A 111431-nucleotide genomic window follows, 5' to 3' on the forward strand; every position below is an offset into this window, starting at 1 on the left:
GACCCAGGAGTGGACGCGCGGCTGGCAGCGGGCCAAGCGGCGGCTCGGATTCCGGCTGTTCGGCGTCGCCGTCGGCGCCCCGCGCGCCGCCGCGGCCGGATCGGTGCTGGACGCGCTGTGCGACAACCTCCGGTCCGTGACGGACCTGACGGACCCGCGCGCCGCCGCCGACCTGTTCCGGGTGATCTGACCGGTGCTCACGGCACCGGCTCGTCGAAGGAGGCGAGGAGTTCGGCCAGCAGCCGCGCCTGCGGGGTGCGCAGCCGGATCTCGCGCGTGCCCGGCCGGTCCGGGCGGAACAGCCCGGCGTCGTAGCAGAACACCACCCGGTCCGGGCGGTCGGCTGTCACGGTCACCAGGCGGCGCAGGCTGTGGCCGTGCGCCACGTCCAGGTGGCGGGCCACCCGGCCGGTCCACACCACCAGCCGCTCGCCCGTCACCGCGACGCCGCCCGCGAACGCGCGGGTGCTGACCGCGCCCGGCAGGCGGCACCGGTAGACGCCGAACAGCTCCTCTTCCAGGAGGATCAGCCCTTCGCGGGCGAGCAGGGCGCGCAGGTCGTCGGGGAAGCGGCCCCCGCCGTGCAGCCGCAGCGCCACCCGGCGTAAGCGCGACATGCGGCACAGCGTACGGCCCCCGGGCCGGGGCGCGCACGGGGTGCGCCAGTCAGCGGTTCCCCTTGGGCTTCCCGGACTGGTGCGGGGTGCCGTGCGGCGGCGGCGAGTGCGGCGGCGCGGCCGTCGCCGGGGACACCGGGGAGCCGTGCCGCCCGCCGGCCGGTGCCGTCTCCGCGGCGCCGCCAAAGGACTGCTCGGCGCCGGCGGCGAGGGCGTCCTCGCGTGCCGTGAGCATCATCAGCACCTGCGGGCGGGCCGCGTGCGCGCGCTCGTACTCGCGCACGCGCCGCAGGTCCTCGCGGCCCAGCGACCGGATGCGGTGGCCGAGGTCGCCGGTCCTGAGCTGGTCGTAGTCCGCGATCGGAAGGTCCTCACCATGGTGCGTCATGACCGCCGGGTACCCGCCCGCGCCGGGGTGTCCCCCGCCGGGTCATCCGGGCGCGACGGTGAAGCGCAGCGCGAAGTGGTCCAGCGTCACGGGCACGGGCGCCTGCGGCGTCAGCGGCACCGGGGGGCGCAGCAGGAACGTGTGGCCCGCCAGCAGCGCCGCCAGCCACGCGGCCGCCGCCAGCAGCACCGTGTGCGCTCCCGGGCAGTGGCCGGTGCCGCCGCCGAACGGCACGAACGCCGGGCTGGCCGCGGCCCGCCCGTCCAGCCACATCTCCGGCACGAAGGCATCGGCGGCCGGGCCCGCGGGCCCGTCACGGTGGAAGTAGGGGATGGAGGCGGCGAACACCGTCCCGGCCGGGATCAGCGCGCCCCGCCAGGCCGTGGCGCGGGTGCTCACCCGCAGCAGCAGCGGCGCCGGCGGCCACAGCCGCACCGACTCGCGCACGCAGGCCCGCAGGAACGGCGGCTCGCCGGTGCCCTCCAGGCCGCCGGCCAGCGCCAGCTCCCCCCGCACCCGCGCCGCGTGCTGCGGGCTGGCCGCCAGCAGCGCCAGCGCCCGCAGCGTGACGGGCCCGCCGGTGCCGAACGCGGACAGCCACTGCGGCACGAGATCCACCGGGTCGGTCCCGGCCTGCCGCGCGGCCCCGGCCAGCGAGTCCGGCGGCGCCTGCGCGGCCCGCTGCCGCACCCGGTCCAGGAACTCCGTGCGCGCGCGCCGCGGCGCCGGGCGCGGCACGGTCCAGCCGCCGGCGTTCCGCAGCAGGGCCAGCCGGTCCGTCAGCGCCCGGTCCCCGGCCGCCGCGTCGCCGAGCACGACGCGCCGCGCCGCGCGCCACCAGCCCTCGGCGAAGCCGTCCCACGTCAGGGCGCCGGCCGCGGCCGCCTGCCGCAGCGTCGCGCCGGCCTCCTCATGCACCCGCCGCGCCACGGCCAGCGCCACCTGGCGGGGCGGCGGCTCCGGATCGGGCGCCGCCGCGGTGACGCGGCGGCCTGGCGCGGGTGCCGGGGCGAGCGCCCGGAACCGGGCCCGCGCCCGCCGCTGCTCCGCGACGGCGGGCGCGAACGGCTCCGGCGTCTCGCGCCGCACCCGCGCCAGGTCGCCGGGGTCGAGCAGCAGCGCCATGGGCCTGCCGCCCGCGCGCAGCCGCAGCGGCCCGGGGCCGTACCGGTCGCGCAGGCCGCGCACCGTGTCGATGGCCGGCCGGTCCGCCTGCCGCCGCTCCGCCCGCGCCATCGCGCCGCGCCGCCGCTGGGCCAGGCCCCCGGCCAGCGCCGGGAGCAGCACGTGCGTGGCGACGAGCGCCTCGTCGGCGGCCGAGGCGCGCGGCAGGCCGGCCCGGGGACCGGCCCCGGCGGGCTGGGTGGGCATGCGGGCTCCTTCGGGTCGTCGTCGCGACGGGGCGGTGCCAGGGGCCCGCGGGCCGCGTCAGCCGGACGCGCGCTCGCCGGCGTCGCCGGCCGTGCCGTCCACCGCCTCCCGCACCCGCGCGCAGGCGCGGGCCAGCAGCCGGGAGACGTGCATCTGCGAGATGCCCAGGTGCGCGGCGATGCGGCTCTGGGTCATGCCGCGGAAGAAACGCAGGTAGAGGATCTGCCGCTCCCGCTCGGGCAGGTCGCGCAGCGGGTCGCGGACGGACTCGCGGTCCACGACCTGGTCGTAGGCCGGCTCGTTGCCGCCGAGCGCGTCCTTCAGGCAGTAGTCGCCGTCGGTGCCGGGCAGGCCGGCCTCCAGCGACAGCGGGCTGAAGCACTCCATGGCGGCGAGGCCGGTGCGGACCTCGTCCTCGCTCAGGCCGCTGTGGCGGGCGAGCTGGCCGATGTCGGGCGGCCGTTCGTCGACGCGGCAGTCGAGCTGGCGGACGCTGGCGCGCACCCGGTTGCGCAGCTCCTGGGTGTGGCGGGGCACGTGGACGCCCCAGACGTGGTCGCGGAAGTGCCGCTTGACCTCGCCGGTGATCGTCGGCACCGCGTAGCTCTCGAAGGCCCGGCCGCGGTGCGGGTCGAACCGGTGGACCGCCTTGACCAGTCCCAGCGCGGCCACCTGCTCCAGGTCCTCCAGCGACTCGCCGCGGTCACGGAAGGTGCGGGCGAGCCGCCCGGCCATCGGCATCCACGCGCGGACCACGTCCTCGTAGAGCCGGTCCCGCTCGCGGCAGGGCGGCAGCTGCGCGATGCGCGCGAACTGGCGGCTGGTGTCGGGTGCGTCGTGATGGGGGTGACGCCTGGGGCGCCGATGTGTGGGTGTGTTCATCGTGCTCTCCCTGGGTCGGTTCCCAGTCTGCGCGCCGCTGCGGGTCCCTACATCTCGAACATACACGCGCAAATCGGGCAGGGGAAACGGGTGGGCGAACCGGTTCACCTCAGGCGTTTCCGCTCCGGAACGGCCGGATACCCGCTCCTGGCACGCGGCGAGCAACGAGCGCACTGAGTGAGCACCAAGTGAGCACTAAGGAGGGACGACGACGTGTCCTACGGAGAATTCCTCGCGACCGTGCGCGAGCGCGGTGAGTATCCCGGTGACGAGGCGGAACGGATCGTGGGAGCGGTGCTGGAGACGCTCGGCGAGCGGCTGCCCCCGAGGTCGGCGCAGCACCTGGCGGACCAGCTGCCGACGCCGCTGGACGAGGTGGTCGAGAACGCCGAGGACGGCTCCGGCCGCAGCTGGGGCGTGGAAGAGTTCCTGCGCCACGTCGCCGAGCGGGCGGAGGAGGACGAGGAGACGGCGGAGACCGACACCCGCGTCGTGTTCTCCGTGCTCTCCGACCAGGTGACGGGCGGCGAGATGAACAAGGTGCTCAGCCAGCTGCCCACCGGGTACGCGGAGCTGTTCGGCTACTCGGAACTGACCTGATGCCCCCGCCCCGCCCGGCCGCTCCGCGGAGCGGCCGGGCCGGCGTGTGCCCCGGGCCGGGCCGCCGGCGCGCCCGCCGGGGTTTCCGCCGCCCGCTCGCGGCAACCCGGTCGGGCGTGAGCGGTCACCCCACGCCACCGCGCGTCGTCGTGGTCGGCGCCACCGGCACCATCGGCACCGCCCTGCTGCGGCGGCTGTCCGGCGGCCCGTACGCCGGGGCGGTCACCGGCCTGTCCCGCCGCCCGCCCGGTGCCACCCCGCCCGGCACCCGCTGGCGGCACGCGGACATCACCGCGGCCACGGCGGACGAGCTGGCCGCGCTGTTCGACGGCGCGGAGGCCGTCGTGCACCTCGCATGCCTGTTCCAGCCCTCCCACCGGCCCCGCGTCACCTGGCGCACCAACTGCGTCGGCGCCGCGCGCGTCTTCGACGCGGTGGCCGCCGCCGGGGTGCCGGTGCTGGTGCACGCCTCGTCTCTCGTGGCCTACTCGCCGGCGCCGAAGGACCAGGCGATCGACGAGTCGTGGCCCACGCACGCCTGGCCCACCGCCGCCTACCCGCGCGAGAAGGCGTACGCGGAGCGCCTGCTCGACGCCTTCGAAGCGCGCAACCCCGGCGTGCGTACCGTGCGGATGCGCCCCAGTGTCGTCGTCAGCGACGAGTCGCCCGCCCACCAGCGGCGGATGTTCGCCGGACCGCTGCTGCCGCGGGTGCGCCCGCCCCGCCCGCTGCGGCTGGTGCCGAAGCTGCCGGGGCTGCGCTTCCAGGTCACCCACGCCGAGGACATCGCCGAGGCGTTCGCCCTCGCCCTGACCAGGCCGGTCTCCGGGCCGTTCAACCTGGCGGCGGGCCCGGTCGCCGACCCGGAGATGCTGGCGCGCGCCACCGGCGGCAGGGCCGTGCCGCTGCCGTACCGGCCGGTGCGGGCCGCCGTCTCCGCCGCCTGGCGGCTGCGGCTGGTGCCCACCTCGCCGTACATGCTCGACGCGGTGACGACGTTCCCCGTCATGGACACCGGCCGGGCCGAGCGCGAACTCGGCTGGCGGCCGCGGCGCCCGGCCGACGAGACGGTCGCCGCGTTCGCCCGGGGCCTGGCGCGCGGCGCAGGCGGCGACACCCCGCCGCTGCGGGGCCGCCGCCCCGGCGGGCGGGCCGGCGAGATCGCTGCGGGACCGGGGGAGCGGGAATGACGGCGGCGGGACCGGCGGCACCGGTGGCGGGCACGGGCGGCGGCGGGACGCGCGACGCCGACGCCATCGTCATCGGCGCGGGCCCCAACGGCCTGGTCGCGGCGAACGTCCTCGCCGACGCGGGCTGGCGCGTGCTCGTGCTGGAGGCCGAGGCCGAGCCGGGCGGCGCCGTGCGCAGCGACGAGGGCGTCGAGCCCGGCTTCGTCAGTGACCTGTTCAGCTCCTTCTACCCGCTCGCCGCCGCCTCCCCGGCGCTGCGCGCGCTCCAGCTGGAGCGGCACGGCCTGCGGTGGTCCCACGCGCCGTCCGTGCTGGCGCACCCGAGGGACGGCGGGCGGGCCGCCGTGCTGCACCGGGAGCCGGAGCGCACCGCCGAGGCCCTGGAGCGGTCCGCGCCCGGCGACGGCGAGGCCTACCTGCGGCTGCTGGGGCTGTGGGACCAGGTCTCCGGGCCGCTGCTCGACGCGCTGCTCGGGCCGTTCCCGCCGGTGCGGGCCGGGGCGCGGCTGGCGCGGGCGGTGCACGGCGCGGGCGGGACGCGGCTGCTGCGGCTGCTCACGCTGCCCGCGCGGCGGCTGGGCCAGGAGTGGTTCCGCGGCCCGGGGGCGCCGCTGCTGCTGACCGGCTGCGGCCTGCACGCCGACTTTCTGCCGGAGTCGCCGGGCAGCGGCGCGTTCGGCTGGCTGCTGGTGATGCTCGGGCAGCGCCTGGGCTGGCCGGTGCCGGAAGGCGGCGCGAGCGCGCTGACCGGGGCGCTGGTGCGGCGCCTGGCGGCGCGCGGCGGCGTCGTGCGCTGCGGTGAACCCGTGGCCGGCGTCGTGGTGGCGCGCGGCCGGTGCGTGGGGGTGCGGACGGCGGGCGGCGAGACGCTGCGCGCCGGGCGCGCGGTGCTGGCGGACGTGCCCGCGCCCGCGCTGTACGGCGGGCTGGTGCCCGAGGAGGAGCTGCCCGCGAGGCTCCGGGCCGACATCCGGCGGTTCCAGTGGGACTTCGCGACGTTCAAGACGGACTGGGCGCTGGACGGCCCCATCCCGTGGGCGGCGCCGGAGGCGGCCGGGGCCGGGACCGTGCACGTCGCCGGCGGGCTCAGCCACCTCAGCCACGCCACGCTCGACGTCATCACCGGGGTGCTGCCCGAGCGGCCCTGCCTGGTGCTGGGCCAGATGACGACCGCCGACCCCAGCCGTTCGCCCGAGGGCACCGAGTCGGCGTGGGCGTACACCCACGTCCCGCAGCACCCGCGCGACGGCGCGGACTGGGGCCCGCGCCGCCGCGAGGAGCTGGCGGCGCGCGTCGAGGCAGCCGTCGAGCACTACGCGCCCGGCTTCCGCGCCGCGGTGCGTGCCCGGCGCGTGCTGGCCCCGCCCGACCTCCAGGCGCGCAACCGCAGCCTCGTCGGCGGCTCGCTCAACGGCGGCACGGCCGCCCCGCACCAGCAGCTGATCTTCCGCCCCGTCCCCGGCACCGGCCGGCCCGCCACCCCCATCCCCGGCCTGTTCCTGGCCTCCTCCTCCGCCCACCCGGGCGGCGGCGTGCACGGCGCCTGCGGGGCGAACGCCGCGCGGGCGGCGCTGCGGTCCGCCTGGCGGCCCGTCCGGCGCCGCCGTTCCCCCACCCGCACACCACAGGAGCACAGCTGATGGCGGTCAGACCCATCCTCATCCGGCGCCCGCCCCAGGACGTATGGCGCGTGCTGTGCGACGGGCGCACCTACGCCCGGTGGGTCGTCGGCACCACCGGCTCCCGCCCGCTGGACGACCGCTGGCCCGCCGAGGGCTCCGCGATCCGCTACACCGCCGGCGCCGGGCCGCTGCGCTTCAGCGGCCGCACCGTGGTGCGCCGCTGCGAGCCGGGCAAGCTGCTCGAACTGGAGGCGCAGTCGCGCCCGCTGGGCTCGGCCCGCATCGCCATCGACGTGCGGCCGTGGGGCGAGAACACGCTCGTCATCATCGACGAGCACCCGCTGACCGGCCCGGGCGGACGCATGCACAACCGCCTCTCCGAGGCGGTGCTCCAGCTGCGGCACCGCCGCATGCTGAAGAACTTCGCCCGGCTCGTCGAGGAAACGCCCACTGCGGAGTGAATTGCCCGCCTTCCGCCGTACCGCCGCTACAACGGGGCGGCGAAGACACCCCCCCAGCGACGGGATGACACGGCGATGGCGACAACCAACACCGACAGCGCGGAGCGGACCGAGCCGCCCGCCAGGATGATCCGGCCGCGGCGGCCCCGGGGCGAGGCCATCGTGGACTGGCTGACGACGACCGACCACAAGCGGATCGGCATCCTCTACATCACCAGCTCCTTCGGCTTCTTCCTCATCGGCGGCCTGCTGGCCATGGCGATGCGCATCGAGCTGGCCCGGCCCGGGCTCCAGCTGCTGACAGCCGAGCAGTACAACCAGGCGTTCACGCTGCACGGCACGATCATGATGCTGATGTTCGCGACCCCGCTGTTCGCCGGGTTCGCCAACGCCGTCATGCCGCTCCAGATCGGCGCGCCCGACGTGGCGTTCCCCCGTCTGAACGCGCTGTCGTACTGGCTGTTCGCCTTCGGCGGGCTGCTGGTCGTCGCCTCGCTGCTGACCCCGACCGGCGGCGCGAGCTTCGGCTGGTTCGCCTACGCGCCGCTCAACCGCGAGACGTTCTCGCCCGGCATCGGCCACGACATGTGGATCATGGGCCTGGCGCTGTCGGGCTTCGGCACCATCTTCGGCGCCGTCAACTTCGCCACGACCATCATCTGCATGCGCGCGCCCGGCATGACGATGTTCCGCATGCCGATCTTCACCTGGAACGTCCTGCTCACCAGCGTGCTGGTGCTGATGGCGTTCCCGGTGCTGGCGGCGGCGCTGTTCGGCCTCGCCGCGGACCGCACGTTCGGGTCCCACATCTTCGACGCGTCCAACGGCGGCTCGCTGCTGTGGCAGCACCTGTTCTGGTTCTTCGGCCACCCCGAGGTGTACATCATCGCGCTGCCGTTCTTCGGCGTCATCACCGAGATCATCCCGGTCTTCAGCCGCAAGCCGATCTTCGGCTACATCGGCCTGGTCGGCGCCACCATCGCCATCACCGGGCTGTCGGTGACGGTGTGGGCGCACCACATGTACGCCACCGGCGCGGTGCTGCTGCCGTTCTTCTCCATGCTGTCCTTCCTCATCGCGGTACCCACCGGCGTGAAGTTCTTCAACTGGATCGGCACGATGATGAAGGGCTCGCTGTCGTTCGAGACGCCGATGCTGTGGGCCGTCGGCTTCCTCGTCACCTTCCTCTTCGGCGGCCTGACCGGTGTGCTGCTGGCCTCCCCGCCGCTGGACTTCCACGTCACCGACAGCTACTTCGTCGTGGCCCACTTCCACTACGTCGTCTTCGGCACCGTGGTCTTCGCGATGTTCGCCGGATTCCACTTCTGGTGGCCGAAGTTCACCGGCACGATGCTCAGCGAACGGCTCGGCAAGATCCACTTCTGGACGCTCTTCGTCGGCTTCCACGGCACGTTCCTGGTCCACCACTGGCTGGGCGCCGAGGGCATGCCGCGCCGCTACGCCGACTACCTGGCCGCCGACGGCTTCACCGCCCTCAACACCGTCTCCTCCATCGGCGCCTTCCTGCTGGGCCTGTCCACCCTGCCGTTCCTGTACAACGTGTGGTGGACCGCCCGGCACGCCCCGAAGGTCACTGTGGACGACCCGTGGGGCTGGGGCCGCTCCCTGGAGTGGGCCACCTCCTGCCCGCCGCCCCGCCACAACTTCACCTCGCTGCCCCGCATCCGCTCCGAGTCGCCGGCCTTCGACCTGCACCACCCCGACGTCGTCCCCGGCGACCAGGCCCGCGAGACCGGCCGCCGCGACATCGGCGAGGGCGCGGCCGAGGCCCTGGGCGGGTGAGGGCCGGCATGGACCACGACGCCGCCCGCACCAGGCGGGTGCTGTGCGCCTGCCTGTGCGGGCTCACCGCCCTGACCAGCCTGACCGTCGCCTGGCTGTCCTATCTGGTGTGACTTCTGCCCAATCTGCCCGTGATCGGTCCGGGGTGACCGGGAAGGTAGGTTGCGGGTCATGAGCACTTCCGCCTTCCCCGACATCACCCTCAACAACGGCGTGCGGATGCCGCAGCTCGGCTTCGGCACCTACAAGGTCGGCGGCGAGGCCACCGCCGCCGCCCTGGCCGCCGGCTACCGCAGCATCGACACCGCCGAGATGTACGGCAACGAGGAGGAGATCGGCCGCGCTCTCGCCGAGTCCGGCATCCCGCGCGAGGAACTGTTCGTCACCTCCAAGGTGTGGAACGACCACCACGGCTACCAGGCCACGCTCGACGCCTTCGAGGGCAGCCGCCGCCGGCTCGGCCTGGACTACCTCGACCTGTACCTCATCCACTGGCCGCAGCCGCAGCTCGGCCTGCACGCCGAGACCTGGCGCGCCCTGGAGAAGCTGCTGGCCGACGGCGCCGTCCGCGCCATCGGCGTCTCCAACTTCACGCCCCAGGACCTCGACGAGCTGCTGCGCACCGCCGGGACCGTGCCAGCCGTCAACCAGATCGAGCTCAACCCCTACCGGCCGCGCGCCGCCGAGCGGGAGTACCACGCCCGGCACGGCATCGCCACCCAGGCGTGGGCGCCGCTGGCCCGCGCCGGTGACCTGCTCGCCGAGCCCGCCGTGCGGGAGGCCGCCGAGGCGCACGGCCGCACGCCCGCCCAGGTCGTGATCCGCTGGCACCTCCAGACCGGCACCATCGCCATCCCCCGCTCCTCCGACCCCGGCCGCATCGCCGCCAACGCCGACGTCATGGGTTTCCGCCTCAGCGACGAGGAGATGGCGCGGCTGACCGCCCTCGGCAACTAGCGGCAGGCGGGGGAGGCGTTCAGGCCGGCGGCGCCGCGTCCGGCAGCCTGACGTCGCCGGGCGCGACGTCGGGCCGCAGCCCCCGCCACACCGGGTGGCGCAGCCGCCGGTCGCGCGTCCAGGTCCGGAACGCCACCTCCCCGGTCAGCCGCGGCGCCACCCACCGCGCTCGCCGGGCCTGCGGCGCGGGCACGGCGTTGGCGAACGGGCTGCCGGGCCGGGCCAGCGGCGCCAGCTGCTCCGAGAGGCCAGCGAGCGCGCGGTCGCTGAAGCCGGTGCCGACGTGCCCGATGTACCGCAGCGCCCCGGCCGCGTCGTGCGCGCCCAGCAGCAGCGAGCCGATCGACGCGGCGCGGTGGCCCGAGCCCGGCTGCCAGCCGCCGATGACGACCTCCTGCGTGGCGAACAGCGCCTTCTTCACCCACAGCCGGGAGCGGCGCCCCGGCAGGTACGGGGAGTCCAGGCGCTTGGCCACCACGCCCTCCAGGCCGTGGCGCCGCGCCACGCCGAGCAGGTCGCCAGGGCCGATCTCCGCGCGCGGGTAGTGCGGCGGCACGGCCAGCGCCGGGAAGTCCGCGGGGGTGCGCGCCGCCAGCTCCGCCAGCCGCTCACGCCGCCGCCGGTATGTCTCGTCCAGCAGCGGCTGGCCGCCGAGCCGCAGCACGTCGAACGCGAAGTACGTCACCGGCACCCCGGCCAGCACGCCGGGGCCCGGGGAGCGCTGGTGGCGGCGCTGGAGCAGGCCGAAGTCCGGGCGGCCGTCGGCGTCGAGGGCGACGATCTCGCCGTCGAGCACCAGGTCGCCGCCGGCGGTCACCGCGCGGGGCAGCCGGGCCAGCTCGGGGTAGGTGGCGGTGAGGTCCTTGCCGCCCCGGCTGGTCAGCCGGGCCGTGCCGCTGGGCGCGGCGCACAGGCAGCAGCGGTAGCCGTCCCACTTGTACTCGTACGCCCAGCCCTCGGCGTCGGGCAGCGGGGCATCGGTGGCCAGCATCGGCGCCACCGCCTGGGGGACGTCCTCGCCGCCGTCGCCGGCCCGCCGTGCCATGCCGCCCGCCGTTCCTTTCCGCTCGCGGTCCGCTGGTTCACTCCGGCCAGTACACGCGCCGCCGGGCCGCCGGGCGGCGCGCCCGCCCGGCCCGGCGGCCCGGTGTGACCGGGATGGACCAGCGGGCGGGCGGCCGCCGCCGGCGGGTGTCACGCTGCCAGATGAGAGGGGCGCCCGGCGGGCGGGTGTCCCGCGGACCGGAAGGACCCAGCGTGATCACCACCGACTACGTCCCGGGCTCGCCGTCCTGGCTCGACCTGGGGACGCCGGACGTCGCGGCGGCCGCCGCGTTCTACGGAGGTGTCTTCGGCTGGGAGCTGCGCCCGATGGGGAAGAACCCCAGCGGCTACGGCGCGTTCCTGCTGGAGGGCAGAACCGCCGCGGCGGTGGGGCTGCTGACCGAGGAGGGCGCCGTCCCGGCCTGGACGGTCTACTTCACCACCACGGACGCCCAGGCCACGGCCCGCGCGGTGGTCAGCGCGGGCGGCTCGGTGCGGGTGCCGCCGACGAAGCTGGGCGAGGAGGCGACGTTCGCGCAGTTCAGCGACCCGGCGGGCGGCCAGTTCGCCGTGTTCCGGCCGGGACGGGGGCAGGGCGGCATCGAGGCGGTGGACGAGCCGGGTGCCCTGGTGTGGGTCGAGTACTGCACCCCGGACCCGGCCGCGGCGAGGGAGTTCTACGGCAGCGTCTTCGGCTGGCAGACCGACGAGATGACCGTGCCCGGCGGCGGGGGCTCATACACCATGCTGACCCCGGCCGGGGAGAGCCAGCAGCGCATGCACGGCGGCATCGCCGAGGCGCAGCCGGAGCACCTGACGCAGACCGGCGGGCGCCGGCCCTACTGGCACCCGGTGTTCGCCACGGCGGACTGCGACGCGACCGCGGCCAGCGTGAACGCCTTCGGCGGCACGGTGCGGATGGCCCCCAGCGACGCCGAGGGCGTGGGGCGCCTCGCCGTGTGCGCGGATGTGGCCGGGGCCGAGTTCGTGCTGCTGACGCCGGCACCGATGTGAGCACGCCGCCGGCAGCCGGGGACCCTCCCGTCCCCGGGGGAGCGCCACCCGGGAACGGGAGGGCAGCGTGGCGGCAGGGCGGCGGCCAGCAGCGCCCCAGGAGTCGCCGTCCGGCCGTCGCCGGCTGCGCCCGCAGAGCGACTATAGAAAGCTTAATTAGATTAGTGAAGTAACCTCACGGGCCCTTCTGCGGCGGCCTGTGCCGGCCCGTGCCGGGGAGAGCCGGCACGGCGCCGGGGGCCGGGCCTGCCGCCGCGTCAGGTGCGGACCTTGACCCGGTCCACCGCGGCGACGCCGACGATGGCCAGCACCAGCTGGAGGAGCAGCTCGATCCAGTCCACGCCGTCGGTGTCGGCCACGCCGAAGGCCGCCGCCAGGGCGGTGCCGATCAGTGCCGCCACGATGCCGACGACGACCGTCCAGATGATCCCGATGTGCTGGCGTCCCGGCAGGATCAGCCGGGCCAGCAGGCCGATGATCAGGCCGATCACGATCGCGCTGATGATCCCTGAAATCTCCACGTTCCTCACCTTTCGCGCGGTGTGGTTGCCCTGACGAGTGCCCCGCCGTGCCCGGCTCACTCACCGGCGGCCGGGCCACCCGCGCGAAGCGGCCGCATCATGGGAGGCATGCCCGAGGGAGACACCGTCCGGCAGGCCGCCGGCCGGCTGCACGCCGCACTGGCCGGACGCGTGCTCACCCGCTGCGACCTGCGGGTGCCGCGTCTGGCAACGGCCGACCTGCGCGGCCGCGCCGTCCTGGACGTCACCCCGCGCGGCAAGCACCTGCTGACCCGGATCGACGGCGGGCTCACCCTCCACTCCCACCTGCGCATGGAGGGCGCCTGGCGCGTCTACGCCCCCGGGGAGCGGTGGCGCGGCGGCCCCGGCCACCAGATCCGCGCCATCCTCGGCACCGCGGAGAACACCGCCGTCGGCTACCGGCTGCCCGTGCTGAACCTGGTGCGCACCGCCGAGGAACCGAGGCTGGTCGGCCACCTCGGACCCGACCTGCTCGGCCCCGACTGGGACCCCGCCGAGGCGCTGCGCCGCCTCACCGCCGACCCCGGCCGCGCCCTCGGCGCCGCCCTGCTCGACCAGCGGACGATGGCCGGGATCGGCAACGTGTACATGGCCGAGCTGTGCTTCCTCGCCCGGGTCACGCCCTGGACACCCGTCGGCGGCCTTGCCGGGCCCGGGGAGCTGGTCGCCACCGCCAAGCGGCTGCTGGAGGCCAACCGCGACCGTCCCGCGCGGACCACCACCGCCCCCGCCGAGCAGGCCCGCACCCGCCAGCGGCTGTACGTGTACGGGCGGGCGCGGCGCCCGTGCCTGGTGTGCGGCACACCGGTGCGGCTGGCCGAGGACAGCTTCGGCGCGCCCGGCCGGCCGCGCCCGGTCTACTGGTGCCCCCGCTGCCAGGACGGCCCGGTGCCCGCGGCGGCCCGGACCGGGAGCTGACCGCCCGCCCGACTTTGCCCGCCAGGCGTCCTAGATCTCACGGAAACTTTGCAAAGGGGGTTCCCTCGCCGGAGAAAGTGGTTACGGTCCTGCGTGGACATCCCACCCCGTCCACACCCAGGCCACCCGCCCGCGAGGGCCGGCCGGAAGGAGAGTGACCCCCGCATGCGGTCCCCCCATGACCGACGCCGTAACCAACGCCGCCACCGGATGCTCGCGGCCTGGGCCGCCTGCGGCCTGATCTGTGCCGCCGCCCTGCCCACCGCGTCCGCCGCGGACCGCCACCACCCCCACCACCCGGACACCGACTTCGACGTGCTGGTCTTCTCCAAGACCGCCGGCTTCCGCCACGACTCCATCGAGGAGGGCGTCGCCGCCCTCACCCAGCTCGGTGAGGAGAACGGCTTCACCGTCACCGCCACGGAGAACTCCGCCGCGTTCAACCGGCACAACCTCGCCCGCTACGAGGCCGTCGTCTTCCTGTCCACCACCGGGGACGTCCTCAACCCCGGCCAGCAGCGCGCGTTCGAGCACTACATCGCGCACGGCGGCGGCTACGTCGGCATCCACGCCGCCTCCGACACCGAGTACGACTGGCCCTGGTACGGCGGCCTGGTCGGCGCGTACTTCGACTCCCACCCCGAGATCCAGCAGGCCGACATCCTCGTCGAGGACCACGCCCACGACGCCACCGCGCACCTGCCGGACACCTGGACGCGCACCGACGAGTGGTACAACTACCGGGACAACCCCCGCACCGAGACCCACGTGCTGGCGTCCCTGGACGAGTCCAGCTACTCCGGCGGCACCATGGACGGCGACCACCCCATCTCCTGGTGCCACGAGTACGACGGCGGCCGGTCGTTCTACACCGGGCTCGGGCACACCGAAGAGTCCTTCCACGAACCCGAGTTCATGCGCCACGTACTGGGCGGCATCCGCTACGCCGCGGGCCAGGTGCAGGCCGACTGCCGCCCCGAGGAGGGGTACACGCCGCTGTTCGACGGCACCTCGACCGAGGGCTGGACCCAGGCCGGGCCCGGCTCGTTCGTCCTCGGCGAGGACGGCACCCTCACCAGCGAGGGCGGCATGGGCCTGCTGTGGTACGAGGCCGAGTCCTTCAGGTCCTACTCGCTGAAGCTGGACTGGCGCATGGAAGGCGACGACAACTCCGGTGTGTTCGTTGGCTTCCCGCCCTCTGACGACCCGTGGTCGGCCGTGGACAACGGCTACGAGATCCAGATCGACGCCACCGACGCCGACGACCGCACCACCGGCTCCGTCTACGGCTTCCAGTCCGCCGACCTCGAGGCCCGCGACGCCGCGCTCAACCCGCCCGGCCAGTGGAACACCTACGAGATCCGCGTCGAGGGCGAGCGCCTGCGCGTCTACCTCAACGGCACGCTCATCAACGACTTCACCAACACCGACCCGGCCCGCAGCCTGACCGACGGGCACATCGGCATCCAGAACCACAGCGACGACGACACCGTGTCGTTCCGCGACATCCGCATCAAGGAACTGCCCGCCCAGGGCTGACACCCCACCGCCGGCCCCGGCAGGGCCCCGGCCCCGCGCCCCGCGCGCGCCGGGGCCCTGCCCGCATCCGGCGGCACGCCGCTACGGCACGGGCAGCGGCACGCCCGTCAGCTCCGCGCAGGCCGCGAGCAGCTGGTCCTGCACCGTGGTGTCCGAGGCCGCCGGATGCGCCGCGACGGGCCGGCGGCGCGCGAAGAACCGCCCCGACACCCGCGCCGCCGGGTCGTCGCTGACGGCCAGCCACGCCGGGGTGTCCGCCCCCTCCGCGGCGTCCGCCGGCGCCCCCGGGCCGCCCATCCGCGTGCTGACCCAGCCCGGGTCCACGGCGTTGACCAGCGTGCCGCGCCACCGCCGGGCGACCGCGAACGCCAGCGCCACGCCGTACAGCGTGGAGTCGGCGTACGCCTGCGCGGCGCTCCACTCCCGCACCTCGTACTGGAGGTCGTCCAGCACCGGCTCGCCCGCCGCCTGGAGCCCGGACGACAGGTACACCAGCCGCGCGGGCCGGGGCATCAGCGCCGTCAGCAGATAGGGGGAGACCACGTTCACGTGGAAGAGGCGCTCGATGCCGTCCCCGGTGGCCTGCCGGTGCGGGCCGCCGCTGATCCCGGCGTTGTGCACCACCGCGTCGAAGGCGCCCGCCGACTCGCCCAGCGCCCGCGTCGACGCCAGCGACGCCAGGTCACCGACGAGCACCCCGTCCGCCCCCGGCACCGCGGCCTCCGCCTGCCGCGCCCGCTCCGCGTTCCGCGCGTGCAGCACCACCCGGTGCCCGGCCCGCACCAGGGCCGCCGCCGTGGCCCGCCCGATGCCGTCGGCCGACCCCGTGAGGAACACGCTCATCGCCATGGCGGCCTCACCTCCGGATCACCGCTGCCCGCCGCGCCCGCCACTGTAGGCGCGCGCAGCCGGGCAGGTGACCGGCGGTCAGGCCGTGTCCCGGCCGATCAGGGACGCGTAGACGCGCGGGTCGGCGTCCTCGTAGCCGCGCAGCCCGAACCGCAGCGACCAGTCGCCCGCCTCGACGCGCACGAACTCCCCGACCGTCGCCGCCGTGCAGCCGGCCACGGCGCTGAAGTCGTCCCGCGCCAGCTCGTCGTAGCCCTCCGCGAACCGGACCAGGGTGCCCGGAACGTCGCCGAACGTCTTGCGGCCCGCCCGCTGCTGGATGGTGACCCCGATGACCACGCGGCCGTACTCCGGTGCCAGGCGGTCGAGTTCGAAGACCATCACCTCGTCGTAGCCGAAGCCCTGGCCGGTGCGGCTGTCGCGGTTGAGCGTGATCGTGCCGTCGGGGGAACGGCTGTCGAAGTGCACCAGATAGGCGGGCTTGCCGGTGGGATCCGCCGCGCGGAACGTCGCGGCGATGAGATCCAGGTCGTGGTCGGGTTCACCCAGCGGGCTGGGATCCCACTTCAGCCCGACCTCGGCCTTGCTGATTCCTTTGCTGGGACCGCTCACGGTGGTTTCCCTCCGCCCCGCGCCGCTGACGATACGTCCATGGTGCCACGCAGCGCGCCGTCACCGCTGCCCCGCCGGCCCCCGCACCCCCACCGCCGGCGGCGATGTACAGGTTTTCTCAAGGGTTTCGTCCCCCTTGGCGGGCATGCCCCTCGCGGGACGGCTCCCACCTGCCTCCGACCGGGGCCGGCAGCCGTCCGCCCGCAGCGCCCGCCGGTCCCGTGGGCCGCCCTGACGGCGCTGCTGCGCCAGCCCGGCGTCCCCGGGCGGGAGCCCTCCGCCCCCGACCGCGGCGGAGGCGGCGGCCCTGTGGCGGACCGTCCTGAGCCGGTGCCGCCGGGTGAAACGGATGTGCGCCGTACACTCACGCCGTGATGTCGCCACGTATGCCCGCTGCCGAGGTCAGCGTGTCCGCCGGGGTGGTGCGGGAGCTGCTGGCCGCGCAGCACCCCGATCTGGCGTCCGCGCCGGTCGAGGTCATGACCAACGGCTGGGACAACCTGGTGTGCCGGCTCGGCGAGGAGCTGCTGGTCCGGCTGCCCCGGCGGGCCCTGGCCGCCCGGCTGGTGCGGAACGAGCAGCAATGGCTGCCCATCCTCGCGCCGCGCCTGCCGCTGCCGGTGCCGGCGCCGGTGCGGACCGGGAAGCCGGGCAGCGGCTACCCGTGGGCGTGGAGCGTGGTGCCGTACTTCCCGGGCGAGACCGCCGCGCACCGCGCCCCCGGTGACGCGCGGGCGGCGGCCGAGACGCTGGGGGCCTTCCTCGCGGCGCTGCACCGGCCCGCGCCGCCGGACGCCCCGGTCAACGAGTACCGCGGCGTCCCGCTCGCCCGGCGGGCCGACCGGGTCGCCGGGCAACTGGCCCAGCTGGACGGGCGGCCGGAGCGCGAGGCGGCCGCACGGGTGTGGCGGGAGGCCGTCGCGGCGCCCGGGTGGGACGGGCCGCCGCTGTGGCTGCACGGAGACCTGCACCCGGCCAACATCCTGGTCAGCCAGGACCGGATCAGCGCCGTCATCGACTTCGGCGACCTCACCTCCGGCGACCCCGCCTCCGACCTGTGCGTGGCGTGGATGCTGTTCCCGCCCCGGGAGCGCGCCGTCTTCCGCCAGGCGTACGGCGGGGCGGACGACGCCACGTGGGCCCGGGCGCGCGGCTGGGCGCTGGCGCTGGCGCTCGTGCTGATGACGCGCTCGGCCGACAACCCGCTCATGGCCGGCATCGGGGAACGGACCTTCGCCGCGGTGCTGGCGTGACCGGGGCGGCGCCCCCCCGGTTGCCGTCCGGCCTCACACACACGGCGGAAGGCCCCGCGCTCGATTCGCCGCCGGCGAGGTGCGCGGCCCGTCCCCCTAGGGAGAGGCCACGGCTGTCCCGGAACCGTTCCAGGTGTGCTACGTACGCCCACGGGATGACGACTGACCCCCCGGTCATCTCATAGGCTCGGCGTATGGACCACGTGATCATCGAGGCCGTCGAGGAGTTCATTTCGACTCCTTGGGTCTACCTCGCGCTCCTGGCCATCACCAAGCTCGATGGCTTCTTCCCCGTGGTCCCCAGTGAAACCCTCGTGATCACGCTCGGGGTCTTCGCGGCCTCGCACTCCGAGCCCAATCTCTTCCTCATCATCCTCATCGCCGCCATCGGCGCCTTCGCCGGCGACCACATCTCCTATCTGATCGGCTACAAGGCCGGACCCCGGGTGATGTCGAGGTTCAAGGAGGGCAGCCGTGCCCGCAAGGCGTACGACCGGGTCGGCGTCATGCTGAAGAAGCGCGGCGGCCTGGTGCTGATCACCGCCCGGTACATCCCCGGCGGCAGGACGGCGGCCACGCTGACCACCGGCGCCACCCGGTACCCGCTGCGCCGTTTCTCCGCCTACGACGCGGTCGCCGCCCTCAGCTGGGCGACGTACTCGGCGCTGATCGGCTACATCGGCGGCGCCACCTTTGAGGAGAACCCGCTGCTCGGCCTCGCCATGGGCCTGGGCCTGGCGGCGACCATCACGGGCGTGCACGAGGGCGTGCGCGTGGTGTACGAGCGCCGCAAGCGGCGCAGGGAACGCGCCGCGTCCGCCTCCGGAGGGTCACACCGGACCCCGGTAGCCTCGTGACCGGCCCGTTTTCCGGAGCGGAGGAAGACCGTATGGCGAGCGTCGTGAAGATCAATGTGCTGACCGTTCCGCCGGACCGGCGTGAGGATCTGGAGCAGCGCTTCGCGCAGCGTGCCGGGCTGGTGGAGGGCCAGGACGGCTTCGAGTGGTTCGAACTGCTGCGCCCCGTGGAGGGCACGGACCAGTACCTGGTGTACACGCGCTGGCGCAGCGAGGAGGACTACCAGGCGTGGGCGAACGGCGCGATGCGCCAGGCGCACCAGGGCCGCCAGGGCGGCGCGCCGGCCGCCTCGGCCGCCACGCTGTGGTCCTACGAGGTCGTGACGCAGGCGGGGCCCGCGCAGGACTGAGCCCGCGTGCGTTTGCGGGGCGTGCGGTCCGGGGCCAGGCTGGGGGAGAGGGAAGGAGCCCGGCCATGACCCAGGAACCGCCCGGCCCCGGTCCCGACCGGCCGGTCGTCGGGTCGTACCCCACGTACCCGGGAGCGCAGCGCGCGGTCGACTTCCTGTCCGACAGCGACTTCCCGGTTGACCGCACGGCCATCATCGGCTCGGACCTGCGCATGGTCGAGACGGTGCTCGGCCGCATGACGCGCGGGCGGGCCGCTGCCATGGGCGCCGGCACCGGCGCCTGGTTCGGGCTGCTGGTCGGCCTGCTGCTGTCCTTCTTCGCGCGTGAGGGCAACGACGTGCTGCTGCTGATCCTCAGCGGCCTGTTCTACGGCGCCGTCTTCGGTGCGGTCTTCGGCTTCGTCAGCCACGCCATGACCGGCGGGCGCCACGACTTCGCCTCGCGGAGCCAGATCGTGGCCTCGCGGTATGACGTGGTGGCGGATCCGGAGGTGGCGGAGGACGCCAGGAACATGCTGATCAAGCTGGCGTGGCGCGAGGGCTGAGAGGCGGGGCCGCCGCCCCGCCGCGGGGACGGCGGCCGGGCGCGGTCAGCAGCCGCTGAGGATGTCGCGCAGCGCGCTGGCCTCGGCGGAGTCGACGGAGAGGTTGTAGTGGTGCTTCACGTGCACCCAGGCGCGGGCGTAGACGCAGTGGTACGAGGAAAGCGGCGGCAGCCACTCGGCGGGGTCCTGGTCGCCCTTTGACTGGTTGACGTTGTCCGTCACGGCGAGCAGCTGCGGCCGGGTCAGGTCGTTGGCGAACGCCTCACGCTGCGAGGTGGTCCAGGAGCTGGCGCCGGAGTCCCACGCCTCGGCCAGCGGCACGAGGTGGTCGATGTCCACGTCCGAGGCGGAGGTCCAGGTCGCGCCGTCGTACACGGAGTACCAGCTGCCGCTGACCGCGGCGCAGCTGGAGTCGGTCTCCACGTTGCTGCCGTCACGCTGGAGCACGACCTCACGGGTGTTGCAGGAGCCGGACTGGGTGCTCCAGTGGGGGAACAGGTCGCGGTCGTAGCCGGTGCGGTCCTCGGCGCGGACGGGCAGCTCGGCCAGGTAGGCGCGGGCCGTCGAGGCGCTGACCGGGGTGGGGAGCGCCGCCTGCGCAGCGGGCGCGGTCAGCGTGCCGAGGCTGAGCAGAGTAACGAGGGATATGAGGCCGGTGAGGACGGTCACACGCAGGCGTCCACGCGCGTAGAGGCTGGTCCTGGTGCGAGCGCCGCGCTGTCGGTTCACGCGAACTCCCTTGCTGTGGGGGTGGGGTTACGGCTTCCGGTGCGGACCGGGAGCCGTGCGCCGTGCGCGGGTCATACTGTCGTGCAAACGTTTCATCACGGCATGCGTCAGGTAACGAGTCAAGGTCATGTTCACGTCATCCTGGCGCGTGCGCGGTGCCGCCGGCGGGCACGCGGGGAGAAGCGGGAAAGGCAGGGGAGACGGGAAAGGCGGGAAGGCGGGAGAGGCCGCGGCTGCACCGGAAACGAGGGCAGACGTAAGCAGCGCCCTCCGGTCCGGCGTCGTCGCCGGCCGTGGGCGCAGGGCGGTGACGCGGCGCGCGCGGAGCCGCGGGTCAGCTGATCAGCGCGACGGGGTCGTGGGGCAGTACTTGTAGCCCACGCGCCGCACCGTGACGATCGAGTCGCGGTACCGGGGGCCCAGCTTGCGCCGGAGCCGGGCGACGTGGACGTCGACCGTGCGCTGGTCGCCCACGGGGCCGTACCCCCACAGGGCCCGCACCAGCTGTTCCCGGGTGAAAACGCGGTTGGGGTTGCTGACGAAGTAGGCCAGCAGCTCGAACTCCAGGTAGGTCAGGCTCAGCGTCTTGCCGTCGACCATCGCCATCCGGCGGTCGGTGTCCACCGTGACGCCCTCCGGCGCGCGCTCCTGGACCGGCGCGGGCAGCGGAAACAGATCCTCGATCGGCATCCCGGCGGGCGCCAGTACCAGGTATCCGACCATGGGCACCGGGCTGTCAAAGCCGCTGGGGATCAGTTCCTCGGGCGCAAGGGTTACCGTGACCTCGGAGGCGTTGACCGCATGGCCGCCATTGCCCGAGGGCGTGTCGCGTGTCATGGACGTCAGCGCACCGCCTCACAGATCGTTCCCTATCTTTCCTACTGATTTAATAGGGAACACCGGCCACGGGTGTCCGTCAAGGGCGGTCACCGGCCGGAACCGGCCACCTGGCACCGACGAGCGGACGACCCATGACGTACACCGACAACGTCCGGACCGGCGAAGCGCCAGCGTCCCGGCGGACCGAGCCGATCGTGACCCCGCCGGCCGAACGCACGCCCCCCTCGCGGCCCGCCGGGCAGCCGAGACCGCGGCTGCGGGTCCTCGACGGGCTCCGCCTCGTCGCGGCGCTGATGGTGGCCGTCCACCACTATGTCGGCACGTTCCGCGTCAACAAGCCGGACTCGCCCTGGGGCCGCCCCGTCGAGGAGATATTCCCCAACGTCTTCCCCCTCGCGGCCTACGGCTGGATCGGCGTGGAATTCTTCTTCGTCATCAGCGGCTTCGTGATCTGCATGTCCGGCTGGGGAAAACGGCCGCGGGACTTCTTCATCTCCCGCGTCACCCGGCTGTATCCCGCGTACTGGCTGGGCGTCCTGGTCACCACCGCCGTGCTGATGGCGTACCCGGTGGTGCGCGAACCCCCGTCCTACAGCGAGATGCTGCTCAACCTCTCGATGCTCAACGAGGGGTTCGGCGTCCCCGGCGTCGACGGCGTGTACTGGACGCTCTGGTCGGAACTGCGCTTCTACCTGCTCTTCCTGCTGGTGATGGCCACCGGCCTCACCTACCGCAAGGTCGTCGCCTTCGTCTGCGTCTGGGGCACGCTCTCCGCCCTGGCGCCCGCCGCCGACTTCGCAGCGCTCACGCTGATCATCAACCCCGAGGCCTCCTGGTTCTTCATCGCCGGGCTGGTGCTGTACCTCATGCACCGGTTCGGGCCCGACGCGCTGCTGTGGGGCATCCTCGGCATGTCCTGGCTGCTGGGCCAGTACCAGCTCGTCGACCGCGTCGCCTACGAGAGCGTGTCGTCGTGGAAGGGCGCCGTCATCCTCTACACCGTCTTCCTCGCCGTGATGGCCGCGGTCGCCCTGGGCAAGCTCAACCGCCCCCGGGGCCGGTGGCTGACCACCGCCGGCGCCCTGACCTACCCCTACTACCTCATCCACTACGCGATCGGCCTGACCGCCATCTACTACCTGCACGACGACATCAACCCGCGGCTGCTCGTCAGCGGGCTGATCGTGACCGGCCTGCTGGCCGCCTGGCTCATCCACCGCCTGGTGGAGCGCCCGGCCGCCCGCCTGATCAAGCGGGAGCTGAACCGTTCCTTCGAGCGCCTGGACGCCCCGCGCGCAGCGGACGGGAAGCAGAGCAGCGCCAGCCCCGCGCGCTGAGCCGGGGCCCGCGCGCTGAGCCGGCCCCGCGCGGCGGGCCGCCGCCCTCCGCGCGGGGCCGCCGCATGCCAGGAGACGTCCAGCACCAGCCCCCCCTGCACCCCCCGGCCTCCAGCAGGCGGTGGGCCTCGGCCGCCTCCGCCGCGGGCAGCACCCTGGCGACGCGCTGCGTCCGGACGCCCCGCTCGGCCCGGCGGCGCGGCCGGTGCAGCCGCGCGGTGCCGGTCAGGGCGGTCACCACGAGGAGCGGATGCACCCGGATCCGGACGGTGCTCTTGCTCTCCGGGCTTCCGGGCCGGCGGGGCGCGTGCCGCTCTCCGCGTGCCTCACGCCGGCCGGACTGACGGCCGCCGCGGGCACGCGGACCAGGACCTCACCGGCCTCACCGGGGCCCGCCGGCGGTCCGGGGAGACCGAGCACGCGCAGCACGTCCGGCCCGCTGCACTCATACCCACCAAGAGCCTTCATACGGCGTGGTAACCCCACCCGCACCAGCGTCTTCCGCCCTGTTGCCAGAAAAGTTGACGGTAACGTCACGCCGGCTTTCCGGGACGTAATATACGGGCCTGGCCAGGCGGTTACCGCGACACATATGAACAGAAAACTGCCCGCTCGTCACCGGCTGCTTAAGGCCGTTGACCGCCAGCTGACCAGCACCTTGACCCGCGTTCCGGGCCCTCGGTACGTTCCCGGCATGCGGATCTCCCTGCGGTTCACCCGGCGAAGCGGCGCCTGTCGCATGCGCCCCGCCACGGCACTCTGTCGCTGAATTCACCTGCCTTCCCTCAGGTTTTCTCTTCCAGGCCACTCCGCTTTCCTCCCCCCCCCCCCCGGGGCGTTTCAGCCTCCCCGCGCTGGCGCGCGTCTGCGCGCGCTCCGGGGGGACGTCCCCCAGCCCTTACCGAAGTTCCAGGAACACACGCATGCCCCTCACCGGAACGCCGGTGCGTCCAGCGCGCCTGGCGGCCTTGGCCCTGCTCGTCCCGCTGCTGCTCACCGGCTGCGCCAACGAGACCCAGGACCCCCAGGCCGCCGCCGCCGAACTGGCCGACACCGAGATACCCACCACCGTCAACCCCGACGTCACGCTCACCATCGGCGCCCCCGACACCGAGGTGGCGCTCGAACTCTCCGGCCTCATCGACGAGCTCGACTTCAACGTCGAGTGGGCGGAGATGAGCGGCGGCCCGCAGTGCTCCGAGGCGTTCCGCGCCGACGCGCTCGACGTCTGCTCCGCCGCGGAGGTGCCGTCGATCCACGCGCACTGGACCGGGCTGGACACCAAGCTCGTCGCCGCCGAGTTCCGGCGCGACCCGGTCGAGCACCCGATCTACGAGCTGGGCATCGCGCCGGGCGCGGACATCCAGACCCTGGAGGACCTGCGCGGCAAGCGCATCGCGTTCAGCCCCGGGCAGGCGCAGGGCGCGCTGGTGCTGCGGATCCTGGACAAGGCGGGACTGACGACCGACGACGTCGAACTCGTCGAACTCCCCAGCACCGGCGACGTGTACCCCACGGCGCTCGGCAACGGCGAGGTGGACGCCGCGCCCATCGGCTCCGTGAACATCCGCCGCTACCTCGACCAGTACGGCCCCGACGGCGGCACCACCATCCACCACGGCCTGCGCGACGACCCCACCCACCTGTGGGTGCCGACGTCCGTCGTGGCCGACCCGGAAAAGGCCGCCGCCATCCGGCAGTTCGTGCAGGTCTGGGCCCGTGCCCAGGTGTGGATCAACGAGCACCCCGAGGAGTGGATCCAGGGCTACTACATCGAGGACCAGGGCCTGTCCTACGACGACGGCGCCTACCTCGTCGAGCAGGAAGGCGACCCGGACATCCCCGCCGACTGGTCCGACGCCATCGAACGCCACCAGCAGACCATCGACCTGCTCGCCGCCGAACTCGGCAACGAGCCCTTCGACGCCGAACTCCTCTACGACCGGCGGTTCGAGTCCGTCGGCGCCGAGGCCATAGGAGGCACGCCATGAGCACCGACGTCGGCGAGCGGGCCGCCCCCGCCGCCCCTCCCCACGACCAGCCGGAGGCAGCCGTGCCCGCCGTGCCGTCCCGGCGGCGCCTTGGCCCCGGCCGCCCCATCCCGCACGGCTGGGCGCTCGGCCCGGCGCTGCTGCTCGCCCTGTGGGCGGCCGGCTCCGCCGCCGGGCTGATCGACGAGCGCAGCCTGCCCGCTCCCTGGACCATCGCCAGCACCGCGGGCGACCTGATCGCCGAGGGCCGGCTCCAGGAGAACCTGTGGGCCTCCACCGAACGCGCCCTGGCCGGACTCGGGTTCGGGGTCGGCGTCGGGCTCGTCCTGGCCGTGATCGCCGGGCTCAGCCGCCTCGGCGAGGGCATCATCGACGGGCCCGTGCAGATCAAACGGTCCATCCCCTCGCTGGCCCTGATCCCCCTCCTCATCCTGTGGTTCGGCATCGGCGAGTCGATGAAGATCATCACGATCACGCTCGGCGTCCTGGTGCCCGTCTACATCCACACCCACCACGGCCTGCGCACCATCGACAGCCGCTACGTCGAACTCGCCGAGACCCTCGGCCTGAGCCGCCGGCAGTTCCTGCGCCACGTGGTCCTGCCCGGCGCCCTGCCCGGCTTCCTGCTCGGCATGCGTTTCGCCGTGACCACCGCCTGGCTCTCCCTGGTCGTCGTCGAGCAGGTCAACGCCACCAGCGGCATCGGCTACATGATGGAGCTCGCGCGGACCTATGGGCAGACGGACGTGATCATCGTCGGCCTCGTGGTCTACGGGCTGCTCGGCCTCATCTCCGACGGACTCATACGGCTCGCGCAGCGAAAGGCGCTGACATGGCAACGCACACTGGCGGACTGACCCTGACCGGCCTGGTGCGGGCGTTCGGCGACCGCCGCGTCCTCGACGGCCTCGATCTCTCCCTCGCTCCCGGCGAGTTCACCGCCCTCATCGGCCGCAGCGGCTCCGGCAAGTCCACCCTGCTGCGCGTCCTGGCAGGCATCGACCACGACGCCACGGACGTCGGCCAGCTGCACCTCCCCGACAAGGTGTCCGTCGTCTTCCAGGACGCCAGGCTGCTGCCCTGGAAACGGGTCCTGGACAACGTGATCCTCGGCCTGACCGGCCCCGACGCCCGCGAGCGCGGCCTGACGGCCCTGGCCGAGACCGGCCTGCGCGGCCGCGAACACGCCTGGCCCATCGAGCTGTCCGGCGGTGAGCAGCAGCGCGTCGCCCTGGCCCGCTCCCTGGTCCGCGAGCCCGAACTGCTGCTGCTCGACGAGCCGTTCGGCGCCCTCGACGCGCTCACCAGGATCCGGATGCACGCCCTGCTGCGGCGGCTGTGCGAGCGCCACCGGCCGGCCGTGCTGCTCGTGACGCACGACGTGGACGAGGCCATCGCCCTGGCCGACCGGGTCGCCGTGCTGGAGAACGGCCGCATCGGCGCCGACATCCCCGTCGACCTGCCCGCGCCCCGCACGCCAGGCACCCCCGACTACGCCGCCCTGCGCACCCGCCTGCTGGCGCTGCTGGGCGTCACCGGCACCGGAGAGCCGGAGCAGGACCCGAAGCTGAACGCCGCCACGGCGGAGAAGACACAGGAGAACGGACACCACCGCTCATGAGCCCACGCCAGCTGCACCTCAATCTGTTCATCTACCCCGGCGGCCACCACGAGGCCGCGTGGCGCTACCACGGCTCCGACCCGGACCGGCTGCTCGACATCCGCTACTACCAGGACCTGGCCCGCCGCGCCGAGGCCGCCGCGTTCGACGCGGTGTTCTTCGCTGACGGCCCCTCGCTCGCCGACAACGTCCGCTACGCCAGCCGGTTCCGGCTCGAACCGCTCACCTGGCTGTCGGCGCTCGCGGCGGCCACCGAGCGGATCGGCCTCATCGGCACCGCCTCCACCACCTACACCGAGCCGTACAACCTCGCCCGGGCCTTCGCCTCGCTGGACCACATCAGCCGGGGCCGCGCCGGCTGGAACATCGTCACCACCGCCGCCCCGCAGGCCGCCGCCAACTTCGGCCTGGACGCCCACCCCGTCCACGCCGAACGCTACGACCGCGCCCACGAGTACCTCGAGGTCATCACCCGGCTGTGGGACAGCTGGGAGGACGAGGCGCTCGTCGCCGACCCGGCCTCCGGGCTGTTCGCGGACACCGACCGCATCCACCCCATCGAGCACCGCGGCCGGCACTTCTCCGTGCGCGGCCCGCTCAACCTGCCGCGCTCGCCGCAGGGCTGGCCGGTGCTGGTGCAGGCCGGGTCCTCCGACGACGGCCGCGCCTTCGCCGGCCGGTACGCCGAGGCGGTCTTCACCGCCCACCAGACCCTCGCCAGCGCGCAGGAGTTCTACGCCGACATCAAGCGGCGGGCCGCCGCCCACGGCCGGAACCCCGACCACGTGCTGATCCTCCCCGGCATCAGCCCGTTCATCGGCTCCACCGAGGCCGAGGCACGCGCCCTGCACGACGAGTTCAACGAGCTGACCCAGCCCGAGTACAGCCTCGATCTGCTGCACCGGCTCCTCGGCGTGCGCCTGACCACCGCCGACCTCGACTCCCCGGTGCCGCGCCACCTCATCGACACCACCGGCGAACGCGCCAACGCCAGCCGCTTCCAGGTCGTGCTCGGCATCATCGAGCGCGAGAAGCCCACCGTGCGGCAGCTGCTGCACCGGCTCGCCGGGGCCCGCGGCCACCGCGTCGTCACCGGCACGCCCGAGAGCATCGCCGACCAGATCCAGCAGTGGTTCGAAGAGGGCGCCGCCGACGGCTTCAACGTCATGCCGCCCTGGCTCACCGGCGGCTTCGATGTCTTCGCCGACGAGGTCGTCCCCATCCTGCGGCGCCGCGGCCTGTTCCGCACCTCCTACACCGGCACCACCCTCCGCGAGCACTACGGACTTCCCCGGCCCACCAGCGTCTTCGCGTCCCGGGACGCCGAGGACGCTCCTGTCCCGACTCTCACAAGGAGCGCTTGATGACGACCCGCACCAGCCTCAGTCCCCGCCGCCTCGGCCTGCTGGCGGCCGCCACCGCGCTCGCCGCCGCGGCCACCGCCCTCGCCCCCGCCGCCGGAGCCGACCGCCCCGGCAGCCGGGAAGGCCGTGACGACGCAGCGCTGGCCTGGTACGACGTCACCGCCGAGACGATCGCCGAGGCCGGCGCTCCCACCCAGATCACCAACAACCGCACCTGGGCCATCGCCTGGACCGCCGCCGCCCGCGCCCTGCGCGACGACGCCGCCGGCGACCCCGCCTACGACGACGCCGCCCTGGCCGGCGCCGTCCACCACACCCTGACCACGCTCGTCCCCGAGCGCGCCGACGTGCTCGACGCCGAACTCGAGGCCGCCCTCGACCGGATACCCGACGGCGAGGCCGAGGACGCCGGGCTCGCCGCCGGCCGCGCCGAGGCCGCCGGACTGCTCGCCGAGCGCGAGGGCGACGGCCTCGACCCCGAGTCGGTCAACGCGCCCTTCCCCGTCCCCGACCCCGCCCCCGGCGTCTGGCAGCCCACGCCGCCCGACTACGGGCCCCCGCAGCAGGCCGGGAACCGCGACGCCCGCCCGTTCCTGCTTGACTCCGCTGACCAGTACCGCCTTGAGCCGCCGCCCGCCGTGGACTCGCCCCAGCACCAGGCCGACCTGGCTGAGGTCCGCGAGGACGGCGCGGCCGACAGCACCACCCGCACCGGGGAACAGACCGAAACCGCCGAGTTCTGGTACGGCTCCTCGCTGACGCTGTACACCGAGCCGCTGCGCGTCGCACTGGCCAGGTCCGACGGTCCCGCCAGCGAACGCGCCGCCCTCGTCGCGCTGTTCCACACAGCGCTGGTCGACACCCAGATCGCCACGTCCGACACCAAGTACGCCTACCTCGCCTGGCGGCCCGTCACCGCGCTGCGCGCCGCCGGTGACACCGACTGGACGCCGCTGCACGTCACCCCCTCCCACCCCGACTACCCCAGCGGCCACGGCACCTACGCCGGCGCCGCCGAGACCGTGCTGACCGAGCTCACCGGCCCCACCACCGAGCCGTTCGAGCTGACCAGCCCCACCGCCCCCGGCGTCACCCGCACCTACGACGCCTGGAGCCAGCTCACCCAGGACAACATCGACGCCCGCGTCTGGTCCGGCATTCACACCAGGACCGCGGATGAGGCGGGCGTCCGCCTCGGCGCCGACGTCGCACGCCACACCCTGCGGCACGCGGACGAACTCCTCGGCTGACCCCGCCGACCGCCCGCGCGTCCGCGAGAACGAAAGGACTGCCCGTGTCCCTCACCTTCCACTGGTTCCTGCCCACCAGCGGCGACAGCCGTCACGTCGTCGGCGGCGGCCACGGCGCCGCCGTCACCGCCGGGGACGCCCGGCCGCCGTCCGTCGCCTACCTGTCCCAGATCGGCTCCGCCGCCGAACGCCTCGGTTTCGAGGCCGTCCTGACGCCCACCGGCACCTGGTGCGAGGACGCGTGGCTGACCACCGCCATGATCAGCCAGCGCACCGAGCGGCTGAAGTTCCTCGTGGCCTTCCGCCCCGGCCTGCTCTCACCCACCCTCGCCGCCCAGATGGCCGCCACCTACCAGTGGCAGACCGGCGGGCGCCTCCTCCTCAACGTGGTCACCGGCGGCGAGAGCGGTGAACAGCGCTCCTTCGGCGACTTCCTCGGCAAGGACGACCGGTACGCCCGCACCGGCGAGTTCCTGCACGTGGTACGCGGCCTGTGGGAGGGCCGCACGGTGGACCTGGCCGGCGAACACCTGCGCGTCGAGGGCGCCCGGCTGGCGCGCGTGCCCGACCCGGTGCCCGACGTCTACTTCGGCGGCTCCTCGCCGGCCGCCCTCGGCGTCGCCGCCCGCTACGCCGACGTCTACCTGACCTGGGGCGAGCCGCCCGCCGCCGTCGCCGACAAGATCGGCCGCGTCCGCGACCTCGCCGCCGCCCAGGGCCGCACCCTCCGGTACGGCGTGCGGCTGCACGTCATCAACCGCGACACCTCCGAGGAGGCGTGGGCCGAGGCCCGGCGGCTCCTGGACGGCTTCAGCGACGAGGCCATCCGCGACGCCCAGGAGCGGCTGCGGCGCAGCGAGTCCGAGGGCCAGCGCCGCATGCTCGACCTCCACGGCGGCAGCCGCGACGGCCTGGAGATCTACCCCGGCCTGTGGGCCGGGATCGGCCTGGTGCGCGGCGGCGCGGGTACCGCGCTCGTCGGCAGCCACGCCGAGGTCGCCGACCTCATCGAGGAGTACCACCGGGTGGGCGTGACGGAGTACATCCTCTCCGGCTACCCGCACCTGGAGGCGGCCTACTGGTTCGGCGAGGGCGTCCTGCCGCTGCTGCGCGAGCGCGGCCTGTGGCAGGGCCAGGGCGCCGCCGCGCCGCCCGTCCCCGCGCTCGCCGGGTAGCGGCCCGCCCGCGTCCCGCCCGTGAGCGCCTCCCAGGCCCCCGCCGCACGATCAACGATCCCGAGGTATCCCATGGCCCGTGTTCTGTCCCTGTCCGGCAGTCCCTCACCCACGTCCCGAACCGCCCGCCTGCTGCGCCACCTTGACGCCAGGCTCGCCCTGCTCGGCCACGACGTCGTCCCGCTCGACGCCCGTGCCCTGCCGGCTGAGGCGCTCACCGGCGCCGACCCGGGCCACCCCGCCATCACCGAGGTGGCCCGCCAGATCGAGGCCAGCGACGGCCTGGTCATCGGCACCCCCGTGTACAAGGCGGCGTACTCCGGGCTGCTGAAGTCGCTGCTCGACCTGCTCCCGCAGTACGCCCTCACCGGCAAGACCGTGCTGCCGCTGGCCACCGGCGGCACCACCGCCCACGTGCTGGCCATCGACTACGCGCTGCGGCCGGTGCTCTCCGCCATGGGCGCGGCGCACGTCACCCGCGGCTGGTTCGTCCTCGACCGCCACCTCACCCCGGCCGGCGACGGCACGCTGGTGGTCGATCCGGTGGCGGCCGAGCCGCTGCACGGCCTGCTGGATGAGTTCTCCGCGGCGCTGGCGCGTGCCGCGGCGCCGCTGACCGCCGTGGAGCCGTAGCCGGCACCGCGGCAGGGGCCCCGGTTCCCCGGCGGCCCGCCCGGTCCGTTGTCAGTGCCGCCTGCCAGACTGCTGGGTGACGGACACGCACGACGGACAGCACGGGGGACGGTGGCGGCATGGTGGCGTACGCACTGGTGGGTTTCGCGGGCACGGCGCTCGGCCTGGTCTGGGGTCTCGCGTCGCTGACGCGCGGCTGGGTGCCGCCCCGCGAGCGGCGGAAGGTGCGCCGCCCGGCCGTCTACGGCCTGAGCGTGCTGGCGGGCGCGGGGACCGTGGGCTGCCTGTCGGTGATGGCCCTGCTGGTGCCCGACGGGCCGTGGCAGACGCCGCTGACCGCGTCGTACGGCTTCCTGCTGGCGGCGGTCGTGCTGCGGCTGATAGCGATGACGGGCCCGCGGCGCCCCGCGCCCGGGCCGGGCGCGGGGCCGGGGGGCCGCCCGTGAGCGGCGGCCGGGCGCCCGTCCCGCCGCCTAGGCGCCGTCCCCGTCCCGCGCGGCCGGAGCCGGGTACTTCAGCGCGTTGAGCTCCATCTTCTCCCGCAGCGCCTGGGCGATGTCCAGGTCCAGAACGTCGGCCAGGCGCAGCAGGTACGCCAGCACGTCCGCCATCTCGTGGCTGACGGCCTCGGCACGCTCCGGGTGGTTCATCACGTCCGCCGACTCCTCGGGCGTGAGCCACTGGAAGACCTCCAGCAGCTCGCCCACTTCCCCGGCCAGGGCCATGGCCAGGTTCTTCGGCGTGTGATACCGCTCCCAGTCCCGTTCGCGGGCGAACGCGTCGAGCCGCTGCTGCAGTTCCCTGATCTCCATGCCCGTCATGCTCCCGTGCCCGCCGCCGCGTCCCCCGGCGGCGGGGACGGGGCCGGGCGGTTACTCGTACAGGGCGTCCTGGATTTCCGGATCGTCGATGTTCGACTGGTCGTACCAGTAGAAGTCGGTGTCGATGCGTTCCGGCAGCTCCTCGCCGTCCAGGGCCCGCAGGGCGGCGTCGACGAGCTGGCGGCCCATGTCCAGGGGGTCCTGGGTGACCGCGCCGAGCATCTCGCCGCTGGTGATGGCGTCGATCTGGGCCTGGCCGGAGTCGAAGCCGACGATGGCGAGGTCGTCCCGGCCGCTTTCGCGGACGCCGTTGATCACGCCGATCGCCGAGCCCTCGTTGGTGGCGTAGATGCCGTCGAGGTCCGGGTTGGCCTGGATGATCGACTTGGTGATGTTGGCGGACTGAAGCTGGTCGCCGCCGCCGTACTGCGGGTCGAGCACGGTGATGCCGGGGGCGTTCTCCGCCATCCAGTCCATGAAGCCGTCGCGGCGGTCGCGCCCGGAGAGGCTGGTCTGGTCGTGCGCCACCAGCGCCACCGTGCCCTCGCCGCCGAGTTCCTCGGCCAGGTGCTCGGCGGCCAGGGCGGCGGCGGCCCGGTTGTCCGTGGCGACCGTCGTCACGGGGACGTCGCTCTCGACGCCGGAGTCGAACGCGATGACCGGGATGCCCTGGGACCCGGCCTGCTGAAGCAGCGGCTCGGCGGCCTGGGAGTCGAGCGCGGCGAAGCCCACGGCGTCGGGGGAGCGAGCCAGTTCGTTGGTGAGCATGTTCATCTGCTCCTCGACGTCGGACTCGGTGGCCGGGCCGACGAACGTCACGTCCGCGCCGCGCTCCCGCGCCTCCTCTTCGGCGCCGCGCTTGACGGACTGCCAGAACTGGTGCTGGAAACCCTTGGAGACGATCGCGATCCGCGGGCCGCCGCCCTGGGCGCCCCCGCCGTTCTCGCCGCAGGCGGTGAGCGTCAGCGCCAGCACGGCGGCGGCCGCGGCGGCGAACGCCCTCGTCACCCGCCCCGTGCGCGGTTTCGGCGTGCCCTTCGCGGTCGTGCCTGGTGTCGTGCCCGTGGTCATCGTGTCCTCACAAGTCCTTCCTGCGGACGCGGTCGGTGTAGACGGCGAGGAGGATCACGCAGCCGAGGACCACCCGCTGCCATTCCTGCGCGATCGACATGATCTGGAGCCCGTTGTCAAGCACGGAGATGGTCAGCGCGCCGATGAGCGTGCCCAGGATGGAGCCCTTGCCGCCGGACAGCGAGGTGCCGCCGATCACCACGGCGGCGATCGCCTGGAGTTCGTAGCCCATGCCGGTGGCGGGCTGCGCCGAGCCGAGCCGGGCCGAGATCAGCACGCCCGCCAGGCCGGTGAACAGGCCCGCGAACGTGTAGATCATGATCTTCCAGCGCCGCACGTCGATGCCGGACAGCGCGGTCGCCTCCTCGTTGCTGCCGATCGCGTACGTGTAGCGGCCGAGGACGCTCTTGGTGAGCAGCAGGCCCGCCACGACGGAGACGGCGACGAGGATGAGCACCGCGTTCGGGATGTCCAGCCCGGGGATCAGGGTGCCGGTCGACAGGGCGGTGTACCCGGCCACGTCGGTGAAGTAGATGGGCGTGCTGTCGGACACCACCAGCGCCAGCCCTTCGGCGGCCATCATCATCGCCAGCGTCGCGATGAACGGCGGGATGCGCAGCAGCGCCACGTTGACGCCGTTGACCAGCCCCATCAGGCCGCCGAACAGGATCGTCAGCGTCAGGCCGACGGTGAGCGGCAGGCCCGCGTTGACGAGGAAGACGCCGGACATGACGGCGCACAGCGCCATGCCGGTGCCGATCGACAGGTCGATGCCCGCGGAGATGATGACGAACGTCGTGCCGACCGCGAGCGTGCCGATGACCACCGTCGAGTAGAGGATGGCCATGAAGTTGTCGTAGGTGAAGAAGTACGGGCTCGCGATGGCGAAGAAGGTGTAGATCACGATCAGGCTGGCGAACGCCAGCAGCTGCTGGAGCCTGCCCCTGAGCGTGTTCACGGCCCCGCTCGCCCACTGCCCCTGGCGCGGCGCCGCCTTGGTGACCGTCATGGCCGTACCGCTTTCTCGCCGGCCCCGGCGCCGGGGCCGCTGTCCGGCGCGCCGGGGCGCACGGTGGCGTAGTGCATGATCGTCTCCTGGGTCGCTTCGGCGGCGTCGAGGACGCGGGTGACCCGGCCCCCGCTCATCACGACGACGCGATGGGACATGCGCAGGACCTCGGGTAGCTCTGATGAGATCATGACAATTGACTTTCCCTGTGCCGCCAGGTCGTTGAGCAGCTCGTAGATCTCCTCCTTGGCCCCCACGTCGATGCCGCGCGTCGGCTCATCGACGATGAGGATGTCGCAGTCCTTCGCCAGCCACTTGGCCAGCACGACCTTCTGCTGGTTGCCGCCGGAGAGGTGCTTGGCCGTCTGCCGCGCGGACGGCGTCTTGATGCGCAGCGCCCTGATGGACCGCTCCGCTTCCGCCCGCACCCGGCGGTCGCGCACGAACCCGGCGCGCGTGAAGCGCTCCCGCAGCGCGCCGAGCACGATGTTGGAGGTCACGTCCTGCTCCAGCAGCAGGCCGTACCGCTTGCGGTCCTCGGACAGGTAGCCGATGCCGAGCCGGGCGGCGTCGGCCGGGCTGGCGATCCGGACCTCCTCGCCGCGCAGCGTGACGCGCCCGGACTCCTTCCGGTCCGCGCCGACGAGGGCGCGGGCCACCTCCGTCCGGCCGGCGCCCATCAGCCCGGCGAAGCCGAGGATCTCGCCCCGCCGCAGGTCGAACGACACGTCCCGCAGCAGCTTCTTGGTGCTCAGCCCGCGCACGCTCAGCACGGTCTCGCGGTCCGGGCGCACGCCCTGCGGCCGCGCGCCGTCACCCAGCGCCCGCCCGACCATCAGGGAGATGACCGTGGCGGTGCCGGCCGAGGCGGCGTCGAGTGTGTCGATGTAGGTGCCGTCGCGGATGACGGTGATGCGGTCGGCGATCTGCTTTATCTCGTCCATCCGGTGCGAGATGTAGATGACGCCGGTGCCGGGGCGCGTGAAGCGGCGGATCAGGCCGTGGAGCGTGGCGACCTCGGCCGCGTTGAGCGCGGCGGTCGGCTCGTCCATGATCAGCACGCGCGGCTCGTACGACAGCGCCTTGGCGATCTCCACCATCTGCTGGTGGGCGACCGTGAGCCTGCCGACGACGGTGCGCGGGTCCAGCGGCATCCGCAGCCGCTCCAGCAGCGCGGTGGCGTCGTCGTTGAGGCGGCGCTCGTCCAGCAGCAGCCCGCCGCGGCGCCGGGGCTCGCGGCCGATGAAGATGTTCTGGGCGACGGTGAGGTCCGGCACCAGGTTGAACTCCTGGTGGATGACGCTGATGCCCAGCGCCAGCGCGTGCCGGGGACTGGTGGGGCGGTAGGGCTTGCCGTCGAGCCGGAAGTGCCCGGCGTCCGCGGGGTAGATGCCGGACAGCAGCTTCATCAGCGTGGACTTGCCCGCGCCGTTCTCGCCGACCACCGCCAGCACTTCGCCGGAGTGGAGCCGCAGGCGCATGCCGTCCAGCGCGCGCACGCCGGGGAAGCTCTTGCTCACGCCCTCGGCCTCCAGTAGCGGCGGCGCCTCGCCGGCGGCGCTAGTCACGGCAGCCCTCCGGTTCCGGGCGAGGGCCGGGGCCGCAGCCGGGGCGGATGAGGTCGCGGTCGACGTGGGCGTGGGTCAGCATGCCGGTGCGACGGGTCACGGCGCACTCCCTTGTGTGAGCGACGTCATCGTGACCATGACATCCGACCTATGGGTCGTCAAGACGGCCGGTTACGTTCGCTGGGTCCGGGTGCCCGTGCGGGAAATCGATTCCATACACCCGACCACTGGCGCCGGTCCGGGCCTCCTCCTCACGGGTCAGGGCCGCTCGACCAGCGTCTGGCGCAGCCACTCCTCGACCCCGGCGATGTGCACGGCCGCGGCGGCACGGGCCACGTCGCTCTGCCGGCGGGCCAGCGCCCGCAGGATGGCGCGGTGCTCGGCCAGCGTCCGCTCCACCGCGCCCTGCTGCGTCAGGCCGCGCCAGGTCCGTGCCCGCTGGGTGCGGCCGGACAGGCCCTCGACGAGCGAGGCCAGCACCGCGTTGCCCGAGCCCGCGGCGATGCGGCGGTGGAACTCCAGGTCGTTCTCGACGAGTTCCTCCACCGTGGGCCGCTCGCCCAGCGAGTCGAGCAGGGCGGCCAGCGCCTCGATGTCCGCCGACGGCATCCGGGTGGCGGCCAGCTCCGTGACGGCGGGCTCCAGCAGGCGCCGGGCCTCCAGGAAGTCCAGCACCGTGCTGTCGCGGTGGAAGTCCACGACGAAGCCGATCGCGTCCATCAGCAGCGACGGCTCCAGGCTCGTCACGTACGTGCCGTCGCCGCGCCGCACGTCCAGCACGTGGATCAGCGACAGGGCGCGCACGGCCTCGCGCAGCGAGTTGCGCGACAGGCCGAGCCGCTCGGCGAGATCGGACTCGCGGGGCAGCCGGTCACCGGGCCGCAGTTCGCCGTCCACGATCATCTGCTTGATCGCCTCTATGGCGTCATCGGTCACCGACATCGCGCAGTCCCCTCTCCCCAGCAGGGCGGCATGGGCAGCGTACATCGGATCTTTCTGCCGCTTCGCGCCGTGATCCGGCCATGGAACCGCCGCGCGGCCGGGGAGCACCCGGCGGTCAGGTCCGACCTCCGCGCGGGCGGGGGAAGCCACGTGCGTTCCGTCCGGGTTTAGCATGTGAACGCCATGAACGACGCGCCACGGTTCCGCAGTTTCGTCGCCCTGGGGGACTCCTTCACCGAGGGCATGTCGGACCTCCTGCCGGACGGGTCGTACCGGGGCTGGGCCGACCGTCTCGCCCAGCGTCTCGCCGCCGAGCAGCGGGACTTCCAGTACGCCAACCTCGCGGTGCGGGGCAAGCTGATCGCGCAGATCGCCCGCGAGCAGGTCGAGGTCGCCGCCGCGATGAACGCCGACCTGGTGACGCTGGTGGGCGGCCTGAACGACGTGCTGCGCCCCCGCTGCGACCTGGACGCCGTCTGCGAACGGCTGGCGTGGTCCGCCGCCACGCTTGCGCCGACCTGCTCCCGCCTGGTGCTCATGCGCTCGCCGGCCCGGCGCGGCCCGGTGCTGGAACGCTACCGGGGCCGCCTGGACCGCCTGTACCGCTTCATCGATGACCTCGCCGCGCGGCACGACGCCCTGGTCGTGGACCTGTACTCCTCGCGCACGCTGGGCGACACCCGGCTGTGGGCGGAGGACCGGCTCCACCTGACGGCCGAGGGCCACCGGCGGGTCGCCGAGGCGGTGTGGCAGGCGCTCGGCTACCCGCCGCGGTTCGACTGGGACGCCCCGCTGCCGGCCCCCGTGCCGCAGCCTCTGACCGCCCGGATCAGCGCCGACGCCCGGTTCACCACCAAGCACCTGCTGCCGTGGATCGGCCGCCGTCTCACCGGCCGTTCCTCCGGCGACGGCCGGCCCCCGAAGCGCCCCGCCCTGGCCCCGCTCGACTGAGCCCTCCCGGCCGGCGCGGGCTGGCCGCGGGCCGCACGGTGGTGCCTGCGCGCGGAAAAGCGGCAGAAGGCCACGGCGGTGGCGCGGGCATGCGTCTGTGTGGCGGCTGAGAATTCCGGGGTGACGCACGGGTTCGCTGCGGCTGCGGTGACGCCAGCGGCTCGGGCCGCGGACAACACCAAAAATCCCGTGCCCTACCGACCTGGCCGTGCGGCTTTACTCTCGTGCGCATGAAGGCTTTGCGCGCCTACTGGGGCTACGTTGCCGCAGCTGCCCTGATCGTTGCCTGGGGAGAGGGGGCGCTGCCCGTGGTGTTCCTGCTGTCGCTCGCGGTCCTGGGGTACGCGTCCTTTTACGTGCCGGTGTGGTGCGGGGCGGTCAACCGCGATGGCGTGACGTACTGCCGCGACAACGCCTATGGAATTCTCATGGGATGCAGAAGGCGCCAGCATCGCTGGCAGAAACTCAAGATGATCGTGCTGCGAAACAAGGCGGGGGATTTCTCACGGGCTGTCTTTCCCACGGCCAAGGAGAAGTTTCATGCCTTTATCGCCGTCGGCGGCCTGGTGTCCGCTGTGGCCTCCGTGGTCGTCGCTGCCGTTACCGCATAAGACCGCCCGCGGCTCCGCGGAGGGCCGCCCGCCCGGTGCGCCGGTCCGTGACACGCGCACGGGAAGCGCACCCGGCGGGGCGCGTGCTTCTTCCGCGGCCTGGGAGGGCGTCAGCCGGCCGGGACGAACCGCACGCGGAACAGGTGCGGCCACAGCTTGCCGGTGATGAGGAACTCGTCCTCCTCCTCGGCCTTGGCTATGCCGTTGAGCACGTCGGCCTGCTGCGCCTCGGACTCAGTCAGCAGCCCCGAGGCGTCGATCTCGTGGGTGACCGCCCCGGTCTCGGGGTCGATGCGCAGGATCGTGTCCGTCAGCCAGACGTTGGCGTAGACCTCGCCGTCGACGCACTCCAGTTCGTTGAGGTTGCGGACGGACTCGCCGCCGGCGGTCACCTCGACGCTGCCGGTCTCCTCGAACGTCTCCGGGTCGCGGAACGTCAGCGTGCCCGAGCCGTTGCTCATCACCAGCCGGTCCTGCTCGGGCTGGTAGCACAGTCCCCAGCCCTCGCCCTCGTAGGTGACCGTCCGCCGCTCCTCGAGCGTCACCGGGTCGCGCTCGAAAGCAACCCCCTCAAGCCACGTCAGCTGCCACAGGGCGTCGTCGGTGAGGGTGATGCCCTCGCCGAAGTACTCGTCGTCCAGCTCCGCCCGCGCCAGCTCCTCGCCGGTGGCGAAGTCGGTGGCCGAGACGGAGGACTCGCCGTTGAGCCCGGTGCCCTCGTAGAGCACGCCGCCGGAGAGCTCCAGACCCTGCGTGAAGGCGTCGGTGTCGTGCGGCAGCGTCTCCAGGACCTCGACGCGCAGCTGCTCCACCTCGTCGCTCGCGGGGACGGCGGGCTCGCTGCCGAATGACGGGCCGCCGACGTTGAGCAGCACCCCGGTGGCACTGATCGCGACGACAGCCACGCCGGCCACCACCGTTCGCGGGTTGAGCCCGCCAGATTCCTTTGCCCGCAGCACGTTTGCCTCCCGGCGACAGACGAGACAGGGATCGGTCAGCGTTCCGCACACGCACGCTACGCGGGCGCGGCCCGCCCGTACAGTCTTTCTCTCGGTCAGCGGGCACGCAGAGGACGTCCCCGCGCGGATGACCGGCCGCCGGCCGGCCCCGCCGCCCGGGGCCGCCAGCGGCGGGCACGGTCAGCTGGGCGCCTTCTGGCGGCCGTCCCACGTGGGGGCGTCCGTCTCGAACGCGCTCAGCGTCGGGTCGTAGTCGGGCGCGCCGATGTCGTACATCGACGTCATCCAGTGGTGGAAGTTGTCGCCCCGCTCCCGCAGTAGGTCGTACAGCCGCCGCAGCAGGCGCCGCCGCACGCCCGCGAACTCCGGGTGCTCGTACCGGTTGGCCAGCTCGTGCGGGTCGGCCGCGAGGTCGTACAGCTCGTTGACCGACTCCGGGTTAACCACCAGCTTGTAGCGGCCGTCGCGGATCATCCGCTGCGGGTACGGGAAGTGGTGCCCGTGGAACTCCGCGACCAGCTCCTCGGGCCACTCGGGACGCTCGCCGCGCACCAGCGGCACCAGGCTGCGGCTGTCCACGGCCGGCGACGGGTCGCACCCCGCCAGCTCAAGCAGGGTCGCCGTGAAGTCCGTGAGCGTGACCAGCTCCTGGCGCACCTGCGGCGGTGCGCCCGGCACCCGCACCAGACCGGGGATGCGGTAGATGTCCTCGTACATCGCCGGGCCCTTGTCGTGCAGCCGGTGCGCCCCGGTGAACTCCCCGTGGTCCGCGGTGAAGAACACGGCGGTGTCCTGGTCCAGCCCCAGCTCCTCCAGCCGGGTGAGGATGCGGCCGATCTGCTCGTCGATCAGCGTGACGTACCCCCAGTAGACGGCGACCAGTTTGCGGGTCACCTCCAGCGGCATCGTGTCGAAGGCCCAGTGCGCGCTGTAGTTGCGCTGCACCGGCGGCTTGCCCGCGAACGTCTCGGCGACCGACGGCGGCAGCTCGACCAGCTCCGGGTCGTAGCGGTCGTAGTAGGCGTCCGGCAGCAGGTACGGCAGGTGCGGGCCGAAGAAGTGCGTGGCCAGGAAGAACGGTTCGCCGGTGGCCGCGTACCGCTCCAGCTGCTCGATGGCCCGGGTCGCCAGGTAGTACTCGAACGTCGCCTCCACCGGCTGGTGCAGCCGCGCAGCCAGCAGGTTGCCCTGCCCGCCGTGGGGGAACGTGCCGCGCACCGGGTCCGAGATCCGGTACGGCGGCAGGCCGTTCTCCTCCAGGTAGGCCAAGTAGTCGGGGTGGCCGACCGGGTTGTGCCAGCCCGGCAGGTCCGGGCCGTCGAAGCCGTAGGAGGCGGCGTTGCGCGTGCCGACGTGCCACTTGCCGATCAGGCCCCGCTGGTAGCCGCGCTCGCCCAGGGCGGCCGGGAAGGTGAACGTGCCGTCCTGGAGGTTCTCCTGGTAGCCCACGTTCCGCTCCTGGTTGGCCAGCAGCCGGTGGCGGAACGGGGCCTGCCCGGTCAGCAGGCTGGCGCGGGCGGGGGTGCAGATGGCGGTCGGGGTGTAGCACCGGTCGAACCGGGTGCCGGTCGCGGCCAGGCGGTCCAGGTGCGGCGTGGACACGTGCGGATTGCCGTAGCAGCCCAGGGTGTCCACCCGGTGCTGGTCGGTCATCAGGAACAGCAGATTCACTGGGCGAACACCTCGGAGTACAGGTCACCGGCGTAGTAGCTCGACACGTCGGGCGACTCCTCCAGGCTGCCCGCCGCGACGAAGAACTCGGCCAGCTGCTCCAGCCAGCCCGCGGCCGTGCCGTCCTCGGTGACGGCCACCAGCTCCTCGGTGGTCATCGTCTCCACGTGGGCGGCGTCCGCGCGGACCTCCTCCTCGCTGCGGTCCAGCATCGCCGCGGAGAGCGCGATGGCCTCGTCCTCGTGGCCGGCCCGGTAGTCGTTGGCGCGCTGCAGGACCCGCACGACCCGCTCGGTCAGCTCCCGGTCGGCGCCGTCCGCCGAGACGAACGCCGTCGGGAAGGCGGCGTCCTCGACGTCCTCGGTGCTCGCCAGCTCGGTGAGGTCGGGGACCTGCGCCTTGATCTGGTCAATGGCCGGGTACCACAGGCCGGCCGCGTCGATCTCGCCGGAGACGAACGCCGACACGATCGTGGCGGCGTCCATCGAGACCGCCTCGATGTCGTCCTTGCTCATCCCGGCCTCCTGGAGCGCCAGGTTGAGCACCATCTCGCCGCGGAGGTGCCGTCCACCACGCCGACCCGCTTGCCGCGCAGCTCCTGTATCGAGCCGATGCCGGGCTGGGCGATCACGCGGTCGGCGTAGGTGAGGGTGTTGAGCGCGACGATGTCGGCGCGCCCGGAGGCGGGCAGCCACATCGCGCCGGGGCCGATGTAGCCGAAATCCAGGTCTCCTGAGCCGAGAGCCTGCACCTGGATCGGGCCGGTGGTGAAGGTCTCGTAGTCGGCCGACAGGCCCTCCTCCTCCCACAGGCCCTGGTCCTCGGCGATGGCCAGCAGGCTGGCGCCGTTGAAGTCGGGGATGTAGCCGAAGCTGACGGAGTCGCCATCGCCTCCGCCTCCGTCGCTGCCGCAGCCGGTGGCCAGCAGCGTGAGGGCGGCGAGGACGGCGGTGACGCCGGTGGCGTGCCGTTGTGTGCGCATGACGGGACTCCCTGGGGGACTGCGGGCAAAGGGCGGAAGAAGCGGGAAAACCGGGAAAAGGAGAGGGGCGGCGGGGACTCTCAGCCGCCGGTGGCGGGGGCGGGCTCCTGGTGGTACACCGCGCGCCAGACGGTGTTGCGGATGCGGGCGAACTCCGGGGACAGACGGACCTCCTCGGTCCGCGGGTAGGGCAGGTCCACGTCCACGACGCGGTGGATCCGGCCGGGCCGGGCCGCCATGACCACCACCCGCCGGGCCAGGTAGACCGCCTCGTCCACGTCGTGGGTGACGAACAGCACCGTGCGGCGTTCCCGGCTCCACGTCTCCAGCAGCTGGTTCTGGAGCTGCACGCGGGTGAGGGCGTCCAGCGCCCCGAACGGCTCGTCCATCAGCAGCACCCGCGGGTCGGCCGCGTAAGCGCGGGCGATGGCGCAGCGCTGCCGCATGCCGCCCGACAGCGTCTTCGGCAGCGCGTCGGCGAAGTCCGTCAGCCCCACCAGCGCGATGGCGCGGTCCGCGCGCCGCCGCCGCTCGCCGGCGGGCAGCGAGGCCAGCTTCAGGCCGAACTCGACGTTGCCGCGCACCGTCAGCCAGGGGAAGAGCGCGTACTGCTGGAAGATCATGCCCCGGTCGGGGCCGGGCCCGGTGACGGGGGCGCCGTCCACCAGCACCTCGCCGGAGGTCGGCTCGTCGAGCCCGGCGGCCAGGTTGAGCAGCGTGCTCTTGCCGCAGCCGGAGGGCCCGACCAGGGTGACGAACTCCTCGTCGGCCACGTCCAGGGTCACGCCGCCCAGCGCGGTGAAGGCTGTCCGGTCCAGCGGGAAGGTCCGCGTAACGTCGCGGAAGGAGATCTTGGGGGTCATCGGCGCTCCTGCCAGCGGGTGAGGCGTCGTTCGGCGAGCAGCAGCACGCGGTCCATCGCCAGGCCGAGCACGCCGATGGTCAGGAGCCCGACAAAGATGGTGGGGAGGTCGTAGTAGATCTGCGCCTGCTGCATGCGGTAGCCCAGGCCCTCCTGGGCGGCGATCAGTTCGGCGGCGACCAGGGTGCTCCACGAGGCGCCCAGGCCGATGCGCATGCCGACGAGGATGAACGGCGCGGAGTAGGGGACGATGACCTTCAGGAAGATCGTGCGGTCCCCGGCGCCGAGCACGCGGGCGGCGTTGATCAGCGTCCGGTCCACGCCGAGCACGCCCTGGAGGGTCGCGACGACGCACGACAGGAACGCTGCCAGGAAGATCACCGTGATCTTGGGGGTCTCGCCGATGCCCAGCAGCACGATGGTCAGCGGGATCAGCGCCAGCGGCGGGATGGTGCGGAAGAACTGCACGTAGGGCTCCAGCAGGCCGCGCGCCAGCGGGTACCAGCCCATCAGGAAGCCGGCCGCCACGGCCGCGAGCGAGCCGAGCGCGAAGCCGGTCAGCACGCGCCGGACGCTGGCCAGGATGTCCTCGGCCAGGGTGCCGTCCCCGGCCAGCTCGCCCGCCTCGGCGAGCACGGCGGCCGGGCCCGGCAGGCCCTGCACGTCCAGCCATGCCAGCACCGCCCAGACGCAGACGCCCAGCACGAGCGCGGCCAGGTTCAGCAGCAGCGCGGACCGCCGTCCGCCGCGCGACCGCTGGGGGCCGCCGCGGGGGCGCCGCTGCTTTCCGGGCGGCGGCTGCGGGGTGAGCGTGCCGGGCGCCGCCTTGGTGCCGCTCATGTGTCCTCCTTCGCGTCCGCCGGTCCGGCGCCGGTCCCGGCGTCGGGGCCGGGGTAGTGGGCCAGCAGCGGTGACTCGCGCAGCACGAGGGCGATGCCGCCGTAGGCGCCCCCGGCGTCGCCGAGCGCCGCCCGGCGCAGGCTGATCCGGTCGCGCATCAGCGGCATCAGGTGCGCGTGAAGCGCCCGCCGCACCGGGCCGAACAGCGCCTCGCCCGCCTCGGTGAGCGCCCCGCCGAGGACGATGACGCTGGGGCCGACCGCGTTGCAGACGGCGGCGAGCACCGTGCCGACGTAGCCGCCGGCGGCCGCCAGCACCTCGCGGGCGACCGGGTCGCCGGCCGCCACGGCCGCCAGGAACGCGGGCATGCCGGGCGCGGTGCCGCCGCGGGACCGGTAGGCGTCGAGGACGGCGCCGACCGACGCGACGGTCTCCAGGCAGCCGGTGCCGCCGCATTCGCAGCGGCGGCCGCCCGGATCGGCCGTGATGTGGCCCAGTTCGCCGGAGAGCCCGTCCACGCCCCGGTGCAGGCCGCCGTCGGCGACGAGGCCGCCGCCGACGCCGTCGGACAGCCGCAGGTACAGCACGTCCTGGTGGCCGGTGGCCACGCCCCACGTCGCCTCGGCGAGTGCGGCCAGGCGGGTGTTGTTGTCCAGCAGCACCGGGGCGCCGAAACGCTTCTCCAGCAACGGCGGCAGCGCGGCGTGCGGGCCGCCGCTCCCGTCACCGCTGTCCTGCTGCCCGGGCCCGGCGGGCGGCCCCACCGGCCCGACGACGCCCACGCCCACGCCGCCCACGGCGCCGAGCGCGGAGAGCCGCACCGTGCCGTCGCCCAGCGAGACGGCGAGCCGTTCGGCCAGCTCCACCCGGCGCGGCCACGGCAGGTCCGGCGGGTGTGTCTCGCTCACCGCCCCGATGACCTCGTGCGCGACGTTGACGGCGGCCACGTGCACGGCGCGGCGCGCGAAGTCGATGCCGACCGCCTGGCCCGCGGCGGGGTTGAGCGTCAGCCGCTCGACCGGGCGCCCGCGCTTGCGGGGGCCGTCGCTGCCGGGGGCGGTGACGATGGCGCCGCTGGCGACCAGCGTGCCGACGATGTCGTACAGCGTGGTGCGGGACAGCGTGGTCCGCTGCCCCAGCTCGGCGCGGCTGAGGGGGCCGTGGCGCCGCAGCAGGCCGAGGACCTTCTGCTCGTGGCTGCGCCGGAGCCGGGAGAGAGGGCCGGGGGAGGTGCGCATGCGGCCGATGATGGGGGCGGCCAGATTTTTTCGTCAACAGCCCGGAAAAAAGTTCATGGCAGGCAACCGGATGTTCGCGAAACGCTGCCAGGCTGGGCGGGGGAGCCGCACCGGGAGGGCGGTGCGGGGGCGTTGCTTCCGGGACGCCTCGTTCCCGCGCGCGGTCCGGCGGGTGGCGTTGTCCGATCGTGATGTCGCGGCGGCGGCTGGTGTGTGCGCGTGACCTGCGCAGATGGCCAGTGCCACGGGTCTGGCGGCGCCGGCGCCGCACCGAAACGGATTTTTCCAGGTGTTGACGAAAATTTGCGGCCGTTCTCATGCTGTGCGGCATGCCATCCGGCCCGACGACCTCGAAGGAGGACGTGACTGGTGACCAGACCTGAGAACGGCGGCGGGGCCGCGAGCCGATCACCCCTGCACCGCCGGACCCTGCTGGCGGCCGCCGGCTCCCTCGGCGCCGTGGCGGCGCTGCCCGGCGGCCGGTACCCGGCCAACTGGCCCGCCCCTGAGCCCTACGGCCTCGCCGACACCCGGCCCGACCTGTGGCCGCGCGAGGACAACTCCTTCGTCCTGCCGCTGGAGCTGCGCCCCCGCGACGAGGACCATGGCCGGGTCTGGATGCGCGACACCTACGTCAACTGCTTCACGGTGGGCGGCCGTCCGCTGTACGTCGCCACTGGCACCACCCGGGTGCCGGGCCTGGACGTGGCCGCCCCGTGGAACGACGGCATCTTCGTGTGGACCGCGCCGGCGCTGCACGGCCCGTGGCGCCTGGCCGACACCACCGGCATCCGGCCCGGTGCCGAAAAGGGCAAGGTGTGGTCGCCGGAGTTCGCCGGCGAGAACCGTCCCGGGCGCACGGTCGTCGCGCCGTGGCAGGAGTACTGGTACGACGAGGAGTTCGGCAAGCGCGGCCAGGTGTGGGCGCCGGAGCTGCACTACTTCCGCGGCACCTGGTACCTCGTGGCCTGCATGGGCGACCACTCCCGGAAGGTCGGCTCGTTCCTGCTGATCAGCGAGGGCGGCGTCGAGGGCCCGTACCGGCTCGCCGCGGGCAACGCGGACAAGCCGTTCGGCGAAGCCTTCACCGGCGGGCCGGACTTCATCGAGCCCGGCGCCTACCACCACATCGACGGCAGCATGTACACCGAGGGCGACGACGCCTGGCTGGTGCTCCACAACCACCTGTACGCCCGGTTCCGGGACGACATGGAGGACATCGTCCCGGCGGTGAACCTGCCGGAGTTCCAGCAGACGCGGTACGAGCCCGAGCCGTACCTGGAGGGCGCCTACGTCTTCCGGCACGGCGGCAAGTACTACCTGCTGCAGGCCGCCTGGAACCGGGCCTCGGCCAACCCGGACGGCAGCACCCGCTACGCCTACGACAACCCCGGCCCGGGCCGCACCCAGTACCAGTACGACGCGGTCGTCGCCGTCGCCGACTCCTTCGAGGGCCCCTACTCCCCGCGCTGGACGGCGGGCGTCGGCGCGGGCCACAACAACTTCTTCCGGGACCACCACGGCGGGCTGTGGGCGACGTTCTTCCGCAACCCGGTGGCCGGTTACTGGTCCGATCCGGCCCGCGTGGGCGACGCCGCCGTCCCCGGCGTCGTCCGCGTCGAGTGGACCGGCCCGCGCGGCAACCGGCTCTACGTCCAGCGCCGCCCCGGACACCGGCCCGCTGCCTGACGCACCGTCGGCGACGCGCGCCGGGCCCGCGGCGGCGGGCCCGGCGCGCGGTGCCGCCAGGTTCCGGCCAGGCGCTGGTCAGCCGGAGTGGCTGACCTCGAGCGCGGATATGTGCACCTCGCCGTAGTTGTCCTCGTCGCAGGGGCCGGAGTTGCCGCAGTTGGCCTGCGTGTAGGCCCCTGCCTTGAAGTAGTTGCTGTCGTCCTCGTGCGAGATCGTCGTCTCCAGCTGCCCGTTGTAGTACACGTCGATCTCGCCGTCCTCCGCGACAAACGCGGCGTCGAACGGCGTGCCCAGCTCGTAGTCGTCGGTGACGAGGTGGTGGTTGGAGTCGTCACCGTCGGTGATGTACAGGCTGTCGCCCTCCAGCCGGAACGTCGTCACGTCGTCGTCCCCGCCGTGCACCTGCGCGCCGACGACCTCGGGCTTGTCGTTGGGCAGCGCCATGAACGCCAGGGTCAGCTCCATGGTGTGGGTGCCGTCCGTGGTGGACCAGCTCGCCAGGTCCTCGCCGTCCGCCGTCATCTCCCGCAGCTCCGAGCGCGGGTAGCTGGAGCCGCCCGTCGTCACCCCGTTGACGGCGGCGCGGAACTCCACCGCGCCGCAGTCCTCGCTGGCCTCGAACCACGGCGCCACCGCGAAGGTGTCCAGTTCGGGCTGCTCGATCTCGGTGGGGTCCTCCTCCTCGCCGGTGGGCAGGGTGAGCTTCCACCCCGTCAGGTCCAAAACGTCCGCCGGGTAGGCGCACTGGGCGGGGCCGGCCTGCCCGGGAGCGGGAGCGCCCGCCTGTGCGGGCAGCCCCAGCGCGGCGGTCACCGCGGCCGCGGCGACGCCCGCCAGAACGAGGGTCCGCATACGTGCCATCACAAGGGCTCCTTCCTCCGGTTCCCGGGTACCGTAGGCCGCTCGCGCCGAGACCCCTCTCACCCGTCACAGTGACGGAGCGTCAAATTTTGGCCATGGATCCGGGCGGTGAGGACGTGCGGTGAGAAACTGTGTACTGTCCGCCGTACGCAGCGAGGTCCGGTCCGGACGTGGTCGAGCGGCCGCGCGTGCCGGGCCAGGGGTGAGGGGAGAACCGTGCGTCCCGGAGACAGGTTCGCCGGCCGGTACGTGCTGACGGAGGTCATCGGCGCGGGCCGGAACGGCGACGTGTGGCTCGCGCACGACGAGGTGCTCGGGCAGGACGTCGCCCTCAAGCCGGCGCGCGCCGAGGGCGACCGCGAAGCGGCGTCACGGCGGCTGCTCGGCGAGCCCCGGGCCCTGGCCAAACTCCGGGACCACCCGAACGTCGTCACCCTGTACGACGTGGTGGCCGCGCCCTCGCCCGGAGAGCACGAGCCAACGCACTGGTTCGTCATGGAACGCGTCCCCGGCGGCGGGCTGGACCAGCATCCTCCGATGCCGCCGCGCCGCGCCGCCCGCATCGGCGCCGAGCTGGCCGACGCGCTCGCCGCGCTGCACGAGGAAGGCATCGTGCACTGCGACGTGAAGCCCGCCAACGTCGGCCTGACCCGGCGCGGCACCGCCAAACTGCTCGACTTCGGTGCCGCCTACCGCGTCGGCGGCACCGAAACCGTCACCGCCAACGGCCCGTTCAGCTTCACCCCGGACTTCGCCGCCCCCGAACTGGCCCGGGGCAGCATCCCCCGGCCCGCCTCCGACGTCTTCTGCCTGGGCGCCACGCTCTACGCGCTCGTCACCGGCTCGCCCCCGCGCGGCGAGGACCTGGAGGACCTGGACGACCTCGACGACCTGGACGACGAGACCGGCGAGGCCAGCGAAGACGACGGCGCGGACGAGGAGGACGCCGAGCGCCTGGCGCACTGGAAGGCCGAGCAGGGCATCGTGGAGATGGACGCCGACGCCGCCGGGCCGCTGTACCCGGTGCTGTCCGCCATGCTGCGGCGCGACCCGCGGCAGCGCCCCAGCGCCGCCGAGGCCGCCCGGCTCCTCGCGGCCGTCGCGGAACCCGCCCCCGGCACCGCCCCCGGCACCGTCCCCGTCCCGGCCGGCACCGCCGCGGACACCCCCGCGGACGCGCCCGCAGCCGAGGCCGGCACCGGCGCCGGCGGCGACGTCACCCCGGCACCCGGTGACGCCCAGGACCCGCCGCCCCGGCGCCCGGCGCGGCGGCGCTGGCTGCTGCTGGCCGCCGCCGTCGCCGCCGCGCTGGCCGCCGGCCTGCTCACCCTCCCCGGCGCCGGCCGCGACGGGCCGTCCGGCGCCGCCCACGAGCAGGACGACGGCCCGCCCTCGCTGTTCGGCGACCCGCGCACCGCCGACGTGTGCGCGCTGTCCGACGACTCCGTCCTGGAACGCTTCGGCCACACGCGGGTGGACGTCGACTACGGCAACTTCAACCGCTGCGACGTGCTGATCCGCCCCGACGACGAGACCCGCATCGACGTGGAGGTCTCGCTGCGCAACAGCGCGCCGTCCGAGCTGTCGCCTCCGGTGTACACGGTCGGCGGCGTCAGCGTCGTCGAGCTGCCGTCCGACGACGACGAGTGCGAACTGCTCGTGCTGCCGCCCGAGGACCGCGCCGACGGCATCGTCGTCGGCATCCGCGCCAACGAGGCCGAGGGCACGGTCACCGGCGGCGGCGTCGCGCTGTGCTCGGTCGCCGACGAGGCCGCCCGTGCCGCCGCCACCACGCTCGCCAGCGGCCCGCTGCCGCGCCGTTCCCCGCCCTACCCCGACTCCTCCCTGGTCTGGCAGAACGCCTGCGACCTGGTCGACGACGACGCGCCGTCCGCCGTACCCGGCCTGGCGGGGCAGGAACCGGAGACCGGCGTGGCCGGCTGGAGCTGCGAGTGGACCGGCGGCGAGCGCGGCCTGGAGGCCGGGGTGCGGTTCCACCGCGACCAGCTGGAGCAGTTCCCCAAGGTCGCGCAGGACCACTTCCGCTCCCACGGCTACGACGCCTACGTGGAAGAGGGCGGCGACGGCGACGAGACCTGCACCGTCTACGTCGTCTACCGCGAGTACGACGGCCGCGACGGCAAACCCGCCGCCGAGGTCGTGCGCGTGCATGTCAGAGGACCCCACGACCCCATGCCGGAGCTGTGCGGCATGGCCAGCGAGCTCGCCGCCTCCGCCGCCAGCGGCCTGCCCGCGCGGTGACGGCGCGGCACGGCCGGCGCCGCGGCAACCCCGGCGACCCGGCGACCCGGCGACCCGGCGATGCCGCCCGGGAGGGCTCCCGGGCACCGCGCCCCATACTGAAAGGCTGCGGTCAGCACCAGCCCGAAGGAGAACGGAGATGAGTGCCCGCCGTCCCCCCAGCCTGGCACGCCTCTCACCCGGCGACCGGCCGTCCTCCCAGCCCGGCACGCTCCACGCCCGCTCCCTGGCGGGCGGCATCCGCGTCGCCCCCGCCCCCGGCCGCACCATCCGGTTCGGCCGCGGCGGCAAACCCGACACCCACCTCCAGGTCGGCCGCGACGACACCCACGTCAGCCGCCGCCACGGCGAACTCACCTACCGGGGCCGGAACTGGTGGCTGCGCAACACCGGGCAGCAGCTGCTGCGCCTGCCGCGCGGCCAGCTCATGCACGCCGCCACCGAACCGATCCCGCTGTCCGCCGGGTACACGCCCGTCTTCGTGCGCGGCTCCGGCTACCGCGAGCACCTGGTCGAGCTGTACGTGACCGACTACGACGACGACGGCCCGGGCGCCAAGGAAACGGCCCTCACCGTCGCCCCGAAGCGGTGGCCGCTGTCCGACGACGAGCGGCTGGCCCTCATCGTGATCGGCCAGGAGTACCTGCGGTACGACCCCGAGCCGCGGCCGCTGGTGTACCGGCGGGCGGTGGCGCAGCTGCGGGCGCTCCAGCCCGAGTACGGCTGGACCAAGCGCAAGGTCGAGGACCGCGTCGCCGCCGTGCGCCGGCGGCTGCACGAGGCCGGGACCGTGCGCGCCAAGCTCGTGCGCGACGAGGACGACGACGCCTGCGACTCGACCCTGATGCACAACCTGCTGCGGGAGCTGGTGGAGTCCACCACGCTCGTGCCGCCGGACCTCGAAGTGCTGGACCGGGGCCTGGAAGCGGACTGAGACAACCCGGCCCTCCCCCGGCAGCGGCCCGGGGGAGGGGTCCCGCGCGCCCGCCGGACAGTGGTGGCTAGCCGCCACGTGAAGGAGTCCGGAGATGAGGCGTCCCCGCAGCCTGGCCCACGGCGTCCCGTGTTCCCGGACCGGCACGCTGCACGCCAGCTCGGCCACGTGCCGGATCACGGCGGCGCCCGCGCCCGGCCTGGTGGTGCGGTTCGGCCGCGGCGAGCGCCCGGAGACCGACCTGCGCGTCGGCGGTGACGACCGCCGGGTCAGCCGCCGCCAGGGCGAACTCACCTTCTACGGCGGCCGCTGGTGGCTGCGGAACACCGGCCAGGGGCCGCTGCGGCTGCCCGGCGGCGAGCCGCTGTGCCCCCTCGCCCGGCCGCTGCCGCTCGCCGACGGGTACACGCCCGTCTTCGTGCGCGGCTCCGGCTACCGCGAATACCTGGTCGAGCTGTACGTCAGCGGCGGGGTGTCCGGTGCCCGGCACGCCCGGCCGCTGTGCCGGCTCAGCGACGACGAACGGCTCCTCCTCGTCGTCCTGGGCCAGCGCTATCTGCGCTGCGAGCCCCGGCCGCGCCCGCTGCCGCGCCGCGCGGCGCTGCACCAGCTGCGGTTCCTGCGGCCCCGGACCGACTGGGAGTCGCCCGGCATCGACGCCCGGACCGCGTCCGTCGCTGCCCGCCTGGCCGCTGAGGCGGGCACGCCCGCCTCCCTGCATGACCTGCTGACCGCCCTGGTGACCTCGGCGACCCTGGTGCCCACCGACCTCGCCCTGCTCGACCGCGAGCTGCCCGGCTGACCGTATGCGCGGGCAAACCAGCGGGACAAGCAGGCAGTTCCGCTTCCCCGGGAGCTCCCTCCGGGCGCCCGAAAGGGCAGGGGGCAAACGGCGCATGCCGGGCGTCTGAACGCGCCGCAGATACCCGGTCAGGACAAAACCGCCCGCCGCCCGGCCCGGCTCACCAGCGCGGACGCCGCCACCGCCGGCCCCCAGCGCGGCCGTGCGGCCCGCGTTCCCGCAGCTCAGCGGCCGCGCCCGGCGCCCCGGAGGCCCAGTCCCCGCGCCGTGCCCGGAAATCGCTCTCGATTCGTTGACCGGCGGTCGCGGCGGCTGACATCTTCACGCCCACAAGCACATGTACGACAGTTCGCCATCGATCCGCCGTCGCACATCCACGACCGCAGTCGCTGGCCCGCCCGCGCGACCGCCGCCGACCGTCCCACGGGGGAACGCCGCGGCGCGAGCCGCGCACCCGTCTTCTGATCGCGCGCCCCGACGCCCGCGCGTACGGCGCTGTACCCCGCCGGCCGTGGCACCGCGATCCGCGGCCCGCCCACCTGAGCAGCCGGGCTCGCACCGTTACCGAACGGAGGTCCCGTTGCCTGTCGACCGGATGATCACGCTGCCCGACGTGGACCGGATCCGCACCCGCGATCCGAACAACCACCTCCACTGCCGCAAGACCCAGCTGCTCGCCTACGCCGGCAGCCGCAGCCCCTGGACCGACCTGCTGATGTACGGGGCGCTCGGCTCCACCAGCGCCATCTACCGCCACTGCTACCTGCACGGCGAGGACCGCTGGGCCTTCGAGACGCCGTACGTGACCGACGCGGACCTGCGGCTGCTGGGCTTCGAGGTCCAGACGGCCGGGCGCGTGGACCTGGCCCGCTTCGAGGCCGAGCTGCCCGAGTACCTCGCCGCCGGGCAGCCGGTGTTCTTCTATGCGCCCCGGCACCACTTCCCGCACTGGGTCGAGTTCATGCGCCGCGCCGGCACCCTGCCGGAGGAGTACGAGCTGCTGCACTCGTACCTCGTCTGCGGCGTCAGCGACAGCGGCGTGCTGCTGGTCGACAACACCACCGACGACCACGAGTACGTCCCGCTGACCGTCAGCTGGGACGTGCTGCGCGAGGGCTACGCCAGCGAACCGGCCCGCTGGTTCACCGGCTGCGCCACCGTCAGGCAGGTCTCCGGGCCGGACCGGTCGGCGTTCGAGGAGGCCTACCGCGACTTCCTGTCCCACTACCGCGACGGCTTCGAGCTCTACGACGTCATCGCCGACAACCTCGTCACCGAACGCGCGTCGGCCGCCGCGCCGTACCGCGCCCCCAGCGTCAACAGCCTGGCCCTGCTCGCCGGTTCGCGGACGCTGTTCAGCCGCTTCCTGGCCCACACCCGCCACGGCGAGCGGGTCAGGTCCGCCTACGCCCGCGTCGCGCAGCTCGCCACCGTGCTGTCCGACCGGGTCAGCGCCTACCAGGCCGGGCTGCCCGCGCTGCCCGTGGACCGCATCCGCCGCGGCCTGGCGCAGCTGAAGCTGCGCGAGCAGCGGGCGGCACGGCTGCTGGCCGCCGAGGCGGCCGGGCTGCCGCAGCTCCTGCCGGTCGCCGACGGCGTCCGGTAGCCGCACCCCCTCAGGAGAGACGTGCGACCGATCTACCTGTTCAGCGGACTGGCGGGCATGCAGGGCCCGCCCCTGGCCGCGCTCCGCGCCCTGTACCAGCGGCCCGGGAACGCCCGGTACTTCACCACCGCGGCCGACGCCATCGCCGGCGTGCTCGACCACGTCGGCGAGGACGCCTACCGCCCCGCACTGCCCGGCGGCATCCCGCTGACCGCCTGGCTGCGCGGCGCCGCGCCCGACCCGGCCGCGCTCCAGCACTCCATCATCGACGGCCTGTTCGCCCACCTCTACCAGCTGTGCCTGCTCCAGCCCGCCGCCGGCGGCGGCGCCGCGGCCCGCGGCCGGCTGGGACCGGTGGCCGCCATCGGCCACAGCATGGGACTGATCGGCGCCGTCGCCGCCGCGATGCGGATCACCAGCCGCCGGCGCTACACCGAGCTGTGCCGCGACCTGATCGCGATGACCGCCCTCACCCTGATCCGCTGCCACCAGCTCGCGCCGCCGCCGCAGGGCGACGCCACCCCGATGGCGGCCGTGCGGGGCGTGCCGGCCGCCGAGCTGCGCGCGATGACCGCCGGCACCGGCGTCCACCTGGCCCTGACCAACTCCAGCCGCTCCCACGTGCTGGCCGGCGACCCCGCCGACCTGGCCGCGCTGCGGGAGCGCCACGCGCAGCGGCTGGCCGGGCCGGGGGTGCGCTGGGCCTACCTGCGCGCCACCGCCGCCTTCCACACGCCGCTGCTGGCACCCGCGGTGCGCACGGCGCTGGCGGAGCGGCACCTGATGACGCACCCGCTGCGCGGCGAGGCGCTGGCCGTGCCGGTGTACGTCGCCGACGGCAGCGCCGGCGGGGTCAACCTCCAGCACCGCGGCGACCTGCTGCCCGACCTGCTCGGGCACGCCGTCTCCCGCCCGCTGCACTGGCCCGCCACCGTCCGCACCGCCGTCGAGGACGCCCGCCCCGACCAGGTCGTCGACTTCGGACCGGGCCCCTCGGCCCGCCTGTTCACCCGGGAATGCCTGCGCGGCAGCCACGACGGCCTGCGCTACCGCAGCGTCCCCGAACCCACCGCCGCCAGTTCAGGGCCGTCAGTCTAAGGAGCGTTGCACATGCACTGTCTGGTCTTCCCCGGCCAGGGCGTACAGCGCGCGGGCATGGGCGCGGAACTCTTCGAGCGGTACCCGCGGCAGACGGCCGAGGCGAGCGAGCTGCTCGGCTACTCCGTGGCCCGCCTGTGCCGCGACAACCCCGGCGACCGGCTCGCCGACACCCGCTTCGCCCAGCCCGCCGTCTACCTCGTCAACGCGCTGGCCTGGCTGGAACGCGAACGCGCCGGCCACCGCTACGACTACTTCGCCGGGCACAGCCTGGGCGAGTTCAACGCGCTGGTGGCCGCCGGCGTCCTGGACCTGATGGACGGCCTGGCGCTGGTGCGCCGCCGCGCCGAGCTGATGGCCACCATCACCAACGGCGCCATGGCGGCCGTGGTCGGCATGCCGCCCGAACGGGTCGAGGCCACGCTGCACGGCGCCGGCCTCAACATGGTGCACGTCGCCAACCGCAACAGCGACCAGCAGGTCACGGTCGCCGGCGAGCGGCGGCAGCTGGGCCTGGCCGTCAAGGCGCTGCGCGCCCGCGGCGCCCGGGTGCTGCCGGTGGCCGTCAGCGGCCCGTTCCACACCCCGCTGATGGCCCCGGCCGGGCGGGCGTTCGCCGCCGAGCTGCGCACCCGCGAGTTCCGCCCCGGCCACACCCCCGTGATCTCCAGCGTCACCGGCGCCGAGTTCGACCCGGCCCAGGCGGTCCGGCTGCTCAGCTCGCAGATCGACCGGCCCGTGGAGTGGGTGCGCACGGTCCGCGCCCTGCGCGCCGCCGGCGTCGGCCACTTCGACGAGGTCAACGGCACCACCCTGACCGCCTTCATCGCCCGCATCACCGCACCCACCACGCAGGAGCGCGTATGACCACGGACATCGCCGTCACCGGACTGTCGGTCGAGGTGCCGGACGCGGCCGACCAGCACGCCTTCTGGGACATCATCCGCACCGGCCGCAGCCTTACCCGCCCCTTCCCGGCGCAGCGCCGCCGCGAGGTCGAGGAATACCTGCGCTACTACTGGGAGTCGGCGCTGGTGCCGGATGACGAGGACGGCGTGGAGTTCCACGACGGCAGCTTCCTGGAACGCGTCGACCTGTTCGACCACGCCTTCTTCGGCATGTCCCCCAAGCAGGCCGCCGTCACCGACCCCCACCAGCGGCTCCTGCTGCGCACCGCCTACCGCGCGCTGGAGGACGCCGGCTACACCGGCGGCCGCCTCGCCGGCAGCCGCACCGGCGTGTACGTCGGCTACGCGGGCAACCCCGGCTGGTCCTACCTGGAGTACTTCACCCGCATCGACCCTGCGCTGGGGCAGCTGGGCCTGACCGGCAACATCGTGACGATGCTGGCCAACCGGCTGTCGTACCTGTACGACCTGCGCGGCCCCAGCATGGTGATCGACAGCGCCTGCTCGGCCTCGCTGGCCGCGCTGCACCAGGCGCGGGCCGGGCTGCTGCTGGGCGACTGCGACATGGCTGTGGTGGCCGGCACGCGGATCGTGCTGGCGCCGATGCGGCACCCGCACACCCGGATCGGCATCGAGTCGTCCGACGGCGTGACCCGCACCTTCGACGAGAGCGCGGACGGCACCGGCTTCGGCGAGGGATCGGGCGCCGTCGTGCTCAAGCGGCTGGACCGGGCGCTCGCCGACGGCGACCAGGTGTACGCCGTCATCAAGGGCAGCGCCGTCAACCACGACGGCCACTCCGAGATGATGACCGCGCCCGACGCCGCCGCCCAGGCGGATCTGCTGGAGGCCGCCTGGCGGAACGCGGGCGCGGACCCGCGCGGCATCGGCTACCTGGAGGTGCACGGCACCGCCACCAAGGTCGGCGACCCGGTCGAGTTCGAGGGCCTGCGGCGGGCGTTCGCCGCCCGCACCCGCGACCGCCGGTTCTGCGCGGTCGGCTCGGTGAAGGCCAACATCGGCCACCTCTTCGAGGGGTCCGGCGTGATGGGCGTCATCAAGACCGCCCTGGCGCTGCGCCACCGCACCATCCCGCCACTGGCCAACTACACCCGGCCCAACAGCGCGCTCGACCTGGCGGAGGGCCCGGTGTACGTGCCGCTCCAGGCACGCGAGTGGCCCGAGCCCGACGGCGGCGGGCCGCGCCGCGCCGGCGTCAGCGCGTTCGGCCTGGGCGGCACCAACGCCCACGTGGTGCTGGAGGAGTTCGTCCCCGCCGCCGCGGGCCCCGCGCCCGCGCCGGCCGGCCCGGCCACCGGCACGCCGCCCTACCTGTTCACGCTCAGCGCGGCCAGCGAGGCGTCGCTCGCCCGGCTCGTCACCCGCTACCGCGAGGCCCTCGACGCGGGCGAGATCACCGGCAGCATCCGCGACGTGTGCTACACGTCCAACGTCTCCCGCGCCGGGCACCCGCACCGCCTCGCCTACACCGTCGGCAGCCTGCCCGCGCTGCGGGCAGCGCTGGCCGCTACCGAGGCCGGCGAGGTGCCGGAGGCCGCCACCACCCCCGCCGCCCGCGACTGGGCCAGCGGCGCCGGCACCGACCTGCTGGCGCAGTACGAGGGCCCCCGGCCCCGCACCGTGCACCTGCCGCCGTACCAGTTCGACGAGACCCGCGCCTGGGTCGACTTCCCCGGCGACTGGCGCGACCGGTTCGCGCTGGCCGGGCCGCAGCAGACCCATCCCCGCACCCACGCCGTGGAGTTCACGCCCGCTGATCCGGCCCCCGCCGCGGCGGAGGCCGCCGGCCCGGACGACGGGCAGCCCGCCCGCGTGATGGCGCTGGCCGCTCCGGCTGCCGCCGCCACCCTGGCCGCCGCGCTGCCGCTGGACGCCGAGGTGCGCGTCCCGTGCACCACCGAGGAGCAGCTGGAGGAACTCGCCGACGAACTCGTCGACGGCGGCTACACCCACCTGGTGTACGCGGCGGCCTGGGACGCCGAACCGGCCGCGGACCCCAAGGAGCTGGACCGCCGCGTCGACGCCCACCTGCTCGGCCTGTTCCACGTGGCGAAGGCACTGATGCACGCCGGCGCCCGGCTCGACCTGGTCGTGCTGACCCGGCGGGCGCTGGCCGTCACCCCCGGCGAGGCGGGCACCGTCCCCGAACACGCCGCGCTCGGCGGGCTAGCCAAGGGCATCGCCCGCGAATACCCCTACGTCACCGTCCGGCTGCTCGACACCGACGACGAGGTGCCCGCCGACCGGCTGCGCGCCGAGATCCTCGCCCCGCAGGCCGGCGTGTTCGCGCTGCGCGGCACCGCCAAGTACCGCGAGTCCTTCGCCGAACTGCCCGAGATCCCGGCCGTCCGCGAGGCGTACCTGCGGCCCGGCGGCGCCTACCTGATCACCGGCGGCCTGGGCGGCATCGGCCTGGCCACCGCCCGTCACTTCGCGGCCGCCGCCCCCGGCATCCACCTGTACCTGCTCGGCCGCACCGCCGTGCCGCCGCGCGAGGAGTGGGACGCTATCGCCGCCGACCCGCAGCACCCCGCCGCCGAACGGGTCGCCGCCCTGCGGGAGATCGCCGCGCTCGGCGCCGAGGTGCACCCGGTGGCCGCCGACGTCGCCGACGAGGCCGCGCTGGCCGGCGCGCTCGATGCCATCTGCGCCGCGCACGGCCGGCTCGACGGCATCGTGCACGCCGCCGGGGTGCCCGGCGACAACCTCATCGCCTACCGCGACGCCGCCGGCTTCACCTCCGTGCTGCGGCCCAAGCTGCGCGGCGCGTTCCTGCTGCACCACCTCACGCGCGACGACCGGCCCGACTTCGTGCTCCACATGTCGTCCGTGGCCGCCGTCTTCCCCGCGCTCGGGCAGGCCGACTACGCCGCCGCCAACTTCTGCCTGGACCACCTGGCCCGCACCCTCGACACCCCTGAGCACCGCGTCGTCAGCGTCCAGTGGGTGTCCTGGCGCGAGACCGGCATGGCCGTCGCGGCAGGCACCAACGACGACCTGGCGTTCCGCTCGCTGCGCACCGACGACGGCCTGGCCCTGATCGACGCCGCGCTGCGCGGCGACCGGGCCGGGTTCTTCGCCGGCGAGGTCAACTACACCAGCGAGCTGATGAGCGTGCTGCCGTCGTACCCCGTCGCCCTCGAACCCGTCATCGAGCAGAAGATCGAGGCGGGCATGGCGGCCCTTCAGGAGCGCATCAACCGGCGGATCGCGCGCATCCGCGACGCCGTGGCGGCCACCGAGGTGAAACTCACCGGCCGGCCCGGCGGCGACTACACCGACCGGGAATGGCTCGTCGGCCGCTGCCTGGCACACGCGCTCGGCCACACCGAGATCGACGTGCACACCGACTTCCGCGACCTGGGCGGCGACTCGCTGATGGCGCTCACCATCGGCAGCAACATCTCCGCCTGCCTGGGCCGCCAGTTCGACACCGTCGACCTGATGAGCGAACGCACCGTCACCGCCGTCGCCCGGCTCATCGAGACCAAGTACGACGCCGCCGCAGACGGCTTCTTGGACGGAGACCTGGACGCGGATCTGGAGGCCGGCGCCGACGACGACGCCTGGCTCGACGACCTGCTGGCCGGGCCCGGGAGCTGACGTGCCGGACCTGACGCGGGGCCCGGTCCTGGCGGGCATCGCCGGCACCGCGGCCCCGCTGGCCCTCGCCGGGCTCCTCCAGCAGGCCTACCTGGTCGTCGACAGCGCCGTCGTCGGCCACTACCTGGGCGTCACCGGACTGGCCGCCATGGGCGCGGCGCAGCCGCTGTACGCCCTCCTCACCTCGCTGTTCACCGGCGTCTCCGGCGCGTTCGCGGTCCGGCTCGGCCACCTCGCCGGCGCCGGGCGGCGCGACGACCCCAGCGCGCTGACGGCGCTCGCCGTCTGCACCGGCGCGTGGTCCGTGCTGTGCGCCGCGCTCGCCTACCCGGCCGCCGGGCCGCTGCTGGCCCTCACCGGTGTCACCGGCGACGTCGCCGCCGAGGCCCGCACGTTCATGGTGACCCTGTGCACCGGCATGGCCGCCCTCTACGCCCTCGGCGCGGTCTGCGCGGTCCTCACCGGCCGCGGCGACGCCCGCCGCGCCACCGCCCTGATGATCACCGCCAGCGTCCTCAACGCCGCGTTCGCCTGGCTGTTCGTCGGCCCCGCCCGGCTCGGCATCGCCGGCGCCGCGCTGGCGATGCTCGCCGCCAACGCCGCGGCCGCCGCGGCCGGCATCGCCGGCCTGGCCCGCGAACGGCGCCGCCGGCCCGCCGGGGCGGAACCCGTCACGCCCGCCGCGGCCGCCGCCGAGATCCGGCGCGGCCTGCGGATCGGCACTCCCATGGCCGCGCAGTACCTGCTCATCGGCGCCGGCATCCTGGTGCTGGTGCGGATCGTCACCCCGTTCGGGGACACCGCGCTCGCGGCGCTGACCGTCGTCGCCCGGCTGGAGCTGCTGACCAGCGTCGTCTTCCTCAACCTCTCCAGCGCGCTGATGGTCTTCACCGCCCAGAACACCGGCGCCGGCCAGGCCGCCCGCGTCCGCGAGGGCGTGCGCCGCGCGCTGTGGCTGTGCGCCGCCCTCACCGCAGCGGTGACCCTGCTGCTGCTCACCGCGCGCGGCCCGGTCGCCGCGCTGTTCACCAGCGACCCCGGCACCCGCCTGCTGACCGAGCGGTACCTGCTCATCACCGCGCCGTTCTTCCTGTGCTACACGCTGACGGTCGTGCTGCACGGCTGGTTCAACGGCACCGCCCGCACCGTCGTGCCGCTGCTGAGCACCGCCGCCTCGCTGGGCGCGGTGCGGCTGCCGCTGTCCTACGGGCTGGGCCGGGCGTGGGGCGTCGACGGCGTGATGTGGGCCGCGGTCTTCGGCTGGGCCGTGGGCCTGGCCTGCACCCTGCTGGCCGCCCGGCGGGCAGCGGCCGCGCCCGCCCTGGAAGAGGTGACGTGATGCGGACCCTGTTCGTCAGCGACATCCTGCCGCGCCGCCCCGCCGGGGGCGCGGTGCGGCGCATGGACGTCGTCACCGGGGCGCTCGCCGGACTCGGGCCGGTAGACGCGCTGTTCGTGACCGCGCCGGACGCCACGCTGGACCCCCGGGAGGCCGCCCGGTTCGCACGCGCCGGCCTCGCCCCCGTACCGCCGTACACCGGCGCACGCGCCGGCGCGGAGATCGCCATGCGCGGGCCGTGCGCCGCGTACGCCGCGCACCAGCGGCGCGCGCTCGCCCGTGCGCTGCCCGCCTGGGCGACCGCGACCCGCTACGACCTGGTGTGGTTCAACCGCGAACGCGCCTGGCTGCCGCTGCGCGGCCGGTTCACCGGGCCCGTCGTGGTGGACGTGGACGACTTCGAGGACGTCCTGATCCGCCGCTGGGCGCGGCTCGGACGCGGCGTGTGGGGCGTGCCGCTGACGCCGTTCCAGCGCGTGCAGGCCCGCCGTGCGGCCGCCTGGTGGCGCCGCGTCCACCGGCGGCTGGCCCGGGAGGCGGACGTGGCCGTCGTCGCCTGCGCCCGCGACGCCGCCCGGCTGGACCCCGCCCGCACCGTCGTGGTGCCCAACTCCTTCCCCGCGCCCCCGCTGTCGCCGCCCCAGGAGGCCGCGCCCGGCGACGGCCCCGTGCTGCTGTTCCAGGGCTCCTTCGACTGGGAACCCAACGCGGACGCCGCCGCCTGGCTGACCCGGGAGATCCTGCCCCTGGTCCGCGCGAAGGTGCCCGGGGCCCGCGCCGTGCTCGCGGGCCGCGCCACCCCCGGCACCGCCGCGCTGGCCGGCCCGCACGTCGAGGTCACCGGCGCGGTGCCGGACATGACGCCCTACCTGCGGGCCGCCGCGCTCGTCGTCGTGCCGCTGCGGGTCGGCAGCGGCACCCGCATCAAGATCCTGGAGGCGTTCGCGCACGGCGTGCCGGTCGTCAGCACCACCGTCGGCGCGGAGGGCATCGACGCCGTGCCGGGGGAGCACCTGGTGCTGGCCGATACCGCCGAGGACCTGGCCCGGCACTGCGCCGGCCTGCTCACCGACCCCGGCCGCGCCGCCGCCATGGCCGCGGCCGCGCGGCGCCTGCACGCCGAGCGGTACCTGCCCGGGCACGCCGCGGCCCGCGTGCGCGAGGCGGCCCGGCGGGCAGCGCCGGCGCGGGAGGCGCCTCAGGACCTGACCATGCTGCAGACGAGGAAGGTGTAGCGCAGGTCCTGCTCCTTCCAGTGCACGCACCGCTGCGGCGACCGCAGGTCCACCGGCCCGGTCAGCTCCAGCCCGTACCGGGCCGCCAGCGCGAACGCCGCCTCCATCTGCGGCCGGTCAAACACCCGCACCGGCACGCCGTACGCCTCGCGGCCGGCGGTGCCGGTGGGCTCGGCGAAGTAGTCGGTCGAGGTCACCAGCACCCCGCCCGGCCGCAGCACACGCGCCATCTCCCGGAAGTACGCGTCCAGATCGACGCCGTGCTCGATGACGCTCAGGCAGGTCACCGCGTCAAAGTGCCCGTCGGGGAACCGGGTCGCGGTGATGTCCCCGGGCTCCAGCCGGATGGGGCCGCAGCGGACCCGCCGCTTGAACACCAGGTTGATCCCGGTCAGGTCGCGGTAGCCGTAGAGGTAGAGCCAGCGCAGGATCTGCGAGTAGTACTCGGCGCCCGCGTCCAGCACCCGCGCCCGGGTGTCCGTGCGGCTGAGGATCTCGTGCAGCGCCCCGAGCGAGTCCCACGACTTGGGGGAGTCCCACACCGGCGGCAGTCCCAGCCGCGCCACCTCGGCGACCGCCGCCTGGATCTCCTGCTCGTCGCGCAGCGCGGTGTTGACGGGGCGGACCCGCGGCGGCTCCCGGTGGCCGAGCCGCCAGCGCAGCGCCATGTACAGCGGGAAACCGAAGCGGGTGTACTCCAGCAGCGCCGTGGTCATGCCGCTCACGCTACGGGCGGCTTCCCCGCCCGCGCGGGCCGCGCGGGCACACCTCCGTACCCTCTTGGGTGCCCCCGCAGCCCTCGCCCGGCTCCTTCGGTGTACGTCCCCCGCCGCGTCTTACGGCGCCTCCCGGGGCGCGCAGTCGTCGCCGCTGTGGATGACGGCCTCGCGGGAGGTGTCCAGGCCGGAGGAGGTCAGCACGTCGTCGCCGCCGCCCAGGTCGATGTGGGCGAGCGGCTCGATGGCGCCGCTGACGCACACGGCGCGCGTCTCGTCCTCCGGGTCGGGGTGCTCGCAGCCCTTCCCGGTGACGAGCGGCACGCTGTCCTCGATGGTGTAGACGAGGTGCCGCTCCCGCCGCTCGTCGACCGTGATGTGGACGATGTTGTCGGCGTCCCCGCCGCTGTACCGCAGGCCCCGGTGGTCCAGGTACACGATGGCGTCCGCGACGGTGTCGGCCGCCGCCGGCGCCACCAGTGCCATCCCCAGCAGCACCGCGGCCCCGGCACCCCCGGCCAGCCCTCGCCTGCTGCTGACGCCCCGCATATTCGTGCCTCCTTCAGTACCCCGACACCCCATGTGATGCACAAAAGCCCTCAGAGGTTGCCTGCCCCCGCACGCCCCTTCCCCTGCCAGACGCCGTCGCCGCTGGTCCGAGATGACCGGAAGCGCGAAGTGAAGCTGCCCGTCAGGCACACGCCCTTCGGGTACTTCCGGACTTCACCCAGCAGCCCGGCAACTTACGGTAACCAGACGATCCTTAGGCGCAAGCGGCTCTCCGTGGTGTAGAACCTGGTCATGGGGACTGAGCGGCGGGAGCGGATGAAGGCGCTGGGGGTGCGTCTTCGGGCGCTGCGTGTAGAGGCTGGTCTGACGGGCTCCGCGCTGGCGCAGCGGGCCGGCGTCGGGCAGCCGGCGGTGTCCAAGATCGAGACCGGGCGTATGGTTCCGAGCCCTGGCGTGCTGGACCGGCTCTCCCGGGCCCTCGGTCTCAACGACGCGGCTGCGCGTGAGATGCGGGATCTCCTGGCGGCCGTGGAGGCGGCCGCGGACTCCGGCCCGGTATCCGGGAACGATGAGCCCGCCAGAGTGCCGCGTCTTCCCCGGCCTGGTCGAACAAGTCGTACAAGCCCGTCACTTCGTCGCTTCCCTCGTCGCCGAGAACGGCCCGGTCGAAGACGCCGTCCTGGTCGTCAGCGAGCTGGCGACCAACGCGGTGCGGCACTCACGGAGTGGCTCGGCCGGCGGCTGGTTCCTCGTGATCGTCGGTTTTGATACCGGCCTTGTACGCATCGAGGTCGTCGACCAGGGCGGCGAACACGTACCCCGCCTGTGCGACGTGGCCAGCCAGGAAGAAGGCGGGCGCGGGCTGCTGCTGATCGCTGCCTGCTCGAAGGACTGGGGTGTGAAGGACTGGCCCGGCGGACGTTCCGTGTGGGCCGAGCTGGCGTGGGAACGAGCCTGAGCTCTTCTGCTCGCTGGAACCGACGCACCCCTCGCGGGAGGACGTGCATTCCAGGAGCGTGAGCCCGGGGCGCTGTGTGCCGCCCGCCCCGTCCAGAGCCCTAGACTCCTGGATGCTTCCGGGAGGTGCGGTCATGTCGGACGAGCTGCGACGGATGAGGACGACCGATGATCCGTACCGCCTCCTCCACGAGCTCACGACGAGGCTGGCCGCCGCACAGCGGGAGGTGACCGAACTCGCCCGGCTCCGCCGCCGTGTCGTTCAGGATCTGCACGCCCAGGGGATGTCCTATGCCCAGATCGCAGAGAAGGCCGGTCTGAGCCGGGGGCGGATTCACCAGATCCGGCACACCGGCCCGGCGCCCGAAGGAGCCTTCCTCGGAACCGGCGCTGTCACGGTCGTGACTCCGCTGCGGTGGGACGACAAGAAGAAGCGACCGGTCGTCGCCGTGACGGACATGAACTCCGGCAAGCGGCTGGAAGAACTGGCGAAGTCGTACGGGCTGGACGTCAGCTCCGGTCACGTGCTGGTGAGCGGTGAGATCGATCTCAACCGCGACGGCCTGATCGTCGTCTGCGGGCCGGGCATGTCGCAGGCCATGCGCGACCTGTACGCCCAGGACCCAGTCATCCGCTGGGAGCATCCGGAGGACGGGGGGTGGATGCTGGTGGACCAGCGCACCGGCACGGCGTACCACGCCGGAGCGGACACGGAACCGCCCCGTCCGCACGACGTCGGGTATCTCGGCAGGCTTCCCCGCCCGGACGGCAACGGCTCCGTACTCGCCATCGCCGGTATCCACACGGCGGGCTCCCTTGGCGTGGTCCATCTGCTCACCTCAGACCTCGGCAAGCTCTGGGAAGAAGCGGGGGAGCAGCACTTCTCCACGCTGGTAGGCGTGGCGTACGACCCCCGGACGGAAGAACCACGGTCCGTCGAACTTCTCTGCCCCCTCTACCTCCACGACGAGGTGACGGCGTGAGCGTTGCCCTGTGCTCCCTGCCGGCCGGACCGGAACAGCCCAATGAGGACTTCGCGGCCGCCGCTCCCAGGGCGGCCGTCCTGCTCGACGGCGCAGGCGTGGCCGGGGCGGAGACCGGATGCGTACACGGCATCGCCTGGTTCGCCTCGACGCTGGGCGGGCTGCTGCTCGGCGGCATCACCGCGCATCCAGCCCGGCCGCTCACCGACTGCCTGGCCGACGCGATCCGGAGCGTTCGCTCCCTGCACGAAGACACCTGCGATCTGACCCACCGGGCCAGTCCAACCAGCACGGTCGTCGCGGTCCGGGTCGGCGAAGGAGGGCTCGAATACCTCGTCCTCGGTGACTCGACGCTTCTCCTCGCCGGGGCGGACGGTAAGCCGAACGCCATCACCGACCAGCGCCTGGACGAGGTCGGCGCACGGCTCCGCGCGCCGGTTGACGCACTGCCCACCGGATCGCCCGAGCACGCTGCCGCCCTGGCCCAGTACCGAGACGCCCTGACCGGGCTCCGTAACCGGCCGGGCGGTTACTGGATCGCCGGGCCCGAACCGCAAGCGGCCGAGCATGCTTACACGGGAAGGGCGCCGCTGCAGACGCTGAAGTCCGTCACGCTGCTGAGCGACGGCGCGACCCGCCTCGTCGACCAATTCGGACTCGCCGACTGGCGCGAAGCGCTGACTGTCCTCGGCTCCTCCGGCCCGCACGAACTGATCCGCCGCGTGCGGGAGGCGGAACACAGCGATCCCCATGGACGGCGCTGGCCGCGCGGCAAGGCACACGACGACGCGACGGTCCTTCACTGGCTGCTGCCGGATCCTTGATCAGGCAGTCGTCGGTGCTGTGGCTGCGACCACGCAGCCCGGGTGCAGAGGGGGCACGCCCCGCAGGTACACGAGAGGCGGGGGTTGGCGGTGCAGAATTGCGGCAGGGCTATTTTGTCGCCCCTGTGGTGCTAGGAGTGCATCCTTTTCGGTTCCGTAGGCGGTCTCCTGAAACGACCATCCACTTCGCGTAACACTCACACTGGCGACGTCTGTGGGGCGCTACATCAACGACGTTTTCAACTGTTTCTAGACTGTTCGTCTCTAACAGAGCGGTCCGTTGCTGTTTTGAATGGTGGTTAATTGTAGGGTCCTAGGAATCGTGCGCCATCGAAGTGGATCAAATGCGTAGGGTTGTCGGCGCACCACACATCTGTCTCCCAGGCGATGTCCTTCAGATACTTGCGCAATGTTGCACGGGAAGGCAGAGCAGAGATGAACACCAAGCCGGCCGTTGAGTTTCGGAACAACTCGGTCAACTCTCGATATCTCTTGTGGTCTACCGGGCCGTGACTTGATGCCGCCTCAATAAGGACAAGCCAGTTCTTTTTTCGAAGGTAGACCACTACATCCGGCATCTTTCCGTGGTAATCAACCTCAATGCCGAGCGATGCCAGGGTTTCCCGTTCGTAAACCGCCCACTTATCGTCTGCATCTCCGATGTACAGGACTTCGCCGTTTGGCGTGTACCGTTCACAGAATTCGTTAATAACCTGGCCGATTAGAATGTTCTGTCCGCCAGGACTGAGGGTGATCTCTTTGCCGTTAGGAAGCCGGAGGGGAAGCCTGCGCATCTCCCGCTCGCGCGCGTACATGGCTTGCAAACCGGGACGTGCGGCAAGGTACTCCTCGAGTCGGCGTTCGAAATTCTTGCGTTTGAAGGAGATGATCAGCGCAAAGGCCTCTGGCTCTATCTGGTAACACCACTTGGGTGAGTTTACAGGGCGGTCTGGGTGGTCTGGATTCTGAACTACTAGTCCTGCTTCGGCGAACTGGTGTAGTGTGAACCGGCGAATCGTCTCCGTGGTGTTCGGCTTATAGTTCTTTCCGTACCTCTCTCGAAGCCACTGCATGATTTGGACTGTGCGCAACATAGGCCGCTGGGCTGCGTGCCAATCGTCCTCGGGCTCCAGCTCGAGCAGAGCGAGCAACACCAGGGCAGAGCGCTCGTTGGAGCGCTCGGCGTCAAAACCAAGCAACTGTAAAATGTGGCGAGCTTCAGCTACCTTCTCCGTGCGCATTGCGGCCTGATTGTCCATCCAGTTCACCTTCTTATTCGCTTGAAATTCAGTCATTTCTCATCCAACTTGTCGGCTGACTAGCTCGTCGATCTCTTCTTGGCTGAACCATGTGCCGGACTTCCAGGCGTGCCCCATTGCGGTGATCTGCTCGATGCTGGGGTATCGCAAATTTCGAAGATCGGTTGCGTTGATTTGGGTGTGGCCATTGAGGCGCCTGATGAAACGATCGAGAAGGGTAGAGTTTAGCCAAATGCACAACCCGCGCGCCATCGTCTCCGGGAGCCCTGATCCATCGATATGGAACACATTCACATGATTCTCGAATCCGATTCGATCGCAGGGAATATCAACCGGATCGAATACGGCAGCGACGACTCGTCGCTTCTCTTCTTTCGAAGATAGGCGTTTGACGACTACGTAATATCCCGAAGGGAATGTCAACTTCCTAGTTTCCTCATTCAGGATAATGGCGTTGTTTTTCTTTGCGCCAGAAACAGGCCAGATGATGACGCCATCGTGCATGTGGAGCGGATAGATAAGAGGTACTGCTCCGTCAATATGTTCCGGGCGAAGGTGCTCTTTGCTGCGGAAGTCAACTACCCGTCCAGTGGAAACTTGAAGTCTCAAGTCATGGAGAGTAGCTGGCAATCTTGCATGCACGGCGGCAAGTTGCGTGTCCCCCTCGTCTGCGCTGATGTGAATAAAGAACTCGGGGTCGTCAGGGTGTACCACCTCTGTATAGGGTACGGACCGTTGACGCACCTCGTCGGAGTAACTTTTACTAGTAGAGACCACAACCGGACCTCGCTCAGTATCGTTCGTTCGGGTTGCCGCGAAGATAACATTCTCTTGCAGTACGGCGGCGTCGGCGAAGACCTTGTTGCGCGCCTCGAACAAGTGCACTCGGTCGATATGCATCCGCTCGAGGAAGTACTGGCAGAAAAGCCGGAAATAGGGACCGTTTGCGAAGCTTCGGGGGGTGATGGCTGGAAGCTGACCACCGGGACGCAAGAGACGGACGCCAAGCGCCATGAATGCCGAGTAAAGGTTCGAGGTCTCGGTGCACACGGAGGCGACGAGCTTCCTCTCATGAGAACGCGCTGCGAGCTTCTTGTATGGCGGGTTCATGATGACCACGTCAAACGGCTCCGGCGGCTCTGCCAGAAGACTTTCTCCTTCGGCGGCCCAAGAGATGAAGTTGCCTGGTACCAGCTTCACCTCAACATGCGAGTTAAGACTATTTGCCGTGTTGACGCAGTCGTCGAGAGTGGCTTCCAGCGTGGGGTGCAGCTGCGGGTCTACCTCGCAAGCGGTGACACTAATTTTCACTCCCGGCCGTTCTGTAAGAAGCCTCGCGACGAGGGACGCGCTCAGGGAACCAACACCAGCGCCGGGGTCTAGGATGCGGACAGTGTCCGCTTCGGCCATGTCTGCTAGAGAGGCGATGAAATCAGCCGTTGGCGATGGAGTGAAGTACTGGCCGAGTCTGGCCCGCAGCTTCGGATCGAGCGCTGCTGAGCACGCCTGCCGCCGCGCCTCTGTCCTGCGGACAAGATCCGTTACTGCTGCGGGTGTTTCCGTTGCTATGCGCACAGCCTACGCATCTGGGAACACAGGCAGTTGCAGCTCTGCCCATCAAGCCGCTGAGCCTGGAGCGGCATGAACGCGGAAAGCGGTCGCTGCAAGAGGTCGACCGGAGCGTGGCGGTCAACCCTGCGAGTTGCTGACTGTGGTGACCTACGTGGGCGGCTTCGACCGGGAAGCGGGCGGAGGCTGCGGGCGTCTTCGGATGCCTGCACGGCTAGGCGTCCTGGTAAGGCACTCGAGTGTCGGCCCGACTGTACGCTTCCAACCTCGGGCTAGGGCCCTTCCGAGCTGTCGGAGACGCACCCCACGGCCGGGCAGGCGTGGACCGGGGTGGCCCGCAACCGGCGGGACTGAAGCAGCGGACTGAGTGGCAGGTGCGCGTCTCCTGCCGGATCGGCCTCCGCTGGTTTCGACTGCTCCACGCAGCCTCTAGGAGGAGCTCGGCATACGGTACGAGGGTGGGCGGCTGTGCTTCAGTGAGTGGGAAAGGTGGCGGCCCTCGTAACTCACGGGCGTGAAGCAGGCGCGAAGTCGGCGTTCACCCCGACCAGGTCGCCTCGTCTGGCGCTTGTCCGTACAACCTTCGCCGTGCGGGCGTCTCGCACCGCTCAATCCCAGGTGTCGGCGCCGGAGGTCTTGCGGGGCACTCGGTGGACGTTCTGCTAGGTCCACTCCAAGTGCATCGGCGTCCAGGAGGAGGTGAACGACCGCATCACGCAGGGCTACGGTCCGCATGGACACGCTCGCATCCTGGAAACGGGTTCTGATCTCTGTGAGCTCGCTCACAATTATGAGTTGAGCACTGGCGAAGGACTGCTTCCAGCCGCGACCGGCTGCATATAAGCGAAGACCCCGTCCTCAGCGTCTCCGCTGGCTGGCGGGGTCCGTCGGCACTCGGGAACCTACTTAATGAGTAGGTCATCCGGTGAGTGCCCCCGGCAGGATTCGAACCTGCGCACACGGCTCCGGAGGCCGGGGAACCCGCTGGGGCGGCTGGGCTCTGAGCTGCGGGGGAGCGGCGCGGAGTCGTCCCCTGGCCAAGATCATTACGCCATGATTACGTGAGAGCCTGCCGCGTGACCGCTCGACCGGGGTAGCGTCGATTGCATGATCTCAGGTGACGGCGACACGCAAGGCGACGCGGCACCCTTCACGGAGGAGAACGCCGGGGCGGTCCTGAGAGAGGCGTGCCGCGCGGCGGGGTTCGACGCCTCCGGCGCCGAGTTGCTGCGGCTGGGATCGAACGCCGTCTACAGGCTGGCTACCGTGCCGGTCGTCGTCCGGATCGCCGCCGATCCCGGTGTGCTGGATCAGATGGGGCGGGCCGTCCGGGTGGCGCGGTGGCTGGCGGCGGAGAGCTTCCCGGCCGTGCGGGTGGTGGCCGGGCTCGACCAGCCGCTGAGCGTCGGCGGGCGCGTGGTCACCTTCTGGGAGAACGCGCAGGACCGGACGGAGTACGCCCGGCTTGATGAGCTGGGCGACCTGCTGCGGGCGCTGCACTGGCTGGAAGAGCCGGAGTCCCTGGGGCTGCCGTACTACGACCCGTTCGCGCACGTGGCGAACTCCCTGAGCCGCTGCGACGGCATCAGCGCCGATGACCGGGAGTTCGTGGAGGAGCGGGCGGCGAAGCTTCAGAAGGACTACGACCGGCTGGACTTCGTGCTCCCGTTCGGCGCGATTCACGGTGACGCCAACGTGGGCAACGCCATCCGTCACCGGGACGGGCATGCGGTCCTGATAGACCTCGACGGCTTCTCACTCGCTCACCGTGAATGGGATCTCGTGCTGACCTCGCTCTATTACGAGCGGTTCGGCTGGCACACCCGGGCGGACTATGAGGAGTTCGTCTATCACTACGGGTTCGAGCTGATGAACTGGCCGGGCTACCCGGTGCTGGCGGACGTGCGTGAGCTGATGATGACGCTCTGGGTCGGCACGCAGGCAGCGACGAATCCGGAGATGGCGGCGGAGTTCTCCAAGCGGGTGCGGGCGATGCGGACGGGTGGAAGTCGCCAGGACTGGCGGCCGTTCTAGCCGGCGGCGGCCCACAGCCGGTGTTCTGCGGCCTGCTCGTAGAAGTCCCGGATCGCCGGCGTGGGGCCGATCCTCGCGAGGTGTTGACGGAACTCCGCGAGGTAGCTCACACATCGCGCCGACTTGAGCTGTTCGCCAAGGTCCAGCGCATCGAGCGCCACCCGGCACGCTTCCTCGGCTTCCCCCGCCCGGAGATGGGCGTCCGCCAGAACCATGGTGGCGAAGAAGTCGCTTCGGACGTGGCTGCCGCTCATGGCGTTCTGCGCGTACTCGACGGACTTACGCGCGCTGTTGACGTCCCGGAAGCAGTGGGCCGCCTCGGCGGCAAGCTCGGCCTCGTCAAAGTACGTGATCCACTCCGGCTCGTCGCCGCTGTTGCGGCTCTCCAGTGCCTTGGTCGCCTCGGACAGGGCCCGTTCACAGCCTCGGGTGTCGCCCATGCGGGCCAACGCACGGGCCTCCATCGCGTGGAACTGGGCGCGCAGGGTCGGCGTGGCGACGCCGGAGATTCCGAGCAGGGCGGCGCTGGCGAGTGTCTTGGCGTGTGAGTAGTGGCCAAGGAAGGTCGCCTGGTGGCTCATCGCGGACAGGATGCTCCCGGCAAGGCGCCGGTCGTCGCCGTCCTGGGCCAGGCGGAGGGCCTGGAGGAAGTAGCGCTGGGCCAAGCCGTGATGGCAGGCGTCGTAGGACATCCACCCAGCGAGAAGGGTGGATTCGGCGGCAGTGGAGAGGAGCGCGCGGCCGACTGCCTCCTTGTGCTGGCCGTCGAGGAGGGGCGACACCTCGCGTGACAGGTACTGAATGAGCGAGTGCCGGGCGTGGTCGCCGCCGAAGCGGTCGTCAAGCTGGGCGAAGAGGTCGGTCGTGGTCTTGATCGCCGCTACGTCGCCGAGCCCTACGCGTACGCCGTTGCTTCCGCCCACCCCCGTCAACGGCATGGGCTCGGGTGTGACGAGCCAGCGAACCGACGCCTCGTGCCAAGCGGGCTCCGAGGGCTGGGAGTCAAGCAGGGGCTCGTACCCGTTGAGGTCGGCGCGCCAGAGCTGGCCTACGGCGTTGGCTGCGTCCTGCGGCGTCGCCGGATAGCTGGTGTCCAGCAACGCCGCATCAGTCCCGGTGAGATGGTTCAGTCCGAGTTCCGCAGCACTCGTGTCCAGCGCCTTGCAGAGCAGGGGACCGTAGAAGTCATCGGGCACGCTGTGCCCGTTCTCCCAACTCGCGATGCGGCGCTTCACACTGGCGTCTTCCGGGAGCCGTAGACCCTGCTGTGCGGCGGCCTGCCGCATCTCGGCGATGAGCCGTTGCTGTCCCCACCCGCGTGCCTTCCGACCGGCGCGGATACGCTCGCCGATCATCTGCGCGTCGTTGGTCATGGCCACCCCCGTTCCCCGCGCCGCTGCTGTGGTGTCTGACTGTACGCAGTTGCGGGCTCACACGGAACTGATCGCCGGAAACCCCTCCCCGGGCCGGGCGGGTGACGGGTGATGACGCGGGCCGGGTGTCCTCGTCATCCCTCGTCACCCCTCGTCATCTCCCGCGCGCCGGGCAGTTGCCCGGAGGCTGGTCCCACGGCGGCCATCCGGTCGCCGGAGCGGCCCCGACTGAGGTGAGTTGACGTGGAGACGATGACGCGGCGGGCTGTCGCCTGGCTGTCCGAGGCGGCGGACGTGCCCGACCGCTGCCGCGAGGTGTGGGCGGATGACCCGCGCAGGCCCTATACCTTTCCCGCCGGTCGCCGCTTCGACGTGGTCGTTGTCGAGCTGCGGCTTGGCGTGGAGACGTTCGCTCAGCTCGAACGTCACCGGCTGCCGGTCGGCCCGGTCATGGCGGACTGGGGCACGCAGCACGTCGGCTTCTTCCTCCCGCCCGGGTCCCGGGAGCGCTTCGGCCGGATGCTGTCGGCCGAGTCGGATGACGCACCGGCCTACCGGTACCTCGATGACGAGAGCTCGCTCGTCGTCGTCCCGGGCCCGATGCCGCTCAGCGGCGACCGGTACACCTGGCTGCACGCCCCGTCGGCCGACACGCACGGCACGCCCGCCCGGACGGCCGCGCTCGCCGCGATGCTCGTGGCCGCGCACTGCGTGATCCTGCGCGCCGAGCAGTACGGCAAGGAGTACGGCCCGCACACCGACCAGCCGCGACGGGAGGCCAGCGATGCCGGGCGAGGATGAGCGGCTGCCGGACGCACCTGACGCGGCGCACTGGTCGGCGATCCACAGCCGTGAGTGGTACGCGGCCCGGGACGCGGTGGCAGCGCTGCGGGATGTGCTGATCGCGGCGGGCTTGGATCGGGAGTTCCCGTACCTGCGGGCCGACCTGAACGCCTTCGGCATGGGGGTGATCGAACTGGGCCGTATCTCACCGGAGACGGCGCAGCGACTCGCTGAGCTGCTGCGCCTGGCCCTCGGCACGGGCCGCGAACACGACCACGATGGGAGGAACGAGAGCGATGACTGATGCACGGGGAGTGTGCGCGGGAAGCGCCACCGGACTGGCACCCGGGGTCGGGTACGTGGGCGGCTGGGCGGATGCCAAGAAGGGGGCGGACGCCCTGGCCGAGCAGCTGCGTTCGCTGGACGTGGGTCACCTGTTCGCCGGGCTCAAGGCCGACGTGAACGTCAATGGTGACGGCGTCGTCCAGCTCGGCCAGATCCGACCGGCGACGGCTCAGCTGCTCGCCACGCTGATCATGCAGGGGCTGACCGTCGAAGTCCTGGGACGCCACGCGGCGGAGGCCATGCCCCACCCCACAGCCTGAACCGCCTCAAGACGCCCGGCCCGCTAGCGGTATGAGCCTGCTCCCGCACCGGCCCGGACCGGCCCCGTACGCCTCCGCTTCCTCCTCGACCTGCGGCGGGCGTACGGGGCCTTGGCGTGCATCCCTGGAACGGCGCGCTTGCGGTCGCGGTCGGCCGGAGAGTGTTGGGCCGGTGTCCTGCCCGGGTCGGGGTCGAGCATGGTCAGGGGGTCATACGCTGGCCCGGCAAATCGGGCAGCCCTGGCCTGCCCGCCAAAGTGCCCGATTGACCCCCTGGCCTTGCTCGACGCGGGCCCCGGCCCGGTCAGGTGGCTCAAAACTCGGAGGCCTTCCGCCCCAGCCACCGGCGCCAAGCGCCTATGGCCGTCCCAGAGGACGCCTCACTTATTTTCTCCGGAGTCCAGTTGCTTCGGATCATCGTCTTGAATGGGTAGAACGCGATCGGCCAAGCCCTCGGGCGCAGGGCTTATGTCGAGGGCCTGCATGGCCGTCACGGCATTTAGGCGGTCTTTCAGCTCGCGATCCTCAACCCGATCGATCAATGAGCGCGCCCTTTCGAGCTTGTGATCAAATTCGATCTTGCTATCCAGGCGCTGAGCTTGCTCAGTCAAGTGTTTACGTGCCCGGTTTGAGTGGAACGCAAGGGCCCCGCCGCCAGTTGTGATGAGCGCCCCCGTGAGGCTCGTGACCAGTGGGACGTAGCTGAGGTCAGGGTTACCCGCATGCACAAGGGCAAGTGCACCGCCAGCCAGAATGATGGCCGCGCCGCCTGACATAAAGAGCACGCTCAATCTGAAGGTGGTCTCAGCATGCTTGAGTGCTTGGCGGAAAAGTCAAAAAAGAGCCTCTGCCTCTCAGTGGCAAGAGAGTCTCTTCGACCTTCATCAGTCGGCCCTCCTGACACGTGGCCGCCGATGTTGATGCTGTGAACCGTCCCGCCGATGACCACCCCGGCAGCGACATCGCCGCTGTTGGCGTAGAACCGGGGTTTGTCTTCTTCGCCATCGGTCCCGCCCGTTGTTACCACTGTCATGGATGTCCCGTCCGGCTCGCTGACTCCTCTTGTGAGGCTACAGGCTCATCCTGTAGCCAATGGGGTGGAGCGCTGGGAGTCCGCCGCCCGGCCGGACCGGCGCGTCAGCGCCGCAGCCGGGCCGGGGCGGCAGGGCGCCGGGCGGCGCGGATGCGCCGCCCTTGATGGAGTAGAGAAAGTCTGAGCCAGGCGGGACGGCTGAGGCTGCGTCAGAGGCGGTACATGAGCTCAAGGTCGTCGCCGGGCAGGTGGAACTCCTCCATCGCGACGGGCCGTTCGTCGTTGCCGATGGCGATACGGAGGACGTGGAGCATGGGGACGCCTTCGGGGAGGCGGAGGGCCTGGGCCTGGTCGGGCAGGGGCATGCGGGTGCGGACGTACTCCGTGAAGTCAAGTACGTGGCCGAGCTCGGTCAGCGCTGCGTAGAGGTGAGGTGCCGGCGGTGGGGCCTGGTCCTCGTACTTGGTGCCGAGCAGCACGGAGAACGGGACGTGCGTGGCATGGAGCTGGCGCAGGCGGCCCCGGTCGGCGGTCTGTAGCGACTGGTAGGTGTACATCGGTTCGCCGGGCGGGATGCGCAGGAGGTCGGCCAGCGGGAGAGGGGCGTCCGTGCGGGTGGCTACCGGTTCCTCGGCGTCCGTCCACCGCAGGCCGTCGGCTTCCGTGAAGCGGCCGTCGAGCTCGTGACGCACGCCGCGCGGGCGGGTGATGCTGGGGCGGCCGTGGGGAGAGCGGACGAACATGCCCCGGCCCATGAGGACTTCAACCAGCCCGTTGGCCCTGAGCTCGGCGACGGCCTGACGGACTGTGGGGCGCGTCACGCCGAACTGCTCGGCTAGCGACTCCTCCGACGGGAGCGGCTGGCCTGCCGGGTAGGTGCCGTTGAGGATGCCTTCCCGCAGGTGATCAGCGATCTGCCGGTACTTGGGCGTCGTCTTCTTCGCAGGCATACGGGTCTCCGTGGCTGTGCTCTCTCGTCATCCCGTAGAGCCTCCCTCATTACAAGCCGCTTGACAACCCGTACTACGGGTCTCACTCTGGACATGCAGTACCCGTAGTACGGGTGGAAGCCACCCCGAAGCTTGCGCTTCGGGTCGAGTGAGAGGAGGTCCTGACAGTGGTTGCCCTGCCGATTGACACGACGAAGTACACGGGGATCATCTGCGCCGTTCCCCCGGTGCCCCGGCTGGTGAACCGGGAGACGGGACAGGTCCGGGTGGACCGGGAGACCGGCAAGACCGTGTATGCGGTCGGCCTCTGCCTGATGGCGGGCACGTCCGCCGACGTGGTCACGGTGAGCGTGCCCGGTGAGCCGACCGGCGTTCAGGTCGGCGCCCCGGTCCAGGTCCGTGACCTGGTCGCTACCCCGTGGGAGAACGACGGACGCCACGGCGTCGCCTTCCGCGCCGCCGAGATCAAGCCCCTGAGCGCCGCCCCGGCGGGGAAGGGGGCCTGATCGTGTCCGTACTGGCCTCCACGCCCACGACCGGCGAAACCGCGCTGTCCTGGGCGCTCGTGGTGGCCGCCGTGCTGGGGCTGGGCCTGCACTTCGCGGGCCCGGCCCTGCGCCGCCGCTACCCGGTGACCTGGTGGCTGTGCGTCGGCTTCCCGGCCGCCTGGCTGCGGGTGGTGCGCACCTGGCGGCCGTTGATGGCCGGGTGCGGGCTGGCCCAGAGCCGCAAGGCGGCGCTGACGGTGGTCTCCGGCCTGGTCGGCAACGGCGCGCCACCCCCGAGGCCGCGCGTTCCCCGGCGCGGCTGGGTGCGTCCGACACACGGCGGCTTCTGGTTCCTCGTCCGGCTGCTGCCCGGACAGGTCCCGGAGGACTTCGTCCAGGCGGGCCCGGCCATGGCGCACGACTGGCAGATGCACGCCGTACGGGTCACCACCTGGCGGCCCGGCATCGTGCGCATCGCGGCGACGTACGCCGATCCGCTGAAGGAACCGCGCCTGCCCCGGCAGCGTGAGGCGGCTCGCCTGCTCCGCGTGGCCGTCGGCGTGCTCGAATCCGGCGCGGCCTGGGTCATCGACCTGCGGAAGGTGCCGCACTGGCTGATCGTCGGCGCCACGCGCTCCGGTAAGTCCACGCTGATCAACGCCCTGGTGGCGGGCCTGGCCCGGCAGCCGGTCGCGCTGGTCGGTATCGATTGCAAGGGCGGCATGGAGCTGTCGCTGTTCGAACAGCGGCTGTCGGCGCTCGCGACCAACCGGCGCCAGGCGGTGAAGCTCCTCGGCGCGCTCGTGGAGCTGACGCAGGACCGGATGGCGCTCTGCCGGGCCGCCCGGGTGCGGAACGTCTGGGGCCTGCCGGATGACGAACGCCCCGTCCCCGTGGTGGTGATCGTGGACGAGATCGCAGAGCTTTTCCTCATCGCCAACCGCAACGAGAAGGACGAAGCAGCGGCGGCGGCAACCGCCCTGGTGCGCATCGCCCAACTCGGCGCGGCACTGGGTGTGTTCCTGATCGTGGCCGGGCAACGGGTCGGCTCCGACCTGGGCCCCGGCGTGACGGCCCTGCGCGCACAGCTCGGCGGCCGGATCTGCCACCGGGTCGCGGACTCCGGCACGGCGGAAATGGCGCTGGGTGACCTCAACCCAGAGGCACTGCAAGCGGCTCAGTCCATAGCCCCGGAGGACGCCGGGACGGCGGTCCTCGCCTCGGCGGACGGCTGGGAGCGTGCCCGCTCCCACCTGGTCACCGAGACCGACGCGGAGGACGTAGCGGCCGAGTGCGCCGCCCTGACCCCGCACCTGCCCGAACTGGCCGACGCCATCACCGGTGGCGGTCCCACCGAACTACCGACGCGCTGAAGGGAGGTGCCCCCTATGCCCCTGACCGTCTCCGCCGTGCTGCCGCTGGGCCTGCTGATCTTCCTCCTGGTCCGCCTCCGCAACCTCCGGCTCACGCACGCCGTGCTCTGCGCGGTCTTCGGCTTCCTGCTGGCCGAGACGGCCGCCGCGCCGGACATCGAAACGGCCCTGGAGGAGATCGCCGCCGCTCTCGGCCGGATCGAGATCTGACCCACCACGACCAGAAGGGAGATCAGCCATGTCCGATTACGCGATCAAGAACGGCGACCGTGACGCGGTCATCGCCGGACTGCGCGAGCTCGCCGACTTCCTGGCGGACAATCCGCGCGTCATGGTGCCCCGTTACCCGAGCCTGGCGCTCATCGTGACCGGCGCCGACGCGGCAACGCGCCGCAAGATCGCCGAACTCGTCACGGCCCCGCTCGGCGTCCCCCTGGAGGACCTGGGCCACGGCTACTACACCGCGCACCGGGACTTCGGCCCCGTGCGCTACCACGTCACGGCCGCACCCACCAAGGACGAACCGTGACCGCCACGAAAACGGGCTCCCGACGGGGCGCGAAGTCGCCAAACCCGACCCCGTCAGGCGCCCACTCCAACCCCTCCATGACGAGAGAAAGGAGCACATACACGATGTCCAGCGCGAACCGTTCGCGCAACTCCCGACGCCTCCCGCCCGTCCGGTGCGAGATGCGCGAGGAGGACCAGCCCACCTGCGCGGGCCGGGAAGAGGTCGTCCTGGTCAGTCCGGACGGGCAACGGCACCGGGTCTGTCCCGGGCACGGGGCGAACCTGTGGCTGACGCATCCGGCCTGGCACTTCTCCGCCGACACCCGTCCCAAGGCCATCGCGGCCGTGCTGCGCCAGGCGTTCGGGGGGTCACGATGAACGACCCCCTGTCGGCCCTGATCGAACGAGCCGCCCGGCCCGGGTTCGACGCCTGGCGGCGCGGAATCGTCAGCCTGGGCGGCTGCACCCACCCTGTTCACCTCGTCGGCGGCGGGAGCGTCGTGGACGCGGACACGGGCGAGGTACTGCACGCCTACAGCTCCGATGACGTGGGTGGGCGGCTGCTGACGGCGTGCGGCAACCGCCGTGCCTCCGTCTGCCCCGCCTGCTCCCGGGTCTACCGGGCGGATGTCTTCCACTTGATCCGGGCCGGGCTGGTCGGCGGCAAGGGCGTCGATGATGAGGTCGGCGAGCACCCTCGGGTGTTCGCCACCCTCACCGCCCCTGGCTTCGGACCGGTTCACTCCCGCCGGGAGAGGAATGGCCGGCTGCTGGCCTGCCGTCCTCGCCCGGCGGGGGAGCGGTGCCCGCACGGGATGCCGCTGGGCTGCCACGTCCGCCACGCCGAGGATGATGCGCGGCTGGGTGAGCCGCTGTGCCCGCGCTGCTACGACTACGCGGGTGCGGTGCTGTGGCAGGCATACGCCGGGGCCCTGTGGCACCGCTTCACCCTGGAACTCCGGCGGGAACTGGCTCGCCGCGTGGGCCTGTCCCGGATTGCCTTCGGCGAGGCGGCGCGGCTGTCCTACGCCAAGGTCGCCGAGTACCAGCGGCGGGGCCTGGTCCACTTCCACGCTGTCATCCGCCTCGATGGCCCCGACGGGCCGAGCTCGCCGCCGCCCGGCTGGGCCACGAGCGGGCTTCTGATGGAGGCCGTGCGGGCGTCAGCTGGCCTCGTCCGACTTGGCGCGCTCGGGGCCGGTGTCGTCGGGCCTCGGGTGCTTCGCTTCGGCGCACAGCTCGACGTGCGGCCGGTGGCCGGGTTCGGCGCGGGGGAGCGGCTGACCTCGGCGGCCGTCGCCGGGTACCTGGCGAAGTACGCCACCAAGGGCGCCGAGACAGCCGGGGCGGTGGACCGGCGGCTCCGCCACGCGGCCGAGCTCGCCGAACTGCCCGTACGGGACCACACCCTCCGCATGATCGGCGTGTGCTGGTGGCTGGGCGGCCTGCCGGAGTTCGCCCCGCTCGGGCTCCGGCGCTGGGCGCACATGCTCGGCTACCGGGGCCACTTCACCACCAAGTCACGCCGCTACTCCACCACCCTCGGTGCCCTGCGGGCGGCCCGTGCCGAGCACCGCGCGAAAGAGCAGCGGGCCCGGCTCGGCCTGGGCGACCGGACCACGGTCACCGTGGGCCAGTGGCGCTATGCCGGTCGCGGCTACGAGCCGGATGCGGCGCTGATCGCCGCCACGCTCCGGGATGGCGGTGATGGTCATGGCGCGCGATGAGCTGATGACCGTCTCCCAGATCCTCGCCGAGCTCGGCGGCATCTCCCGGCGCACCTTCTACCGGTGGCGCGAGCTCGGCACGGCCCCGGCCGCCTTCAAGCTCCCCAACGGCGAACTGCGGGTGCGTCGCAGCGAGTTCACGGCCTGGCTTCGCAGGCGAGAGGAGGCGGCGGCGTGAAGTCGTTCAAGGTCTCTGTCTGGAAGCTGAGCGTGAACCGCTCGGCGAAGAAACCCACCTACGTCGTGCGCTGGTCGGTGGACGGCAACCCCTTCCACGACGTGTACAAGACGAAGGCTCTCGCCGACCGTTTCCGGGCCAAGCTGCTGCGGGCGACGGAGAAGGGCGAGCCGTTCGACACGGTCACGGGTCTGCCGGACTCCCTCCGGGTCGGTCAGACGGCCGCGCTGTCGGTCCTGGAGCTGGCGCTGAAGTACGTCGAACACCGTTGGCCGGATGCCTCAGCCAAGCAGCGGGACAGCATGACCGATGCCCTGGCCACGGCCGTCCCGGTGCTGGTCAAGCAGGTGCGGGGGCGGCCGACCGGGGTGGCTGTCCGCAGGGCGCTGCGCTCGTATCTCCTGCCGCCGCCACGCCGGGAGAGGGAGCGGCCGGAGGAGATCGCGGCGGCCGTGCGGTGGCTGGAACGGGCGTCGCTGCCGGTGGCGGAGCTCACGGAGATCACGCACATGCACGCACTGGTGGATGGCGTGTCCCGGAAGTTGGACGGCAAGCCTGCGGCGTCGCAGACCTACCGGCGACGGCGGGCGGTGGCGTTCAACTGCTTGGGGTACGCCGTCGAGCTGGGGTTGCTGCCGTCCAATCCGCTGAGCAAGGTCAAGCGCACGGGCCGTACCGGTCGGCGCCCGGTTCAGGAGGTTGATCGCCGTGTGGTGGTCAACCCGAGGCAGGCGCGGGAGTTGCTGTCGGCGGTGACCTACGTGGGCGGCTATGAGCGGGCCAGCGGTCGGCGCCTGCGGGCGTTCTTCGCCGTGCTCTACTACGCGGCGGCGCGGCCGAGCGAAGCCCTGGGGCTGCGGCGTCAGGACTGCGTCCTCCCGGCGAAGGGCTGGGGCCGGATCGACCTGCAAGAGACCCGACCCACGGCCGGACGGGCGTGGACCGACTCCGGCGAAGTGCACGACCGGCGGGGCCTGAAGCAGCGGGAGAAGGGAGAGGTGCGTCAGGTGCCCATCCCGCCGCCGCTGGTGCGGATGCTGCGGGAGCACCTGGATGAGTTCGGCACGGCGGACGACGGGCGGCTGTTCCAGAGCGAGCGGGGGAACGTCATCGCAGCGTCGTCGTACTCCCGTGTCTGGAAGCGGGCGCGAGAGCTGGGCCTGCTGCCGGATCAGGTCGCCTCGGTGCTTGCCGCCCGGCCCTACGACCTGCGCCACGCCGGGGTCTCCCAGTGGCTGAACTCCGGGGTTCCGGCGCCGGAGGTGGCCGCGCGTGCGGGGCACTCGGTTGAGGTGCTGCTGAAGATCTACGCCAAGTGCATCGACGGTCAGGAAGCCGCGATGAACGAGCGGATCATGAAGGGCCTGGGGGAGGAGGACGACACGGAGGAGTGACGGAGCGGAGAGCGTGAGTGACGGTGTGGGCCCCGGGTTGTCCGGGGCCTTCGCCATGTTCGGGAGCGATGACGCGAGTGGCAGCGAAAACGGCCTGTGACGTGCGGAGATGGTCACCAAGATCATTACGCGGCCATTACGTGATCACTGACATGAGGCTGCCTCTGGCCGCTTCCGGCTGCGCACGCACAATGACCCCGGACCAGGCATACGCCCTGGTCACGGGGCCTTTCAGCACTTCATCTGGGGTGCCCCCGGCAGGATTCGAACCTGCGCACACGGCTCCGGAGGCCTCGTTCCTTCGTGCTCTGAGTACCGGTTTGAGCTGCGAGAACGCCAATCGGTAGCGCGCGACGCCTGAATCTCACGCACCACTCACTCACACACTGATGAGGCAGCGTCGGGCAAGCACAGGGGCATTGATCCCCGCCGTACCGTTGTCAAGACGGCTGTAACACCCCGGTGTTACAGCCTCAGGATCCGGACGGTCGGACACTGGTGTACGAGGGGTGTCCGGCCCACCTGAGGACGATTGGAGGGGTGGTCACGAGTCGGCGAGCCACACTTCCCGTAACCGGACTCAGTCCTGGAGCGCCCGGAACGCCGTTTGTCGCGCAAGCCATCTGTGCAGGTCAAACCCATGATCAACGAGAATGTGACACGCGACACACAGATCTAGAGCGGCTGGCGCCCGCCGTCGCGCATCGGGCATCATCAGCGCAGGCCACAGCCCCCTCCAGACGGGAAGGGTTCCCCGGGAGCTGAAGCCCGAAGGGCATAGAAACGAGAGAGGACTAGGAGCCAGCAGCCAGCTCCAGGATGCGTTCCCCTGGAGCTGAAGCCCGAAGGGCATAGAAACGCGGCGGAGTGTACTTCACTCTTTACCCAGCCACTCTCGTTCCTCTGGAGTTGAAGTCCGAAGGGTGGAGAAACGGCGAGATGATGATTTCGGCGGACGGGAAAACCGCGCAATGGTGACATCACCGTGGGTTCAAACCCCGCCGACTCTGCTCCCTCGCTGCGGCAGGCTGAAACGCCCTCCAGTGTTCCAGTCTCGGAACCCGGACAGTCGGACAGTTGCCTTCATGAGGTGTCCGGGGCATTCATGCAGGTCAGCGCTCTAACCGGACAGTCGGACACATGGGACACTGTTTGCCGTGCGAGGTGCTGCCGACCGCGTGGCACTCTTGGCAGCACGCAAGAGGAGACGGCGAGAGGAGCCCAATGCCGGGAGCCAGTCCCCGCGGTACTTACTTGGTCATCTCAGAGAAGCTGCGGCAGCGGATCAAGGCGGATGCGTCCGGTGAAGCGCTGCCGTCCGAGGCTGACTTGATGCGCGAGCATGGTGTCTCCCGCAATACGATCCGCAGGGCGCTGAAGGTGCTCGAAGCTGAGGGCTTGGTGCGGCCGCTCCCGGGGGCCGGCTGGCGCATCGTGCGGGGCGGTGACCGCCGCTCCCTTGCTGAGCGGATGAGTGACCTGATCACCGAGGAATCCCTGTCTGTCGGCGATCCGTACCCCTCAGAAGCGCAGCTCTGCGAGCGGTTCGGTGCATCTCGTACGGCAGTACGCCGCGTCTTGGCGCAGATGGAGGGAAACGGCGTGCTCGACACCGTTCACGGCAAAGGGCGCACCGTGCGCGCTCTCCCGACCCGAGCCGTCCGGCCGTAGCCTTGACCACCATGGAACTCACTGAGTGGGCGTATGCGCTCTCCGAATCGTTGCTGTCCGGGCCGCTCCCGCGTCGGTGGGCGCACTCCCTGGGGGCTGCCAAACGCGCCCGCTCTCTGAGCCCGATCTTGGGGGATGACGCCGAGCTGCTGGAAGCCGCTGCCGTGCTGCACGACATCGGCTACGCGCCGGCCATCGCCGTTACAGGGTTTCACCCGCTCGACGGAGCACGGTTCCTCCGGGATCACGAACACGCCGACGACCGAGTTGTCCGCCTCGTGGCTCATCATTCATGCGCTCTTCTTGAAGCCGAGGAACGCGGACTGAGGCATGAGCTGGAGGGGGAGTTCAGCCTGGAGCGCCCCGACCTCGTTGACGCACTCCTCTATTGCGACATGACGACCACGCCGGACGGGGAGCAGACCAGCCCGGCCGATCGGATTGACGAAATTGTGCGGCGATACGGTCCGGATACGATTGTCGGCCGATTCATTCAGCGTGCGGCCCCGGAGATTCACGCTGCTTCACAGCGTGTCGAGGAGCGTTTGGCCAAGGTATCGGGCAGTGATCAGCCGATGTAGGGCTCGGTCCGTGAAGTGTCAAGACCATGCCTGATGCGCATCATCATGGACGGGTGAATATTGAGGCTGTCAAGGTCCGCTGGGTAGACCCAGCGGACCTCTTTTGATTCGCTGCTGGTGCGGAGAGAACCGCCGACAGGGTGGGCGCGGAAACAGATGGAGAACTGCTGTCTGACCTCTCCGTCGTCGTACGCCATGACGTGTTCGGGGTCGGTGTAGAGGCCGACGATGTTGTCGACCTCGACTTGGATGCCCGTCTCCTCGAACACCTCGCGCACGACCGTGTCACTGATCCGTTCACCGATGTCGTGGCCCCCACCCGGCAAGGCCCACAAGTCGTTGTCGGCTTTGTGGATGAGGAGAAGCCGCCCCGAGTCGTCGCGGACGACTGCCGTCACCGAGGGGACCACGGAATTAGCCTTTGGGGCATTCGGGTCACGGAAGTAGTCGACACGGCCCATTAGTGCGCCCCTTCCCAGTCGGCAGGTGAGGAGATCGGTCGGGCGGTTTCCCAGACTCGTTCGATGCTTTCAGCGTATGTGTCGAAGAGTTCACCGCCCGGAACTCGTTGCAGGTGCAGCACTGGGGCCATGTAGGCGCCGACGCCGTAGATGTGGCCGTTCGTCAGCATCTCGTCATCCGCCCGATAGATGGAGTTGTAGAGGGTCGTGCTGTGGAGGCGGAACTCCACACCGGGAAGACCGAAGAGCGGACCGTAGTTGATGAGGGCGTTTCGGATCTTCCCTGCCATGGCAGAGCCGATTCCCTCGTCCTCTCCGCGGACAGCAACCGCCGGCGACGTCGGCTCGCCGAGCATGAACCGGATGGGCACCCCGTCCGCTGACTTCTCCTTCACGATCCTGTGGAATGTCGCGTCCTCCGTCAGCCAGAACCCCGAGTACACGAGCACGTCAAACCGTCGCCTGGCCTTGGCGTAGACGTCCGTCCAAAGCGTCTGCGGCACCACAGAGCGGTGCGGGTAGAGCCTGACCAGCTCAGCATTGCTGGAAGCTGTGACGTCGGCGGACGTGCGCTCATCCGGCCACAGATACGACACCTCGCGCTTCAGGAGTGAGGCGGTCGCGTACTGGAAGCGCCGGTATGGCTTGCGGTTGGGGTCGTTGATCCAGCGTTCGACTGTCTTCGCGGCGACACCAAGCCGCTCTGCCACTTCGTCCAGGGTCAGGCCCGAGTCCACGATGGCGGCGCGCAGTCGTTCGTTCGCCACATCAACCTCCGCCTGTGGGGGACGACTTGGTACGACTTCACGCTAGCCAAGACGGACTCAAGTCGTACAGGTGCGGGGTCGAGTGTCGCCCTGGCCAGGGCGAATCTGGTGGTGCATCAAGCGCGGGGGCTCACCGATCTCCACGAAGCCGAGGGGCTTGACGGAGCAAACCCCTCTCTGCAAGATGAGGAACAGGTATTACATGTACCTCTCGCCCGGCACTGCCGGAGCGGCTGTGCATTGACAACTCCATGGGGATCACGCCGCCTCTCCTCGGCCAAGTAGGCGGCCACGCGGGACATCTGTCCCGGGTGAGGTACAGCGCAACCAAGTCCTGTGGCGCTCGTGCGCCACGGCCCCGGTCAGCCACGAAGGCGGCGGATCGAATCCGCTCCGGGGCACTGCGGGACGACTGCCTCTCACCGCCTCAGGACCACAGTCGCCCCGTTCAGCACACTTCCCGTGCTCTATCCGATCCTTCGCGCAACCGCCCCGATGGTCGCAGGCCAGGTTCGACTCCTGGTCGGGGCGCTCACCCCGCCGTCAGCGTGGCGGGGCCACCCGCCGGACCCGGTCGCCTCTCACCACCAGGCCACGACTGTCCGGCCCCCTGTCCCTTCAACAGCAGGAGCGCGTCATGCGTGTCTATGTGGGCGGCCATCAGGCCGTCTCCGTCGACGACTTCATCGAACTCGCTTTGGGCACTCCGCCTGAGCTGTGGCTGGGCGTGGAGGGCGAGAGCGAGGAGGAGCGCGCGGCTCGGCTGGACGCCGCCCGTGACATCCTCGCCTGCCACCCCGGCCTCCCCGACGACGTCGCCCGCATCGCCGCCGAGGTCATCGAGGCCCAGGCCCCGGAACTGTTCAACGTTGTCCCGCTCACCCGGCCGCCCGCCCGCCGCCGTACCTCCCGGAAGGGAGCAGCGGCATGAGCACCGCGACCGAGGCCCTGAAGGCCGCGCATGCCGAGGTGAGGGCGGAGATCGCGCGGACCGACAACAAGACGGCCCTGCTGCTGGCGTTCGTCGGCGCGGTGCTGGCCGGTGCCTGGACAGTCGCCAAGGATGTGCCCCTCACGCTTCCCGCCCGCATCGTCGGTGGGTTCGGGATGGCGCTGCTGGTGGCCGCCGTCGCGCTGCTGCTGCGGTCGGTTCGCCCGAATCTGAGCTGCCGCGGTGAGCGCTTCGGCTTCCCGCTGTGGGCCACTCTCACCGCCGAGGAGATCCCCGCCGCCGTCTCCGGCGACCTGACTACCAACATCGTCGGGCTGTCCCGGCTCGCGGTGGCGAAATACACCAGCCTGCGCCGCGCAGTCGACCTGACGTGCACAGGCGGTGCCCTGCTCGTCCTGGCCGTCCTGCTCGCGATCGGAGGTGCGGCGTGAACAACACCGACCCCGCGCACACCGCCGAACACCCGGCGGTGCCACCACTGACGAAACCGGAAAAGGGGCTTGCCTGGTTCGGTGCAGTCGCCGCCGCAGCGGTGGGCGCCCTCGGCCTGGTCTCCTCCTTCGACTCGGTGTCAGCCGCCGCTGCCCGATGGGGTTTCAGCAACCCGCAGATCCTCCCGGTGGCCATCGACGTCGCCATCCCCGTGTTCACCTTGGCCAACCTGCTGCTGATCCGGCTGGACATGGCGCTTGCCTGGGTGCGGTTCGTGCCGTGGACGCTGACGCTGGTCACGTGCTGGCTGAACATCGCGGCCGGGGACTCGGTGTCCGCCAAGGTGGCACACGGCACGATGCCGCTGCTGTGGGTGGTGTTCTCCGAGATCGGTGCCCACGTCTACGCCGTGCGCATCGGCGCCGCGACCGGCCGCCGTATGGAGCGGATCCGCTGGTCACGGTGGCTGCTCGCCCCCGTCTCCACCTTCACGCTGTGGCGGCGCATGACGCTGTGGGAGATCACCTCCTACGCGGACGCGCTCACCCGGGAACGGAAGCGGCTGCTGACCCGTGCCGAGCTACGCGAGCGCTACGGGCGAGGCTGGCGGTGGAAGACCCCGCGGCGTGAGCGGGTGCTGCTGCGGATCGGCGAACTCGCCCCCGCCGACACCGCCCCGCTGCCCGAGCTGCGGCCCGCTCCCGAGCCGGAGCAGACACCGGAAAAGCCCGGGCACCGGGCCCCGAAGCCCTCGCGCAAGCGACAGACCAAGAGCAGGACCAGGGCGGTGCAGCGCACCCCGGCGGAACTGCTCACCGAGGCACGTGCGCTCACGGCCGACTGGCCGGACGGGCAGATCAACGCCGAGGCGCTGCGCAAGGCCCTGCGCTGTGGCGCCGGCCCCGCTCGACAAGTGCGCGATGCCCTGCTTGCCGAGCGGACCGACAGGCGCATCCTGCACCCGGTGGACGCTGCCAACGCCCCGGCGACCGGCGGCGAAGCCGAGGAGGTGGCCGCGTGAACACCCTGGCCACGGTTCTGGTACCGGCTTTACCCCTGGCAAGCGGGTGGGCGCTGCACGTGTGGTGGCTGCGCCGCTGCCTGAACACTGCCCGCCGCGACCCGCTCACCGGACTGCACACCCGCGACGGCTTCACCCGCCGCGCCACCACGCTGCTGAGGAAGAACCCGCGCGCAGTCGTGGTGCTGGCCGACGTCGACAAGTTCAAGCACATCAACGACACCTACGGGCACGCCGCCGGAGACGCGTTGCTGAGGACGACCGCCGCCCGGCTTGCCCACCACGTCGGTTCCTCCGGGATCGTCGGACGCCTCGGAGGGGATGAGTTCGCCGCCGTCCTGCTCGACGAGCGTGGCTCGGTTAGTGACGAGCTCGCCGTCCTGCATCGCGTGCTCGCCCGCCCGGTCGACGGCCAGAACCCGGACGTGCGTACCACGGTCTCCCTCGGCTGGGTGCGCGCCGCGGACTTCCCCGGCGCCGACCTCTCGGACTTGCTGCGGCGAGCGGACGAGGCCATGTACGCGGCCAAACAGGCCCGTACCGGAACCCGCCGTGCCGGACTGGGGCGGCTGTTCGCCACCGTCACCGGCCGCCGTGCCGGCCGTACCGGCGCCCGTGCCGACACCTCGGCCGTGGTGGAGGTGACGGCATGAAATCGCAGCCCATCGTCGCAGCCGCCCTGTTCAACCGGGTCATGAAGACCGCGGGATACCGGTGCCAGTGCACCGGGCAGTGCGGCAACCCGCATGCCAAGGACGGCGGACGCTGCCCGCGCGAGCACGACGGCTACACCAGCAAGCACGGACGCCGGGTGCGACTGTTGGCCGCCCCCGCCGACCCGCTGACCACCGATGCCGCCGCCGCTCGCCTCCCGGCCGACGCGCTGCGCGCCTGGTGCGCCGACTGCCACACCACTGCCGCACGCCTGGCCAGGGGTCGGCTTCCCGCGGTGCCCGCGGGACAGGACGGCCTGTTCGAGCTGTAGCTCCTTCCCCCTCTGAGAGGACTCTCCGTCATGATCGGTCCGATCACGGATTTCCCCTACCTGCTGTCGCAGGTCAGCGACCACATGAGCGCGGACAGGACACTGCCCGGCCTCAACGGCGTCTACTTCGAGGCCTGCGGTGCGTACCTGTACGCAGTCGCCACCGACCGCTACACCCTGGCTGTCGCCCGGCGCCGCCTGGACAAGCGCCCCTCCCGGCCGTGGGCCGTACTGGTGGGCGAGCAGGAGTTGAAGCCGCTGCGCGCGTTCGCCGGCTTCAACCGTCACACCCCGCTGATGCTGACTCACCACCACGGCGACGACGGGCCGGTCCTCACCGTCCGGGCCGGCGCCCAGTCGCTCGCAGTGCCCGGCGCCACCTTCCAACTGCCGGGCCTGTGGGCACGCGGCGAGTGGCGCACCCTGCTCGCCGAGCACATCCACAACGCGCCGGATCTGCGACAGGAGATCGCACTGAACCCGACGCTGCTGGCCCGCTGGGGCCGCTCCGGCGGCGCCGACCGGAACACCCCGATCACGGCCTGGACGAACGGCCCCGGCAAGCCGCTCGTCATCGCCTGCGGCACCGACTTCCTCGGCCTGCACATGCCCGTCCGCGTCAGCGCCGACGCCCCGCAGCGCGCCGACATCGTCGCCGGATGGGGCGACCTCGCCCCCACGCTCTGCGCCGCCTGACACACGCCGGCAAACCACTACGGGCCCGGCCGCCCACCTCCTACAGCGTCGGCCGGGCCCTCCCTCCCGCGATTCCGGAAGGAGCTTTCAGTGAAGCATCCCGACAACGACAGTGAACTGTTTCCTCGACTGGAAGCCGACAGGACGGCCGACTCCGGCGCCGAGGTGGTCGACCTCAGCAAGGCCCGGTCGGCGCGCGAGCAGTCGGCCGACTCCGGATCCGACTCCCGGCCGACCGAATCGGCCGACTCCGCCGCCGACCGGTCGGGCGGCTCGGTCGACGACGGCGCGGACGGCGAGTCGGTGGTGATGGTCGACGGTCCGGCCCCGACCGGTCCGGGCCTGATGGACCGGCTGCGCTCCGGGCAGCGGCGTGAGGTGATCCCGGCCTGGGCGAAGTCCAAGCCGGAGTTCGTCAACGCACTGGGCTGGCTGGGCGGCTACGTCTGGCACACCACCGCCTACCACGCCGTACGGCTGCCCTGGTACTCCGCCCGGCTCGCCGTCCAGGCCCCGGCCGGGGTGGCGAAGTTCGTGGGCGGCACCCTGCGGTGGGTGACCGATGCCGAGGGCGAGCCGCTGCGGCAGGTCGCCGCCCGCCGCGAGAACGTCGAGGAGTACCTGAAGCTGTCGCGGCAGCGCGACAACCGGGTCAAGCTGCGCAGTCTTCTCCTGCTGCTCGCCCTGATCGTCGGCCCGGTGCTGGCCATCACATTGTTCGTGCTCGCTCCGGCCTGGCTGGAAGCTTTGACGCTGGCGCTGCTGACGGCCGGGTTCGGCTTTCTGGGGGCGCCGGCCGACAAGCCGGTCGTCTCCCGAGCCGTCGTCACGACCGAGGTGGAGCTGCTGACTTCCACCATCGTGGAGCGAGCCCTGGGATCACTCGGTATCGCCGAGATCAACAAGGCGCTCGCCAAGGGCGGGGAGGGCATCAAGTTCCCCGCCCCGATCACCCGCGACGGCCCCGGCTGGCGCGCGGACGTCGACCTGCCCTACGGCGTCACGGTCCCGGACATCCTGGACCGGCGCGAAAAGCTCGCCTCCGGCCTGCGCCGCCCGCTCGGCTGCGTGTGGCCGGAGCCGGTCCCGGACGAACACGCCGGCCGGATGATGCTGTGGGTGGGCGACCGGCCGCTGAACAAGGTGCCCCCGCCCGTCTGGCCGCTGGCCAAGTCCGGCACGACGTCGCTGTTCAAACCGCTGCCGTTCGGCACCGACCAGCGTGGCCGGCGCGTCGACGTCACGCTGATGTACGACAACATGCTGATCGGCGCTATGCCCGGCATGGGCAAGACGTTCTCCCTGCGCACGCCGCTGCTGGCCGCCGCCCTGGACCCAACCGCGGAACTTCTGATCTGGGAGCTGAAGGGCACTGGCGACCTGGACTGCCTGAAGCGGGTGGCGGCCGACTACGGCTCCGGCCCGAACGACGAGACCTGCGCCGCGGCACTGGAGTCGATCCGCTACGTGCACAAGGACCTGGAGCGACGGGCCAAGGTGATCGCCTCACTGCCCAAGGACAAGTGCCCGGAGAACAAGGTCACCCCGTCCCTGGCCGCCAACCGCTCGCTCGGGCTGCACCCACTGGTGCTCGCCATCGACGAGTGCCAGGAACTGTTCAGCCACGACAAGTACGGCAAGGAAGCCGGGACGCTGTGCACGGCCATTATCAAGCGCGGTCGGGCGCTGGGAGTGATCCTGCTGCTGGCCACGCAGCGCCCCGACAAGGACTCCTTGCCACCCGCGATCAGCGCGAACGTGGGCACGCGGTTCTGCCTGCGGGTCATGGGCCAGATCGAGAACGACATGATCCTGGGCACGTCGATGTACAAAAACGGCATCCGCGCCACCTCGTTCACCAAGTCCGACAAGGGCATCGGCTACCTGGTCGGCGCCGCCGACGACCCGCAGATCGTGCGCGGCTACTACATCGACGGCCCGTCCGCGGACGCCATCTGCGAATGCGCCCGCAAGGCCCGCGCGGAGGCAGGCACGCTGCGCGGCATCGCCGCCGGCCAGACCCCGGAGCGGCCCCAGGCGGCCGATCCGCTGCTGGAGGACATCCTCGCCGTCGTCCCCGCGGACGAGGCCAAGCCGTGGAACGACGTCACCGTCGACCGGCTCGTCGAACTGCGCCCCGAGCGCTACGGCGCCTGGGGCGAGCTGGAGCCCGCCGACAAGGCCCGCCAGCTCACCGCGGCACTCAAGCCCTATGGCGTGAGCACTGGGCAGGTGGCCCGGCGGATCAACGGCAAGACCGTCAACCGCACCGGCTTCGAACGCGCCCGCATCGCCGATGCGATTGCGGAGCGTGACAGAAAGCGGGACGCGGGCTGACGCCGAAGGGGCTCTAGCGCTAGAGCCGAAACCCTCTAGCGCTAGAGACCCCGCTAGCACCTCATATCGCCGCTGATCAGCGCGTTAGCCGCTAGCGGCCCGCTCGCGGAAACCCCTGAAACGGCCCCGGGAGGCCCTTTGTGACCCCGATCCTGCTCGCTATCACCTTTCCGCTCTTCGTCACTCTCGGTTACATCTCGGTGTGTGTGGCCAGCCCGTTCGGCACCTGCCGGAAGTGCAACGGCTTCGGCTTCCACATCACCACCGACCGCAAGGGACGGCCCAAGCGCGGCAAGACCTGCCGCCACTGCAAGGGCCACGGCAAGCGCATCCGCGTCGGCCGCTGGCTCTACAACCGCTGGGCCCGCATCCACCGCGCCGGCACCCGCTGACCCCCAACTCTCCGCCCCCGGAAGGAGAACCGCGGCATGGCCGTGACCGTCTCCCTGCTGCTCGTCTTCGGCGCCTTGCTCGTCATCCTGCTGCGCTCCAAGGCGCTGAGCTTCGGCTCCGCGTTCGTGGCCGTGATGTTCGGCTTCTAGCTCGCCTCCAGCGGCGCCGCCCCCACCGTCAACCAGCTCATGCGCGCCGTCGTCGACGCGCTGCCCAGCCTGTGAGGAGCACCACCGTGACCGAGCCCACCAACCCGTGCACCCCGCGCCCTGGACTGGGGGAGCGGCCCGTGGAAGTCCGCCGGCCCACCCTCATCACCCCCGCCACGGCGTCGCTCGTTGCAGCGCCGCCCGGCGGCATCCCCACCGTGGCGAGCGTCATCCTGTCGGACGGCAGGGTCGTCACCGGCTACGCCATCGAACCCGTCAAGCCCGAACCGGCCGCCGTCAAGCCGCCCGTCTCCCGCACGGCGGTGAACATCGCCCTCGGCGGCGTCGGCTTCCTCGCCGTGTGCGGCGGGCTGTTCCTGCTGACCGCGTTCATCACCGCCCTGACCGCGCTGATCACCCAGCTCATCATCCTCGCCGCCGTCATCTTCGGCGGCTGGATCGCCGCCCAGGTGTTCACCACCAGCAGCCACAAGGACGGGACCACGGTTCACATTCGCCGGGCCGTCTTCAAGCGCAACCACTTCCACGGCTGAGAAAGGACTGCACTCCATGGACCTCGAGGACTACTGCGACGACTGCGCCGACTTCGGATGCCCCGGCCACTACCTGTGTGACGAGTGCTCCGAAGACATCTGCACCGAGTGCGGCGGCTGCGCCTGCCCCGACAGCTACTGCCCGGACGCCCACTACGCCTGACCCAAGGAGAGCAGTGTTCGAGATCCGCGTCATCTGCGAGCCGGACGACGCCGACCGCGTCAGCACCGCGCTGGCCGTCGCGTTCAACACCGGCCCCGTACGCCTGTACCCGACCCGCGACGGCCGACGCACCCGGCTGTACGTCACCGCCGACCACCGCCCGGAACTTGAAGCGTGGCCCACGCCGGACGAGGCGTACGCATTCGCCCCGAACATCCTCTGCGAGATCGGATGGACCGCCCAGACAGCCACCGACACGCCGTTCGGCTGCGACCTGGGCCGCGAGTACTGGCTGCGCAAAGCCGCCGTGCTGGACCGCATCGCTCTGCGCACCGAGGACGATGGCCTCACCAGCGACGCCACCGACGCAGCCATCGAGGCCGCCCGCCAGCTCATCGCCCACGACCGGGACCGTGAAGGCGGCTGCCACGGCACCCCGTACCGGCCCGAGCACCCGGCTACCGCCGCCAACCCGCGCGGCTACGTCCGCCAGGAATACGCCCACTGGGCCAAGACCCACCCCTAGCAACGCCCGGGGCGGCCGCCTCTCACCACAAGACCACGGCCGCCCCGGCTCTCCTTGTCCCTTCGACAGAACAGGAGACCTTCAGAATGCCCCATCCGGACGGTGATGCACAGCTCACCGCTGCCCTCGCCGCGGCGTCGCGCGGCTGGCACGTCTTCCCTCTCATCCCCGGCGACAAGCGTCCCGCCATCCGTAACTGGGAGACCCGCGCCACCACCGACCCCGAGCGCATCACCCGGTGCTGGACGCACGCCCCCTACAACGTCGGCATCGCCACCGGCCCCTCCCGCCTGGTCGTCGTCGATCTGGACACCCCCAAGCACCCCGGCGACACGCCGCCCGCCGAATGGGCCGAACCCGGCGTCGTCGACGGCGCCAGCGTGCTCGCCCTGCTCTGCGACCGCCACGGCCAGCCGCTCCCGGTGAACACCCACACGGTGCGCACCGGACGCGGTGGGCTGCACCTGTACTTCGCCGCCCCCGAAAGCGAGGAACTGCGCAACACCGCGGGCAAGCTGGGCTGGAAGATCGACACCCGCGCGGCCGGCGGCTACGTCGTTGCCGCAGGAAGCGTCGTGGCCGGGCGCGAGTACACCACAGCCCACGACGGTCCGGCGGATCCGCTGCCGGGCTGGCTGGCCACCCTGCTGCGTCCGGCACCGCTGCCCCCGCAAAGGCCCGTCAGGGTGCCGCTGACAGCCCGTAACCGGCGCGGCAGGTTCCTGGCCGCCGCGCTCAACGGCGAGTTGGCCCGTATCACGAACTCGGGGCCGCACCAGCACAACAACGCCGTGTATCTCGCGTCCGTCGCCCTTGGCCAGCTCGTGGCAGGCGGAGAGCTGGACTCCCACGAGGTGACCGAGAGGCTGCTTCAGGCGGCGCTCAGCGTCGGCCAGGGCGAGCGCGAGGCCCGCCGCACCATCGCCTCCGGGCTCAAGGCCGGAGCCAACCGCCCCCGGACGGTCGCCGCATGAGCACCAACCCCATCCCTCCGCTCCACCTCTACTCCGTCCCCACCGACCCCGGCGTGACCCCCGGTGCGCCGGTCAAGAGAGAGCGCCCGCGCACCGCATGGACCGCGGATCAGCTCATGGCTGCCGAGTTCCCCGAGCCGAAGTGGGCTGTCCCCGGCATCCTCGCCGAGGGCGTCAACCTGCTCGCCGGACCCCCGAAGGTCGGCAAGTCGTGGCTCTCCCTCGGGCTCTCCCTCGCCGTCGCGGCCGGCGGGTACGCCTTCGACTCCGTGCCCGTCCAGGGCGGCCCGGTGCTCTACCTCGCCCTGGAGGACACCCCGCGCCGTCTCCAGACCCGCATGCGCAAGATCCTGGGCGGCCAGGCGGCCCCCTCGCAGCTCACCCTGGTCACCGAGTGCCCGCCCTTCCCCCAGGGCGGCAGCGACGCCATCGCCGGATGGCTGAAGCGCAACCCGGACGCCCGCATGGTCGTCATCGACGTCTTCGCCAAGATGCGCGGCCCCGCCCCGCAGGGCGTTTCGCAGTACGACGCGGACTACGTCGCCGTCGGTTACGCCAAGCGGATCGCCGATCACTACGGCATCGCCGTGGTGCTCGTCCACCACGTCCGCAAGCAAGGCTCGGACGACTTCCTGACCGAGGTGTCCGGCACCAACGGCATCGCCGGAGCAGCGGACGCCACGCTCGTGCTGAAGCGCGCCCGCGGGCAGGCGGACGGCATCCTGCACGTCACCGGCCGCGACGTCGACGAAGCCGAGTACGCCCTGAGGTTCCAGGCCGCTTCCGGCGCCTGGCAGATGCTGGACGGACCGGCGAGCGACCACACCATCGGCGACACCCGAGCCGCCATCCTGCGGTACGTCCGGGAGAACCCGGGGGTGCGACCGCGAGACATCGCAGCCGCGCTGCCGGACATCGACGCGGACACCGTGCGCCGCTACTGCTCCCGCATGGCGGGGGTGGGACAGCTCGCCAAGGACGCCGGGGGCCGCTACTACCCGGACACCCCACCCCGGGAGGTGTCCTAGGTGTCCGACTGTCCGATCACCCCGTCCCACCTGCATAAACGGACCGGACACCCCCGAACCCCCAGTGTCCGACTGTCCGGTCTTCCCAGCATCGACGGCCGGCAAGGGAGGAACTGACGTGGCCCGAGACGAAATGCTCACCATCTCCCAAGTCATCACGGAGATCGGCGTTCCTCGCGCGACGTTCTATCGCTGGCGTCAGCTTCGGAAGGGACCGAAGTCCATCAAGCTCCCGAACGGGGCGGTACGCATCCGCCGTTCGGAACTGGAACGCTGGATTGAAAGCCTGGAGGAAACGGCGTGACCCGCCGCGCTGTCGGCCAGGATTCGGGCGCCCGTCGCATCGGGCGCCCGGTCCCGAAACCTGAAGAACTCAACCTCTCCACCGATGTCCGGGTCTGGAAGGTGGGCAAGGTCAAGAGCAAGAAAGCGCCCCATCAGTTGCGGTGGAAGGTCGCGGGAAAGGTCCACACCGCGAGTTTCACCACCGTAGCTCTCGCGGAAAGCCGCCGCTCCGAACTCTGGCAGGCCATGCGGAGGGGAGAAGCATTCGACATCGCCACCGGGTTGCCCGAGTCCGAACTCCGAGCCGCCGCGGAAAAGGAACGGGCGAGCACGAAGCGGGATCCGTCCTGGTGGGAATTCTGCCGGGAATACATGGTGTCCCGATGGCGCACGTCGGCAGGCAAGACCAGGGAGAGCATCGCGGACAGCCTTGCCACCGTCGCGCTTGCCATGAGGGAGGCCGGCCCGAAGGCGCCGAGCCCCGAGGAGACACGCCTGGCGCTTCGGTGGGCCTGCGTGCCTGCGCACAGGGGAGAGGAGCCGCCACCGGAGCTGAAAGCCTCGTGTGCATGGCTGGAGACGCGTTCGCTCCCTCTCTCGGCTCTCACAGACCCTCGCGTCCTTCGGGACGTCCAGTACCGCCTCTCGTTCAAGCTGGACGGAGAACCGGCCGCAGGAGACACCGTGAGACGGCGCCGCCGCGGGCTCAATACCGCCATGGAATACGCCGTCGAAGCGGGCTACCTGGAAGAGAACCCGCTCACCCGCCTGAAGAAAAGCGCGACCAGAGGAGACGACACGGTCGATCCGCGCGTCCTGGTCAATCAGGTGCAGGGGGAACAGCTTCTCGTCGCGGTCTCGTACGTCGGCTCCATTCACCGCAACCGCGGTCGGCGACTGACGGCATTCTTCGGCTGCATGCTTCACGGTGCCCTCCGGCCGGCGGAAGCCGTCGGACTGCGGGAGGAGGACTGTTATCTCCCCGAGAAGGGGTGGGGAACCCTGACTCTTCGCGAAACGCGCCCGGTTTCTGGGAAGAAGTGGACGGATTCCGGGGAGCGGCACGATGTCCGCGGCCTGAAAGCCCGGGAGGCCAACCGGGACCGTCCGGTGCCCATCCCACCCCTGCTCGTCAGGATGCTCCGCGAGCACATCAAAGAATTCGGCACCGCCGAGGACGGCAGGCTCTTCGCCAACGAGCGCGGGGGAGTCCTGGGGACTTCCAGTTACTGGCGGGTCTGGCAGGAGGCCCGGCTGATCGCGCTGCCGCCCGACCGGGTGGCCTCTCCGCTCGCCCAACGGCCGTACGACCTGCGGCACGCGTGCATCACGAACTGGCTGAACGCCGGGGTGCCCGTCGCCGAGGTGGCTCGCCGTGCAGGCAACTCACCGGAGGTGATCCTCCGCCGCTACGCGGGCTGCATCGACGGGCATGAGGAGCTGAACAACCGGAAGATCGAGAAAGCCATGGGATGGGGCTGACGTCCGGGACGAAGCAGGGGAGGGGGAGCCGACAGCACGATCGCTCACGCGCCACTCACGCGTGAACCGTGATCAGCAGCACGAAAGAGCGGGACCCAGTGAGACTGGGTCCCGCTCTCTCATGTCGGCATTCGCCCTGGTCAGAGCCTAGTTTTTGCTGGCTGACCGGCGAGTGCCCCCGGCAGGATTCGAACCTGCGCACACGGCTCCGGAGGCCGTTGCTCTATCCCCTGAGCTACGGGGGCGCGACGGGAAGAACATTACCAGCTCGGCGGACGGGGTTGAGACCGGGTGCCCGAACGGGGACCGGATCCGTAAAACGCCGGACACGGGAGGCGGGGCGCGCCTAGGCTGGCGCTGTGCCAGGCACCGCGGGCCGGGTCCTCGTCGTCGACGACAGCCAGGTCATCCGGCAGTTGATCACGGTCAACCTCGAACTCGACGGCTTCGAGGTCATGACCGCCGCCGACGGCGCCGAGTGCCTGGAGGTCGTCCACCGGTTCAAGCCCGACGTGATCACCCTCGACGTCGTCATGCCGCGCCTGGACGGTCCCCGGACCGCCACCCGGCTGCGGCTCGACCCGCGCACCCGGCACGTCCCCGTGATGCTGGTGACCGCGGCCTTCGCCGGACGGCTGGACCTGCCCGGCGGGATCGACGCGGTGCTGCCCAAGCCGTTCGAGCCCGACCGGCTCGTGCAGCTCGTGCGCAAGCTGCGGCGCGAGGGGCGGCGGCACACCGTTCAGCTGGTGAAATCGCTCGCAAACCGGGGCCGGGTCTCTCGTACGCTTGCTCCGTGACCCCCTCCCAGCTGTCCGACGCCGTGCTGCGCGCCGCGCGCGGTGCCGCCGAGGACGGCGAGCTCGGCCAGGCGGGCCCCGACGCGGTGCCCGCCCGCTTCCCCCTGCGCCGGCCCCCGCACGACGGCGGGGACGGCGGCGCCGCCGGGGAGCGGTGGGCCACCGGCATCGCCCTGAAGCTCGCCGGACCGGCGGGCATGGACGCCCGGCGCGTGGCCGAGGTGCTGCGTGCCCGGCTGCGCGCGCTGCCCGGCGTGCGCGGCGTGGAGATCGGCGGCCCCGGCTTCCTCACGGTCACCCTGCCCGAGGAGGCGGCGAACGACCTGATCAGCGCGCTCCTCGCCCGGCCGCGTCCCGTCCCGCACCCCGAGGACACCGCCCGGGACATCGCCCGCTGGGCCGCCGCGACCGGATGGCGGCCGGACGACCCGCGCCTGCTTATACAGCGGGAGCCGGACAACCCCCTGTTCCTGGTGCGCTACGCCCACGCCCGCGCCCGCGCCGTCGAACGGGGCGCGGCCGCCCTCGGCGTGCGCCCCGAGCCCGGCGCTGGTGCCGGCGGCAGCGCCTACGGCTACCCCTACCGGTCGGAGCGGGCGCTCCTGGCTGCCCTCGGGGAGAGCGACGGGGGCCGCGAGGCCGTCCCCAGTGTCCTGACCGCCGTCGGCGACGCCCTGCTGGAGACGGAGCGGGAGCGCCCTGCGCTGCCGTGCGGTGACGAGAAACCCCAGGCCGCCCACCGCGCCCGGCTGGCCCTCGCCCAGGCCGCCGGGACGGTGCTCGCCGGCGGCCTGCACCGGCTGGGCGTCTGTGCCCCTGAGCTGCTGTAACACCCCGCGACGCCGAAGAGAGCCACCATGAGCCGTTCCGCCCACCCCGCCGGGCCCCGTCACGCCGACGTGCTGCCCGAGGGCCACTACAGCCCGCCGCCCGCCGACCTGAACCACCTCGACCCCCGCATCTGGTCCGGCACCGTCAGCCGCGGCCCGGACGACGTCGTCACCGTCGGCGGAGTCGACGTGCGTGACCTCGCCGAGCGCCACGGCACGCCGCTGTACGTGCTGGACGAGGCCGACTTCCGCGCGCGCTGCCGCGCCTGGCGCGAGGCGTTCGGCCCGGACGCCGACGTCTACTACGCGGGCAAGGCGTTCCTGTGCCGCGCCGTCGTCCGCTGGCTGCGGGAGGAGGGCCTCAGCCTGGACGTGTGCACCGGCGGTGAGCTGGCCGTCGCGCTCGGCGCGGGCATGCCGCCCGAGCGGATCGCCCTGCACGGCAACAACAAGTCGGCCGACGAGATCGAGCGGGCCGTAGCGGCGGGCGTCGGCCGCATCGTGCTGGACTCCTTCCAGGAGATCGACCGGGTGGCCGCCACCGCCGCCCGCCACGGCGTCAGGCAGCCGGTGCAGATCCGCGTGACCGTGGGTGTGGAGGCGCACACGCACGAGTTCATCGCCACCGCGCACGAGGACCAGAAGTTCGGCCTGGCGCTCGCGGACGGCACCGCCGCGCGGGCCGTGCGCCAGGTGCTCGCCCAGCCGTCGCTGGAGCTCACCGGGCTGCACTCCCACATCGGCTCGCAGATCTTCGACCTCGCCGGCTTCGAGGTCTCCGCCCGCCGCCTCGTCAGCCTGCTGGCGGCCGTGCGGGACGAGCACGGCACCGAGCTGCCCGAGATCGACCTCGGCGGCGGCCTGGGCATCGCCTACACCGCCAGCGACGACCCGGCCGAGCCGCACCAGATCGCCAAGACGCTGCGGGAGATCGTCGCCCGCGAGTGCGAGGCAGCCGGGCTGGCGGTGCCGCGCCTGTCCGTGGAGCCGGGCCGCGCCATCGCCGGGCCGACGACGTTCACGCTGTACGAGGTGGGCACCGTCAAGCCGCTGGCGGGCCTGCGGACGTACGTCAGCGTCGACGGCGGCATGTCCGACAACATCCGGACGGCCCTGTACGACGCCGAGTACTCGGTGGCCCTGGTCTCCCGGGCCTCGGCCGCGCCGCCGATGCTCAGCCGGGTCGTCGGCCGGCACTGCGAGAGCGGTGACATCGTGGTGCGCGACGCCTACCTGCCGTCCGACACCGCCCCCGGCGACCTGATCGCCGTGCCCGCCACCGGCGCCTACTGCCGCTCCATGGCGAGCAACTACAACCACACGCCGCGGCCGCCGGTGATCGCCGTCCGCGACGGGGAGTCGCGAGTGCTGGTGCGCCGGGAGACCGAGGAGGACCTGCTGCGGCTCGACGTCGGCTGAGTCCGCATACTGAACGGACGGCGGGCGCCAGGGCGTCCGTACGTGAGACTACAAACCCCACGGATGACTGAAAGGCGAGGACGTATGGTGCGCGCTCGTCCCCTGAAGGTGGCGCTGCTGGGCTGCGGTGTGGTCGGCTCCCAGGTGGCCCGCCTGATGACGGCGCACGCCGGCGACCTCGCCGCGCGCGTCGGCGCCCCGGTGGAGCTGGCCGGGGTGGCCGTGCGCCGCCCCGACCGGGTCCGCGAGGGCATTGACCCGGCGCTGGTCACCACCGACGCCGAGGGCCTGGTGACGCGGGGCGACATCGACGTGGTCGTGGAGATGATCGGCGGCATCGAGCCCGCGAAGACGCTGATCGAGGCCGCCTTCGCCCACGGCGCCAGCGTCGTCACGGCCAACAAGGCGCTGCTGGCCCAGGACGGCCCGGCGCTGCACGAGGCCGCCGAGAAGCACGGTGCCGACCTCTATTACGAGGCCGCCGTCGCGGGCGCCATCCCGCTGCTGCGCCCGCTGCGGGAGTCCCTGGCGGGCGACACGGTCAACCGCGTCCTCGGCATCGTCAACGGCACGACCAACTTCATCCTGGACCGGATGGAGTCCACCGGCTCCGGCTACGGCGAGGCGCTGGAGGAGGCCAGCGCGCTGGGCTACGCCGAGGCCGACCCGACCGCCGACGTCGAGGGCTTCGACGCCGCTGCCAAGGCCGCGATCCTGGCGGGCATCGCCTTCCACACCCGGGTCCGCCTGGATGAGGTGCACCGCGAGGGCATTACGGAGATCACCGCCGGTGACATCGCGTGCGCCCGCGACACGGGGCGGACGGTGAAGCTGCTGGCGATCTGCGAGCGCGCCGCCGACGGCCGGTCGGTCACCGCCCGCGTGCACCCGGCGATGATCCCGCTCAGCCACCCGCTGGCCTCGGTCCGGGGCGCCTACAACGCCGTGTTCGTCGAGGCGGACGCAGCCGGGCAGCTGATGTTCTACGGCCCCGGCGCGGGCGGCGTGCCCACCGCCTCGGCGGTGCTGGGCGACCTGGTGGCGGTGTGCCGGCACAAACGCGACGGCTCGCGCGGGCCGGGGGAGTCGGCCTACGCCCAGCTGCCGGTCAGCCCGATGGGGGACGTCGTCACCCGCTACCACATCAGCCTGGACGTGGCGGACAAGCCGGGCGTGCTGGCGCAGTGCGCCACGGTCTTCGCCGACCACGGCGTGTCCATCGACAGCGTGCGCCAGTCCGTCAAGGACGGCGAGGCGTCGCTCGTCGTGGTCACCCACCGCGCCACCGACGCGGCGCTCAGCGCGACGGTGGAGGCGCTGCGGCGCCTGGAGACGGTGCACGGCGTGGCCAGCATCATGCGGGTCGAGGGCGAGTACGGGCAGTGACCGGGCGGTAGGGCGGTGCGGCGGGCGCCGGCCGGGGAGACCGGAGGGCGGGCCGCGGCGGCGAGCGGGGACAATGGCCGGTATATGGCCGGTATGGGGACCATGGGGACCGAGGGGTACCAGGAGAAATCATGGGCATGACCGAATCGGGCGCACGACCGGGCGGCGCGGGGGCGCCCGTCACCCACCAGTGGCGCGGGCTCATCGAGGAGTACCGTGACCGGCTGCCGGTGACGGACGACACGCCCGTGGTGACGCTGCGTGAGGGTGGCACGCCCCTCGTGCTGGCCCAGGAGGTCTCCGAGCGCACCGGCTGCGAGGTGTACCTCAAGGTCGAGGGTGCCAATCCGACCGGCTCCTTCAAGGACCGGGGCATGACGCTGGCCATCTCGCGCGCCAAGCAGGACGGCGCGCAGGCCGTGATCTGCGCGTCCACGGGCAACACCTCCGCCTCGGCCGCGGCCTACGCGGTGCGCGCGGGGATGGTCTGCGCGGTGCTGGTGCCGGAGGGCAAGATCGCGCTCGGCAAGATGGGGCAGGCCCTGGTCCACGGCTCGCGCATCCTCCAGGTCGACGGGAACTTCGACGACTGCCTGACGCTGGCGCGCGGCCTGTCGGAGAAGTACCCGGTGGCGCTGGTCAACTCGGTCAACCCGATCCGCATCGAGGGCCAGAAGACGGCCGCGTTCGAGATCGTGGACATGCTCGGCGACGCCCCCGACATCCACGTGCTGCCGGTGGGGAACGCGGGCAACATCACCGCCTACTGGAAGGGGTACACCGAGTACGCCGCCAGCGGGCCGGCGACCCGCACGCCCCGCATGTGGGGGTACCAGGCGTCCGGCGCCGCACCGATCGTGCGCGGCGAGCCGGTGAAGGACCCGACGACGATCGCCACCGCGATCCGCATCGGCAACCCCGCCTCGTGGGCGCTGGCCGAGCGCGCCCGGGACGAGTCCGGCGGGCACATCGACGAGGTGACTGACCGTCAGATCCTCGCGGCCTACCGGCTGCTGGCGGCCCGTGAGGGCGTCTTCGTCGAGCCGGCGTCCGCCGCCTCGGTGGCCGGGCTGCTCAAGGCCGCCGAGCAGGGGCAGCTCGACCCGGGTCAGCGCGTGGTCTGCACGGTCACCGGCAACGGCCTGAAGGACCCGGACTGGGCGGTGGCGGGCGCGCCCCGGCCGGTGACGGTCCCGGTCGACGCCGACGCCGCGGCGGCGAAGCTGGGCCTGGCCTGACCGCACTGCCTGACCAGACCGCTGACCGTGCTGCCTGACCGTACTGGCGGAATTTCGCCCATACCGACACCGGTCCGCCCTGTATCGCGTCAGAACCTTCCTTCGATAGGCTGGTATTCGTTCCCCGTGGTGGGCGCGGGTTGACCGACGACGACCACCGCACCGCGAGCCCGGCGGGGACGTGCCGCACATCTCACCAAGGAGAGTCATCGAGCGATGGCCCATCCCGCCTTCCGCGCCGCCGCCGTCCGGGTCCGGACACCCGCGACCAGCGCCAATCTGGGCCCCGGCTTCGACGCCCTGGGCCTGGCTCTGGGGCTGTACGACGACGTGGTCGTCCGGGTGGCCGACGAGGGGCTCCACGTCGACCTGGCGGGGGAGGGCGCGGACACGCTGCCGCGGGATGAGGAGAATCTGCTGGTCCGCAGCCTGCGGGCGGGGTTCGACGCGCTCGGCGGGCAGCCCAGGGGCCTGGAGGTGGTCTGCGCCAACCGCATCCCGCACGGCCGGGGCCTGGGCTCATCGTCCGCCGCGATCTGCGCGGGCCTGGTGGCGGCGCGGGCGGTGACCACGGGGGGTGAGGCGCGGCTGAGCGACGCCGCGCTGCTGGAGCTGGCCGCGGAGCTGGAGGGGCACCCGGACAACGTGGCGGCGTGCCTGCTGGGCGGGTTCACCGTGGCCTGGAGCGACACGGGCGCGGTGCGGGCCGTGCGGCTGGACCCGGCGCCGTCGATCGTGCCGGTGGTGTTCGTGCCGGCCAGCCCGGTCTCGACGCAGACGGCGCGCGGGCTGCTGCCGCGCACCGTGCCGCACGCCGACGCGGCGGCGAACGCGGGCCGTGCCGCGCTGCTGGTGGAGGCGCTGTCGCGCCGCCCTGAGCTGCTGCTTCCGGCCACCGAGGACCGGCTGCACCAGGAGTACCGGGCCCCGGCGATGCCGGAGAGCGCCGACCTGGTCGCGCGGCTGCGGGCGGACGGGGTGGCCGCCGTGATCTCCGGCGCGGGCCCGACGGTGCTGGCGCTGGCGGCGGACGGCGAGGCCGACAAGGTCGCCAGGCTGGCGGGAGAGGGGTGGACGGCCAACCAGCTGGAACTGGACACCACGGGGACGTGCGTGCTCCCGCTGACGGGGGCCGCTGAATGAGCCACCGGTCACCCGCGGCCCCTGGGGGAAAACATCGAGGGGAAGGCGGGTGAATGAACGACGAGAGGGGGAATGAGGGCAGTATCCGGTAGTGTTAACCTCAAGTCTGCACGTACCGGCCCGGTGGGGCCTGGTACTCCAGGTGCCCATTCTGGGACCGATTCTTCCGGGAGCCTCCTCTCATCTGCCTGAGCAGCCTGCCTGGTAGCGCCGAGCACGCTCCGGAATGGTGCGGCGATGCGCGGGCCGTACCCGCGATAGGCCGGACCACTGAGAATCACCTTCAAATGATCTTCCGCCGCTAGACAGCGGGCGGATTACCGCACCGGCAGGTCCGAACGGACATCGGGCCGCAGCCGGACAGCACGACCGGTCGCCGAGCCAGACAGGCCGACGTCCGCTCCAGGGAAGGACCCTTCGTGAGCGACACCACCGATCTGATGGGCGTGAGTGCCGACAGCGCCGACAAGACTGCCGGTGATGCCACCCCGTCTGCCACGGAAGCCCCCGCCGCCAGCGCCGCGCCGCGGCGTCGGCGCTCCGGTACCGGCCTCGAGGGCATGGTTCTGGCTGAGCTTCAGCAGATCGCCTCCGCGCTGGGGATCAGGGGGACCGCGCGCATGCGCAAGAGCCAGCTGATCGAGGTCATCAAGGAGAAGCAGGCCGCCGGCGGCGGTGCCTCCTCCGCCGAGGCGGCGAACGGCGCGCAGCAAGCGGAGAAGCCGAAGCGCCGGGCCACCTCGCGGGCCAGGACCGGTGAGGACAGCGCCGCCCAGCAGCAGATCGACATCCCCGGTCAGGCGGAGTCCGCCGCGGGCAAGGGCGGGGACCGGGCCGGCGCGAAGGCGGCGTCCGGGCCGTCCGGGCCGTCCGAGACCGCCGCCAAGGCCGAGCCCGCCGGGGACAAGGGCGGCAAGGCTGCTGCCAAGTCCGCTGCCAAGTCCGATGACGCCGCGTCTGACGCCAAGGCTGACGCCGGCAAGGGGGACTCCGGGAAGGCTGAGGCAGCCAAGGGTGACGGCGGCAAGGCCGAGGGCCAGCAGAACCAGGGCCAGAACCAGCAGGGCGGCCAGGGGGGCAAGGACAGGTCCGAGGGCGGTCAGCAGGGCGGCAAGAGCGACAAGTCCGACGGCGGCCAGGAGCGCCAGTCCAAGCGCGAGCGCAACCGCGGCAAGGGCGGCAAGGGCGACGGCCAGAACCAGGGCCAGGGCGGCGGCCAGGGCCAGGGCGGCCGGGGTGATGACTTCGAGGGCGGCCGCCGGGGCCGCCGGAGCCGGTACCGCGACCGCCGGGGCCGCCGCAACCGCGACGACCTCGCCGAGCCGCAGATCGCCGAGGACGACGTCCTGATCCCCGTCGCGGGCATCCTCGACATCCTCGACAACTACGCCTTCGTGCGCACCTCCGGCTACCTGCCGGGACCGAACGACGTCTACGTCTCCCTCGCCCAGGTCCGCAAGAACGGCCTGCGCAAGGGTGACCACGTCACCGGCGCCGTGCGGCAGCCCAAGGAGGGCGAGCGGCGCGAGAAGTTCAACGCGCTGGTGCGGCTCGACTCGGTCAACGGCATGCCGCCCGAGGCCAGCCGGTCCCGGCCCGAGTTCACCAAGCTGACGCCGCTGTACCCGCAGGAGCGGCTGCGGCTGGAGACCGACCCGGGGAACCTGACGGGCCGGATCATCGACCTGATCTCCCCGATCGGCAAGGGACAGCGCGGTCTGATCGTGTCCCCGCCCAAGGCGGGCAAGACCATGATCATGCAGTCGATCGCCAACTCGATCACGCGCAACAACCCCGAGTGCCACCTGATGGTCGTGCTCGTCGACGAGCGGCCCGAAGAGGTCACGGACATGCAGCGCTCGGTCAAGGGCGAGGTCATCTCCTCGACGTTCGACCGGCCGTCCGAGGACCACACCACGGTCGCCGAGCTCGCCATCGAGCGGGCCAAGCGCCTGGTGGAGCTGGGGCACGACGTGGTCGTGCTGCTCGACGGCATCACCCGTCTGGGCCGCGCCTACAACCTGGCGGCGCCCGCCTCCGGCCGGATCCTCTCCGGTGGTGTCGACTCGGCTGCGCTGTACCCGCCGAAGAAGTTCTTCGGCGCCGCGCGGAACATCGAGGACGGCGGCTCCCTGACGGTCCTGGCCACCGCGCTCGTCGAGACGGGCTCGCGGATGGACGAGGTGATCTTCGAGGAGTTCAAGGGCACCGGCAACATGGAGCTGAAGCTCGACCGGAAGCTCGCGGAGAAGCGGATCTTCCCCGCGGTGGACGTCGACGCCTCCAGCACCCGCCGCGAGGAGATCCTCATGGGCGGCGAGGAGCTGTCCATCGTCTGGAAGCTCCGCCGCGTGCTGCACGCCCTGGACCAGCAGCAGGCCATCGAGCTGCTGCTGGACCGGATGAAGAAGACCAAGTCCAACGCGGAGTTCCTGCTCCAGATCCAGAAGACGACGCCGACGCCGGGCAACGGCAACGACTGACCCCGCACCGCAGCCCGCCGTCACACCGGGGCGCCCGCCGGCCACCAGGCCAGCGGGCGCCCCGTGCGCGGTGCGGCGGCGCCGGCCCGCCCCGCTCCCGGCAGGCGTCATCCGGCATATCAGGGCAAAATGGGTGAATGACCCGGATACGTCCCCGTCGCCGTCGTCTGCTCTGGGCCGCCGCGGTCGCCGTCCTCTCCGTGGTGCTGCTGGCCGCGACCGGCGCCGTGATCCTCTACCACCGGCTTGACGGCAACATCGCGCACGTGGACATCAACGCCGCCCTCGGCGGCGACCGCCCCGAGGACAGCCCCAACGGCTCGCAGGACATCCTCGTGCTCGGCTCCGACGCCCGCCCCGGCGCCGGCGGCGCCCACGGCAGCCCCTCGGGCGAGGCCCGCGCCGACACCGCCATGATCGTCCACCTCAACGAGGACCGCGACGGCGCGACCCTGGTCTCCATCCCCCGGGACACGCTCGTCCCCCGCCCCGCCTGCCAGCGCCCGGACGGCACCACCGCGCCGCCCGCCCGGGCCGCGATGTTCAACGAGGCCTACGCCATCGGCGGCCCCGCCTGCGCGGTCAAGACCGTGGAACGGTTCACCGGCGTACGGATCGACCACTACATCGAGATCGACTTCCAGGGCTTCGAGAAGCTCATCGACACCCTCGGCGGCGTCGACATCACCACCCGTGAGCCCATCGACGACGCCGACAGCCACCTCAGCCTCCCCGCCGGCAGCCACACCCTCGACGGCGAGCAGGCGCTCGCCCTGGTCCGCACCCGGAAGGCCATCGGCGACGGCAGCGACCTGGGCCGCATCGGGCTCCAGCACGAGTTCCTGCGGGCACTCGCCGAGCAGATCGGCAGCATCGGCCTGCTCGCCGATCCCAAGCGGCTCTACGATCTCGCCGCCGCCGCCACCTCCGCCGTCACCACCGACTCCCAGCTGGCGTCCGTCAGCGCCCTGACCGCCCTCGGCCGCACCCTCCACACCATCGGCCCCGACAACATGCGCATGCTGACCGTGCCCGTGCGCTACGACCCGGCCGACGGCAACCGCGTCCTGCCGCTGGAGCCGCAGTGCGCGCAGGTCTGGCACGCCCTGCGGCGCGACGAGCCCGTGCCCGCCTCGGCCACCAGGGGCTCCGCCGCCGAGGAGGAGGGCACCCCCGGCGTCGTCACACGCGCCCGCTGAACCGCGCCGCGCGCGGGGAATACCGGGGAACCCGGGACCGTTTTGGAGGGCGAGCACCAGTGCTGGCACACTGGTGCGCTGGCTCCGGTTCACGGCACGCATCCGGCGATGCCGACCCGGCGGCTCCGCGATCCAAGGAGTAACACCGTGAAGCGCGACATTCACCCCGAGTACGTCGTGACCCAGGTGAGCTGCACCTGCGGCGCCTCGTTCACCACTCGCAGCACCGTCACCGAGGGCAGCATCCGCGCTGACATCTGCTCCGAGTGCCACCCCTTCTACACCGGCAAGCAGAAGATCCTCGACACCGGTGGCCGCGTGGCCCGCTTCGAGGCCCGCTTCGGCAAGAACGCCGGCTCGACCCGGAAGTAGCGACGCGCGGGGCGCCGGACCTCGGCCGTGCCGTTCCAGGCTTGTGTCCTGGGCGCGCAGCGGCGGGGACCGGCGCTTTTCGCGTCCCCCTCCGACTTCTCCGCTAGCGTCCCAGGAGCACCCACCATGTTCGAGGCGGTCGAGGAACTCATCGGCGAGCACGCCGACCTCGAACGGCGGCTGGCCGACCCGGCCGTGCACGCCGACCAGGCCACCGCGCGAAAGCTCAGCCGGCGCTACGCCGAACTGACCGGCGTCGTCACCGCCTACCGTGCCTGGCGCCAGAACGCGGAGGACATCGAGGCGGCACGCGAACTCGCCGCCGAAGACGCCGAGTTCGCTGGCGAGCTCAAGGAGCTCCAGGCCCGCCACGAGCGCCTCACCGACGAGCTGCGGCTGCTGCTCGTCCCGCGCGACCCCAACGACGCTAAGGACGTCATCCTGGAGATCAAGGCGGGCGAGGGCGGCGAGGAGTCCGCGCTCTTCGCCGGCGACCTGCTGCGCATGTACCTGCGCTACGCCGAGCGCTCCGGCTGGCAGACCGAGATCATCGACAGCAACCCCTCCGACCTCGGCGGCTACAAGGACGTCTCCGTGGCGATCAAGTCCCGGGGCACGCCCCGCCCCGGCCAGGGCGTGTGGGCCCGGATGAAGTTCGAAGGCGGCGTCCACCGCGTGCAGCGCGTCCCCGCCACCGAGTCGCAGGGCCGCATCCACACCTCCGCCGCGGGCGTGCTCGTGCTGCCCGAGGCCGAGGAGGTCGAGGTCGAGATCAACCCCAGCGACCTGCGCGTGGACGTCTACCGCTCCTCCGGCCCCGGCGGCCAGTCCGTGAACACCACCGACTCCGCCGTGCGCATCACCCACCTGCCCACCGGCATCGTCGTCTCCTGCCAGAACGAGAAGAGCCAGCTCCAGAACCGGGAGCAGGCGATGCGGATCCTGCGCGCCCGGCTGCTCGCCGCCGCCCAGGAAGAGGCCGACCGCGAGGCGTCCGACGCCCGCCGCAGCCAGGTGCGCACCGTGGACCGCTCCGAGCGGGTGCGGACCTACAACTTCCCCGAGAACCGCATCTCCGACCACCGGGTCGGCTACAAGGCGTACAACCTGGACCAGGTGCTCGACGGCGAGCTCGACGCCGTCATCCAGGCGTGTGTGGACGCCGATTCGGCCGCCAGGCTGGCGGCGGCGCACTGAGCCGGAAGGACCGTAAGGTGGGCCCTGTGACTGTGCCATCCCGGTCCCCGTCGTCCCCGCGCCCGTCGTCCCGCCGGTCGCTGCTGCTCGCCGAGGTGGCCCGGGCCACCCAGCGGCTGGCCGACGCCGGCGTGCCCTCACCGCGCTACGACGCGGAGGAGCTGGCTGCGTTCGTGCACGGCACGGACCGCTCCCGGCTCCACACCGTCGCGGACGCCGACTTCGACGCCCGCTACTGGGAGGCCGTCGCGCGCCGCGAGGCCCGCGAGCCGCTCCAGCACATCACCGGGCGCGCCTACTTCCGCTACCTGGAACTCGCGGTAGGCCCGGGCGTGTTCGTCCCCCGGCCGGAGACCGAATCGGTCGTCGGCTGGGCGATAGACGCGGTGCGCGCCATGGACGTGGCCGAGCCGCTCATCGTCGACCTGTGCACGGGCTCCGGCGCCATCGCGCTCGCCCTGGCACAGGAGGTGCCGCGCGCCACCGTGCACGCCGTGGAGCTGGACGAGCGCGCCCTGGAGTGGGCCAGGAAGAACGCCGAGCGCGTCCCGGAGGCCAGCCGCGTCACGCTCCACCAGGGCGACGCGCGCACCGCCCTGCCGGAACTGACCGGCCAGGTCGACCTGGTGATCTCCAACCCCCCGTACATCCCCCTCACGGAGTGGGAGCACGTCGCCCCCGAGGCCCGTGAGTACGACCCCGGCATCGCGCTGTTCTCCGGCGAGGACGGCCTGGACGTCATCCGGGGCCTGGAGCGCGCGGCCCACCGGCTGCTGCGCCCCGGGGGACTGGTCGTCATCGAGCACGCCGACACCCAGGGCGGCCAGGTCCCCTGGATCTTCACCGAGGACCGCGGCTGGGCCGACGCCGCGGACCACCCGGATCTCAACAACCGGCCCCGCTTCGCCACCGCCCGCCGGGTCGCGCGGTAACGCGCCGGCGGCGCAAGCAGAGGCTCATCGAGGAGGACGTTCCACCATGGCACGGCGATACGACTGCGCGGAGGAAGCGGACCGCAGGCACGGCCTGCGGGAGGCGGCGGCTGCCGTCCGCCGGGGCGACCTGGTCGTGCTTCCCACCGACACCGTGTACGGCATCGGCGCCGACGCGTTCAACAAGACGGCCGTGGGCGATCTGCTCCAGGCCAAGGGACGCGGACGCGGCATGCCCTCCCCGGTGCTCGTCGGCTCCCCCAACACCCTCCACGGCCTGGTCACCGGCTTCCCGGAGAAGGCGTGGGAGCTGGTCGACGCCTTCTGGCCGGGCGCGCTCACGCTCGTCGCCCGCCACCAGCCGTCCCTGACCTGGGACCTGGGCGAGACCCGCGGCACCGTCGCCGTCCGCATGCCGCTGCACCCGGTGGCGCTCGAACTGCTCAAGGACGTCGGCCCGATGGCCGTCTCCAGCGCCAACCTCACCGGCCGCCCCGCCCCCCAGGACTGCGCCGCCGCCCGCGAGATGCTCGGCGACGCGGTCGCCGTCTACCTCGACGGCGGGCCCACGCCCGATGCCGTGCCGTCCGCGATCGTCGACGTCACCGGCGCCACTCCGAAGCTGCTGCGCGCCGGTGCCGTCAGCGAGGACGAGCTGCGCAAGGTTGTCCCCGACCTGGAGATCCCCCATTGACGGCGCCGTTGGACACCTCCGCCGACACCCACATACCCGGCCTGGCCGGCATGCGTGAGCCGCACGGCCTGCCGGCGACGCCGCACCGCGTCCCGGCCCCCCGCGCGCCCCAGGCGCCCGTCTTCCGGATCCTGTACGTCAGCACCGGCAACGTCTGCCGCTCGCCGATGACCGAGCGGCTGACGCGGCAGGCACTGCGGCAGCGGCTCGGCGACCAGGAACCGGGCGGCGGCCTCATCGTGGAGAGCGCGGGCACCTGGGGCCACGAGGGCGCGCCCATGGAGGAGCACGCCGCGCAGGTGCTGGCCGAGTTCGGCGCCGACCCGCACGGCTTCCACGGCAGAGAGCTGCTGGACGAGCACGTCATCGAGGCCGACCTGGTGCTGACCGCGACCCGCGAACACCGCGCCCAGGTCATCTCGATGGGCCACTCGGCCGGGCTGCGCACGTTCACGCTCAAGGAGTTCACCCGGCTGGTCGGCGCCATCGACGCGGCGACCCTGCCCGCGCCGCGCCCCGCGCCGGGCGGCCTGGTGGAGCGCGCCCGCGCGCTGGCCAGGGCGGCGGCGGCGCTGCGCGGCTGGCTGCTGGCGCCCAGCGCCGAGGCGGACGAGGTACCCGATCCGTACGGGGCGCCGATACCGTACTTCCGGTCCATCGGCGAGGAGATCCGCACCGCGCTGGACCCGGTGATCACCGCGCTCACCGGTGTGCCCGCGGGACGGTAACGCGCCCGCCGCCGCGCTGGCTTAGCCTTGGGGCCAACGGCACCGGGGCCGTCACCGCCGCACCGGGCGCGGGCATGAGAAGGTGTTGCGCGGTAGACCAGCGAGACCTCTGGGGCAGCTTGTGCGGGAATACCTGTTGACGCTCTGCGCCGCCGCGGCCGTGACCTATCTGCTGACCGGGCCGGTGCGGAAGTTCGCCATCGCGATCGGCGCCATGCCCCCGATCCGCGCGCGGGACGTGCACCGGGAGCCCACGCCCCGCCTCGGCGGGATCGCGATGTTCGGCGGGCTGTGTGCGGGGCTGCTGGTCGCCTCGCAGCTCACCAACGTCAGCGAGGTGTTCCGGCTCTCCGACGAGCCGCGGGCGCTGCTGACGGCCGCCGGGCTGATCTGGTTCATCGGCGTGCTGGACGACAAGTGGGGCGTGGACGCCCTGGTCAAGCTGGGCCTCCAGATGATCGCGGCGGGCGTCATGGTGCTCCAGGGCCTGACGATCCTGTGGCTGCCCATCCCCACCGTCGGCATGGTCGCCGTCACCCCGTTGCAGGGCACGCTGCTGACGGTCGCGATCGTCGTCATCACCATCAACGCGGTGAACTTCATCGACGGGCTCGACGGCCTGGCGGCCGGCATGGTCGGGATCGCGGCGGCGGCGTTCTTCCTGTACGCGTACCGCATCTGGTACGGCTACGGCATCGAGGCCGCCGCGCCGGCCACGCTGTTCTCGGCGGTGCTGGTGGGCATGTGCGTGGGCTTCCTGCCGCACAACATGAACCCCGCCCGGATCTTCATGGGCGACTCGGGGTCGATGCTGCTCGGCCTGGTGCTGGCGGCGGGCGCCGTGTCCATCACCGGGCAGGTCGACCCGGACGCCATGGCGCTGTTCGCCGGGTCGGAGCGGGCCGGTGTCGTCGAGATGGTGCCGGTGTACATCCCGCTGCTGCTGCCGCTGATGATCATCGCGGTGCCGTTCGTCGACCTGGTGATGGCGATCGTCCGCCGCACCTGGAACGGCCGGTCGCCGTTCAGCGCGGACCGCGGCCACCTGCACCACCGGCTGCTGGAGATCGGGCACTCGCAGAGCCGCGCCGTGCTCATCATGTACTTCTGGTCGGCGCTCATCGCCTTCGGCACCGTCGGCTTCTCGGTGCGCTCCGGGTACGGCGCCGCCTGGCTGGTGCCGGTGGTGGTCGTCCTCAGCGCGGTGGGGCTGGTGATCCTGCTGATGCCGGCGTTCACGGCCCGCCGGGTGGCCTGGGCGGAGCGCCTGCTGCCGCCGCGCTACCGGCTGCGGCGCCGCCGCCTGGCCGGCCGGGCCTTCCGGAGGAACGCCGGGACCGGCGGCGGTGACGGCGGTGACGGCGGAGCCGAGGGGGCAGACGACCAGGTTGACCAGGACAGCACGGACGGCACGGACGGCGGCGAGGGCGGCGGCGGGGCCGGGCAGCCGCGGCGGGAGGCGGCCGGCCCGGCACCCGGGCCAGGGGAGCCCGGGCCGGGACAGCCCGGCACAGCGCCCGGTCCGGCGCCCGGCACGGCGCAGCGCCTGGGTACCGGCCGCAGGCCGCACGGGGCGACGGCGGTGGGCAGCCGGCACCGGTTCGCCCCCCGGCGCAAGATCGATACACGGTCGTAAGAAAGGCGCCGCGGCAGCCTCCTCTACCAGGCAAAGCGCTGTTCGTCAGCACGCAACGCCGAAAGATCACCCACTCGTGTGAGTTCCTCCACACGGTCGAGGTAAAGACCTCATCAAATAGTTTGTGATAGCGTTCACGAGTCGGCGCCCACGCTCGGGGCGCCAGCGATTTCGCTCGTCAACGACGACAGTCCCCAAAGCCGCCGGAGAGCACATCACATGCAGTCCAACGACGCCCGGATCATCCGCGGCGCCGCGATTCCCACTGCCGTGGCCGGTGCGCTCGCCGTCGTCGCCGGCGCGGTGACGGCGGGGGCGGACGGCGCGGTCGGAGCGGGGCTTGGCGTGCTGGTCGCCGCCGCCTTCTTCGGTTTCGGCCTGCTCACCCTCAGCTACGTGGGCAAGCGCTGG

General features: G+C 72.2%; 112 protein-coding genes, 3 tRNA genes and 3 pseudogenes (2 of these 118 only partly in view). 84 read left to right on the forward strand and 34 right to left on the reverse strand.

The features are described 5' to 3' along the window. Positions 1–190 carry the final stretch of a VWA domain-containing protein gene (locus tag JK356_RS00765; RefSeq protein WP_307815343.1) on the forward strand. The gene continues 1259 nt to the left of window position 1, outside the view, so the window shows 190 of its 1449 coding nt (coding positions 1260–1449); the start codon falls outside the window, past its left edge; its stop codon occupies positions 188–190. A 7-nt stretch (positions 191–197) separates the two neighbouring features. On the opposite strand, the gene JK356_RS00770 is transcribed toward JK356_RS00765, so the two are convergent. From JK356_RS00770 to JK356_RS00785, 4 genes are read right to left on the reverse strand one after another with little or no spacing between them, the layout of a single operon-like run. Continuing rightward, positions 198–617: a hypothetical protein gene (locus JK356_RS00770; protein ID WP_201865476.1), complete on the reverse strand. Its 420-nt coding sequence runs from the start codon at positions 615–617 to the stop codon at positions 198–200. Between the two features lie 49 nt (positions 618–666). Continuing rightward, positions 667–1005 (reverse strand): hypothetical protein, encoded by a 339-nt coding sequence (locus JK356_RS00775; protein WP_201865477.1) that lies wholly within the window; start codon positions 1003–1005, stop codon positions 667–669. 42 nt (positions 1006–1047) lie between these two features. Beyond that, the gene (locus tag JK356_RS00780; protein WP_201865478.1) at positions 1048–2376 is read right to left on the reverse strand and encodes a cytochrome P450; all 1329 of its coding nucleotides are present in this window, start codon (positions 2374–2376) and stop codon (positions 1048–1050) included. A gap of 57 nt (positions 2377–2433) precedes the next feature. Then, on the reverse strand, positions 2434–3258 hold the full coding sequence (locus JK356_RS00785; RefSeq protein WP_201865479.1) for a SigB/SigF/SigG family RNA polymerase sigma factor: 825 nt from the start codon (positions 3256–3258) through the stop codon (positions 2434–2436). Between the two features lie 213 nt (positions 3259–3471). On the opposite strand from JK356_RS00785, the gene JK356_RS00790 reads away from it, so the two are divergent. From JK356_RS00790 to JK356_RS00815, 6 genes are all read left to right on the forward strand, one after another. Continuing rightward, a complete protein-coding gene (locus JK356_RS00790) occupies positions 3472–3858 on the forward strand; it encodes a DUF2267 domain-containing protein (RefSeq protein WP_201865480.1) in 387 nt (128 codons plus the stop codon). Between the two features lie 116 nt (positions 3859–3974). Next, positions 3975–5048, forward strand: coding sequence for an NAD-dependent epimerase/dehydratase family protein (locus JK356_RS00795; protein ID WP_307815344.1), 1074 nt, complete (start codon positions 3975–3977; stop codon positions 5046–5048). Next, positions 5045–6688 carry an NAD(P)/FAD-dependent oxidoreductase gene (locus JK356_RS00800; protein WP_201865482.1) on the forward strand — a complete coding sequence of 548 codons (1644 nt, stop codon included), beginning with the start codon at positions 5045–5047 and terminating at the stop codon, positions 6686–6688. The genes JK356_RS00795 and JK356_RS00800 overlap by 4 nt, the downstream gene beginning before the upstream one ends. Continuing rightward, positions 6688–7131 carry an SRPBCC family protein gene (locus JK356_RS00805; RefSeq protein ID WP_201865483.1) on the forward strand — a complete coding sequence of 148 codons (444 nt, stop codon included), beginning with the start codon at positions 6688–6690 and terminating at the stop codon, positions 7129–7131. Before JK356_RS00800 ends, JK356_RS00805 begins: the two co-directional genes overlap by 1 nt. Positions 7132–7257: 126 nt before the next feature. Further along, entirely contained in the window at positions 7258–8934 is a 1677-nt protein-coding gene (ctaD, locus tag JK356_RS00810) for a cytochrome c oxidase subunit I (protein WP_236670575.1), read from the forward strand. 171 nt (positions 8935–9105) lie between these two features. Continuing rightward, positions 9106–9891, forward strand: coding sequence for an aldo/keto reductase (locus tag JK356_RS00815; RefSeq protein ID WP_201865485.1), 786 nt, complete (start codon positions 9106–9108; stop codon positions 9889–9891). Positions 9892–9910: 19 nt separating this feature from the next. On the opposite strand, the gene ligD is transcribed toward JK356_RS00815, so the two are convergent. Then, a complete protein-coding gene (gene ligD, locus JK356_RS00820; protein WP_201865486.1) occupies positions 9911–10936 on the reverse strand; it encodes a non-homologous end-joining DNA ligase in 1026 nt (341 codons plus the stop codon). A 212-nt stretch (positions 10937–11148) separates the two neighbouring features. Between ligD and JK356_RS00825 the strand changes: the two genes are divergently transcribed. Next, a complete protein-coding gene (locus tag JK356_RS00825; protein WP_201865487.1) occupies positions 11149–11949 on the forward strand; it encodes a VOC family protein in 801 nt (266 codons plus the stop codon). A gap of 257 nt (positions 11950–12206) precedes the next feature. Here JK356_RS00825 and JK356_RS00830 read toward each other — a convergent pair whose 3' ends face one another. Further along, positions 12207–12470 (reverse strand): GlsB/YeaQ/YmgE family stress response membrane protein, encoded by a 264-nt coding sequence (locus JK356_RS00830; protein WP_201865488.1) that lies wholly within the window; start codon positions 12468–12470, stop codon positions 12207–12209. A gap of 108 nt (positions 12471–12578) precedes the next feature. Here JK356_RS00830 and JK356_RS00835 point away from each other — a divergent pair, with 108 nt between their 5' ends. Then, positions 12579–13409: an Fpg/Nei family DNA glycosylase gene (locus JK356_RS00835; RefSeq protein ID WP_201865489.1), complete on the forward strand. Its 831-nt coding sequence runs from the start codon at positions 12579–12581 to the stop codon at positions 13407–13409. 210 nt (positions 13410–13619) lie between these two features. Continuing rightward, positions 13620–14948, forward strand: coding sequence for a ThuA domain-containing protein (locus tag JK356_RS00840; RefSeq protein WP_201865490.1), 1329 nt, complete (start codon positions 13620–13622; stop codon positions 14946–14948). A gap of 81 nt (positions 14949–15029) precedes the next feature. Here the strand turns inward: JK356_RS00840 and JK356_RS00845 are convergent, their stop codons facing one another. Both JK356_RS00845 and JK356_RS00850 read right to left on the reverse strand, forming a co-directional pair. Then, positions 15030–15797: an SDR family NAD(P)-dependent oxidoreductase gene (locus tag JK356_RS00845; protein ID WP_236670534.1), complete on the reverse strand. Its 768-nt coding sequence runs from the start codon at positions 15795–15797 to the stop codon at positions 15030–15032. A gap of 78 nt (positions 15798–15875) precedes the next feature. Then, positions 15876–16409, reverse strand: a complete 534-nt coding sequence (locus JK356_RS00850) for a TerD family protein (RefSeq protein WP_201865491.1) — start codon at positions 16407–16409, stop codon at positions 15876–15878. Positions 16410–16783: 374 nt separating this feature from the next. Between JK356_RS00850 and JK356_RS00855 the strand changes: the two genes are divergently transcribed. The 4 genes from JK356_RS00855 to JK356_RS00870 all read left to right on the forward strand — a co-directional run bounded on the left by JK356_RS00855 (position 16784) and on the right by JK356_RS00870 (position 19414). Continuing rightward, positions 16784–17662, forward strand: coding sequence for an aminoglycoside phosphotransferase family protein (locus JK356_RS00855; protein WP_236670579.1), 879 nt, complete (start codon positions 16784–16786; stop codon positions 17660–17662). 194 nt (positions 17663–17856) lie between these two features. Next, the gene (locus tag JK356_RS00860) at positions 17857–18519 is read left to right on the forward strand and encodes a DedA family protein (RefSeq protein ID WP_201865492.1); all 663 of its coding nucleotides are present in this window, start codon (positions 17857–17859) and stop codon (positions 18517–18519) included. 32 nt (positions 18520–18551) lie between these two features. Then, positions 18552–18869: an antibiotic biosynthesis monooxygenase gene (locus JK356_RS00865; RefSeq protein WP_201865493.1), complete on the forward strand. Its 318-nt coding sequence runs from the start codon at positions 18552–18554 to the stop codon at positions 18867–18869. Between the two features lie 65 nt (positions 18870–18934). After that, entirely contained in the window at positions 18935–19414 is a 480-nt protein-coding gene (locus JK356_RS00870) for a general stress protein (protein ID WP_201865494.1), read from the forward strand. 45 nt (positions 19415–19459) lie between these two features. Here JK356_RS00870 and JK356_RS00875 read toward each other — a convergent pair whose 3' ends face one another. Both JK356_RS00875 and JK356_RS00880 read right to left on the reverse strand, forming a co-directional pair. Continuing rightward, a complete protein-coding gene (locus JK356_RS00875) occupies positions 19460–20143 on the reverse strand; it encodes an HNH endonuclease family protein (RefSeq protein ID WP_201865495.1) in 684 nt (227 codons plus the stop codon). A gap of 342 nt (positions 20144–20485) precedes the next feature. Further along, the gene (locus JK356_RS00880; protein WP_201865496.1) at positions 20486–20980 is read right to left on the reverse strand and encodes a winged helix-turn-helix domain-containing protein; all 495 of its coding nucleotides are present in this window, start codon (positions 20978–20980) and stop codon (positions 20486–20488) included. Between the two features lie 134 nt (positions 20981–21114). Here JK356_RS00880 and JK356_RS00885 point away from each other — a divergent pair, with 134 nt between their 5' ends. From JK356_RS00885 to JK356_RS00925, 9 genes are all read left to right on the forward strand, one after another. After that, positions 21115–22320 (forward strand): acyltransferase, encoded by a 1206-nt coding sequence (locus tag JK356_RS00885; RefSeq protein ID WP_201865497.1) that lies wholly within the window; start codon positions 21115–21117, stop codon positions 22318–22320. A gap of 923 nt (positions 22321–23243) precedes the next feature. Continuing rightward, a complete protein-coding gene (locus JK356_RS00890; RefSeq protein ID WP_201865498.1) occupies positions 23244–24311 on the forward strand; it encodes an ABC transporter substrate-binding protein in 1068 nt (355 codons plus the stop codon). After that, positions 24308–25168: an ABC transporter permease gene (locus JK356_RS00895; RefSeq protein WP_201865499.1), complete on the forward strand. Its 861-nt coding sequence runs from the start codon at positions 24308–24310 to the stop codon at positions 25166–25168. Before JK356_RS00890 ends, JK356_RS00895 begins: the two co-directional genes overlap by 4 nt. Next, positions 25144–25932, forward strand: coding sequence for an ABC transporter ATP-binding protein (locus JK356_RS00900; protein WP_201865500.1), 789 nt, complete (start codon positions 25144–25146; stop codon positions 25930–25932). Before JK356_RS00895 ends, JK356_RS00900 begins: the two co-directional genes overlap by 25 nt. Then, positions 25929–27296 (forward strand): LLM class flavin-dependent oxidoreductase, encoded by a 1368-nt coding sequence (locus JK356_RS00905; RefSeq protein WP_201865501.1) that lies wholly within the window; start codon positions 25929–25931, stop codon positions 27294–27296. The genes JK356_RS00900 and JK356_RS00905 overlap by 4 nt, the downstream gene beginning before the upstream one ends. Then, positions 27296–28546, forward strand: a complete 1251-nt coding sequence (locus JK356_RS22115) for a vanadium-dependent haloperoxidase (RefSeq protein ID WP_201865502.1) — start codon at positions 27296–27298, stop codon at positions 28544–28546. The genes JK356_RS00905 and JK356_RS22115 overlap by 1 nt, the downstream gene beginning before the upstream one ends. 44 nt (positions 28547–28590) lie before the next feature. Then, positions 28591–29721, forward strand: coding sequence for an LLM class flavin-dependent oxidoreductase (locus tag JK356_RS00915; RefSeq protein ID WP_201865503.1), 1131 nt, complete (start codon positions 28591–28593; stop codon positions 29719–29721). A gap of 72 nt (positions 29722–29793) precedes the next feature. Then, positions 29794–30354, forward strand: a complete 561-nt coding sequence (gene ssuE / locus JK356_RS00920; RefSeq protein WP_201865504.1) for an NADPH-dependent FMN reductase — start codon at positions 29794–29796, stop codon at positions 30352–30354. 119 nt (positions 30355–30473) lie between these two features. After that, positions 30474–30800, forward strand: a complete 327-nt coding sequence (locus JK356_RS00925; RefSeq protein WP_201865505.1) for a hypothetical protein — start codon at positions 30474–30476, stop codon at positions 30798–30800. 27 nt (positions 30801–30827) lie between these two features. Here JK356_RS00925 and JK356_RS00930 read toward each other — a convergent pair whose 3' ends face one another. The 5 genes from JK356_RS00930 to JK356_RS00950 form a co-directional block, all read right to left on the reverse strand. Further along, positions 30828–31175: a nucleotide pyrophosphohydrolase gene (locus JK356_RS00930; protein ID WP_201865506.1), complete on the reverse strand. Its 348-nt coding sequence runs from the start codon at positions 31173–31175 to the stop codon at positions 30828–30830. Positions 31176–31226: 51 nt separating this feature from the next. Further along, a complete protein-coding gene (locus JK356_RS00935; protein WP_201865507.1) occupies positions 31227–32246 on the reverse strand; it encodes an ABC transporter substrate-binding protein in 1020 nt (339 codons plus the stop codon). A gap of 7 nt (positions 32247–32253) precedes the next feature. Continuing rightward, complete coding sequence (locus JK356_RS00940) at positions 32254–33255, reverse strand: ABC transporter permease (protein WP_201865508.1); 1002 nt, start codon at positions 33253–33255, stop codon at positions 32254–32256. Continuing rightward, positions 33252–34823 carry a sugar ABC transporter ATP-binding protein gene (locus tag JK356_RS00945; protein WP_307815346.1) on the reverse strand — a complete coding sequence of 524 codons (1572 nt, stop codon included), beginning with the start codon at positions 34821–34823 and terminating at the stop codon, positions 33252–33254. Before JK356_RS00945 ends, JK356_RS00940 begins: the two co-directional genes overlap by 4 nt. 258 nt (positions 34824–35081) lie before the next feature. Continuing rightward, on the reverse strand, positions 35082–35765 hold the full coding sequence (locus JK356_RS00950) for a FadR/GntR family transcriptional regulator (protein ID WP_201865713.1): 684 nt from the start codon (positions 35763–35765) through the stop codon (positions 35082–35084). 183 nt (positions 35766–35948) lie between these two features. Between JK356_RS00950 and JK356_RS00955 the strand changes: the two genes are divergently transcribed. Continuing rightward, positions 35949–36716, forward strand: coding sequence for an SGNH/GDSL hydrolase family protein (locus tag JK356_RS00955; RefSeq protein ID WP_201865509.1), 768 nt, complete (start codon positions 35949–35951; stop codon positions 36714–36716). 230 nt (positions 36717–36946) lie between these two features. Continuing rightward, on the forward strand, positions 36947–37327 hold the full coding sequence (locus JK356_RS00960) for a hypothetical protein (protein WP_201865510.1): 381 nt from the start codon (positions 36947–36949) through the stop codon (positions 37325–37327). 110 nt (positions 37328–37437) lie between these two features. Here JK356_RS00960 and JK356_RS00965 read toward each other — a convergent pair whose 3' ends face one another. The 6 genes and pseudogenes from JK356_RS00965 to JK356_RS00990 form a co-directional block, all read right to left on the reverse strand. Then, positions 37438–38232: a glutaminyl-peptide cyclotransferase gene (locus tag JK356_RS00965; protein ID WP_307815348.1), complete on the reverse strand. Its 795-nt coding sequence runs from the start codon at positions 38230–38232 to the stop codon at positions 37438–37440. Positions 38233–38466: 234 nt separating this feature from the next. Beyond that, positions 38467–39957, reverse strand: a complete 1491-nt coding sequence (locus tag JK356_RS00970; protein ID WP_201865511.1) for a sulfatase-like hydrolase/transferase — start codon at positions 39955–39957, stop codon at positions 38467–38469. Continuing rightward, a pseudogene (locus JK356_RS00975) lies at positions 39954–40939 on the reverse strand (aliphatic sulfonate ABC transporter substrate-binding protein). Before JK356_RS00975 ends, JK356_RS00970 begins: the two are co-directional and overlap by 4 nt. A gap of 80 nt (positions 40940–41019) precedes the next feature. Next, positions 41020–41802, reverse strand: coding sequence for an ABC transporter ATP-binding protein (locus tag JK356_RS00980; RefSeq protein ID WP_201865512.1), 783 nt, complete (start codon positions 41800–41802; stop codon positions 41020–41022). Further along, positions 41799–42641, reverse strand: a complete 843-nt coding sequence (locus JK356_RS00985) for an ABC transporter permease (RefSeq protein WP_201865513.1) — start codon at positions 42639–42641, stop codon at positions 41799–41801. The genes JK356_RS00980 and JK356_RS00985 overlap by 4 nt, the downstream gene beginning before the upstream one ends. Continuing rightward, positions 42638–43879: an ROK family transcriptional regulator gene (locus tag JK356_RS00990; protein ID WP_201865514.1), complete on the reverse strand. Its 1242-nt coding sequence runs from the start codon at positions 43877–43879 to the stop codon at positions 42638–42640. The genes JK356_RS00985 and JK356_RS00990 overlap by 4 nt, the downstream gene beginning before the upstream one ends. A gap of 369 nt (positions 43880–44248) precedes the next feature. Here JK356_RS00990 and JK356_RS00995 point away from each other — a divergent pair, with 369 nt between their 5' ends. Beyond that, positions 44249–45568, forward strand: coding sequence for a family 43 glycosylhydrolase (locus tag JK356_RS00995; protein ID WP_307815349.1), 1320 nt, complete (start codon positions 44249–44251; stop codon positions 45566–45568). A 78-nt stretch (positions 45569–45646) separates the two neighbouring features. Here JK356_RS00995 and JK356_RS01000 read toward each other — a convergent pair whose 3' ends face one another. Next, the gene (locus tag JK356_RS01000) at positions 45647–46432 is read right to left on the reverse strand and encodes a polysaccharide lyase family 7 protein (protein WP_201865515.1); all 786 of its coding nucleotides are present in this window, start codon (positions 46430–46432) and stop codon (positions 45647–45649) included. A gap of 216 nt (positions 46433–46648) precedes the next feature. Between JK356_RS01000 and JK356_RS01005 the strand changes: the two genes are divergently transcribed. The 9 genes from JK356_RS01005 (at position 46649) to JK356_RS01045 (ending at position 60240) form a co-directional block, all read left to right on the forward strand. Further along, on the forward strand, positions 46649–48694 hold the full coding sequence (locus tag JK356_RS01005) for a serine/threonine-protein kinase (RefSeq protein WP_201865516.1): 2046 nt from the start codon (positions 46649–46651) through the stop codon (positions 48692–48694). 139 nt (positions 48695–48833) lie between these two features. Beyond that, complete coding sequence (locus JK356_RS01010; RefSeq protein WP_201865517.1) at positions 48834–49628, forward strand: FHA domain-containing protein; 795 nt, start codon at positions 48834–48836, stop codon at positions 49626–49628. 94 nt (positions 49629–49722) lie between these two features. After that, entirely contained in the window at positions 49723–50430 is a 708-nt protein-coding gene (locus JK356_RS01015) for an FHA domain-containing protein (RefSeq protein WP_201865518.1), read from the forward strand. A 580-nt stretch (positions 50431–51010) separates the two neighbouring features. Next, entirely contained in the window at positions 51011–52036 is a 1026-nt protein-coding gene (locus JK356_RS01020) for a hypothetical protein (RefSeq protein ID WP_201865519.1), read from the forward strand. A 21-nt stretch (positions 52037–52057) separates the two neighbouring features. Next, positions 52058–53134 (forward strand): ACP S-malonyltransferase, encoded by a 1077-nt coding sequence (locus tag JK356_RS01025; protein WP_201865520.1) that lies wholly within the window; start codon positions 52058–52060, stop codon positions 53132–53134. A gap of 12 nt (positions 53135–53146) precedes the next feature. Then, complete coding sequence (locus JK356_RS01030) at positions 53147–54001, forward strand: ACP S-malonyltransferase (protein ID WP_201865521.1); 855 nt, start codon at positions 53147–53149, stop codon at positions 53999–54001. Next, the gene (locus JK356_RS01035; RefSeq protein WP_201865522.1) at positions 53998–57666 is read left to right on the forward strand and encodes an SDR family NAD(P)-dependent oxidoreductase; all 3669 of its coding nucleotides are present in this window, start codon (positions 53998–54000) and stop codon (positions 57664–57666) included. The genes JK356_RS01030 and JK356_RS01035 overlap by 4 nt, the downstream gene beginning before the upstream one ends. Before the next feature lies 1 nt (position 57667). Further along, the gene (locus tag JK356_RS01040; protein ID WP_201865523.1) at positions 57668–59005 is read left to right on the forward strand and encodes an MATE family efflux transporter; all 1338 of its coding nucleotides are present in this window, start codon (positions 57668–57670) and stop codon (positions 59003–59005) included. Continuing rightward, positions 59005–60240, forward strand: a complete 1236-nt coding sequence (locus JK356_RS01045; protein WP_201865524.1) for a glycosyltransferase family 4 protein — start codon at positions 59005–59007, stop codon at positions 60238–60240. The genes JK356_RS01040 and JK356_RS01045 overlap by 1 nt, the downstream gene beginning before the upstream one ends. On the opposite strand, the gene JK356_RS01050 is transcribed toward JK356_RS01045, so the two are convergent. After that, positions 60204–60956, reverse strand: a complete 753-nt coding sequence (locus tag JK356_RS01050; RefSeq protein WP_236670535.1) for a bifunctional 2-polyprenyl-6-hydroxyphenol methylase/3-demethylubiquinol 3-O-methyltransferase UbiG — start codon at positions 60954–60956, stop codon at positions 60204–60206. The two genes, JK356_RS01045 and JK356_RS01050, sit on opposite strands and share 37 nt — an antisense overlap. Before the next feature lie 120 nt (positions 60957–61076). Further along, positions 61077–61505 carry a hypothetical protein gene (locus tag JK356_RS01055; RefSeq protein ID WP_201865525.1) on the reverse strand — a complete coding sequence of 143 codons (429 nt, stop codon included), beginning with the start codon at positions 61503–61505 and terminating at the stop codon, positions 61077–61079. Between the two features lie 276 nt (positions 61506–61781). Here JK356_RS01055 and JK356_RS21580 point away from each other — a divergent pair. The 4 genes and pseudogenes from JK356_RS21580 to JK356_RS01075 all read left to right on the forward strand — a co-directional run. Beyond that, positions 61782–61913, forward strand: a pseudogene (locus JK356_RS21580) (helix-turn-helix domain-containing protein); the annotation flags it as partial. A gap of 121 nt (positions 61914–62034) precedes the next feature. Then, a complete protein-coding gene (locus JK356_RS01065; RefSeq protein WP_201865526.1) occupies positions 62035–62424 on the forward strand; it encodes an ATP-binding protein in 390 nt (129 codons plus the stop codon). 133 nt (positions 62425–62557) lie between these two features. Next, the gene (locus JK356_RS01070; RefSeq protein WP_201865527.1) at positions 62558–63406 is read left to right on the forward strand and encodes a sigma factor-like helix-turn-helix DNA-binding protein; all 849 of its coding nucleotides are present in this window, start codon (positions 62558–62560) and stop codon (positions 63404–63406) included. After that, on the forward strand, positions 63403–64230 hold the full coding sequence (locus JK356_RS01075; RefSeq protein ID WP_201865528.1) for an integrase: 828 nt from the start codon (positions 63403–63405) through the stop codon (positions 64228–64230). Before JK356_RS01070 ends, JK356_RS01075 begins: the two co-directional genes overlap by 4 nt. A 299-nt stretch (positions 64231–64529) precedes the next feature. On the opposite strand, the gene JK356_RS01080 is transcribed toward JK356_RS01075, so the two are convergent. The 3 genes from JK356_RS01080 to JK356_RS01090 all read right to left on the reverse strand — a co-directional run bounded on the left by JK356_RS01080 (position 64530) and on the right by JK356_RS01090 (position 68049). After that, the gene (locus JK356_RS01080) at positions 64530–65489 is read right to left on the reverse strand and encodes a BsuBI/PstI family type II restriction endonuclease (RefSeq protein ID WP_201865529.1); all 960 of its coding nucleotides are present in this window, start codon (positions 65487–65489) and stop codon (positions 64530–64532) included. 39 nt (positions 65490–65528) lie between these two features. Then, positions 65529–67064 (reverse strand): Eco57I restriction-modification methylase domain-containing protein, encoded by a 1536-nt coding sequence (locus tag JK356_RS01085; RefSeq protein WP_307815350.1) that lies wholly within the window; start codon positions 67062–67064, stop codon positions 65529–65531. Between the two features lie 924 nt (positions 67065–67988). Further along, positions 67989–68049 (reverse strand) — tRNA-Ser (locus JK356_RS01090). Positions 68050–68165: 116 nt separating this feature from the next. On the opposite strand from JK356_RS01090, the gene JK356_RS01095 reads away from it, so the two are divergent. Continuing rightward, positions 68166–69092: an aminoglycoside phosphotransferase family protein gene (locus tag JK356_RS01095; protein ID WP_201865530.1), complete on the forward strand. Its 927-nt coding sequence runs from the start codon at positions 68166–68168 to the stop codon at positions 69090–69092. Here JK356_RS01095 and JK356_RS01100 read toward each other — a convergent pair. Next, positions 69089–70327 (reverse strand): hypothetical protein, encoded by a 1239-nt coding sequence (locus JK356_RS01100; protein WP_201865718.1) that lies wholly within the window; start codon positions 70325–70327, stop codon positions 69089–69091. The two genes, JK356_RS01095 and JK356_RS01100, sit on opposite strands and share 4 nt — an antisense overlap. A gap of 390 nt (positions 70328–70717) precedes the next feature. Here JK356_RS01100 and JK356_RS01105 point away from each other — a divergent pair, with 390 nt between their 5' ends. From JK356_RS01105 to JK356_RS01115, 3 genes are read left to right on the forward strand one after another with little or no spacing between them, the layout of a single operon-like run. Beyond that, positions 70718–71266 carry a bifunctional DNA primase/polymerase gene (locus tag JK356_RS01105; protein WP_236670591.1) on the forward strand — a complete coding sequence of 183 codons (549 nt, stop codon included), beginning with the start codon at positions 70718–70720 and terminating at the stop codon, positions 71264–71266. Continuing rightward, positions 71250–71552, forward strand: coding sequence for a hypothetical protein (locus JK356_RS01110; protein WP_201865532.1), 303 nt, complete (start codon positions 71250–71252; stop codon positions 71550–71552). The genes JK356_RS01105 and JK356_RS01110 overlap by 17 nt, the downstream gene beginning before the upstream one ends. Next, positions 71545–71853, forward strand: a complete 309-nt coding sequence (locus tag JK356_RS01115; RefSeq protein WP_201865533.1) for a hypothetical protein — start codon at positions 71545–71547, stop codon at positions 71851–71853. The genes JK356_RS01110 and JK356_RS01115 overlap by 8 nt, the downstream gene beginning before the upstream one ends. 380 nt (positions 71854–72233) lie before the next feature. Here the strand turns inward: JK356_RS01115 and JK356_RS01120 are convergent, their stop codons facing one another. Next, positions 72234–72629 (reverse strand): hypothetical protein, encoded by a 396-nt coding sequence (locus JK356_RS01120; protein WP_201865534.1) that lies wholly within the window; start codon positions 72627–72629, stop codon positions 72234–72236. A 466-nt stretch (positions 72630–73095) separates the two neighbouring features. Then, a complete protein-coding gene (locus tag JK356_RS01125) occupies positions 73096–73836 on the reverse strand; it encodes a GntR family transcriptional regulator (protein ID WP_201865535.1) in 741 nt (246 codons plus the stop codon). A 167-nt stretch (positions 73837–74003) separates the two neighbouring features. On the opposite strand from JK356_RS01125, the gene JK356_RS01130 reads away from it, so the two are divergent. From JK356_RS01130 to JK356_RS01165, 8 genes are all read left to right on the forward strand, one after another. Next, the gene (locus tag JK356_RS01130) at positions 74004–74342 is read left to right on the forward strand and encodes a hypothetical protein (protein ID WP_201865536.1); all 339 of its coding nucleotides are present in this window, start codon (positions 74004–74006) and stop codon (positions 74340–74342) included. Positions 74343–74344: 2 nt separating this feature from the next. Beyond that, positions 74345–75697: an FtsK/SpoIIIE domain-containing protein gene (locus JK356_RS01135; RefSeq protein ID WP_201865537.1), complete on the forward strand. Its 1353-nt coding sequence runs from the start codon at positions 74345–74347 to the stop codon at positions 75695–75697. A 15-nt stretch (positions 75698–75712) separates the two neighbouring features. Continuing rightward, positions 75713–75907, forward strand: a complete 195-nt coding sequence (locus JK356_RS01140; RefSeq protein WP_201865538.1) for a hypothetical protein — start codon at positions 75713–75715, stop codon at positions 75905–75907. Positions 75908–75935: 28 nt separating this feature from the next. Then, positions 75936–76226, forward strand: coding sequence for a hypothetical protein (locus JK356_RS01145; RefSeq protein ID WP_201865539.1), 291 nt, complete (start codon positions 75936–75938; stop codon positions 76224–76226). 104 nt (positions 76227–76330) lie between these two features. After that, positions 76331–76585 carry a hypothetical protein gene (locus JK356_RS01150; protein ID WP_201865540.1) on the forward strand — a complete coding sequence of 85 codons (255 nt, stop codon included), beginning with the start codon at positions 76331–76333 and terminating at the stop codon, positions 76583–76585. Continuing rightward, the gene (locus JK356_RS01155) at positions 76582–77934 is read left to right on the forward strand and encodes a replication initiator (protein WP_201865541.1); all 1353 of its coding nucleotides are present in this window, start codon (positions 76582–76584) and stop codon (positions 77932–77934) included. Before JK356_RS01150 ends, JK356_RS01155 begins: the two co-directional genes overlap by 4 nt. Then, on the forward strand, positions 77921–78112 hold the full coding sequence (locus JK356_RS01160) for an AlpA family transcriptional regulator (RefSeq protein WP_201865542.1): 192 nt from the start codon (positions 77921–77923) through the stop codon (positions 78110–78112). The genes JK356_RS01155 and JK356_RS01160 overlap by 14 nt, the downstream gene beginning before the upstream one ends. Beyond that, positions 78109–79506: a tyrosine-type recombinase/integrase gene (locus tag JK356_RS01165; RefSeq protein WP_201865543.1), complete on the forward strand. Its 1398-nt coding sequence runs from the start codon at positions 78109–78111 to the stop codon at positions 79504–79506. The genes JK356_RS01160 and JK356_RS01165 overlap by 4 nt, the downstream gene beginning before the upstream one ends. A gap of 252 nt (positions 79507–79758) precedes the next feature. Here JK356_RS01165 and JK356_RS01170 read toward each other — a convergent pair. Continuing rightward, a tRNA-Arg gene (locus tag JK356_RS01170) sits at positions 79759–79833 on the reverse strand. A gap of 897 nt (positions 79834–80730) precedes the next feature. On the opposite strand from JK356_RS01170, the gene JK356_RS01175 reads away from it, so the two are divergent. After that, complete coding sequence (locus tag JK356_RS01175; protein ID WP_201865544.1) at positions 80731–81177, forward strand: winged helix-turn-helix domain-containing protein; 447 nt, start codon at positions 80731–80733, stop codon at positions 81175–81177. Positions 81178–81188: 11 nt separating this feature from the next. Further along, the gene (locus JK356_RS01180; protein WP_201865545.1) at positions 81189–81758 is read left to right on the forward strand and encodes an HD domain-containing protein; all 570 of its coding nucleotides are present in this window, start codon (positions 81189–81191) and stop codon (positions 81756–81758) included. On the opposite strand, the gene JK356_RS01185 is transcribed toward JK356_RS01180, so the two are convergent. After that, a complete protein-coding gene (locus JK356_RS01185; RefSeq protein WP_201865546.1) occupies positions 81746–82219 on the reverse strand; it encodes an NUDIX domain-containing protein in 474 nt (157 codons plus the stop codon). The genes JK356_RS01180 and JK356_RS01185 overlap by 13 nt on opposite strands. Continuing rightward, entirely contained in the window at positions 82219–82986 is a 768-nt protein-coding gene (locus JK356_RS01190) for a helix-turn-helix domain-containing protein (protein ID WP_201865547.1), read from the reverse strand. The genes JK356_RS01185 and JK356_RS01190 overlap by 1 nt, the downstream gene beginning before the upstream one ends. Before the next feature lie 637 nt (positions 82987–83623). On the opposite strand from JK356_RS01190, the gene JK356_RS01195 reads away from it, so the two are divergent. From JK356_RS01195 to JK356_RS01270, 16 genes and pseudogenes are all read left to right on the forward strand, one after another. Next, positions 83624–83917 (forward strand): hypothetical protein, encoded by a 294-nt coding sequence (locus JK356_RS01195; RefSeq protein WP_201865548.1) that lies wholly within the window; start codon positions 83624–83626, stop codon positions 83915–83917. Then, on the forward strand, positions 83914–84369 hold the full coding sequence (locus JK356_RS01200) for a Pycsar system effector family protein (RefSeq protein ID WP_201865549.1): 456 nt from the start codon (positions 83914–83916) through the stop codon (positions 84367–84369). Before JK356_RS01195 ends, JK356_RS01200 begins: the two co-directional genes overlap by 4 nt. Further along, complete coding sequence (locus JK356_RS01205; protein ID WP_201865550.1) at positions 84366–85391, forward strand: DUF2637 domain-containing protein; 1026 nt, start codon at positions 84366–84368, stop codon at positions 85389–85391. Before JK356_RS01200 ends, JK356_RS01205 begins: the two co-directional genes overlap by 4 nt. Further along, the gene (locus tag JK356_RS01210) at positions 85388–86044 is read left to right on the forward strand and encodes a GGDEF domain-containing protein (RefSeq protein WP_201865551.1); all 657 of its coding nucleotides are present in this window, start codon (positions 85388–85390) and stop codon (positions 86042–86044) included. The genes JK356_RS01205 and JK356_RS01210 overlap by 4 nt, the downstream gene beginning before the upstream one ends. Next, entirely contained in the window at positions 86041–86376 is a 336-nt protein-coding gene (locus JK356_RS01215) for a hypothetical protein (RefSeq protein ID WP_201865552.1), read from the forward strand. The genes JK356_RS01210 and JK356_RS01215 overlap by 4 nt, the downstream gene beginning before the upstream one ends. A gap of 30 nt (positions 86377–86406) precedes the next feature. After that, positions 86407–87072 (forward strand): hypothetical protein, encoded by a 666-nt coding sequence (locus JK356_RS01220; protein ID WP_201865553.1) that lies wholly within the window; start codon positions 86407–86409, stop codon positions 87070–87072. Positions 87073–87162: 90 nt separating this feature from the next. Next, positions 87163–89409 carry a cell division protein FtsK gene (locus JK356_RS01225; RefSeq protein WP_201865554.1) on the forward strand — a complete coding sequence of 749 codons (2247 nt, stop codon included), beginning with the start codon at positions 87163–87165 and terminating at the stop codon, positions 89407–89409. Positions 89410–89549: 140 nt separating this feature from the next. After that, a complete protein-coding gene (locus JK356_RS01230; RefSeq protein WP_201865555.1) occupies positions 89550–89801 on the forward strand; it encodes a hypothetical protein in 252 nt (83 codons plus the stop codon). Between the two features lie 36 nt (positions 89802–89837). Beyond that, a pseudogene (locus tag JK356_RS01235) lies at positions 89838–90026 on the forward strand (hypothetical protein). Positions 90027–90037: 11 nt separating this feature from the next. After that, a complete protein-coding gene (locus JK356_RS01240; RefSeq protein WP_307815351.1) occupies positions 90038–90505 on the forward strand; it encodes a hypothetical protein in 468 nt (155 codons plus the stop codon). A 16-nt stretch (positions 90506–90521) separates the two neighbouring features. Beyond that, entirely contained in the window at positions 90522–90668 is a 147-nt protein-coding gene (locus tag JK356_RS01245) for a hypothetical protein (protein ID WP_201865556.1), read from the forward strand. Positions 90669–90681: 13 nt separating this feature from the next. Further along, the gene (locus JK356_RS01250) at positions 90682–91194 is read left to right on the forward strand and encodes a hypothetical protein (RefSeq protein WP_201865557.1); all 513 of its coding nucleotides are present in this window, start codon (positions 90682–90684) and stop codon (positions 91192–91194) included. An 86-nt stretch (positions 91195–91280) separates the two neighbouring features. Then, entirely contained in the window at positions 91281–92168 is an 888-nt protein-coding gene (locus JK356_RS01255; RefSeq protein WP_201865558.1) for a bifunctional DNA primase/polymerase, read from the forward strand. After that, positions 92165–93196 carry an AAA family ATPase gene (locus JK356_RS01260; RefSeq protein ID WP_201865559.1) on the forward strand — a complete coding sequence of 344 codons (1032 nt, stop codon included), beginning with the start codon at positions 92165–92167 and terminating at the stop codon, positions 93194–93196. The genes JK356_RS01255 and JK356_RS01260 overlap by 4 nt, the downstream gene beginning before the upstream one ends. Before the next feature lie 133 nt (positions 93197–93329). Continuing rightward, a complete protein-coding gene (locus JK356_RS01265) occupies positions 93330–93500 on the forward strand; it encodes an AlpA family transcriptional regulator (RefSeq protein WP_201865720.1) in 171 nt (56 codons plus the stop codon). Beyond that, positions 93497–94963 (forward strand): tyrosine-type recombinase/integrase, encoded by a 1467-nt coding sequence (locus JK356_RS01270; RefSeq protein WP_374100580.1) that lies wholly within the window; start codon positions 93497–93499, stop codon positions 94961–94963. Before JK356_RS01265 ends, JK356_RS01270 begins: the two co-directional genes overlap by 4 nt. A 173-nt stretch (positions 94964–95136) precedes the next feature. Here JK356_RS01270 and JK356_RS01275 read toward each other — a convergent pair. Then, positions 95137–95208 (reverse strand) — tRNA-Arg (locus JK356_RS01275). 114 nt (positions 95209–95322) lie between these two features. On the opposite strand from JK356_RS01275, the gene JK356_RS01280 reads away from it, so the two are divergent. The 15 genes from JK356_RS01280 to JK356_RS01350 all read left to right on the forward strand — a co-directional run. Then, positions 95323–95763, forward strand: a complete 441-nt coding sequence (locus JK356_RS01280; protein WP_201865560.1) for a response regulator — start codon at positions 95323–95325, stop codon at positions 95761–95763. After that, complete coding sequence (locus JK356_RS01285; protein WP_201865561.1) at positions 95760–96593, forward strand: arginine--tRNA ligase; 834 nt, start codon at positions 95760–95762, stop codon at positions 96591–96593. The genes JK356_RS01280 and JK356_RS01285 overlap by 4 nt, the downstream gene beginning before the upstream one ends. Positions 96594–96620: 27 nt before the next feature. Next, a complete protein-coding gene (lysA, locus tag JK356_RS01290) occupies positions 96621–98012 on the forward strand; it encodes a diaminopimelate decarboxylase (RefSeq protein WP_201865562.1) in 1392 nt (463 codons plus the stop codon). A gap of 84 nt (positions 98013–98096) precedes the next feature. Further along, positions 98097–99398, forward strand: coding sequence for a homoserine dehydrogenase (locus JK356_RS01295; protein WP_201865563.1), 1302 nt, complete (start codon positions 98097–98099; stop codon positions 99396–99398). Positions 99399–99535: 137 nt separating this feature from the next. Continuing rightward, positions 99536–100636: a threonine synthase gene (thrC, locus tag JK356_RS01300; RefSeq protein WP_201865564.1), complete on the forward strand. Its 1101-nt coding sequence runs from the start codon at positions 99536–99538 to the stop codon at positions 100634–100636. A 216-nt stretch (positions 100637–100852) separates the two neighbouring features. Beyond that, complete coding sequence (gene thrB, locus JK356_RS01305) at positions 100853–101779, forward strand: homoserine kinase (protein WP_201865565.1); 927 nt, start codon at positions 100853–100855, stop codon at positions 101777–101779. A 419-nt stretch (positions 101780–102198) separates the two neighbouring features. Continuing rightward, on the forward strand, positions 102199–104262 hold the full coding sequence (rho, locus tag JK356_RS01310; protein WP_201865566.1) for a transcription termination factor Rho: 2064 nt from the start codon (positions 102199–102201) through the stop codon (positions 104260–104262). 137 nt (positions 104263–104399) lie between these two features. Beyond that, entirely contained in the window at positions 104400–105461 is a 1062-nt protein-coding gene (locus JK356_RS01315; RefSeq protein WP_201865567.1) for an LCP family protein, read from the forward strand. Positions 105462–105608: 147 nt separating this feature from the next. Continuing rightward, the gene (gene rpmE / locus JK356_RS01320) at positions 105609–105833 is read left to right on the forward strand and encodes a 50S ribosomal protein L31 (protein WP_201865568.1); all 225 of its coding nucleotides are present in this window, start codon (positions 105609–105611) and stop codon (positions 105831–105833) included. Positions 105834–105959: 126 nt separating this feature from the next. Continuing rightward, complete coding sequence (gene prfA / locus JK356_RS01325) at positions 105960–107030, forward strand: peptide chain release factor 1 (protein WP_201865569.1); 1071 nt, start codon at positions 105960–105962, stop codon at positions 107028–107030. A gap of 32 nt (positions 107031–107062) precedes the next feature. Beyond that, on the forward strand, positions 107063–107962 hold the full coding sequence (gene prmC / locus JK356_RS01330) for a peptide chain release factor N(5)-glutamine methyltransferase (protein ID WP_201865722.1): 900 nt from the start codon (positions 107063–107065) through the stop codon (positions 107960–107962). 46 nt (positions 107963–108008) lie between these two features. After that, positions 108009–108656 (forward strand): L-threonylcarbamoyladenylate synthase, encoded by a 648-nt coding sequence (locus JK356_RS01335; protein ID WP_201865570.1) that lies wholly within the window; start codon positions 108009–108011, stop codon positions 108654–108656. A 50-nt stretch (positions 108657–108706) separates the two neighbouring features. Then, positions 108707–109384 carry a protein-tyrosine-phosphatase gene (locus JK356_RS01340; RefSeq protein WP_201865723.1) on the forward strand — a complete coding sequence of 226 codons (678 nt, stop codon included), beginning with the start codon at positions 108707–108709 and terminating at the stop codon, positions 109382–109384. 121 nt (positions 109385–109505) lie between these two features. Then, the gene (locus JK356_RS01345) at positions 109506–111020 is read left to right on the forward strand and encodes an MraY family glycosyltransferase (protein WP_201865571.1); all 1515 of its coding nucleotides are present in this window, start codon (positions 109506–109508) and stop codon (positions 111018–111020) included. Positions 111021–111239: 219 nt separating this feature from the next. Beyond that, on the forward strand, positions 111240–111431 hold the start of the coding sequence (locus JK356_RS01350) for a hypothetical protein (RefSeq protein WP_201865572.1). It continues 234 nt past the right edge of the window; 192 of the gene's 426 nt are visible here — the first part of the coding sequence; the start codon lies at positions 111240–111242; the stop codon falls past the right edge of the window.

Source organism: Streptomyces sp. 7-21, from assembly GCF_016741785.1.
Taxonomy (GTDB): domain Bacteria; phylum Actinomycetota; class Actinomycetes; order Streptomycetales; family Streptomycetaceae; genus Streptomyces.

What these genes read in the sequence shown, in the direction of transcription:
- JK356_RS01015 (WP_201865518.1), top strand. Translation starts at nt 49,723, where the DNA reads ATGAGGCGTCCCCGCAGCCTGGCCCACGGCGTCCCGTGTTCCCGGACC.
- JK356_RS01215 (WP_201865552.1), top strand. Translation starts at nt 86,041, where the DNA reads ATGAAATCGCAGCCCATCGTCGCAGCCGCCCTGTTCAACCGGGTCATG.
- JK356_RS01120 (WP_201865534.1), bottom strand. Translation starts at nt 72,629, where the DNA reads ATGTCAGGCGGCGCGGCCATCATTCTGGCTGGCGGTGCACTTGCCCTT.
- JK356_RS00905 (WP_201865501.1), top strand. Translation starts at nt 25,929, where the DNA reads ATGAGCCCACGCCAGCTGCACCTCAATCTGTTCATCTACCCCGGCGGC.
- JK356_RS01245 (WP_201865556.1), top strand. Translation starts at nt 90,522, where the DNA reads ATGGACCTCGAGGACTACTGCGACGACTGCGCCGACTTCGGATGCCCC.
- JK356_RS01055 (WP_201865525.1), bottom strand. Translation starts at nt 61,505, where the DNA reads ATGCGGGGCGTCAGCAGCAGGCGAGGGCTGGCCGGGGGTGCCGGGGCC.
- JK356_RS00835 (WP_201865489.1), top strand. Translation starts at nt 12,579, where the DNA reads ATGCCCGAGGGAGACACCGTCCGGCAGGCCGCCGGCCGGCTGCACGCC.
- JK356_RS00845 (WP_236670534.1), bottom strand. Translation starts at nt 15,797, where the DNA reads ATGGCGATGAGCGTGTTCCTCACGGGGTCGGCCGACGGCATCGGGCGG.
- JK356_RS00805 (WP_201865483.1), top strand. Translation starts at nt 6,688, where the DNA reads ATGGCGGTCAGACCCATCCTCATCCGGCGCCCGCCCCAGGACGTATGG.
- ligD (WP_201865486.1), bottom strand. Translation starts at nt 10,936, where the DNA reads ATGGCACGGCGGGCCGGCGACGGCGGCGAGGACGTCCCCCAGGCGGTG.
- JK356_RS01335 (WP_201865570.1), top strand. Translation starts at nt 108,009, where the DNA reads ATGGCACGGCGATACGACTGCGCGGAGGAAGCGGACCGCAGGCACGGC.
- JK356_RS22115 (WP_201865502.1), top strand. Translation starts at nt 27,296, where the DNA reads ATGACGACCCGCACCAGCCTCAGTCCCCGCCGCCTCGGCCTGCTGGCG.
- JK356_RS01145 (WP_201865539.1), top strand. Translation starts at nt 75,936, where the DNA reads ATGTCCGATTACGCGATCAAGAACGGCGACCGTGACGCGGTCATCGCC.
- JK356_RS01150 (WP_201865540.1), top strand. Translation starts at nt 76,331, where the DNA reads ATGTCCAGCGCGAACCGTTCGCGCAACTCCCGACGCCTCCCGCCCGTC.
- JK356_RS00855 (WP_236670579.1), top strand. Translation starts at nt 16,784, where the DNA reads ATGTCGCCACGTATGCCCGCTGCCGAGGTCAGCGTGTCCGCCGGGGTG.
- JK356_RS01125 (WP_201865535.1), bottom strand. Translation starts at nt 73,836, where the DNA reads ATGCCTGCGAAGAAGACGACGCCCAAGTACCGGCAGATCGCTGATCAC.
- thrB (WP_201865565.1), top strand. Translation starts at nt 100,853, where the DNA reads ATGGCCCATCCCGCCTTCCGCGCCGCCGCCGTCCGGGTCCGGACACCC.
- JK356_RS00885 (WP_201865497.1), top strand. Translation starts at nt 21,115, where the DNA reads ATGACGTACACCGACAACGTCCGGACCGGCGAAGCGCCAGCGTCCCGG.
- JK356_RS00955 (WP_201865509.1), top strand. Translation starts at nt 35,949, where the DNA reads ATGAACGACGCGCCACGGTTCCGCAGTTTCGTCGCCCTGGGGGACTCC.
- JK356_RS00950 (WP_201865713.1), bottom strand. Translation starts at nt 35,765, where the DNA reads ATGTCGGTGACCGATGACGCCATAGAGGCGATCAAGCAGATGATCGTG.
- JK356_RS01035 (WP_201865522.1), top strand. Translation starts at nt 53,998, where the DNA reads ATGACCACGGACATCGCCGTCACCGGACTGTCGGTCGAGGTGCCGGAC.
- JK356_RS01070 (WP_201865527.1), top strand. Translation starts at nt 62,558, where the DNA reads ATGTCGGACGAGCTGCGACGGATGAGGACGACCGATGATCCGTACCGC.
- JK356_RS01140 (WP_201865538.1), top strand. Translation starts at nt 75,713, where the DNA reads ATGCCCCTGACCGTCTCCGCCGTGCTGCCGCTGGGCCTGCTGATCTTC.
- JK356_RS01115 (WP_201865533.1), top strand. Translation starts at nt 71,545, where the DNA reads ATGACTGATGCACGGGGAGTGTGCGCGGGAAGCGCCACCGGACTGGCA.
- JK356_RS01295 (WP_201865563.1), top strand. Translation starts at nt 98,097, where the DNA reads ATGGTGCGCGCTCGTCCCCTGAAGGTGGCGCTGCTGGGCTGCGGTGTG.
- JK356_RS00960 (WP_201865510.1), top strand. Translation starts at nt 36,947, where the DNA reads ATGAAGGCTTTGCGCGCCTACTGGGGCTACGTTGCCGCAGCTGCCCTG.
- JK356_RS00935 (WP_201865507.1), bottom strand. Translation starts at nt 32,246, where the DNA reads ATGACCACGGGCACGACACCAGGCACGACCGCGAAGGGCACGCCGAAA.
- JK356_RS01045 (WP_201865524.1), top strand. Translation starts at nt 59,005, where the DNA reads ATGCGGACCCTGTTCGTCAGCGACATCCTGCCGCGCCGCCCCGCCGGG.
- JK356_RS01185 (WP_201865546.1), bottom strand. Translation starts at nt 82,219, where the DNA reads ATGGGCCGTGTCGACTACTTCCGTGACCCGAATGCCCCAAAGGCTAAT.
- JK356_RS01195 (WP_201865548.1), top strand. Translation starts at nt 83,624, where the DNA reads ATGCGTGTCTATGTGGGCGGCCATCAGGCCGTCTCCGTCGACGACTTC.
- ctaD (WP_236670575.1), top strand. Translation starts at nt 7,258, where the DNA reads ATGATCCGGCCGCGGCGGCCCCGGGGCGAGGCCATCGTGGACTGGCTG.
- JK356_RS00775 (WP_201865477.1), bottom strand. Translation starts at nt 1,005, where the DNA reads ATGACGCACCATGGTGAGGACCTTCCGATCGCGGACTACGACCAGCTC.
- ssuE (WP_201865504.1), top strand. Translation starts at nt 29,794, where the DNA reads ATGGCCCGTGTTCTGTCCCTGTCCGGCAGTCCCTCACCCACGTCCCGA.
- JK356_RS01220 (WP_201865553.1), top strand. Translation starts at nt 86,407, where the DNA reads ATGATCGGTCCGATCACGGATTTCCCCTACCTGCTGTCGCAGGTCAGC.
- JK356_RS01080 (WP_201865529.1), bottom strand. Translation starts at nt 65,489, where the DNA reads ATGGACAATCAGGCCGCAATGCGCACGGAGAAGGTAGCTGAAGCTCGC.
- JK356_RS01065 (WP_201865526.1), top strand. Translation starts at nt 62,035, where the DNA reads ATGAGCCCGCCAGAGTGCCGCGTCTTCCCCGGCCTGGTCGAACAAGTC.
- JK356_RS01200 (WP_201865549.1), top strand. Translation starts at nt 83,914, where the DNA reads ATGAGCACCGCGACCGAGGCCCTGAAGGCCGCGCATGCCGAGGTGAGG.
- JK356_RS00770 (WP_201865476.1), bottom strand. Translation starts at nt 617, where the DNA reads ATGTCGCGCTTACGCCGGGTGGCGCTGCGGCTGCACGGCGGGGGCCGC.
- JK356_RS00925 (WP_201865505.1), top strand. Translation starts at nt 30,474, where the DNA reads ATGGTGGCGTACGCACTGGTGGGTTTCGCGGGCACGGCGCTCGGCCTG.
- JK356_RS00880 (WP_201865496.1), bottom strand. Translation starts at nt 20,980, where the DNA reads ATGACACGCGACACGCCCTCGGGCAATGGCGGCCATGCGGTCAACGCC.
- JK356_RS01050 (WP_236670535.1), bottom strand. Translation starts at nt 60,956, where the DNA reads ATGACCACGGCGCTGCTGGAGTACACCCGCTTCGGTTTCCCGCTGTAC.
- JK356_RS00895 (WP_201865499.1), top strand. Translation starts at nt 24,308, where the DNA reads ATGAGCACCGACGTCGGCGAGCGGGCCGCCCCCGCCGCCCCTCCCCAC.
- JK356_RS00860 (WP_201865492.1), top strand. Translation starts at nt 17,857, where the DNA reads ATGGACCACGTGATCATCGAGGCCGTCGAGGAGTTCATTTCGACTCCT.
- prfA (WP_201865569.1), top strand. Translation starts at nt 105,960, where the DNA reads ATGTTCGAGGCGGTCGAGGAACTCATCGGCGAGCACGCCGACCTCGAA.
- JK356_RS01255 (WP_201865558.1), top strand. Translation starts at nt 91,281, where the DNA reads ATGCCCCATCCGGACGGTGATGCACAGCTCACCGCTGCCCTCGCCGCG.
- JK356_RS00985 (WP_201865513.1), bottom strand. Translation starts at nt 42,641, where the DNA reads ATGAGCGGCACCAAGGCGGCGCCCGGCACGCTCACCCCGCAGCCGCCG.
- JK356_RS01175 (WP_201865544.1), top strand. Translation starts at nt 80,731, where the DNA reads ATGCCGGGAGCCAGTCCCCGCGGTACTTACTTGGTCATCTCAGAGAAG.
- JK356_RS00980 (WP_201865512.1), bottom strand. Translation starts at nt 41,802, where the DNA reads ATGACCCCCAAGATCTCCTTCCGCGACGTTACGCGGACCTTCCCGCTG.
- JK356_RS00865 (WP_201865493.1), top strand. Translation starts at nt 18,552, where the DNA reads ATGGCGAGCGTCGTGAAGATCAATGTGCTGACCGTTCCGCCGGACCGG.
- JK356_RS00840 (WP_201865490.1), top strand. Translation starts at nt 13,620, where the DNA reads ATGCTCGCGGCCTGGGCCGCCTGCGGCCTGATCTGTGCCGCCGCCCTG.
- JK356_RS01160 (WP_201865542.1), top strand. Translation starts at nt 77,921, where the DNA reads ATGGCGCGCGATGAGCTGATGACCGTCTCCCAGATCCTCGCCGAGCTC.
- JK356_RS00815 (WP_201865485.1), top strand. Translation starts at nt 9,106, where the DNA reads ATGAGCACTTCCGCCTTCCCCGACATCACCCTCAACAACGGCGTGCGG.
- JK356_RS00800 (WP_201865482.1), top strand. Translation starts at nt 5,045, where the DNA reads ATGACGGCGGCGGGACCGGCGGCACCGGTGGCGGGCACGGGCGGCGGC.
- JK356_RS01315 (WP_201865567.1), top strand. Translation starts at nt 104,400, where the DNA reads ATGACCCGGATACGTCCCCGTCGCCGTCGTCTGCTCTGGGCCGCCGCG.
- JK356_RS01095 (WP_201865530.1), top strand. Translation starts at nt 68,166, where the DNA reads ATGATCTCAGGTGACGGCGACACGCAAGGCGACGCGGCACCCTTCACG.
- JK356_RS01010 (WP_201865517.1), top strand. Translation starts at nt 48,834, where the DNA reads ATGAGTGCCCGCCGTCCCCCCAGCCTGGCACGCCTCTCACCCGGCGAC.
- JK356_RS01105 (WP_236670591.1), top strand. Translation starts at nt 70,718, where the DNA reads ATGACGCGGCGGGCTGTCGCCTGGCTGTCCGAGGCGGCGGACGTGCCC.
- lysA (WP_201865562.1), top strand. Translation starts at nt 96,621, where the DNA reads ATGAGCCGTTCCGCCCACCCCGCCGGGCCCCGTCACGCCGACGTGCTG.
- JK356_RS00940 (WP_201865508.1), bottom strand. Translation starts at nt 33,255, where the DNA reads ATGACGGTCACCAAGGCGGCGCCGCGCCAGGGGCAGTGGGCGAGCGGG.
- JK356_RS01265 (WP_201865720.1), top strand. Translation starts at nt 93,330, where the DNA reads ATGCTCACCATCTCCCAAGTCATCACGGAGATCGGCGTTCCTCGCGCG.
- JK356_RS00900 (WP_201865500.1), top strand. Translation starts at nt 25,144, where the DNA reads ATGGCAACGCACACTGGCGGACTGACCCTGACCGGCCTGGTGCGGGCG.
- JK356_RS01000 (WP_201865515.1), bottom strand. Translation starts at nt 46,432, where the DNA reads ATGGCACGTATGCGGACCCTCGTTCTGGCGGGCGTCGCCGCGGCCGCG.
- JK356_RS00780 (WP_201865478.1), bottom strand. Translation starts at nt 2,376, where the DNA reads ATGCCCACCCAGCCCGCCGGGGCCGGTCCCCGGGCCGGCCTGCCGCGC.
- JK356_RS00785 (WP_201865479.1), bottom strand. Translation starts at nt 3,258, where the DNA reads ATGAACACACCCACACATCGGCGCCCCAGGCGTCACCCCCATCACGAC.
- JK356_RS01260 (WP_201865559.1), top strand. Translation starts at nt 92,165, where the DNA reads ATGAGCACCAACCCCATCCCTCCGCTCCACCTCTACTCCGTCCCCACC.
- JK356_RS00990 (WP_201865514.1), bottom strand. Translation starts at nt 43,879, where the DNA reads ATGCGCACCTCCCCCGGCCCTCTCTCCCGGCTCCGGCGCAGCCACGAG.
- thrC (WP_201865564.1), top strand. Translation starts at nt 99,536, where the DNA reads ATGACCGAATCGGGCGCACGACCGGGCGGCGCGGGGGCGCCCGTCACC.
- JK356_RS01155 (WP_201865541.1), top strand. Translation starts at nt 76,582, where the DNA reads ATGAACGACCCCCTGTCGGCCCTGATCGAACGAGCCGCCCGGCCCGGG.
- JK356_RS01340 (WP_201865723.1), top strand. Translation starts at nt 108,707, where the DNA reads ATGCGTGAGCCGCACGGCCTGCCGGCGACGCCGCACCGCGTCCCGGCC.
- JK356_RS00930 (WP_201865506.1), bottom strand. Translation starts at nt 31,175, where the DNA reads ATGACGGGCATGGAGATCAGGGAACTGCAGCAGCGGCTCGACGCGTTC.
- JK356_RS00890 (WP_201865498.1), top strand. Translation starts at nt 23,244, where the DNA reads ATGCCCCTCACCGGAACGCCGGTGCGTCCAGCGCGCCTGGCGGCCTTG.
- JK356_RS01110 (WP_201865532.1), top strand. Translation starts at nt 71,250, where the DNA reads ATGCCGGGCGAGGATGAGCGGCTGCCGGACGCACCTGACGCGGCGCAC.
- JK356_RS00870 (WP_201865494.1), top strand. Translation starts at nt 18,935, where the DNA reads ATGACCCAGGAACCGCCCGGCCCCGGTCCCGACCGGCCGGTCGTCGGG.
- JK356_RS01180 (WP_201865545.1), top strand. Translation starts at nt 81,189, where the DNA reads ATGGAACTCACTGAGTGGGCGTATGCGCTCTCCGAATCGTTGCTGTCC.
- JK356_RS01030 (WP_201865521.1), top strand. Translation starts at nt 53,147, where the DNA reads ATGCACTGTCTGGTCTTCCCCGGCCAGGGCGTACAGCGCGCGGGCATG.